Origin of the sequence: Pseudomonas sp. ADAK21 (assembly GCF_012935735.1) — a bacterium.
GTDB classification, from domain to species: domain Bacteria; phylum Pseudomonadota; class Gammaproteobacteria; order Pseudomonadales; family Pseudomonadaceae; genus Aquipseudomonas; species Aquipseudomonas proteolytica.
In genome coordinates this window covers 1541927-1653575 of sequence record NZ_CP052857.1, presented here as the reverse complement: position 1 = coordinate 1653575, position 111649 = coordinate 1541927, and the positions used below count along the sequence as shown (strand labels likewise).

The 111649-nt window shown below is 62.0% G+C and carries 110 protein-coding genes, 2 pseudogenes and 1 riboswitch (2 of these 113 cut by a window edge); of the genes and pseudogenes, 59 read left to right on the top strand and 53 right to left on the bottom strand.

The window, feature by feature from the left end:
• Positions 1 to 126, top strand: partial view of a thymidylate synthase gene (locus HKK57_RS07590; protein WP_029289382.1) — the 3' portion only. It extends 846 nt beyond the left edge of the window; only the last 126 of its 972 coding nucleotides appear in the window; its start codon lies off the left edge, out of view; the stop codon is at positions 124 to 126.
• Between the two features lie 131 nt (positions 127 to 257).
• On the opposite strand, the gene cadR is transcribed toward HKK57_RS07590, so the two are convergent.
• On the bottom strand, positions 258 to 707 hold the full coding sequence (cadR, locus tag HKK57_RS07585; RefSeq protein ID WP_029289380.1) for a Cd(II)/Pb(II)-responsive transcriptional regulator: 450 nt from the start codon (positions 705 to 707) through the stop codon (positions 258 to 260).
• Positions 708 to 792: 85 nt separating this feature from the next.
• Here cadR and HKK57_RS07580 point away from each other — a divergent pair, with 85 nt between their 5' ends.
• The 7 genes from HKK57_RS07580 (at position 793) to HKK57_RS07550 (ending at position 9810) form a co-directional block, all read left to right on the top strand.
• Positions 793 to 3042, top strand: a complete 2250-nt coding sequence (locus tag HKK57_RS07580) for a heavy metal translocating P-type ATPase (protein ID WP_169389992.1) — start codon at positions 793 to 795, stop codon at positions 3040 to 3042.
• A gap of 16 nt (positions 3043 to 3058) precedes the next feature.
• Positions 3059 to 3922, top strand: a complete 864-nt coding sequence (locus HKK57_RS07575; RefSeq protein WP_029289375.1) for a LysR family transcriptional regulator — start codon at positions 3059 to 3061, stop codon at positions 3920 to 3922.
• Positions 3923 to 4156: 234 nt separating this feature from the next.
• Positions 4157 to 5221, top strand: a complete 1065-nt coding sequence (locus tag HKK57_RS07570) for a putative 2-aminoethylphosphonate ABC transporter ATP-binding protein (protein ID WP_029289373.1) — start codon at positions 4157 to 4159, stop codon at positions 5219 to 5221.
• Between the two features lies 1 nt (position 5222).
• A complete protein-coding gene (locus HKK57_RS07565; protein ID WP_029289371.1) occupies positions 5223 to 6947 on the top strand; it encodes a putative 2-aminoethylphosphonate ABC transporter permease subunit in 1725 nt (574 codons plus the stop codon).
• Between the two features lie 26 nt (positions 6948 to 6973).
• Positions 6974 to 7990, top strand: a complete 1017-nt coding sequence (locus HKK57_RS07560) for a putative 2-aminoethylphosphonate ABC transporter substrate-binding protein (RefSeq protein WP_029289369.1) — start codon at positions 6974 to 6976, stop codon at positions 7988 to 7990.
• A 132-nt stretch (positions 7991 to 8122) separates the two neighbouring features.
• Complete coding sequence (locus HKK57_RS07555) at positions 8123 to 9256, top strand: TIGR03364 family FAD-dependent oxidoreductase (protein WP_070993988.1); 1134 nt, start codon at positions 8123 to 8125, stop codon at positions 9254 to 9256.
• Complete coding sequence (locus HKK57_RS07550; protein ID WP_104911140.1) at positions 9256 to 9810, top strand: phosphonate degradation HD-domain oxygenase; 555 nt, start codon at positions 9256 to 9258, stop codon at positions 9808 to 9810. Before HKK57_RS07555 ends, HKK57_RS07550 begins: the two co-directional genes overlap by 1 nt.
• Here the strand turns inward: HKK57_RS07550 and HKK57_RS07545 are convergent.
• Together HKK57_RS07545 and HKK57_RS07540 are read right to left on the bottom strand one after the other, a co-directional pair.
• Entirely contained in the window at positions 9807 to 11174 is a 1368-nt protein-coding gene (locus tag HKK57_RS07545; protein WP_169389991.1) for a GTPase/DUF3482 domain-containing protein, read from the bottom strand. The two genes, HKK57_RS07550 and HKK57_RS07545, sit on opposite strands and share 4 nt — an antisense overlap.
• On the bottom strand, positions 11167 to 12546 hold the full coding sequence (locus HKK57_RS07540; RefSeq protein ID WP_169389990.1) for a DUF2868 domain-containing protein: 1380 nt from the start codon (positions 12544 to 12546) through the stop codon (positions 11167 to 11169). Before HKK57_RS07540 ends, HKK57_RS07545 begins: the two co-directional genes overlap by 8 nt.
• A gap of 69 nt (positions 12547 to 12615) precedes the next feature.
• Between HKK57_RS07540 and HKK57_RS07535 the strand changes: the two genes are divergently transcribed.
• Positions 12616 to 13128, top strand: coding sequence for a dihydrofolate reductase (locus HKK57_RS07535; protein ID WP_169389989.1), 513 nt, complete (start codon positions 12616 to 12618; stop codon positions 13126 to 13128).
• A gap of 150 nt (positions 13129 to 13278) precedes the next feature.
• Here the strand turns inward: HKK57_RS07535 and HKK57_RS07530 are convergent, their stop codons facing one another.
• Positions 13279 to 14670, bottom strand: a complete 1392-nt coding sequence (locus tag HKK57_RS07530) for an L-cystine transporter (protein WP_104911137.1) — start codon at positions 14668 to 14670, stop codon at positions 13279 to 13281.
• 242 nt (positions 14671 to 14912) lie between these two features.
• Here HKK57_RS07530 and HKK57_RS07525 point away from each other — a divergent pair, with 242 nt between their 5' ends.
• On the top strand, positions 14913 to 15971 hold the full coding sequence (locus HKK57_RS07525; RefSeq protein ID WP_029300603.1) for a phosphorylcholine phosphatase: 1059 nt from the start codon (positions 14913 to 14915) through the stop codon (positions 15969 to 15971).
• Between the two features lie 168 nt (positions 15972 to 16139).
• Here HKK57_RS07525 and ilvD read toward each other — a convergent pair whose 3' ends face one another.
• The 3 genes from ilvD to HKK57_RS07510 form a co-directional block, all read right to left on the bottom strand.
• Entirely contained in the window at positions 16140 to 17981 is a 1842-nt protein-coding gene (gene ilvD, locus HKK57_RS07520) for a dihydroxy-acid dehydratase (protein WP_029300604.1), read from the bottom strand.
• Between the two features lie 304 nt (positions 17982 to 18285).
• Complete coding sequence (locus tag HKK57_RS07515; RefSeq protein ID WP_029300606.1) at positions 18286 to 18744, bottom strand: REP-associated tyrosine transposase; 459 nt, start codon at positions 18742 to 18744, stop codon at positions 18286 to 18288.
• Positions 18745 to 18974: 230 nt separating this feature from the next.
• Complete coding sequence (locus HKK57_RS07510) at positions 18975 to 20171, bottom strand: class I SAM-dependent rRNA methyltransferase (protein WP_029300608.1); 1197 nt, start codon at positions 20169 to 20171, stop codon at positions 18975 to 18977.
• Positions 20172 to 20467: 296 nt separating this feature from the next.
• Here HKK57_RS07510 and HKK57_RS07505 point away from each other — a divergent pair, with 296 nt between their 5' ends.
• Both HKK57_RS07505 and mutM read left to right on the top strand, forming a co-directional pair.
• Entirely contained in the window at positions 20468 to 21280 is an 813-nt protein-coding gene (locus tag HKK57_RS07505) for an HDOD domain-containing protein (protein WP_169851357.1), read from the top strand.
• Positions 21281 to 21301: 21 nt separating this feature from the next.
• Positions 21302 to 22114 carry a bifunctional DNA-formamidopyrimidine glycosylase/DNA-(apurinic or apyrimidinic site) lyase gene (gene mutM / locus HKK57_RS07500; RefSeq protein ID WP_057440389.1) on the top strand — a complete coding sequence of 271 codons (813 nt, stop codon included), beginning with the start codon at positions 21302 to 21304 and terminating at the stop codon, positions 22112 to 22114.
• A 121-nt stretch (positions 22115 to 22235) separates the two neighbouring features.
• On the opposite strand, the gene HKK57_RS07495 is transcribed toward mutM, so the two are convergent.
• The 5 genes from HKK57_RS07495 to HKK57_RS07475 all read right to left on the bottom strand — a co-directional run bounded on the left by HKK57_RS07495 (position 22236) and on the right by HKK57_RS07475 (position 26960).
• Positions 22236 to 22487: a YfhL family 4Fe-4S dicluster ferredoxin gene (locus HKK57_RS07495; RefSeq protein ID WP_029300613.1), complete on the bottom strand. Its 252-nt coding sequence runs from the start codon at positions 22485 to 22487 to the stop codon at positions 22236 to 22238.
• Between the two features lie 103 nt (positions 22488 to 22590).
• On the bottom strand, positions 22591 to 23070 hold the full coding sequence (gene coaD / locus HKK57_RS07490) for a pantetheine-phosphate adenylyltransferase (protein WP_003176711.1): 480 nt from the start codon (positions 23068 to 23070) through the stop codon (positions 22591 to 22593).
• A gap of 239 nt (positions 23071 to 23309) precedes the next feature.
• Positions 23310 to 24905 carry a GMC family oxidoreductase gene (locus HKK57_RS07485; RefSeq protein WP_154907070.1) on the bottom strand — a complete coding sequence of 532 codons (1596 nt, stop codon included), beginning with the start codon at positions 24903 to 24905 and terminating at the stop codon, positions 23310 to 23312.
• 53 nt (positions 24906 to 24958) lie between these two features.
• On the bottom strand, positions 24959 to 25504 hold the full coding sequence (locus HKK57_RS07480; RefSeq protein ID WP_154907069.1) for a twin-arginine translocation pathway signal protein: 546 nt from the start codon (positions 25502 to 25504) through the stop codon (positions 24959 to 24961).
• 28 nt (positions 25505 to 25532) lie between these two features.
• Entirely contained in the window at positions 25533 to 26960 is a 1428-nt protein-coding gene (locus tag HKK57_RS07475; RefSeq protein WP_029300620.1) for a coniferyl aldehyde dehydrogenase, read from the bottom strand.
• A gap of 147 nt (positions 26961 to 27107) precedes the next feature.
• On the opposite strand from HKK57_RS07475, the gene HKK57_RS07470 reads away from it, so the two are divergent.
• On the top strand, positions 27108 to 27779 hold the full coding sequence (locus tag HKK57_RS07470) for a TetR/AcrR family transcriptional regulator (RefSeq protein WP_029300622.1): 672 nt from the start codon (positions 27108 to 27110) through the stop codon (positions 27777 to 27779).
• Between the two features lie 33 nt (positions 27780 to 27812).
• Positions 27813 to 28667: a sulfurtransferase gene (locus tag HKK57_RS07465; protein ID WP_169389988.1), complete on the top strand. Its 855-nt coding sequence runs from the start codon at positions 27813 to 27815 to the stop codon at positions 28665 to 28667.
• Between the two features lie 113 nt (positions 28668 to 28780).
• Here the strand turns inward: HKK57_RS07465 and HKK57_RS07460 are convergent, their stop codons facing one another.
• The 4 genes from HKK57_RS07460 to HKK57_RS07445 form a co-directional block, all read right to left on the bottom strand.
• On the bottom strand, positions 28781 to 29779 hold the full coding sequence (locus HKK57_RS07460) for a hydrolase (RefSeq protein ID WP_071609989.1): 999 nt from the start codon (positions 29777 to 29779) through the stop codon (positions 28781 to 28783).
• A 131-nt stretch (positions 29780 to 29910) separates the two neighbouring features.
• Complete coding sequence (gene rsmD / locus HKK57_RS07455; RefSeq protein ID WP_070993981.1) at positions 29911 to 30525, bottom strand: 16S rRNA (guanine(966)-N(2))-methyltransferase RsmD; 615 nt, start codon at positions 30523 to 30525, stop codon at positions 29911 to 29913.
• Positions 30525 to 32015, bottom strand: a complete 1491-nt coding sequence (locus HKK57_RS07450) for a M16 family metallopeptidase (RefSeq protein WP_169389987.1) — start codon at positions 32013 to 32015, stop codon at positions 30525 to 30527. The genes rsmD and HKK57_RS07450 overlap by 1 nt, the downstream gene beginning before the upstream one ends.
• A complete protein-coding gene (locus HKK57_RS07445; RefSeq protein WP_029300738.1) occupies positions 32008 to 33363 on the bottom strand; it encodes a M16 family metallopeptidase in 1356 nt (451 codons plus the stop codon). Before HKK57_RS07445 ends, HKK57_RS07450 begins: the two co-directional genes overlap by 8 nt.
• Before the next feature lie 341 nt (positions 33364 to 33704).
• On the opposite strand from HKK57_RS07445, the gene ftsY reads away from it, so the two are divergent.
• From ftsY to rpoH, 4 genes are all read left to right on the top strand, one after another.
• Positions 33705 to 35162 carry a signal recognition particle-docking protein FtsY gene (ftsY, locus tag HKK57_RS07440; RefSeq protein WP_169389986.1) on the top strand — a complete coding sequence of 486 codons (1458 nt, stop codon included), beginning with the start codon at positions 33705 to 33707 and terminating at the stop codon, positions 35160 to 35162.
• On the top strand, positions 35159 to 35830 hold the full coding sequence (gene ftsE / locus HKK57_RS07435; RefSeq protein WP_003213784.1) for a cell division ATP-binding protein FtsE: 672 nt from the start codon (positions 35159 to 35161) through the stop codon (positions 35828 to 35830). The genes ftsY and ftsE overlap by 4 nt, the downstream gene beginning before the upstream one ends.
• Entirely contained in the window at positions 35827 to 36849 is a 1023-nt protein-coding gene (gene ftsX, locus HKK57_RS07430) for a permease-like cell division protein FtsX (RefSeq protein ID WP_029300742.1), read from the top strand. The genes ftsE and ftsX overlap by 4 nt, the downstream gene beginning before the upstream one ends.
• 114 nt (positions 36850 to 36963) lie before the next feature.
• The gene (rpoH, locus tag HKK57_RS07425) at positions 36964 to 37818 is read left to right on the top strand and encodes an RNA polymerase sigma factor RpoH (protein ID WP_003176698.1); all 855 of its coding nucleotides are present in this window, start codon (positions 36964 to 36966) and stop codon (positions 37816 to 37818) included.
• A 92-nt stretch (positions 37819 to 37910) separates the two neighbouring features.
• On the opposite strand, the gene mtgA is transcribed toward rpoH, so the two are convergent.
• The gene (mtgA, locus tag HKK57_RS07420; protein WP_029300744.1) at positions 37911 to 38633 is read right to left on the bottom strand and encodes a monofunctional biosynthetic peptidoglycan transglycosylase; all 723 of its coding nucleotides are present in this window, start codon (positions 38631 to 38633) and stop codon (positions 37911 to 37913) included.
• 74 nt (positions 38634 to 38707) lie between these two features.
• Between mtgA and HKK57_RS07415 the strand changes: the two genes are divergently transcribed.
• From HKK57_RS07415 to trmB, 4 genes are all read left to right on the top strand, one after another.
• The gene (locus HKK57_RS07415; RefSeq protein ID WP_029300746.1) at positions 38708 to 39088 is read left to right on the top strand and encodes a DUF423 domain-containing protein; all 381 of its coding nucleotides are present in this window, start codon (positions 38708 to 38710) and stop codon (positions 39086 to 39088) included.
• 71 nt (positions 39089 to 39159) lie between these two features.
• The gene (thiS, locus tag HKK57_RS07410) at positions 39160 to 39360 is read left to right on the top strand and encodes a sulfur carrier protein ThiS (protein WP_029300748.1); all 201 of its coding nucleotides are present in this window, start codon (positions 39160 to 39162) and stop codon (positions 39358 to 39360) included.
• Between the two features lie 55 nt (positions 39361 to 39415).
• The gene (locus tag HKK57_RS07405; RefSeq protein ID WP_169389985.1) at positions 39416 to 40210 is read left to right on the top strand and encodes a thiazole synthase; all 795 of its coding nucleotides are present in this window, start codon (positions 39416 to 39418) and stop codon (positions 40208 to 40210) included.
• 9 nt (positions 40211 to 40219) lie between these two features.
• Complete coding sequence (trmB, locus tag HKK57_RS07400) at positions 40220 to 40945, top strand: tRNA (guanosine(46)-N7)-methyltransferase TrmB (protein ID WP_029300750.1); 726 nt, start codon at positions 40220 to 40222, stop codon at positions 40943 to 40945.
• Positions 40946 to 41736: 791 nt separating this feature from the next.
• Here the strand turns inward: trmB and HKK57_RS07395 are convergent.
• The 9 genes from HKK57_RS07395 to HKK57_RS07355 form a co-directional block, all read right to left on the bottom strand.
• Positions 41737 to 42060 (bottom strand): DUF3392 domain-containing protein, encoded by a 324-nt coding sequence (locus HKK57_RS07395; protein ID WP_029300493.1) that lies wholly within the window; start codon positions 42058 to 42060, stop codon positions 41737 to 41739.
• Positions 42061 to 42078: 18 nt separating this feature from the next.
• Positions 42079 to 43281 carry a radical SAM family heme chaperone HemW gene (hemW, locus tag HKK57_RS07390; RefSeq protein WP_237150404.1) on the bottom strand — a complete coding sequence of 401 codons (1203 nt, stop codon included), beginning with the start codon at positions 43279 to 43281 and terminating at the stop codon, positions 42079 to 42081.
• Positions 43278 to 43874, bottom strand: coding sequence for an RdgB/HAM1 family non-canonical purine NTP pyrophosphatase (gene rdgB, locus HKK57_RS07385; protein WP_029300489.1), 597 nt, complete (start codon positions 43872 to 43874; stop codon positions 43278 to 43280). The genes hemW and rdgB overlap by 4 nt, the downstream gene beginning before the upstream one ends.
• A complete protein-coding gene (locus tag HKK57_RS07380; RefSeq protein WP_029300487.1) occupies positions 43871 to 44305 on the bottom strand; it encodes a DUF4426 domain-containing protein in 435 nt (144 codons plus the stop codon). Before HKK57_RS07380 ends, rdgB begins: the two co-directional genes overlap by 4 nt.
• Before the next feature lie 21 nt (positions 44306 to 44326).
• Positions 44327 to 44947 carry a methionine biosynthesis protein MetW gene (gene metW / locus HKK57_RS07375; protein WP_029300485.1) on the bottom strand — a complete coding sequence of 207 codons (621 nt, stop codon included), beginning with the start codon at positions 44945 to 44947 and terminating at the stop codon, positions 44327 to 44329.
• A 7-nt stretch (positions 44948 to 44954) separates the two neighbouring features.
• Positions 44955 to 46094, bottom strand: a complete 1140-nt coding sequence (gene metX / locus HKK57_RS07370; RefSeq protein ID WP_029300483.1) for a homoserine O-succinyltransferase MetX — start codon at positions 46092 to 46094, stop codon at positions 44955 to 44957.
• A 162-nt stretch (positions 46095 to 46256) separates the two neighbouring features.
• Complete coding sequence (locus HKK57_RS07365; protein ID WP_029300481.1) at positions 46257 to 46847, bottom strand: YggT family protein; 591 nt, start codon at positions 46845 to 46847, stop codon at positions 46257 to 46259.
• A 9-nt stretch (positions 46848 to 46856) separates the two neighbouring features.
• Positions 46857 to 47675, bottom strand: coding sequence for a pyrroline-5-carboxylate reductase (gene proC / locus HKK57_RS07360; RefSeq protein ID WP_169389984.1), 819 nt, complete (start codon positions 47673 to 47675; stop codon positions 46857 to 46859).
• A 33-nt stretch (positions 47676 to 47708) separates the two neighbouring features.
• Complete coding sequence (locus HKK57_RS07355; protein WP_029300479.1) at positions 47709 to 48395, bottom strand: YggS family pyridoxal phosphate-dependent enzyme; 687 nt, start codon at positions 48393 to 48395, stop codon at positions 47709 to 47711.
• A 57-nt stretch (positions 48396 to 48452) separates the two neighbouring features.
• On the opposite strand from HKK57_RS07355, the gene HKK57_RS07350 reads away from it, so the two are divergent.
• Positions 48453 to 49487, top strand: a complete 1035-nt coding sequence (locus HKK57_RS07350) for a type IV pilus twitching motility protein PilT (protein ID WP_092231125.1) — start codon at positions 48453 to 48455, stop codon at positions 49485 to 49487.
• A gap of 140 nt (positions 49488 to 49627) precedes the next feature.
• Here HKK57_RS07350 and HKK57_RS07345 read toward each other — a convergent pair whose 3' ends face one another.
• Positions 49628 to 50263, bottom strand: a complete 636-nt coding sequence (locus HKK57_RS07345; protein WP_092231123.1) for a C40 family peptidase — start codon at positions 50261 to 50263, stop codon at positions 49628 to 49630.
• Positions 50264 to 50512: 249 nt separating this feature from the next.
• Here HKK57_RS07345 and HKK57_RS07340 point away from each other — a divergent pair, with 249 nt between their 5' ends.
• Positions 50513 to 50941 carry an NINE protein gene (locus HKK57_RS07340; protein ID WP_029300473.1) on the top strand — a complete coding sequence of 143 codons (429 nt, stop codon included), beginning with the start codon at positions 50513 to 50515 and terminating at the stop codon, positions 50939 to 50941.
• Positions 50942 to 51086: 145 nt separating this feature from the next.
• On the opposite strand, the gene HKK57_RS07335 is transcribed toward HKK57_RS07340, so the two are convergent.
• The 7 genes from HKK57_RS07335 to gshB all read right to left on the bottom strand — a co-directional run bounded on the left by HKK57_RS07335 (position 51087) and on the right by gshB (position 57100).
• Positions 51087 to 52358 (bottom strand): dihydroorotase, encoded by a 1272-nt coding sequence (locus HKK57_RS07335; RefSeq protein WP_104911123.1) that lies wholly within the window; start codon positions 52356 to 52358, stop codon positions 51087 to 51089.
• Positions 52355 to 53359: an aspartate carbamoyltransferase catalytic subunit gene (locus tag HKK57_RS07330; protein ID WP_029300469.1), complete on the bottom strand. Its 1005-nt coding sequence runs from the start codon at positions 53357 to 53359 to the stop codon at positions 52355 to 52357. Before HKK57_RS07330 ends, HKK57_RS07335 begins: the two co-directional genes overlap by 4 nt.
• Before the next feature lie 24 nt (positions 53360 to 53383).
• Positions 53384 to 53890 carry a bifunctional pyr operon transcriptional regulator/uracil phosphoribosyltransferase PyrR gene (gene pyrR / locus HKK57_RS07325; protein WP_029300467.1) on the bottom strand — a complete coding sequence of 169 codons (507 nt, stop codon included), beginning with the start codon at positions 53888 to 53890 and terminating at the stop codon, positions 53384 to 53386.
• An 82-nt stretch (positions 53891 to 53972) separates the two neighbouring features.
• Positions 53973 to 54410: a Holliday junction resolvase RuvX gene (gene ruvX / locus HKK57_RS07320; protein ID WP_005792259.1), complete on the bottom strand. Its 438-nt coding sequence runs from the start codon at positions 54408 to 54410 to the stop codon at positions 53973 to 53975.
• Positions 54410 to 54979: a YqgE/AlgH family protein gene (locus tag HKK57_RS07315; RefSeq protein ID WP_029300463.1), complete on the bottom strand. Its 570-nt coding sequence runs from the start codon at positions 54977 to 54979 to the stop codon at positions 54410 to 54412. Before HKK57_RS07315 ends, ruvX begins: the two co-directional genes overlap by 1 nt.
• A 190-nt stretch (positions 54980 to 55169) precedes the next feature.
• Positions 55170 to 56069, bottom strand: coding sequence for an energy transducer TonB (locus HKK57_RS07310; RefSeq protein ID WP_029300459.1), 900 nt, complete (start codon positions 56067 to 56069; stop codon positions 55170 to 55172).
• A gap of 77 nt (positions 56070 to 56146) precedes the next feature.
• Positions 56147 to 57100, bottom strand: a complete 954-nt coding sequence (gshB, locus tag HKK57_RS07305) for a glutathione synthase (RefSeq protein ID WP_029300457.1) — start codon at positions 57098 to 57100, stop codon at positions 56147 to 56149.
• Between the two features lie 239 nt (positions 57101 to 57339).
• Between gshB and pilG the strand changes: the two genes are divergently transcribed.
• The 6 genes from pilG (at position 57340) to HKK57_RS07275 (ending at position 67213) form a co-directional block, all read left to right on the top strand.
• Positions 57340 to 57747, top strand: a complete 408-nt coding sequence (pilG, locus tag HKK57_RS07300; RefSeq protein WP_029300456.1) for a twitching motility response regulator PilG — start codon at positions 57340 to 57342, stop codon at positions 57745 to 57747.
• A 44-nt stretch (positions 57748 to 57791) separates the two neighbouring features.
• On the top strand, positions 57792 to 58157 hold the full coding sequence (gene pilH / locus HKK57_RS07295) for a twitching motility response regulator PilH (protein ID WP_029300454.1): 366 nt from the start codon (positions 57792 to 57794) through the stop codon (positions 58155 to 58157).
• 12 nt (positions 58158 to 58169) lie between these two features.
• On the top strand, positions 58170 to 58706 hold the full coding sequence (locus HKK57_RS07290) for a chemotaxis protein CheW (RefSeq protein ID WP_029300451.1): 537 nt from the start codon (positions 58170 to 58172) through the stop codon (positions 58704 to 58706).
• Positions 58703 to 60754: a methyl-accepting chemotaxis protein gene (locus HKK57_RS07285; RefSeq protein WP_070993972.1), complete on the top strand. Its 2052-nt coding sequence runs from the start codon at positions 58703 to 58705 to the stop codon at positions 60752 to 60754. The genes HKK57_RS07290 and HKK57_RS07285 overlap by 4 nt, the downstream gene beginning before the upstream one ends.
• A 155-nt stretch (positions 60755 to 60909) precedes the next feature.
• On the top strand, positions 60910 to 66765 hold the full coding sequence (locus HKK57_RS07280) for a hybrid sensor histidine kinase/response regulator (protein WP_169389983.1): 5856 nt from the start codon (positions 60910 to 60912) through the stop codon (positions 66763 to 66765).
• Positions 66758 to 67213: a chemotaxis protein CheW gene (locus tag HKK57_RS07275; RefSeq protein WP_029300444.1), complete on the top strand. Its 456-nt coding sequence runs from the start codon at positions 66758 to 66760 to the stop codon at positions 67211 to 67213. The genes HKK57_RS07280 and HKK57_RS07275 overlap by 8 nt, the downstream gene beginning before the upstream one ends.
• A gap of 158 nt (positions 67214 to 67371) precedes the next feature.
• Here the strand turns inward: HKK57_RS07275 and HKK57_RS07270 are convergent, their stop codons facing one another.
• Positions 67372 to 67659 carry a HigA family addiction module antitoxin gene (locus tag HKK57_RS07270; protein WP_029300442.1) on the bottom strand — a complete coding sequence of 96 codons (288 nt, stop codon included), beginning with the start codon at positions 67657 to 67659 and terminating at the stop codon, positions 67372 to 67374.
• A gap of 14 nt (positions 67660 to 67673) precedes the next feature.
• Positions 67674 to 67952, bottom strand: a complete 279-nt coding sequence (locus tag HKK57_RS07265) for a type II toxin-antitoxin system RelE/ParE family toxin (protein ID WP_070993970.1) — start codon at positions 67950 to 67952, stop codon at positions 67674 to 67676.
• Positions 67953 to 68100: 148 nt separating this feature from the next.
• Here HKK57_RS07265 and HKK57_RS27150 point away from each other — a divergent pair, with 148 nt between their 5' ends.
• The 12 genes and pseudogenes from HKK57_RS27150 (at position 68101) to madM (ending at position 76687) form a co-directional block, all read left to right on the top strand.
• Positions 68101 to 68229: a hypothetical protein gene (locus HKK57_RS27150; RefSeq protein ID WP_262382549.1), complete on the top strand. Its 129-nt coding sequence runs from the start codon at positions 68101 to 68103 to the stop codon at positions 68227 to 68229.
• 61 nt (positions 68230 to 68290) lie between these two features.
• Positions 68291 to 68494, top strand: a pseudogene (locus HKK57_RS07260) (transcriptional regulator); the annotation flags it as partial.
• Positions 68495 to 68607: 113 nt separating this feature from the next.
• Positions 68608 to 69318, top strand: a complete 711-nt coding sequence (locus HKK57_RS07255) for a hypothetical protein (RefSeq protein ID WP_169389982.1) — start codon at positions 68608 to 68610, stop codon at positions 69316 to 69318.
• 209 nt (positions 69319 to 69527) lie between these two features.
• Complete coding sequence (gene mdcA / locus HKK57_RS07250; RefSeq protein ID WP_029300435.1) at positions 69528 to 71198, top strand: malonate decarboxylase subunit alpha; 1671 nt, start codon at positions 69528 to 69530, stop codon at positions 71196 to 71198.
• A complete protein-coding gene (locus HKK57_RS07245; protein WP_070993968.1) occupies positions 71199 to 72056 on the top strand; it encodes a triphosphoribosyl-dephospho-CoA synthase in 858 nt (285 codons plus the stop codon).
• Positions 72056 to 72355, top strand: coding sequence for a malonate decarboxylase subunit delta (locus tag HKK57_RS07240; RefSeq protein ID WP_029300430.1), 300 nt, complete (start codon positions 72056 to 72058; stop codon positions 72353 to 72355). The genes HKK57_RS07245 and HKK57_RS07240 overlap by 1 nt, the downstream gene beginning before the upstream one ends.
• Positions 72348 to 73190, top strand: coding sequence for a biotin-independent malonate decarboxylase subunit beta (locus HKK57_RS07235; protein WP_029300429.1), 843 nt, complete (start codon positions 72348 to 72350; stop codon positions 73188 to 73190). The genes HKK57_RS07240 and HKK57_RS07235 overlap by 8 nt, the downstream gene beginning before the upstream one ends.
• A complete protein-coding gene (gene mdcE / locus HKK57_RS07230) occupies positions 73187 to 73966 on the top strand; it encodes a biotin-independent malonate decarboxylase subunit gamma (protein WP_029300427.1) in 780 nt (259 codons plus the stop codon). Before HKK57_RS07235 ends, mdcE begins: the two co-directional genes overlap by 4 nt.
• Positions 73960 to 74556, top strand: a complete 597-nt coding sequence (locus tag HKK57_RS07225; protein WP_169389981.1) for a malonate decarboxylase holo-ACP synthase — start codon at positions 73960 to 73962, stop codon at positions 74554 to 74556. The genes mdcE and HKK57_RS07225 overlap by 7 nt, the downstream gene beginning before the upstream one ends.
• Positions 74553 to 75458, top strand: a complete 906-nt coding sequence (mdcH, locus tag HKK57_RS07220; protein WP_169389980.1) for a malonate decarboxylase subunit epsilon — start codon at positions 74553 to 74555, stop codon at positions 75456 to 75458. The genes HKK57_RS07225 and mdcH overlap by 4 nt, the downstream gene beginning before the upstream one ends.
• Positions 75459 to 75524: 66 nt before the next feature.
• Positions 75525 to 75917 (top strand): malonate transporter subunit MadL, encoded by a 393-nt coding sequence (gene madL / locus HKK57_RS07215; protein ID WP_029300421.1) that lies wholly within the window; start codon positions 75525 to 75527, stop codon positions 75915 to 75917.
• Between the two features lie 5 nt (positions 75918 to 75922).
• Complete coding sequence (gene madM, locus HKK57_RS07210) at positions 75923 to 76687, top strand: malonate transporter subunit MadM (protein ID WP_029300419.1); 765 nt, start codon at positions 75923 to 75925, stop codon at positions 76685 to 76687.
• A 41-nt stretch (positions 76688 to 76728) separates the two neighbouring features.
• Here the strand turns inward: madM and HKK57_RS07205 are convergent, their stop codons facing one another.
• Complete coding sequence (locus HKK57_RS07205) at positions 76729 to 77643, bottom strand: LysR family transcriptional regulator (protein WP_029300417.1); 915 nt, start codon at positions 77641 to 77643, stop codon at positions 76729 to 76731.
• Between the two features lie 132 nt (positions 77644 to 77775).
• On the opposite strand from HKK57_RS07205, the gene trhA reads away from it, so the two are divergent.
• Positions 77776 to 78393 carry a PAQR family membrane homeostasis protein TrhA gene (gene trhA / locus HKK57_RS07200; protein ID WP_029300416.1) on the top strand — a complete coding sequence of 206 codons (618 nt, stop codon included), beginning with the start codon at positions 77776 to 77778 and terminating at the stop codon, positions 78391 to 78393.
• A 142-nt stretch (positions 78394 to 78535) separates the two neighbouring features.
• On the opposite strand, the gene HKK57_RS07195 is transcribed toward trhA, so the two are convergent.
• Positions 78536 to 79438 (bottom strand): LysR family transcriptional regulator, encoded by a 903-nt coding sequence (locus tag HKK57_RS07195; protein WP_029297408.1) that lies wholly within the window; start codon positions 79436 to 79438, stop codon positions 78536 to 78538.
• Between the two features lie 106 nt (positions 79439 to 79544).
• Here HKK57_RS07195 and HKK57_RS07190 point away from each other — a divergent pair, with 106 nt between their 5' ends.
• The 3 genes from HKK57_RS07190 to HKK57_RS07180 are packed head-to-tail and all read left to right on the top strand — an operon-like array spanning position 79545 to position 82076.
• Entirely contained in the window at positions 79545 to 80786 is a 1242-nt protein-coding gene (locus HKK57_RS07190) for a D-amino acid dehydrogenase (protein WP_029297406.1), read from the top strand.
• A 9-nt stretch (positions 80787 to 80795) separates the two neighbouring features.
• Positions 80796 to 81149: a RidA family protein gene (locus HKK57_RS07185; protein WP_029297404.1), complete on the top strand. Its 354-nt coding sequence runs from the start codon at positions 80796 to 80798 to the stop codon at positions 81147 to 81149.
• Positions 81150 to 81173: 24 nt separating this feature from the next.
• On the top strand, positions 81174 to 82076 hold the full coding sequence (locus HKK57_RS07180; protein WP_029297402.1) for a transporter substrate-binding domain-containing protein: 903 nt from the start codon (positions 81174 to 81176) through the stop codon (positions 82074 to 82076).
• 132 nt (positions 82077 to 82208) lie between these two features.
• Here HKK57_RS07180 and HKK57_RS07175 read toward each other — a convergent pair whose 3' ends face one another.
• Both HKK57_RS07175 and HKK57_RS07170 read right to left on the bottom strand, forming a co-directional pair.
• A complete protein-coding gene (locus tag HKK57_RS07175; RefSeq protein ID WP_169389979.1) occupies positions 82209 to 82928 on the bottom strand; it encodes a 16S rRNA (uracil(1498)-N(3))-methyltransferase in 720 nt (239 codons plus the stop codon).
• 147 nt (positions 82929 to 83075) lie between these two features.
• On the bottom strand, positions 83076 to 84482 hold the full coding sequence (locus HKK57_RS07170) for an adenosylmethionine--8-amino-7-oxononanoate transaminase (protein WP_029297398.1): 1407 nt from the start codon (positions 84480 to 84482) through the stop codon (positions 83076 to 83078).
• Between the two features lie 274 nt (positions 84483 to 84756).
• On the opposite strand from HKK57_RS07170, the gene HKK57_RS07165 reads away from it, so the two are divergent.
• Positions 84757 to 85308 (top strand): cytochrome b, encoded by a 552-nt coding sequence (locus HKK57_RS07165; protein ID WP_029297396.1) that lies wholly within the window; start codon positions 84757 to 84759, stop codon positions 85306 to 85308.
• A gap of 32 nt (positions 85309 to 85340) precedes the next feature.
• On the top strand, positions 85341 to 85919 hold the full coding sequence (locus HKK57_RS07160) for a YceI family protein (RefSeq protein WP_169389978.1): 579 nt from the start codon (positions 85341 to 85343) through the stop codon (positions 85917 to 85919).
• Positions 85920 to 86340: 421 nt separating this feature from the next.
• On the opposite strand, the gene HKK57_RS07155 is transcribed toward HKK57_RS07160, so the two are convergent.
• The 4 genes from HKK57_RS07155 to ahcY form a co-directional block, all read right to left on the bottom strand.
• Positions 86341 to 88221, bottom strand: a complete 1881-nt coding sequence (locus HKK57_RS07155; RefSeq protein ID WP_029297392.1) for a DEAD/DEAH box helicase — start codon at positions 88219 to 88221, stop codon at positions 86341 to 86343.
• Positions 88222 to 88444: 223 nt separating this feature from the next.
• The gene (locus HKK57_RS07150) at positions 88445 to 89248 is read right to left on the bottom strand and encodes a substrate-binding periplasmic protein (RefSeq protein ID WP_029297389.1); all 804 of its coding nucleotides are present in this window, start codon (positions 89246 to 89248) and stop codon (positions 88445 to 88447) included.
• A 127-nt stretch (positions 89249 to 89375) separates the two neighbouring features.
• Positions 89376 to 90221: a methylenetetrahydrofolate reductase [NAD(P)H] gene (metF, locus tag HKK57_RS07145; RefSeq protein ID WP_169389977.1), complete on the bottom strand. Its 846-nt coding sequence runs from the start codon at positions 90219 to 90221 to the stop codon at positions 89376 to 89378.
• Positions 90222 to 90399: 178 nt separating this feature from the next.
• Positions 90400 to 91809: an adenosylhomocysteinase gene (gene ahcY / locus HKK57_RS07140; RefSeq protein ID WP_029297385.1), complete on the bottom strand. Its 1410-nt coding sequence runs from the start codon at positions 91807 to 91809 to the stop codon at positions 90400 to 90402.
• A gap of 21 nt (positions 91810 to 91830) precedes the next feature.
• A riboswitch (S-adenosyl-L-homocysteine riboswitch) is annotated at positions 91831 to 91938 on the bottom strand.
• A gap of 198 nt (positions 91939 to 92136) precedes the next feature.
• Between ahcY and HKK57_RS07135 the strand changes: the two genes are divergently transcribed.
• On the top strand, positions 92137 to 92535 hold the full coding sequence (locus tag HKK57_RS07135) for an acyl-CoA thioesterase (protein WP_029297383.1): 399 nt from the start codon (positions 92137 to 92139) through the stop codon (positions 92533 to 92535).
• A gap of 85 nt (positions 92536 to 92620) precedes the next feature.
• Positions 92621 to 93508, top strand: coding sequence for a formate/nitrite transporter family protein (locus tag HKK57_RS07130; RefSeq protein WP_029297381.1), 888 nt, complete (start codon positions 92621 to 92623; stop codon positions 93506 to 93508).
• On the opposite strand, the gene HKK57_RS07125 is transcribed toward HKK57_RS07130, so the two are convergent.
• Positions 93502 to 94761, bottom strand: coding sequence for a cation:proton antiporter (locus tag HKK57_RS07125; RefSeq protein WP_029297379.1), 1260 nt, complete (start codon positions 94759 to 94761; stop codon positions 93502 to 93504). The two genes, HKK57_RS07130 and HKK57_RS07125, sit on opposite strands and share 7 nt — an antisense overlap.
• 136 nt (positions 94762 to 94897) lie before the next feature.
• Between HKK57_RS07125 and HKK57_RS07120 the strand changes: the two genes are divergently transcribed.
• Positions 94898 to 95731 (top strand): EamA family transporter, encoded by an 834-nt coding sequence (locus tag HKK57_RS07120; protein WP_169389976.1) that lies wholly within the window; start codon positions 94898 to 94900, stop codon positions 95729 to 95731.
• A gap of 31 nt (positions 95732 to 95762) precedes the next feature.
• Positions 95763 to 96149 carry an MAPEG family protein gene (locus HKK57_RS07115; protein ID WP_070993958.1) on the top strand — a complete coding sequence of 129 codons (387 nt, stop codon included), beginning with the start codon at positions 95763 to 95765 and terminating at the stop codon, positions 96147 to 96149.
• A gap of 40 nt (positions 96150 to 96189) precedes the next feature.
• Here HKK57_RS07115 and mltA read toward each other — a convergent pair whose 3' ends face one another.
• A complete protein-coding gene (mltA, locus tag HKK57_RS07110; protein WP_169389975.1) occupies positions 96190 to 97371 on the bottom strand; it encodes a murein transglycosylase A in 1182 nt (393 codons plus the stop codon).
• Positions 97372 to 97499: 128 nt separating this feature from the next.
• On the opposite strand from mltA, the gene HKK57_RS07105 reads away from it, so the two are divergent.
• Positions 97500 to 97949: a c-type cytochrome gene (locus HKK57_RS07105; RefSeq protein WP_029297371.1), complete on the top strand. Its 450-nt coding sequence runs from the start codon at positions 97500 to 97502 to the stop codon at positions 97947 to 97949.
• Positions 97950 to 97979: 30 nt separating this feature from the next.
• Here the strand turns inward: HKK57_RS07105 and HKK57_RS07100 are convergent, their stop codons facing one another.
• The 5 genes from HKK57_RS07100 to HKK57_RS07080 form a co-directional block, all read right to left on the bottom strand.
• Positions 97980 to 98375 (bottom strand): DUF1090 domain-containing protein, encoded by a 396-nt coding sequence (locus HKK57_RS07100; protein ID WP_070993957.1) that lies wholly within the window; start codon positions 98373 to 98375, stop codon positions 97980 to 97982.
• 81 nt (positions 98376 to 98456) lie between these two features.
• Entirely contained in the window at positions 98457 to 100136 is a 1680-nt protein-coding gene (ligB, locus tag HKK57_RS07095; protein ID WP_237150405.1) for an NAD-dependent DNA ligase LigB, read from the bottom strand.
• Positions 100137 to 100234: 98 nt separating this feature from the next.
• Complete coding sequence (locus HKK57_RS07090; RefSeq protein ID WP_070993955.1) at positions 100235 to 100582, bottom strand: DUF1090 family protein; 348 nt, start codon at positions 100580 to 100582, stop codon at positions 100235 to 100237.
• 252 nt (positions 100583 to 100834) lie between these two features.
• Positions 100835 to 102025: a methionine adenosyltransferase gene (gene metK / locus HKK57_RS07085; RefSeq protein ID WP_029297363.1), complete on the bottom strand. Its 1191-nt coding sequence runs from the start codon at positions 102023 to 102025 to the stop codon at positions 100835 to 100837.
• 19 nt (positions 102026 to 102044) lie between these two features.
• Positions 102045 to 103040, bottom strand: a complete 996-nt coding sequence (locus tag HKK57_RS07080) for an ArsR/SmtB family transcription factor (protein ID WP_169389974.1) — start codon at positions 103038 to 103040, stop codon at positions 102045 to 102047.
• Positions 103041 to 103300: 260 nt separating this feature from the next.
• On the opposite strand from HKK57_RS07080, the gene tkt reads away from it, so the two are divergent.
• From tkt to fba, 6 genes and pseudogenes are all read left to right on the top strand, one after another.
• On the top strand, positions 103301 to 105298 hold the full coding sequence (gene tkt / locus HKK57_RS07075) for a transketolase (RefSeq protein ID WP_057440233.1): 1998 nt from the start codon (positions 103301 to 103303) through the stop codon (positions 105296 to 105298).
• A 142-nt stretch (positions 105299 to 105440) separates the two neighbouring features.
• Positions 105441 to 106496 (top strand): erythrose-4-phosphate dehydrogenase, encoded by a 1056-nt coding sequence (epd, locus tag HKK57_RS07070; protein ID WP_169389973.1) that lies wholly within the window; start codon positions 105441 to 105443, stop codon positions 106494 to 106496.
• Between the two features lie 17 nt (positions 106497 to 106513).
• Entirely contained in the window at positions 106514 to 107677 is a 1164-nt protein-coding gene (locus HKK57_RS07065; RefSeq protein WP_029297354.1) for a phosphoglycerate kinase, read from the top strand.
• Between the two features lie 29 nt (positions 107678 to 107706).
• Positions 107707 to 107928, top strand: a complete 222-nt coding sequence (locus HKK57_RS07060) for a hypothetical protein (RefSeq protein ID WP_029297352.1) — start codon at positions 107707 to 107709, stop codon at positions 107926 to 107928.
• A 60-nt stretch (positions 107929 to 107988) separates the two neighbouring features.
• Positions 107989 to 108322: pseudogene (locus tag HKK57_RS07055) on the top strand (MliC family protein).
• 264 nt (positions 108323 to 108586) lie between these two features.
• The gene (fba, locus tag HKK57_RS07050) at positions 108587 to 109651 is read left to right on the top strand and encodes a class II fructose-bisphosphate aldolase (protein WP_029297347.1); all 1065 of its coding nucleotides are present in this window, start codon (positions 108587 to 108589) and stop codon (positions 109649 to 109651) included.
• 193 nt (positions 109652 to 109844) lie between these two features.
• Here the strand turns inward: fba and alr are convergent, their stop codons facing one another.
• Together alr and HKK57_RS07040 are read right to left on the bottom strand one after the other, a co-directional pair.
• Complete coding sequence (alr, locus tag HKK57_RS07045) at positions 109845 to 111074, bottom strand: alanine racemase (RefSeq protein WP_029297345.1); 1230 nt, start codon at positions 111072 to 111074, stop codon at positions 109845 to 109847.
• Between the two features lie 131 nt (positions 111075 to 111205).
• On the bottom strand, positions 111206 to 111649 hold the 3' portion of the coding sequence (locus tag HKK57_RS07040; RefSeq protein WP_029297342.1) for a polysaccharide lyase family 7 protein. It continues 222 nt past the right edge of the window; 444 of the gene's 666 nt are visible here — the last part of the coding sequence; the start codon falls outside the window, past its right edge; the stop codon is at positions 111206 to 111208.

The window sequence follows — 111649 nt, the reverse complement described above, 5'->3', positions numbered from 1 at the left end:
CGTGTGCCGGAGTTTGCCAAGACTGGGGTGTACCAGCCGGAGTGGCTGGAATTGATCGAACCGGGCGACTTCTCGCTCGAAGGCTATGAGCACCATGCGCCGATGACGGCGCCGATGGCGGTCTGATCTAAACGCGGTCAAAAAAGTGTGGGAGCGGGCTTGCCCGCGATAGCGGTGTATCAGTCGACATCTTAATTGACTGGTCCACCGCTATCGCGGGCAAGCCCGCTCCCACATTTGGTTGGCGTTCACATTAGTTAGTGGCCGTGGCTTCTACCCACATGTGAATGCTCCGCCTCACTGGCCGCCACACTCCCACTGACCTCCAACCGCTGCAAAATCCCGCACTGGTCAATCTCCGGCCCTTCGCCACAGCGCTGGCGCAGGTCGATCAATTGTTCCTGCAGGGCCAACAACCCATCAATCCGCGCCTTGACGTGATGGATGTGCTCGTCGATCAGCGCATTGACGCTTTCACACTGGTCCTGGGGGCTGTCGCGCAGGCCCAGCAGGCTGCGGATCTCTTCCAGGGTCATGTCCAGGCTGCGGCAGTTGCGAATAAAGGTCAGGCGCTCGGTGTGCGCCTGGGTGTACAGCCGGTAGTTGCCCTCACTGCGCGCCGGGGGCGGCAGCAGACCTTCCTTCTCGTAATAGCGGATGGTTTCCACCGGGCAGTCGGTCAGTTTTGCCAGTTCGCCGATCTTCATTGCAGCAATCTCCAAAAGGGTGCTTGACCCTATAGTGGCTACAGGGTCTTTACTTGGCAACAGGCACCTTCACGGACGCGAGACAATGAGCGATTCCATTCACACCCCCCATAAGCATGACCACGATCACGATGATGATCACGGCGAAAAACTGCAGCCTGTGCAAAAGCACGATCATGGCGGCTCCTGCTGTTCCGGCGCGGCTGCGCCCTCTCTGGTGACGTTGACTGAAGCGCCCAGCGCCAACGCGCGGCTGAGCACTTTCCGCATCGAAGCCATGGACTGCCCCACCGAGCAGACGCTGATCCAGAACAAGCTGGGCAAGCTGGCCGGTGTGCAGCAACTGGAGTTCAACCTGATCAACCGCATCCTCGGCGTGACCCACGATTTGCCGAGCACCGCGCCGATCATCGAGGCCATCAAATCCCTGGGCATGCAGGCCGATCCGATCGAAGAGGGTGCGCCTGCCGCCGAGCCTGCTGCCAAGAAACCCTGGTGGCCGCTGGCCCTGTCCGGCGTGGGTGCGCTGGCAGCGGAGGTGATCCATTTCACCAACGCTGCACCGACCTGGGTGGTGGCGCTGGTGGCGCTGGTGTCGATCCTCAGCGGCGGCCTCACTACCTATAAAAAGGGCTGGATTGCCCTGAAGAACCTCAACCTGAACATCAACGCGCTGATGAGCATCGCCGTGACCGGTGCGATCCTGATCGGCCAGTGGCCGGAAGCCGCGATGGTGATGTTCCTGTTTACCGTGGCCGAATTGATCGAGGCCAAGTCCCTGGACCGCGCGCGCAACGCGATCAGCGGCCTGATGCAGATGACACCGGAACAGGCCACGGTGCGCCAGGCTGACGGTAGTTGGGTCGAACAGGAAGTCAAAGTCATTGAACTGGGCGCCATCGTGCGGGTACGTCCCGGTGAGCGCATTGGCCTGGACGGGGAAGTCACCGCGGGCCAGTCCACCATCGACCAGGCGCCGATCACCGGCGAAAGTCTGCCGATCGAGAAGACCGTGGGCGATAAAGTTTTCGCCGGCACCATCAACCAGGCCGGTTCCCTGGAATACCGGGTGACCGCCGCCGCCAACAACTCCACCCTGGCGCGCATCATCCATGCGGTGGAGCAGGCCCAGGGCTCACGGGCGCCGACCCAGCGCTTTGTCGACAGCTTCTCGAAAATCTACACCCCGGCGGTATTCCTGTTTGCCTTGGGCGTGGCATTGATTCCGCCGCTGTTCATGGGCGGGGTATGGTTCGACTGGATCTACCGTGCGCTGGTGCTGCTGGTGGTCGCCTGCCCATGCGCCCTGGTGATTTCCACTCCGGTGACCATCGTCAGTGGCCTGGCCGCGGCCGCGCGCAAAGGCATCCTGATCAAAGGCGGCGTGTACCTGGAGGCCGGCTACAAACTGGACTACCTGGCCCTGGACAAGACCGGCACCATCACCCATGGCAAGCCGGTACAGACCGACTACCTGGCGCTGTCCACCCAAGACAACGCCCCGGCCCTGGCCGCGAGCCTGGCCGGGCGCTCCGACCACCCGGTGTCGCTGGCCATCGCCAACGCGGCTGTGGATAAAAACCTGGCGCTGCTCGCTGTGGATAACTTCGAGGCCCTGGCTGGGCGCGGGGTACGTGGCGAGATCAACGGCGAGGTCTATCACCTGGGCAACCACCGCCTGGTGGAAGAACTGGGCCTGTGCTCGCCAGCCCTTGAAGAAAAACTCTTCGCCCTGGAAAAACAAGGCAAGTCCGTGGTGCTGCTGCTCGACAAGTCCGGCCCGCTGGCGCTGTTCGCCGTGGCCGACACGGTCAAGGACAGCAGCCGCGAAGCCATCGAGCAGTTGCACGAGCTTGGCATCAAGACCCTGATGCTCACCGGCGACAACACCCACACCGCCCAGGCGATTGCCGCCCAGGTGGGTATCGACCAGGCTCAAGGCGACCTGCTGCCCACTGACAAGCTCAAAGCCATCGAGGATCTGTACGGCAAAAACCACCGGGTTGGCATGGTCGGCGACGGTATCAACGACGCCCCGGCCCTGGCCCGCGCGGAGATTGGCTTTGCCATGGCCGCCGCAGGCACCGACACCGCCATCGAAACCGCCGACGTAGCGCTGATGGACGACGATTTGCGCAAGATTCCGGCATTCATACGTTTGTCGCGACAAACGTCGAGTATCCTCAAGCAGAACATCGCCCTGGCGCTGGTGATCAAGGCGATCTTCCTGGCAGTGACCTTCCTGGGCATGGCCACCATGTGGATGGCGGTGTTCGCCGACATGGGCGTCAGCCTGCTGGTGGTGTTCAATGGTCTGCGCCTGTTGCGCAAATAGTCGATGAGAGGGTGGTGTGCTGAGTGCCGAGCTGAAGGCGTTTTACATGGTTGCCCGCCTGGGCAGCATTACCCAGGCGGCGAAGAAACTCGGCCTGAGCCAACCCACGGTGACCACCCAGATCCGCCACCTGGAAAGCCAGTACTCGGTTGAGCTGTTCTATCGCGGTGGCCGGCGCCTCACCGTCAGCGACGAGGGCGCGCGGCTGTTGCCGATGGTCAAGGCGCTGTTGCAGCAGGAAGCGGATATCGAGTTTTTCCTGCGCAACAGCGGTCAGGTCCAGGGCACCTTGCGGATCGCCGCGACCGCGCCTTACTACATCCTCGACTTGGTGAAGACCTTTCGCGAACGCTTGCCCCACGTGGAAGTGGCGGTGGAAATCGGCAATTCCCAGCAGGTGCTCGAAGCGCTGGATGATTACCGGGTGGATGTCGCCGCGTCCTCGCAACTGCTGGAAGACCCCCGCCTGATCCGCCGGGTGCTGGGCACTGACCCGCTGGTGCTGGCGGTGCATCGCAATCACCCGTTGGCCGCGCTGGAACATGTGCCACTCAGTGCGTTGGTGGGGCACACCCTGTTGATGCGCGAAGCGGGTTCCACCACCCGGCGCCTGACCGAAGAGATGCTCGATGGCGCTGGCGTAAGCTATGGGCCACTGCTGGAGATCGGCAGCCGCGAGTCGATTCGCGAGGCGGTGCTGCGCAATATCGGCATCAGCATCATTGCCCGCCAGGAAGTGCCCCATGACCCGCAACTGCGGGTGCTGACCATCGAGAATGCGCCGCAGATCCCGGAGTATCTGTATTGCCTCAAGGAGCGCAAAGGTGCGCGGTTGCCGGCGGCGTTTCTGGGGTTGGCGCAGGAAATGTCGCCACTCTGAAAAGGTGGATGGCTTTGAAATCGCCATCGCAGGCAAGCCAGCTCCCACATTTGCATGTATTCACAGCCCCAAATGTGGAGCGGGCTTGCCCGCGATAACGCCAGGCCAGTCACCACAACGCCACAACCCTACCCAAATCCACCAATACCACTATCACCCGCTTTTGCCTTCCTGCCACACCAGGGACGCATTTGCTCCCTAGCATGGCCTTCATCAGTTTGATGAGGTGCCACCATGAACACAGCCCAGCTCAACCCCGGCGCGCCGATGAAGGTGCGTGGTATCCAGAAGCGCTTCGGCGCCTTTACCGCCCTGGACCATGTGTCCCTGGACGTCGCCGCCGGTGAGCTGGTGTGCCTGCTCGGCCCCTCGGGCTGCGGCAAGACCACCTTGCTGCGCTGCATCGCCGGCCTGGAGCGCCAGGACAGCGGCGAGCTGTACCTGGGTGATCGCGATGTTTCCCTACTGGCACCGCAGGCGCGGGACTACGGCATTCTGTTCCAGTCCTACGCGTTGTTTCCCAACCTCAGCGTCGAGGCCAATATCGGCTACGGCCTGACCGGTAGCGGCCGCGATGAAGTGCGCAAGCGCGTGGCGCAGATGCTGGAGCTGGTCGGCCTGACCGGCAGCGAAAAGAAATACCCCGGCCAACTGTCCGGTGGTCAGCAACAACGGGTCGCCCTGGCCCGTGCCCTGGCGCCGGCCCCGTCGCTGTTGCTGCTGGACGAACCCATGTCAGCCCTTGACGCCCGGGTGCGTGAGCACCTGTGTACCGAACTGCGCCAACTGCAACGCCGCCTGGGCATCACCACCTTGATGGTCACCCACAACCAGGACGAGGCCATGCTGATGGCCGACCGCATCGCCGTGATGAACAACGGCAAGGTCGAGCAATACGCCACTCCTCAAGAGATTTATGATCGCCCGGCCACGCCGTTCGTGGCCGAGTTTGTCGGCCAGGGCAACTGGCTGCCGTTCAGCCGCAACAGCGCCAGCCACGCCCAGGTCGGCGGGATGAACGTGCGCCTGGCCGAAGACAGCGGCAAGGCCGCGTCGGGCCGCCTGTTCTGCCGGCCGGAAGCAATCAGCGTCAACCCGCCGGTACACGAAGAAAACCTGTTCCCGGCCAAGGTCCGCGAGATCACCTTCCTCGGCAACCGTTGCCGCATGAGCTTTGAACTGGACCAGTTGCCCGGCCATCCGCTGCTCGCCGAACTGGCGCCGGAAGCCATGCCGCGCCTGGGCGCCCAGGATATCTGGGTTGCACTGCCGCCGCGCAGCCTGCAGGTGTTTGCCTGAGATGGCCGCCGATATGACCCTGCCGGTACCCGGCCGCGTGGCTCGCCAGGTTTCCCGTGCCGAAATCGGCGACCGCATCTTTGTAGTGGGCGGCAAGGTGCTGTTGCTGTGCCTGTTGGGCATCGCCGTGCTGCTGCCGTTGCTGGCGATCTTCTGGCGCGGCTTCAGCGCCGAAGACGGCCAGGGCGGCGGGCTGGTGGCGGCGCGCGAGTTGCTGACCAGCGCCAACTTCCATTGGCTGCTGGGCAACAGCCTGAAGGTTTCCCTGAGCGTTGCGGCCATCGTCGTACCCCTGGCCTACCTGTTTGCCTACGCCCTGCAACGCACGCTGATCCCCGGCAAGACGCTCTGGCGTGGCTTGTCATTGCTGCCGCTGATGGCGCCCTCGATGTTGCCGGGCATCGCCCTGGTGTATCTGTTCGGCAACCAGGGCATGTTGCGCGGCCTGCTGTCAGACAACATCTACGGCTTCTGGGGCATTGTCCTCGGTGAGGTGATCTACACCTTTCCCCATGCCCTGATGATCCTGCTGTCGGCGCTGTCTTTGGCGGATGCGCGGCTGTTCGATGCTGCCTCAAGCATGGGCGCCAGCCCGGCGCGGGCGTTTCGCAGCATCACCTGGCCGGCGACGCGCCAGGCTGTGTTTGCCGCGTTCTGCCTGGTGTTCACCCTGACCATCACCGACTTCGGCGTGCCCGTGGTGGTGGGCGGCGACTATCAAGTACTGGCGCTGGAAGCCTACAAGGCGGTGGTCGGCCAGCAGCAGTTCGGTCGCGGCGCCTTGATCGGCATGGTGTTGCTGCTGCCGGCGCTGCTCAGTTTTGCGGTGGATACCTGGCTGCGCCGGCGCCACGGCGACTCCATGAGTGGCCGCGCCCAAGTGTTCCAGCCGGCGCCGTCGCGCCTGCGCGATGGCTGCTACCTGGCGATTGTGCTGCTGATCTGCGCGGTGCTGCTGTTGGTGTTCGGTATGGCGGTGTATTCGTCGCTGGTGAAATTCTGGCCGTACAACCTGTCGCTGTCGCTCAACCATTACCAGTTCAACGACACCGCTGGCGGCGGCTGGCTGGCCTATCGCAACAGTTTGACCATGGCGATCTGCACCGCACTGATCGGCAGTGTGCTGATCTTCACCGGCGCTTACCTGATGGAAAAGACCAAAGGGCAAAAAGGCCTCAACCTGGCGTTGCGCATGCTCAGTTTTGTGCCGATGGCAGTGCCGGGCTTGGTGCTGGGCCTGGGCTATGTGTTCTTTTTCAACCTCAACGGCAACCCGCTGCATGTGCTCTACGGGACCATGACGCTGCTGGTGGTGTGCACCATTGCGCACTATTTGACCACCGCGCAGATGACCGCCACCACCGCCCTGCGCCAACTCGACGCCGAGTTCGAAGCCGCCGCGCTGTCGCTCAAGGCGCCGTTGTACCGCCACTATCTGCGGGTCACCGTGCCGATTTGCCTGCCGGCGCTGTTGGACATCCTGCGCTACCTGTTTGTCTCGGCGATGACCACTGTGTCGGCGGCGATCTTTCTCTACAGCCCCGACACCATCCTCGCCGCAGTCGCCGTGTTGAACATGGACGACGCCGGCAACGTTGGCGGCGCGGCGGCCATGTCGACCCTGATTCTGTTCACTTCAGCCGGCGTCTCGCTGCTGCTGGCGTGGGCCTCACGCGGCTTGTTGCGCCGCTCCCAGGCCTGGCGCCAAACCGCGCCCGGTCAATAACCCTGCCCCACACAAGGAAACGCACCATGTTCAAGCCCCTGGCCCTCGCCGCTGCTGTGCTCACCGCGTTCAGCCTGAATGCCTTTGCTGCCAAGACCGAGTTGACCGTGTACACGGCCCTTGAAGCCGAGCAATTGAAGACCTACAAAAAAGCCTTCGAAGCGGCCAACCCGGATGTCGAGATCAAGTGGGTGCGGGACTCCACCGGCATCATCACCGCCAAGCTGCTGGCGGAAAAAGCCCGCCCGCAAGCCGATGCGGTGTGGGGCCTGGCGGCTTCCAGCCTGGCGATCCTCGATCAGCAAGGCATGCTGCAAAGCTACGCGCCAAAGGACCTGGACAAGATTGGCAAGAACTACCGCGACGCCGCCAACCCACCGGCCTGGGTCGGCATGGACGTATGGGCCGCGACCATCTGCTTTAACACCGTCGAAGCCGAAAAACAGGGCCTGAGCAAGCCGATCAGTTGGCAGGACCTGACCAAGCCGGAATACAAAGGCAAGATCGTCATGCCGAACCCGGCGTCGTCCGGCACCGGGTTCCTCGACGTCAGCGCCTGGCTGCAGACCTTCGGCGAGAAGCAGGGCTGGCAGTACATGGATGACCTGCACCAGAACATCGGGCAGTACGTGCACTCCGGCTCCAAGCCGTGCAAGTTGGCGGCGTCCGGCGAATTCCCGATCGGTATCTCCTTCGAATACCCGGCCGTGCAGTTGAAGCGCCAGGGCGCGCCGCTGGATATCGTCTTGCCCAAGGAAGGCCTGGGCTGGGACATTGAAGCCACTGCGGTGATCAAGGGCACCGCCCACCAGGAAGCGGCGCAGAAACTCGCCGACTTCTCTGCAAGCCCGGCGGCGATGGAGCTGTACAAGGAAAACTTTGCCGTCCTGGCCCAGCCGGGAATCGCCAAGCCGCAGACCGAATTGCCGGCGGACTACGAGCAGCGCCTGATCAAGAACGACTTTGCCTGGGCCTCGAAAAACCGCGACAACATCCTGACTGAATGGCGCAAGCGCTATGACGGCAAGTCGGAAAAACAATAACTTCAACCGTTTCTAAAACTGTAGGAGCGAGCTTGCTCGCGAAGAACGTGAACGATAACGCGGGCCGTCAGAATCCACGCTGCGCCCTCAAGTTCTTCGCGAGCAAGCTCGCTCCTACAGGGGGCGAACACCATGACACACCACAGTGATTTGCTGATCGTCGGCGCCGGTATCCTCGGCCTGTCCCACGCCTACGCCGCCGCCAAGCGCGGGCTCAAGGTCAGGGTCTTCGAACGCACGGCCACGCCCCTGGGTGCCTCGGTGCGTAACTTCGGCCAGGCCCTGGTTACCGGTCAACCGCCTGGGCAGATGCTCGACCTGGCCCGGCAAAGCCGCGAGATCTGGGGCCAGTGGGCACAACTGGCGAACCTGCAACTCAAGCGCAATGGCTCTTACCTGTTTGCCCGCACCGAAGCCGAAGAGCATTTGCTGCAAGCCTTTTGCGCCGGTCGCGCCAAGGCGCACGGCTACCGCGTCAACCTGCTGCAAGGCGCCGCCATGAATGATCTGTACGGCGGCCAGTTCCGCCATCATCGCGCTGCGCTGCACGGCCTCGACGATCAGCAGCTGTATTCCCGTGAGGCGCTGCCGGCGCTGATCGACTACCTGCGCCGCGAACTCAAGGTAGAGTTTCACTTCTCCACCCTGGTACGCGACATCGAGCCCGGCCAACTGCACACCACCGCCGGCAGCTTTCGCGGCGAGCAGATCATTGTCTGCTCCGGCCACGACTATCAGACCCTGCTGGCCGAGCAGATCGCCCAACTCACACCGCAAATCTGCCAGTTGCAAATGCTGCGCGCGCGGCCCAAGGCCGACTTGAACCTGCAACATGCGCTGCTCACGGGCCTGAGCTGCGTGCACTACGGCGCCTTCGCCGACTTGCCGCAAGCCGCCGCCGTGCAGGCACAGATCCTGCGCGACACGCCGCACCTGGATGAACATGGCATCCACCTGTTGATCAGCCCGACGCCCCATGGCGAGTTGATCATCGGCGACTCCCACCATTACGGCAGCGATCCGTCGCCATTCAATGCCGAACAGGTGGACAACTGGATGATCGAGTTGGCAGAACAGACCCTGGGCTGCCAGATTCAGGTCGTGGAACGCTGGCAGGGCGTCTATGGTTCCCGGGGGCCGGGGCCGTTTTCGTTCCTGCGCGCTGCAGATGGCGTGCGCGTGGCCTTGATGCATACGGGCGTAGGCATGAGCGTGGGGCCGGCGATGGCCGAGCGCAATATCACTGAACTGTGGGGGGAGGCGTGATGAACGCTGAGCAGGTAGTCGCCGAAGTCTTCGGCCTGTACGAACAGCATGGCGCCGCCGACTACATCGGCGAGCCGGTGTCGCAGATCGAGCATATGTCCCAGGCCGCACAACTGGCGATGGCCGAGGGCTTCGACGATGAAGTGGTGCTGGCGGCGTTCTTCCACGACATCGGGCATATCTGCGGCCAGGGTGGCGCGAACATGGGCGGCTACGGCGTAGTCAGCCATGAACGCCTGGGCGCCGACTATCTGCGGCGCGCCGGCTTCAGCGAGCGCCTGGCGAAACTGGTGGAATATCACGTACAGGCCAAGCGCTACCTGACCTTCAGCCAGCCGGACTATTACCATCGCTTGAGCGAGGCCAGCCGCCGCACCTTGGGCTACCAGGGTGGGGTGATGACGGCCGATGAGGCCCTGGCGTTCGAGCAGGACCCGCTGTGCGCGGTGAGCCTGCGCATGCGCCACTGGGATGAGCAGGCCAAGGACATGCACGTGCCGGTGCTGGACCTTGAGGTGCTGAAGGCCAAGGCCCGGCAATTGCTGGCGGCTTAAGCCTCGTCCAGGCGCTGGGCCAGGGCTTCGATCTGTTCCTGACGTTCGGCCTGGCTTAACCTTGGGTGAGGGTTGAGCGACGACCATTGCGGATGGGCGCGGGCCTTGTGCAGGGCGTCCGGCAGTCTGCCTTCACGCCAGGTCTTGTCCTGCGGGGTGTCGACCTTGATGCTGTGCATCGCCGCGTGCCCGCGCAGGGCCAGGGCCTTGAGCAATTGCCGTTGGCGCAGGGCCAGCAGGCGCAGCACGCTGTCATCCACCGTCAGCTCACGCTGGCCCTTGATCTTGCCCAGCAGGCGGCTGCCGTAGCTGCGCGCGGTTTGCAGTGCGCCGCCGGCAATCGCTCCGGCGAGGGCGGCGGCGCCCAGGGTCAGGCCGCCGACCAGCAAGTCCACACCGGCACCGGCCGCCGCCCCCGCCGCAATCCCGCCGCCGACCCGTACCCCCAGTTGCTTGAGGGTTTCGGGGTTGAACAAATCATCGCCCCAACGCCCGTCCAGCAACGGCAGGTCGCTGGCCGCAGCGTCCTGCGGGCGGAAGCCGAACAACTTGAGCAGGGCTTCGACGCAACGTTGTTCGCGCTGGCGTACGGCTTTGCGCAGATCGCTGATGGCTTGCTGTTCATCCTCGGTGACCACACTGCGCCGGCATGCGGCGCAGTCGATCAGCAGCTCGGCGATCAGGCGTGCGGCGCTTTGCTGGCGCGCCTGGCGTTGAGCCTCCTGATCAAGAATCAGCCGTTCCAGTTGTGGTCGTGAGCTTTCCAGCAACAGGGCCAGGCTTTCATACAGCCGTCGCTCGCCATCTTCGGGGGGCGCCACGCTGTCAAAGCGCACCAGTGCGTGCAGGCCCAGGCGGGCCAGGGCTTCGCGCCAGTCCGGCTCGCGGTGGTCGCTGCTGCTGACAAAGTTGAGCACCGGCAGTAGCGGCTTGCCGCAACTGGCCAGTACTTGCAGCTCGTCGCGGTATTTGGCCAGCACCGGTTCCCGGGCGTCGATCACGTACAGACCGGCGTCGGACGCCAGCAACTGACGCAACACCTTGGCTTCCTGTTCGAAGCGTTGACGGGCTTCGCTGCCTTCCAGGAAACGGGCGAGGCGAGCCGGGCCGTCGAGGCGTTCGCCCGGTCGGTCGAGGCGCTCAAGGTAATCGAGCAAGGCGATGGCATCTTCCAGGCCTGGCGTGTCGTACAGCTCCAGCAAGGCTTGGCCGTCGACCGACAAACGCGCGCCTTCGACATGCCGGGTGGTGCTGGGGCGGTGGGACACTTCGCCAAAGCCCACGTCACGGGTCAGGGTGCGCAGCAGCGAGGTCTTGCCGACGTTGGTGTGGCCGACCACCGCCAGTTTCAGGGGTTTAGTCATGACCGGTCTCCAGCCAGGTGAGTGGCGCGCAGTCGGCGAAGGGCAGGTCCAGTTGCTGCAAGGCCGTGTGCCAATCGCCGAGGCGCTCGGCATCCAGCGCCTGGCCCGGTGGTGCTTGCAGCAGCCAGACACGGGTGGCGCTGGCGCTGCGCGCCAGTTCGCCGATCAGTGCCAGGCTGCCACGATCCGGCGAGCGGCGTGGGTCGCAGGCGATCACCAGGCGTGCGGGCGGGAAGCGGGTCAGTTGCTCCAGCAGCTTGTGGCGTGATTCGCGGCTGTCGAGGATGCCGGCGTTTTTGACCGTGGCCGGTAGTTTGGGCGGCCAGGGGTGTTGGTCGTCCAGTTCGATGGCCACCAGCAGGGCGCCATCGCTGTGCAGTTCGCTGGCGCCGCCGCTGACGTGATGCAACTGTTCTGGAGCTGCATCGTTGACACCCAGGCGTTCGCTGCTGGGCATCAAGGATTCGCGCAAGTGGCTGTAGCCGGGCAGGTTGAGGTCCAGGCCCAAGGCGGCACGCCCGCGTCGCCAGCGCCATAGGCAGAGCAAGGCGAGGAGCAGTCGGGGCAGCAGGCCGTAGACCAGCAATACGCCCACCAGCCAGGCGGCCCAGGCTTGGCGGGCGCTTTCGATATTCAGGGCAGAGTCGCCACTGGCGCGGATCATCTCGACGGTCGGCACGCTGAAGCCGAGCAGGGCGGGCAGGCTGCCCAGGGCCTGGGTCACGCTGACAAAGGTGTCGGCGCCGAGGATGGTGGTTTCCCAGACAAACCCGTAGCGCCGGGTGGCCATCAATGTCAGCAGGATCACCAGCGCGCTGCACAGCGCCAGCAGCCACAGGCCATTGACCAGCACACCCACGGCCCAGCGGTTGAGCTTGTGGCGTTGCAGCAGCAACAACAACGCCGGCGCCAGTTGCGCGGCCTTGGCATCACGGGCGAATTTTTCGCTGAGCCACAACCACAGGCGGCCGAGGCTGGCGCTGTGCTCGCCGGCAAACACCAGGCCCAGGGCCCAGCTCAGCAGCAGGATCAGGTTCAAGCCCAGCAGGCTGCCCAGGGCCCAGAACACATTGACCGGGGCCAGGCCGTTGCCCAGGGCGGCGAAGGCCAGGCCGGCACCGCTGACCACGGCCAGCACCATCAGCGCGATCAGCGCCAGCCGCGCACCTTGCAACCAGTGCAGCAGGGCGGCGCTCAGGCCGTCGCGCTCGGCCAGCCACAGTGCACGGTTTTGAATACGTGTCGGCAGGTCGCCGCCGTTGCTGCGGGCCAGGCGATTGGCTTCCTGGTCTTCCAGGGGGCCGGCGTGTTCTTCACGCAGGCGCACGGTTTCCGTCAGCCACAGTTTTTGCAGAGGGTTCAGTGCTGTCACGCGCGGTCCTGTTGTGTCAGTGAGCCTGGAGCATAACCCCTGGCCCGCGCCTCTGGTATTCTCGTTGCCATGAAAAAAACTCTCCCTTTAAGCCTGATCGCAGCCCTCGGTGAAAACCGCGTGATCGGCGTCGACAACAGCATGCCCTGGCATTTGCCGGGGGATTTCAAATATTTCAAGGCCACCACCCTGGGCAAGCCGATCATCATGGGGCGCAAGACCTGGGATTCCCTGGGCCGACCGTTGCCGGGGCGGCTGAACATTGTGGTCAGTCGTCAGACCGATCTTGAGCTTGAAGGTGCGCAAGTTTTTCCTTCACTGGACGCAGCGGTTGAACGGGCCGAAGCCTGGGCGCTGGAGCAGGGTGTGGATGAGCTGATGCTGATCGGCGGCGCGCAGCTGTATGCGCAAGGCCTGGAGCAGGCGGATCGCCTGTATCTGACGCGGGTTGCGTTGAGCCCGCAGGGGGATGCGTGGTTTCCCGAGTTTGACTTGAACCAGTGGAAGCTGGTGTCGAATGTGCAGAATCCGGCAGAAGGCGACAAGCCGGCGTACAACTTCGAAGTCTGGGAAAAGGCCTAGCTCTCTGTGGCAAGGTGGCTTGTCCCCCGCTGGGCTGCGAAGCAGCCCCAAAACCAGGCCCTCGCGGTCTACCTGACACACCTTGGTATGCCTTATTGGGGCTGCTACGCAGCCCAACGGGGGACAAGCCCCCTCTCCACAGGGGGGGCTTTAGGCTTGCGCCAACTCAGGATGCTCGTCGGCATTGAGCAGCTCTTTATCGGTCTGCTGCATGATCTGGCTGGTAATCGCCCCGGCGGTCATCGAACCATTCACGTTCAACGCCGTGCGGCCCATGTCGATCAGCGGCTCCACGGAAATCAGCAACGCCACCAACGCCACCGGCAAGCCCATGGCCGGTAGCACGATCAGCGCGGCAAACGTCGCACCGCCGCCCACACCGGCCACGCCGGCTGAACTCAAGGTCACAATCGCCACCAATGTTGCGATCCACAGTGGGTCCAGCGGGTTGATGCCCACGGTCGGCGCGACCATCACCGCCAACATCGCCGGATACAGGCCGGCGCAACCGTTCTGGCCAATCGTCGCGCCAAACGAGGCGGCGAAGCTGGCGATGGACTGCGGGATGCCCAGGCGACGGGTTTGCGCTTCGATGCTCAACGGGATGCTTGCTGCGCTGGAGCGACTGGTAAACGCGAAGGTCAGTACCGGCCACACCTTGCGGAAGAAGCGCAGTGGGTTGATCCCGGCCAGCGACAGCAGCAGGCCGTGGACTACAAACATCAGCCCCAGTGCCAGGTAGGAAACCAGCACGAAGCTGCCGAGCTTGATGATGTCTTGCAGGTTGGAGCTGGCGACCACTTTGGTCATCAACGCCAGCACGCCGTAAGGGGTCAGCTTCATCACCAGGCGCACCAGGCGCATCACCCAGGCTTGCAGGGTGTCGATGGCGTTGATCACTTTCTGGCCTTTTTCCACGTCGTCCTTGAGCAGTTGCAGCGCGGCAACGCCCAGGAACGCGGCGAAGATCACCACGCTGATAATCGACGTCGGCTTGGCCCGGGCCAGGTCGGCAAACGGGTTCTGCGGGATGAACGACAGCAGCAACTGCGGGATATTCAGGTCGGCGACCTTGCCTGCGTAATCACTCTGGATCACTTGCAGGCGCGCCAGTTCCTGAGTGCCGGCCACCAGGCCTTCGGCGGTAAGGCCGAACAGGTTGGTCAGGCCGATACCGATCAGCGCCGCAATGGCGGTGGTGAACAGCAGCGTGCCAATGGTCAGGAAGCTGATTTTGCCCAGGGATGCGGCGTTATGCAGGCGAGCTACGGCGCTGAGGATCGAGGCGAACACCAGCGGGATCACGATCATCTGCAACAGTTGCACATAACCGTTGCCGACCAGGTCGAACCAGCCGATCGAGGCTTTGAGCACCGGGTGGCCTGCGCCGTAGATCGTATGCAGGGCCACACCGAAGGCAACGCCCAGGACCAAGGCGAACAACACCTTTTTGGCCAGGCTCCAGTTAGTACGGCGGGTTTGTGCCAGGCCCAGCAATAATGCGAGGAACACCAACAGGTTGAGAATCAGCGGCAGATTCATTGAAGCTCCAGGTAAAGGACTGCCAATCGCATGAGCGTGCGACTGCGAACCGGAAATCCTAACAGCTTGAAATATATTGATTTAATACCGTTATGGAATGGCGACTGTCGTTTTTGGAATAAGGCGTTGACGCTCCTGTGTAAGTGGGTGACGGGATCAGGACGCCGTCGGTCGTGCGTGTGGCGGGGGCTGTCATACAGATTTGTTAGCGTTGGTGCTTTTCACTCAGGGAGAAAACGCACATGAAGCTCGCGCCGAGACTGTTTGCCGCCGCGCTGTGCCTGGGGCTTGCCAGCCAGGTCATGGCCGCCACCGAGTTGAAACACTGGCCGGCACCCGCCGCCAAGCAACTGAATGAAATGATCACCGCCAACGCCAACAAGGGTAACTACGCGGTATTCGACATGGACAACACCAGCTACCGCTTCGACCTTGAAGAGTCGCTGCTGCCGTACATGGAAAACAAGGGCCTGATCACCCGTGACAGTCTCGACCCGTCGCTCAAGCTTATGCCGTTCAAAGACACCGCCGACCATAAGGAAAGTCTGTTCAGTTACTACTATCGCCTGTGCGAAGTGGACGACATGGTCTGCTACCCGTGGGTCGCCCAGGTGTTCTCTGGCTTCACCCTCAAGGAACTCAAGGGCTACGTCGATGAGCTGATGGCCTCCGGCAAGCCGGTGCCGGTCACCTACTTCGAAGGCGATGTGGTGAAGAACATGGAGGTGCAGCCACCGAAAATCTTCACCGGCCAGACCGAGCTGTACAACAAGTTGATGGAAAACGGCATCGACGTGTACGTGATGACGGCGGCCTCTGAAGAGCTGGTGCGCATGGTCGCTTCGGATCCCAAGTACGGCTACAACGTCAAGCCGCAGAACGTCATTGGCGTCACCACCCTGCTCAAGGACCGCAAGACCGGCGAGTTGACCACCGCGCGTAAGCAGATCAGCGCCGGCAAATATGACGAAAAAGCCAACCTGGGCCTGGAACTGACCCCCTACCTGTGGACCCCGGCAACCTGGATGGCAGGCAAGCACGCGGCGATCCTCACCTACATCGATGAATGGAAAAAACCGGTACTGGTCGGCGGCGACACCCCCACCAGCGACGGCTACATGCTGTTCCACGATGTGGACGTGGCCAAGGGCGGCATTCACTTGTGGATCAACCGCAAGGACAAGTACATGACCCAACTCAACGGCATGATCGCAAAGCACGCCGCGGCCCAGGCCAAGGAAGGCTTGCCGGTGACGGCGGACAAGAATTGGGTGATCGTCAAGCCCGACGAAATCCAGTAACCCTGTAGGAGCTGGCTTGCCTGCGATGGCATCGACGCGGTGTATCAGGTACGCCGTGGTGTCCCCATCGCAGGCAAGCCAGCTCCCACATTTGATCTCCTGTGGCTTGGCGATTCAGGCAGGCAAAAAAATGCCCCGCACCTGGCGGGGCATTTTCATGGGCGGGGCTTACAGGCCGTCGAGCATGGCCTTGTTACGCACCGCACCCTTGTCGGCACTGGTGGCCAGCAGGGCGTAGGCTTTCAGCGCGGTGGTGACTTTGCGCGGACGCTTCTCCACCGGTTTCCAGCCTTTCTTGTCCTGCTCAACCCGGCGTGCGGCCAGTTCTTCATCGCTGATCAACAGGTTGATCGAGCGGTTCGGAATGTCGATCAGCACCTTGTCGCCATCCTGTACCAGGCCAATCGCGCCACCGGCTGCGGCTTCTGGCGAAGCGTGGCCGATGGACAGGCCGGACGTACCGCCAGAGAAGCGACCATCGGTCAGCAGTGCGCAGGCTTTGCCCAAACCCTTGGACTTGAGGTACGACGTCGGGTAGAGCATTTCCTGCATACCCGGGCCGCCTTTCGGGCCTTCGTAGCGGATGATCACGATGTCGCCTTCTTTCACCTCGTCGGCAAGGATGCCGCGCACCGAGCTGTCCTGGCTTTCGTAGATCTTGGCGCGACCTTCGAACACATGGATCGACTCATCCACGCCGGCGGTTTTCACCACGCAGCCGTCGAGGGCGATGTTGCCGTACAGCACGGCCAGGCCGCCTTCTTGCGAGTAGGCGTGCTCGACGCTACGGATACAGCCGTTTTCACGGTCGTCGTCCAGGGTGTCCCAACGGGTCGACTGGCTGAATGCCGTCTGGGTCGGGATCCCGGCAGGGCCGGCCTTGAAGAAGGTGTGCACGGCTTCATCGTCAGTCTGGGTGATGTCCCACTTGGCGATGCCTTCGGCCAGGGACTTGCTGTGCACGGTCGGCAGGTCGGTGTGCAGCAGGCCGCCACGGGCCAGGGAACCCAAGATCGAGAAGATCCCGCCGGCACGGTGCACGTCTTCCATGTGGTACTTCTGGATGTTCGGCGCGACTTTGCACAGTTGCGGCACGTTGCGGGACAGGCGGTCGATGTCGCGCAGGTCGAAATCGATCTCGGCCTCCTGGGCGGCGGCCAGCAAGTGCAGGATGGTGTTGGTGGAACCGCCCATGGCGATATCCAGGGTCATGGCGTTTTCGAACGCCTTGAAGTTGGCGATATTGCGCGGCAATACCGACTCATCGTTCTCGGTGTAGTAACGCTTGCACAGCTCGACGATGGTGCGGCCGGCCTGCAGGAACAACTGCTCGCGGTCACTGTGGGTCGCCAGCGTCGAACCGTTGCCCGGCAACGCCAGGCCCAGGGCTTCCACCAGGCAGTTCATCGAGTTGGCGGTGAACATGCCGGAGCACGAACCGCAGGTTGGGCAAGCGCTGCGCTCGTATTCCGCGACCTTCTCGTCAGAAGCGCTGGAATCGGCGGCGATGACCATGGCGTCCACCAGGTCCAGGCCGTGGGAGGCGAGCTTGGTCTTGCCGGCTTCCATCGGGCCGCCGGAGACGAAGATCACCGGGATGTTCAGGCGCAGGGAGGCCATCAGCATGCCGGGGGTGATCTTGTCGCAGTTGGAGATACACACGATGGCGTCGGCGCAGTGGGCGTTGACCATGTACTCCACGGAGTCAGCGATGATCTCGCGGCTCGGCAGGGAATACAGCATGCCGTCATGGCCCATGGCAATGCCGTCGTCCACGGCAATGGTGTTGAATTCCTTGGCCACGCCGCCAGCGCGTTCGATCTCACGGGCGACCAGTTGGCCCAGGTCCTTGAGGTGGACATGGCCCGGTACGAACTGGGTGAACGAGTTGGCAATCGCGATGATCGGCTTCTTGAAGTCGTCATCTTTCATCCCCGTGGCACGCCACAGAGCGCGCGCGCCGGCCATGTTGCGGCCGTGGGTGGATGTTTTCGAGCGGTAATCTGGCATGGAGCACTCCGGGCGGCTAATCAGGAATCAAAGGGGAGTGAGCTTCTATTGACGTCTGGAACACCCGAAAAATGGCCCTGGTGTCCGGAAGTTGCCGCAAACGTGACGGGATCGCCGTGCGCATTGGCCTTGAGCTCATAAACCCGCCGGGGGATGACTGGCGATGAATACGGCCGATTCTACACCGTCTTCCTGTAGGAGCGAGCTTGCTCGCGAAAAACCCATAGGCGACGCAGGTTGCCTGGGGGCGCTGCGTTATCGTTGGCGTTCTTCGCGAGCGAGCTCGCTCCTACAGGGAGACGTTTCAAAGCCAGATGGCATCCCACAGTGGGTATTGGCCGATGTGTTCGACCAGACCGGCTCGCAAAGGATTGGCAATGATGTAGCGGGCCATAACCTTCAAGTCCTCTTCCCTGCGCAGCGCTCGGTCGAAGTAACCTTTTTGCCAAATCGTCCCGAAGGTGCGTTTCGACTGGTTGATGGCGCGGGCACTTCGCGATTTGGTGGTTTGCATCAGCCTAGGCAAATCGCCGTTATGCAATTCGACCAGCCAATGAAAATGGTCAGGCATGACTACCCAGGCCAGCGAAGTTGCCTCGCCGTCTTCCTGTGCCTTTCTGAACTCGCTGACAAGTAGGCGGCCGATACGCCAGTCCTTGAAGATTGCCTGCCGCTGGTGGGTCACGGCGGTCAGCAGATAGATTCTTCCAGGCTCTGAATAGCGCCCTGCACGCAGCCGATGCGCATTTTGCGGGGTGGACATTCCTTCGTTCTCTTCTGTGGTTAGAAGAGAAAAGGTAGGTGGCGCCAGCGTCTATGGGTGTTCAAACAGTAATTCTGAATATGCCACGGCCCACTGTAGGAGCGAGCTTGCTCGCGAAAAACCCATAGGCGACGCAGGTTACCTGGTAGCGCTGCGTTATCGTTGGCGTTCCTCGCGAGCGAGCTCGCTCCTACAGTGGAGCCGGTTTCAGGTTGGAACCGGGATTTGGCTTAGCTATTGGGCAACAACCGGCACGTAATGCTCTTGATATACCGCGTCTCGGCAATCGCCGGGTGCACCGGGTGGTCCGGGCCCTGGCCGCCGCGTTCCAGCATCTGGATATTGCGGTCCAGGTGGCGGGCGCTGGTCAGCAGGATGTTTTGCAGGTCGTCTTCCGGCAGGTGCATGGAGCAGGAGGCGCTGACCAGGATGCCGTCCTTGCTGAGCAGGCGCATGGCTTGCTCGTTCAGGCGGCGGTAGGCGCCTTCGCCGTTTTTCATGTCTTTTTTGCGTTTGATGAAGGCCGGTGGGTCGGCGACGATCACGTCGAAGCGTTCTTCGCTGGCTTTCAGTTCTTTCAACGCTTCAAAGACGTCGCCTTCGATGCAGGTCATCTTCTCCGCGACGCCGTTGAGCGCGGCGTTGCGCTCGACGCCATCGAGGGCGAAGGCCGAGGCGTCGACGCAGAACACTTCACTGGCGCCGAACGTTGCAGCTTGCACGCCCCAGCCGCCGATGTAGCTGTACAGGTCGAGGACGCGTTTGCCTTTGGCGTACGGGGCCAGGCGTGCGCGGTTCATGCGGTGGTCGTAGAACCAGCCGGTCTTCTGGCCCTGGATCACCGGGGCTTCGAATTTCACGCCGTTTTCTTCCAGCGCAACCCACTCCGGCACCAGGCCGAACACGGTTTCGACGTAGCGGTTGAGGCCTTCGGCATCGCGTGCGGCGGAGTCGTTCTTGAACAGGATGCCGCTGGGCTTGAGCACTTGGGTCAGTGCGGCGATCACGTCTTCTTTATGGGCTTCCATGGTCGCCGAGGCGATCTGCACCACCAGGATGTCGCCGAAACGGTCGACTACCAGGCCCGGCAGCAGGTCGGAATCGCCGTAGACCAGGCGGTAGAACGGCTTGTCGAACAGGCGGTCGCGCAGGGACAGGGCGACGTTGAGGCGGTGCACCAGCAGCGACTTGTCCAAAGGCAACTTGATGTCACGCGACAGCAGGCGCGCGCAGATCAGGTTGTTCGGGCTCATGGCCACGATGCCCAGGGTCTTGCCGCCGGCGGCTTCGAGGATGGCCTGGTCGCCTGCCTGGAAGCCGTGGAGTGGGGTGGCGGCCACATCGATTTCGTTGCTGTAGACCCACAGGTGGCCGTTGCGCAAACGACGATCGGCGTTGGCTTTGAGACGCAGGCTTGGCAGGGACATGACGTCGCTCCGGAAAAAAGAGCGGGAGTATACCGTGTTGTGTCGTTGTTGGCCGCGCCGCCGGACATGTGGGAGCTGGCTTGCCTGCGATCCAGGCGACTCGGTCTGTCTGTCGCACCGCAGCGATGCCATCGCAGGCAAGCCAGCTCCCACATTTTGCTCCGGTTTCCAATCCGGCTTTTGAGGTGTCGGTCAGGTTCCCATCGGGGTTAGAATCGCCGCCTAGCCCAGAGTATGTACCTATGTCCCAAGAGCTTTCCGCCGAACAGATCCAACAGGCCCTGCAAGGCATCAGCGTGCCGCCCCAACCGCAGATCATGGTGGATTTGCAGATGGAGCAATATATGCCCGACCCGGACCTGGAGGTGATTGCGCGGTTGATCTCCCAGGACCCCGGCCTGTCCGGCTCGTTGCTGAAAATCGTCAACTCGCCGTATTACGGCCTGAGCAACAAAATTGCCTCGATCCAGCGCGCGGTCAACCTGCTGGGCAGCCGCTCCATCGTTAACCTGATCAACGCCCAGTCGATCAAGGGCGAGATGAGCGACGACACCATCGTCACCCTCAACCGGTTCTGGGACACGGCCCAGGATGTGGCGATGACCTGCCTGACCCTGGCCAAGCGCACCGGCTCCCAGGCGGTGGACGAAGCTTACGCCCTGGGGCTGTTCCACGATTGTGGCGTGCCGCTGATGCTCAAGCGGTTCCCGGACTACATGAGCGTGCTGGAAGATTCCTACGCCAAGGCCGGGCCTGATTGCCGGGTGGTCGACACCGAGAACCGCGCGTTCCATACCAACCATGCGGTGGTGGGTTATTACACCGCCAAGTCCTGGCGCCTGCCGGAACATGTGACCAACGCCATCGCCAACCACCACAACGCCCTGGCGATTTTCAGCGATGAGTCGGCGCGCAACAGCCCGCTGAAAAACCTGCTGGCGATCCTGAAAATGGCCGAGCATATCTGCGCGTCCTATCGGGTGCTGGGCAACCAGACGGTGGACCATGAGTGGGAGAGCATCGGCCATCTGGTCCTGGATTACGTGGGCCTGTCGGACTACGACTTCGAAAGCATGAAGTTGTCGATCCGCGAACTGGGCGCGCACTAACCTTTCTATCGCGAGACAAATATGCCTGAGCTGCCAGAAGTCGAAACCACCCGGCGCGGGATTGCGCCGCACCTGGAAGGCCAGCGGGTCAGCCGCGTGGTGGTGCGTGAGCGGCGCCTGCGCTGGCCGATCCCCGAAGACCTGGATGTTCGCCTGTCCGGGCAGCGTATCGTGCTGGTGGAGCGGCGGGCCAAGTACCTGCTGATCAACGCCGAAGTCGGCACCTTGATCAGCCACTTGGGCATGTCGGGCAATCTGCGCCTGGTGGAAGTCGGTCTGCCGGCGGCCAAGCATGAGCATGTGGATATCGAGCTGGAGTCGGGCCTGGCCCTGCGCTACACCGACCCCCGGCGTTTTGGCGCGATGCTCTGGAGCCAGGACCCGCATAACCACGAACTGCTGCTGCGCCTGGGGCCGGAGCCGTTGACCGATCTGTTTGATGGCGAGCGCCTGTTCCAGCTGTCCCGCGGGCGCTCCATGGCGGTCAAGCCGTTCATCATGGACAACGCGGTGGTGGTGGGCGTGGGCAATATCTACGCGACCGAGGCGCTGTTTGCCGCCGGGATTGATCCGCGCCGGGAAGCCAAGGGCATTTCCCGTGGGCGTTACCTGAAGCTGGCGATCGAGATCAAACGCATCCTCGCGGCCGCCATCGAGCGTGGCGGTACGACCTTGCGTGACTTTATTGGCGGCGACGGGCAGCCGGGGTATTTCCAGCAGGAGCTGTTTGTCTACGGGCGTGGGGGCGAGGCGTGCAAGGTGTGCGGCAGTGAGTTGCGCAATGTGATGCTGGGGCAGCGGGCGAGTGTGTTTTGCCCTAAGTGCCAGAGCTGAAGACAGCAGGCGCTGCGGCTTGCCTCATCGCGGGGCCCGCTCCCACATTTTGACTTGTGGGCACCTTCAAATGTGGGAGCTGGCTTGCCTGCGATGAGGCCCGCCCAGCCGCCACAAGGTTTCAGGCCTTACCGGTAATCAACCGGTACTTCTCCATCAACTGCTCTTCCGTTTCCGGCCGGGCTTCATCCAGCGGAATGCAATCGACCGGGCACACTTGCTGGCACTGGGGTTCGTCGTAGTGGCCGACACACTGGGTGCACAGGTTGGGGTCGATCACGTAGATCTCTTCACCCTGGGAAATGGCAGCGTTCGGGCACTCGGGTTCGCAGACGTCGCAGTTGATGCAATCGTCGGTGATGATCAGGGACATGGAAACTCCTGCCAGGGCACTCTGCCAAGGCATCTGGAAAACTAATGCGCGCAATTGTGCCGCATTGGCGCCCGCAGTGCGAGCGGGCGCCGGTTGAGCGGTCTTACTTCTTGAAGCGCAGAGTCAGTGCATCCGCCACCGCAGGGTGTACGAACTTGGTGATATCACCGCCCAAGGCCGCAATCTCTCGGACCAACGTCGAGGAAATAAACGAATAACGCTCCGACGGCGTGAGAAACAGGCTCTCTACGTCCGGCGCCAGTTGGCGGTTCATGTTGGCCAGCTGGAATTCATATTCGAAATCCGACACCGCGCGCAGGCCGCGCAGGAATACATTGGCGTTCTGTTCCTTGGCGAAGTGCGCCAGCAGTGTCGAAAAGCCCACTACTTCAACGTTCGGCAGGTGCTTGGTGACCTCGCGGGCCAGCTCCACACGCTGTTCCAGAGGAAACAGTGGGTTTTTCTTGGGGCTGGCAGCGACCGCGATGATCACATGGTCGAACAAGCGCGAGGCGCGTTCGACCAGATCGCCATGGCCTTTGGTAATCGGGTCGAAGGTACCTGGGTACAACACTCGGTTCATCGCGTCGTCCTGGCGGAGTTCGTTGGGGAACCGGATGGTATCGCAGCCATCCCGGTCGGCCAAGTCAACTTATTCAGAAGAAAGCACTATAGACACCGCGAATACCCCTATGAACCCCCTGTAGGAGCGAGCTTGCTCGCGAAGAACCCATAGGCACCGCGGGCAATCTGATAGCGCTGCGTTATCGTTGACGTTCTTCGCGAGCAAGCTCGCTCCTACACGGGCGCATAATCGGTTTTTCATGCTGTTTTCAGACGCTCGGCCAGTGCTGTCGCCAGTTGTGCGGTCAGGCCATACACCGACAATTGTGGGTTGGCGCCGATACTGGTGGGGAACAATGAACCATCGTGGATCGACAGGTTACGCAACTGGTGATGCCTTCCAAGGCTATCGGCTACCGCATTTTTTGGCTCTTCACCCATGGCACAACCGCCCATCACATGGGCGCTGCCCAGGCAGGTGCGATGCAGTTCCAGGTTCAGGCCGTCGATCAGGCTGCGTGCCTCGGCCAGTGTGCTGACGTAGCGCGCGTCATGGTGCAGCGGCTTGACCGACTTGGCGCCGGCGGCAAACTGGATCTCGGCCATGCTATGGAAGGCCCGGCGCAGGCCGTCCCAGGCGTAGGGCGAGACCTCATAGTCGAGTACCGGCGTGCCATCGCCGCGCAGGCCGACGCTGCCGCCCTGACTGTCGGGGTGGAAGCCATCCCGCAGCAGCGCCAGCATCGCATGGGTCTTGGGCAACTGGCTCATGTCCAGGGCGTTCTGCGTGCCGTAACCGCCGAACAACGTGCTGGCCAGGGCCGGGTGTAAGGGCGGTGCTTCGAGCTTGTAGGACATTTTGCCCGTGGTGCCGTCCTGCCATTGAAAGTGATCAGAGTAAATCGACTGCGGCGCGCCGTAGAACGGGTTGATCACCTCGTCGAACAACCCCGCGGAAAAATTCACCAGGTGCAGGAAGGTGCGCTTGCCCAGGCGCGAGTGTGGGTCGGGTGCGTCCGAGCGCATCAGCAGCGCCGGGCTGTTGATGCCGCCGCCGGCCAGTACGTAATGCTTGGCTTTGACCGTGATCTTACGGCCGGTGGGCGCTACGCAGCGCGCGTCCATGGCCACGCATTCGAGGCTGGTGATGGTGTCGCCGCTGAACTTCAGGCGCTCGGCGCGGGCCAGGTACAGCAGCTCGCCGCCTTGCTCCAGGGTCGAAGGAATGGTGGTCACCAGCATCGATTGCTTGGCGTTGACCGGGCAGCCCATGCCGCAATAACCCAGGTTGAAGCAGCCACGCACGTTGCGTGGGATCACGTGCCAGCTGTAACCGAGCTTTTCGCAGCCTTTGCGGATCACGTCATTGTTGGCGTTGGGCGGCAGGGCCCAGGGGGCGATGCCCAGGCGTTGCTCCATCTTTTCAAACCATGGCGCCATCTCGGCGCTGCTATGGCCTTTGACCGCGTATTCACTGGCCCAGTGGGACAGGGTTGGGTCCGGTGTACGAAAACTCGAAGTCCAGTTGATCAACGTGGTGCCGCCCACGGCGCGGCCCTGCAGGATGGTGATGGCGCCGTCCTTGCTCATGCGGCCGATGCCTTCCTGATACAGGCTGGCGTAGGCCTCGTCTTCCAGTAGCTTGAAATCGCTGCTGGTCTTGAGCGGGCCTTCTTCGATCAGCAGCACCTTGTAGCCAGCGGCGCTGAGAATCTCTGCAGTGGTGCCACCCCCTGCGCCGCTGCCGATGATCGCGACATCGGCTTCCAGCGTCAGGTCCTGGTCGAGGGCAGCGCCATTATGGGTTTTCCAGCCGCGGGCCATGCCATCGCGGAACACATCAGGTACGGGCATCAGCTTATTCTCTTGTTTTTATCAGCGGTCATGACGTGTAGGAGCTATCACGGTCAGATTTGCGGTGGGCCGGGGTACCCGCAATGGGCCCAGGACTCGGGCCGGAAGTACCAGGCCATGATCACCAGCTTGAGCAGCGAGCCCTGGCCCATGCGCAGCAGGTTGAGGAAGCTGTTCTCCCAGCGATGCAGGAAGTTGCGGATCTGCTCGCTGCTGGCGTTTTCCCAACTGCCCCAGATGCCGGTCAGCGGGCCACGGGTGACGGCCATGCCCAGTACGTCGAACAACTGCTGGGTCAGCTTGAACATCTCCGGCGACAGGTGCTGCAGGCTGTAATCGAGTTTTTTCAGGGTGTCTTCGATACCCGCCGCCACGACCTCGGCGCTGGCCGCGCCCTCTAGCAACACTGGGATCACTGCGCGCAAAAACGGCAGGTCGCTGTGGCGCAGCATGGCAAAGCCGCTGGCGGGAGTGCTGCTGGAGCAGCCGCTGAGGCTGGCACCAAGGCCTGCAGTCGCCAGGAAGGCGCTGGCGCACAGGCCGATTTTCAAGACGCCGCGCCGCGACAGCGCGGGTGATTCAGTCAGGCTAGGGTTCATTTTTATTGTTGTCCCAGTGATAACGGTTTTAGCGCACGAACAGCTTCTGGATCAGTTTCTGGATGGCTTTGCCATACGGTGGGTAAATCAGCTTGGCCGCATTCAGGCGTTGTTTGATCAGCACGCCCTTGGCCTTGCTGAAGGTGAGGAAGCCTTCATGGCCATGGTAGTGGCCCATGCCCGAGGGGCCGATGCCGCCAAAAGGCATATCGTCCTGGGCCACATGCAGCAGGGTGTCGTTCAGGCACACGCCGCCGGAATGGGTTTCGTGGAGTACGCGATTCTGTTCGGCCTTGTTGTAGCCGAAGTAATACAGCGCCAGGGGGCGAGGGCGCTGGTTGATGTAGGCGAAGGCTTGGTCGATCCCGCGATAGGGCACGATGGGCAGCACCGGGCCGAAAATCTCGTCCTGCATCACGGTCATTTCATCGCTGACGTTCAGCAGCAGGCTATGGGCCATGCGCCGGGCCTGGCCCTGGTCATAGAGCGGAACCAGGGTCGCGCCCTTGTCGGTGGCGTCCTTGACGTAGGCATTGAGCCGGGCGAGTTGTCGCTCGTTGATGATGGCGGTGTAGTCCGGGTTATCAGCCAGGGTCGGATAAAACCCGCGTACCGCCTGGGTGTAGGCCGCGACGAAGCCATCCACCCGGTCCTCGGGGACCAGCACATAGTCCGGCGCCACACAGGTTTGCCCGGCATTCAGCGCCTTGCCGAAGGCGATCCGTTCGGCGGCATCCTTGAGCGGCACATCGGCCGAGACAATCGCCGGGGATTTACCGCCCAGTTCCAGGGTGACCGGGGTCAGGTGCTCGGCGGCGGCGCGCATGACGTGCTTGCCGATGCTGGTGGCGCCGGTGAACAGCAGGTGATCAAAAGGCAGTTTGGAAAACGCCATGCCCACTTCGGCTTCGCCGAGCACCACGCACACCAGGTCTTCGGGGAAGATTTGCGCCAGCAGGTTCTTGAGCAACTGGCCAGTGGCCGGGGTGGATTCGCTGAGCTTGAGCATCACCCGGTTACCTGCCGCCAACGCACCGACCAGCGGGCCGATGGCCAGGTACAGCGGGTAGTTCCAGGGCACGATCACCCCGATGACCCCCAGGGGTTGATAGATCACTTTGGCAGATGCCGGTTGGAAGGCGATACCTACAGCGCGGCGCGACGGTTTCATCCAGCCCTTGAGGTGTTTGCTGGCGTAGTGGATGCCATGCAGGCTGGGCATCAGCTCGGCGAACAGGGTTTCGTCGGCACTGCGATGGCTGAAATCGTTGCTGATGGCCTCGATCAGCGCCTGGCGCTCATCGCTGAGCAGGTCGCGCAAGGCCTTGAGCCACTGCTGGCGCTGCGCCGCTGGTGGCATCGGGTTGGCTGCGTAGGCGCGGCGCTGGGCAGCGAACAGGTCCTGGAGTTGGTCCAGCGCCTGGGAATCTTGCAGGTAAGCAACGTTGGCAGACATGACGCAGTTCCCGATTGTTATTGGAATACCTGCGTTTTTAGAGTCATTACTCTATTTTGTCAAATGCCTTCGCTGCAACATGCAGTTTTATCCTGGCAAGGATAGACCGTAAGATGTTTGTATCAGGATTCAAGAAGCCGATCCCCTATGGCACCACGAGTAAAGACCAGCGAACGCATTGTGCAAACCAGCCTGGAGCTGTTCAACCAGCAGGGCGAGCGCAGCATCAGCACCAACCATATTGCCGCCCATATGGAAATATCCCCGGGCAACCTGTACTACCACTTCCCGAACAAGCAGGCGATTATCGCGGTGCTGTTTCGTGAGTACGAAGCATTGGTAGACAGTTTCCTGCGCCCGCCCCAGGGGCGCGCCATGGTGGTCGAGGACAAGCGCTTCTACCTGCAGGCGGTGCTGGCGGGCATGTGGCGCTATCGTTTTCTGCACCGCGATCTTGAGCATCTGCTGGAAAGCGACCCGGAACTGGCCACCGGCTACCGGCGTTTCTCCCAGCGTTGCCTGATCCAGGGGGGCGCGATTTACCGGGGGTTTGTCGAGGCAGGGATCCTGAACATGGACCCGGTGCAGACCGAAGCCTTGACCCTCAACGCCTGGATTATCCTCACCTCCTGGGTGCGTTTTTTGTGCACCACCAACGAGAACTCCGCACACCTGAGTGCCGAGGCAATCAAGCGCGGGGTGTACCAGGTGCTGGTGCTGGAGGCAGGGTTTATCACGCCCCAGGCCAAAGAGGCCGTGGACGCGTTGTTCAAGGAGTTTTATGTGCCGTTGAGTCAGGCACTGGAAGAAGTGAAGTAGGCCCTTTCCCGAACATATTTCCAGGAGTCCGTTATGCCGCTTGCGCAACTGATCAGCCCGCAACAACTGGCCGAACGCCAGAAGCACGCAGGCCTCGTCATCCTCGATTGCCGCTTTGCCCTGGAAGACCCGGACTACGGGCGTTGCAGCTATGCCGAGGGGCATATCGAGGGCGCGCAGTATGCGGACCTGGAGCGCCACCTCAGCGGGCCGGTGACCAAGGGCGTGACGGGTCGCCATCCGCTACCGGCGCCCCAGGCGCTGGTCCAGCAGTTGCAGGCCTGGGGCATCAATGCTGACAGCGAGATTGTGCTGTATGACGACGGCCCTGGCGCGTATGCCGCCCGTGCCTGGTGGCTGCTGGCGTGGCTGGGCAAGCGCGACGGCGTGTCGATCCTCGATGGTGGGCTGAAAGCCTGGCATGCCGCGGGTTTCCCCTTGAGCCTGGATGCGCCGAGCACCGAGCCTGGCACCTTCACCGGCAGCCCGGACAACCATTTGCTGCTGGATGCCGAACACCTGCAAAAACGCCTGGGCCAGCCGGGCCTGACCCTGATCGACGCCCGCGCCTTGCCGCGCTTTCGCGGCGAGGTGGAGCCGATTGATCCGATTGCCGGACACATTCCCGGGGCGCAATGTGCAGCGTTCAACGAGAACCTGGGCAGTGATGGGCGTTTCTTGCCGGTGGAGCAGCTCAAGCAGCGGTTTGCCGACAAACTGCAAGGTCGTTCGCCGGATGAATTGGTGGCGTATTGCGGCTCGGGCGTGACGGCGTGCCACAACCTGTTTGCCCTGAGCCTGGCGGGGTATCCGTTGGGCAAGTTGTATGCGGGGTCGTGGAGTGAGTGGATCAATGATCCGCAGCGCGAAATTGCTACTGGCGATTAAGTGGGTAATCCCCGATCAAATGTAGGAGCGGGCTTGCCCGCGAATGCGGTGTGCCAGCCACCGAATTTATTAGCTGAAACGCCGCATTCGCGAGCAAGCTCGCTCCCACATGATTAACCGTGTTTTACCCGTAACCATTGCGGGATCCGCCGCTCCAGGTAGTACCCAGGCGTCTTCAGCGAGCCGTCGACAAACCCCACATGCCCGCCCTTGGCCTGCAGTTCAAACTCGGTGCAGTCCGACAGTTCGCTGGCCTGGGGCAAGCTGTGGGCAAACACAAAAGGATCATCTGCCGCGTGGATGATCAGCGTCGGCGTGCGGATTGCCCCGAGGAAGTAACGACTCGACGCCCGTCGGTAATAGTCCTCGGCACTCAAGTAGCCATGCAGCGGTGCGGTGACGCGGCCGTCAAAATCCCAGAACGTGCGCATTTTCTCCAGCGAGCCGAGCTGCGCCAGGGTCTTCAATGCTTCTTCGCGTCCGTCCGCCAGGAACTGGCGCTGCTTGACCCGGATATAGCCGAGCATCTCGCGCATGAAATGCTTTTGATAGACCCGTGAAAACCCCAGGCCTATGCGGTCGGCGCACTGGTCCAGGCGAAACGGCACCGATACCGCCGCAGCTCCCTGCAGGCCGGAGTTGTCACCGGTTTCGCCCAGGTGCTTGAGCAACACATTGCCACCCAGGGAGTAACCCACGGCATACAGTGGCGCCAACGGTCGCTTGGCCCGCAGGTGCGCAATGGCGGCCGCCAGGTCTTCACTGGCGCCTGAATGGTAACTGCGGGCTAGCAGGTTGGGTTCGCCGGAACAACCGCGCCAGTTCAGGGCGACGCTGGCCCAGCCTTGGCTGGCCAAGGCTTTTTGCAGGCCGGCGACGTAGGGCGAGTTGGACGAGCCTGTCAGGCCATGCAGTACCAGCACCAGTGGTGCGTGCGGGTCATGGGGGCCATGCCAGTCGAGGTCGAGGAAGTCACCATCCTCCAACCACAGGCGCTCGCGCTGGCGATCGAGGTGGGTGGTGGGGCGCCAGAGTGGGCCCCACAACGTTTGCAGGTGGGGGTTACCGAGGCCGAAAGCGGGAGTGAAGCGGTCTGAAGGTTTCGGCACGATGAGGGGTCTCGACACTACTCTTAAGGGGGTGTGGCCAGTGGGTTGTGGCGAGGGGGCTTGTCCCCCGTTGGGCTGCGCAGCAGCCCCAAAAACCTGCTATCTCGGTACACCTGAAAAAAGCAGTGGTCCTATTAAGCGGTCTGCAGCGTACGTTGCCACAGTGCGTAATACACCCGCCCGGACTTTTGCTCACGGTGCAGGCGCCAGTTGCCGGGCAGGCCCAGGGTCGACGGCGCGGTCTCGCTTTCGGTGTAGACCCAGGCGTCATCGGCCAGCCATTGGCGCTCTTCCAGCAGCGCGCAGACGGTTGGCAACAGGTTCTGGTTGAACGGCGGGTCGAGGAACACTACATCGAATGCACTGGCCGGCTGGGTTTCCAGGTAGCGCAGGGCATCGGCGGTCTGTACATGGCCCGTGGTGCAACGCAGTGTGCCCAGGTGCTCGCGCAGGCTGGAAACCGCCACGTTGCTCGCGTCCAGGGCCTGGCCCAGGGCGGCGCCACGGGACAGGGACTCGAGGAACAGCGCGCCACTGCCAGCAAACGGGTCAAGTACCTTGGCCCCCTCGATGTACGGCGCGAGCCAATTGAACAAGGTCTCGCGGACCCGATCCGGGGTGGGGCGCAGGCCCACCACATCGGGGAAACTCAGCTTGCGGCTGCGCCATTGGCCGCCAATGATGCGCAGTTGGCCAACACCGTTATGAACGTTATGGACAGGTTTTTTAGGACGCGATGGACTGGCCATTAATGCTCCGGAACCCCGAGCGGCTGCTCGGCAGGTTTATCAGTGGGGGGCGGTAGTGGCTTTTGCGCGGTGGTGGGACCAGCGGTCACGATCACCATTTTATCGCTGCTCAAGTGTTTGTTCATGGCGGCCTTGACCTGATCGACGGTCAGGGCCTGGGATTGCTGCATGAAGTCTTCCAGGTAATTGAGCGGCAGGTTGTAGAACCCCATGGCGCCCAGTTGCCCGACGATATCGGCGTTGCTCGCGGTGGACAGCGGGAAGCTGCCGGCCAGTTCGCGCTTGGCGTCATCCAGTTCTTTTTGCGTCGGCCCGGTCTTGAGGTAGTCGGCCAGCACTTGCTCCACCAGGCGCAAGGTGCCGCCGCTCATTTCGGCGCGGGTCTGCAAGTTGATCATGAAGGGGCCACGCACCTGCATCGGCGAGAAGCCCGAGTACACGCCATAAGTCAGGCCGCGCTTCTCACGCACTTCGCTCATCAGGCGGGTGCCAAAACCACCACCCCCCAGGATCTGGTTGCCCAGGGACAGGGCGGCGTAGTCCGGGTCGGCGCGGTTGATGCCCAGTTGTGCGAACAGCAGATGCGTCTGCTTGGATGGAAACTCGATATGCCCCAGGCCAGCCTTGGGTTCGGTTGGCTCGGCGATCTTCGCCAGCGCCGGGCCCTTGGGCAGGGATGCGGAGACTTTGGCCGCCATGGCCTCGGCGTCTGCGCGGGACAGGTCGCCGACCATCGCGATCACCGCGTTGCCGGCGGCGTAGGCCTTGGCATGGAATGCCTTCAGCTGTGCCTGGGTAATGGCCGGAACGCTCGCAGGGGTGCCTTCGCTCGGGTGCGCATAGGGATGCTCGCCATATAGGCGCTTGAACAGCTCGATACTCGCCAGCTTGCCCGGGTTCTGTTTCTGGTACTCGAAGCCGGCCAGCAGTTGGTTCTTGATCCGCGCCAGGGAGTCGGCGGGGAAGGTCGGCTGGCCGATCACCTGGTCAAACAGCGTAAGGGCGGCGTCGCGTTTGTCGGCGGCACTGAGGCTGCGCAGCGAGACCAGCGCCATGTCACGGTAGGCACCGTTGCTGAAATCGGCGCCCAGGCCTTCAAAACCGGCGGCAATCTGCCCCACATCCTTGCCCGGCACGCCTTCGTTGAGCATGGCGTTGGTCAGCAGGGCCAGGCCCGGCGTGTTGCCGTCCTGGCTGCTGCCGGCGGCGAACAGGATGCGCATGTCGAACATCGGCAGTTCGTGGGCCTCGACGAACAGCACCTTGGCGCCTTCGGCGGTATTCCAGGTCTGCACGTTGAGCTTGCGGTTGGTCGGGTTCTTGCCATCCAGCTCTGCCAGGGATTGCAGGGTCTTGCTGGACTTGGCCTGCTCCAGCGCCGGGCTGGCCATGGAGTCGTCCGGGCGGCCGATATACACCGCGACCGCCGCCACCAGGGTCACGACGATCAGGCCGGGCAGCACCAGGCGGTTGTTTTTGCGATCACTCATGAGTGGTCTCCTCGGGCAGGACATGGGCGATACTCAGGCGTTCGCGGGTGAAATACGTGCGCGCGGCCTTCTGGATGTCCTCGGGTGTCACGCTTTGCAGCTCGGCAAGCTCGGTGTCCATCAGCTTCCACGACAGGCCGACCGTTTCCAGGGAGCCAATGGCTGTGGCCTGGCTGGTGATGGAGTCGCGCTCGTAGACCACGCCGGCAATGACCTGGGCGCGGATGCGTTCCAGCTCCTCGGCGGTCGGTGGCTTGGCCTTGAGTTCGTCCAGCAGGCGCCAGAGCCCGGCTTCGGCCTGGGCCACGGTTTTCTTCTTCTGCTGGTTGGGCGTGGCGCTCAAGGTGAACAGGCTGTCGCCACGGGTGTAGGCGTCGTAGTTGGTCGAGGCCGCGGACACCAGTTCTTCACCGCGTTCCAGCTGGCTCGGGATGCGCGCGCTGTAGCCGCCATCGAGCAGCGCCGAGATCAGGCGCAGGGCGTTGACCGAACGTTTGTCTTCGGCGGTGGCCAGGCCCGGGACGTTGAAGCCCAGGATGACGCTCGGCAATTGGGTCTGCACATGCAGGGTCAGTTGGCGCTCGCCCGGCTCGGCCAGTTCCAGGGGCTTTTTCGCCGGTGGCACGTCGCGCTTGGGGATCGGGCCGAAGTAACGCTGGGCCAGGGTTTTCACCTCATCCGGAGTCACATCGCCCACCACGACCAGGGTGGCGTTGTTGGGCACGTACCAGGATTGGTACCAGTGGCGCAGTTCCTCGACCTTCATGCGGTCCAGGTCGGCCATCCAGCCGATGGTCGGCGTGTGGTAGCCGCTAGCCGGGTAGGCCATCGCCTTGAAGCGTTCAAAGGCCTTGGACAGCGGGTTGTCATCGGTGCGCAGGCGGCGCTCTTCCTTGATGACTTCGATCTCGCGGCTGAATTCGTCGGCCGGCAGGCGCAGGGTGGCCATGCGGTCGGCCTCCAGTTCCAGGGCAACGCCCAGGCGGTCGCGGGCCAGCACTTGGTAGTAGGCGGTGTAGTCGTCGCTGGTGAAGGCGTTTTCTTCGGCGCCCAGGTCGCGCAGGATCAACGAGGCTTCGCCGGGTCCGGTCTTGGAGCTGCCCTTGAACATCATATGTTCCAGGGCGTGGGACAAGCCGGTCTGGCCAGGGGTTTCATAGCTGGAGCCGACCTTGTACCAGACCTGCGAGACCACCACCGGGGCGCGATGGTCTTCGCGCACGACGACCTTGAGGCCGTTGTCCAGGGTGAATTCATGGGTGGGTTGTGGGTCGGCAGCCAAGGCTGAAAGGGGCAGACAAACTGTGCTGAGCAGCAGGCCTGCGGCGCGGCGGGCTAGAGCATTCATTCGTTTTTAAACCTGTTGGGCTGCCCGCTTGGTCTTAGCGTCGGCGGGCGAGGAGGTGCTAGGATACTGATCCGTATTAGCGGCGGCCACTGCGGCTGTCATATCGTTTCGGATCCAGTCGTCGTAAAGATGGAGTTATCGGTGGGTTTCCCCGGTTTTAATCCGCTTTTCGCCGATTTTATCGCTTCAGTCCTATATTGAATCGATTTGTTGAGGCTGTATTCACGCCTCACAAAATGCTGCGCATGAACAAGCTGGCTAAAAAACAGTCTGTTGCGCATCGAATATTATTTACCGAGGCGCCACCTAGGCGCGTCGCTACCGTGAGATAGCCGTCCTCCATGTTTGGTTCCAACGACGACAAGAAGAGCCCAGCTGCGGCTGGCGAGAAAAAAGGCCTGTTCGGATGGCTGCGCAAAAAGCCGCAGGAAACCGTCGTCGAACAGCCGCAAGTCCAACCTGAGCCTGTGCCCGAGCCTGTTCTGCAGGCGGAACCTGCGATTGAGCCGGTGGCCGAGCCTGTCGTCGAGGCCCTCGTGGTGTTGCCTATGGCCGAACCGGTGTTGCAACCGGTGGTGGAGGCTGCGCCAGAGCCAGAGCCAGAGCCAGAGCCAGAGCCAGAGCCAGAGCACAAGCCATGGCCGTCATTGCCGGTGGCTGAAGAGCCCGTTGCGTTGGTGGAGGATGTGCAGGCCGAACATGCAGCGCCGCCGATTCCTGCCATTGTCGAGCCTGTCGAGCCGCTACCCGTCGTCGTTGAGCCGGCCCCGCTCGTAGTCGAGCCCGCTCCGCTGGTGATCGATGCTGCTCCCGCAGTCATCGAGGCTGTCGCAGTGCCTGCGCCTGCCGAGGCGCCTGTCGAAGCCAGCAAGACCGGCTTCTTCGCCCGCCTCAAGCAAGGTCTGAGCAAAACCAGCGCCAGCATCGGCGAAGGCATGGCGAGCCTGTTCCTCGGCAAGAAAATCATCGATGACGAGTTGCTCGAAGACATCGAGACCCGCCTGCTGACTGCTGACGTGGGCGTCGAAGCCACCGCCGTGATCATCCAGAGCCTGACCCAGAAGGTGGCGCGCAAGCAGCTCACTGACGCCGACGCGCTTTACAAGTCATTGCAGGCCGAACTGGCCGCCATGCTCAAGCCGGTGGAAGCGCCGCTGGTGATCACCGAGAAGAAACCCTTCGTGATCCTGGTGGTAGGCGTCAACGGCGCCGGCAAGACCACCACCATCGGCAAGCTGGCGAAGAAGCTGCAACTGGAAGGCAAGAAAGTCATGCTCGCCGCCGGTGACACCTTCCGCGCCGCTGCGGTGGAGCAATTGCAGGTGTGGGGCGAACGCAACAAGATCCCGGTCATCGCCCAGCACACCGGCGCCGACTCCGCTTCGGTGATCTTCGATGCCGTGCAGGCCGCCAAGGCCCGGAACATCGATGTACTGATCGCCGATACCGCCGGTCGCCTGCATACCAAAGACAACCTGATGGAAGAGTTGAAGAAAGTCCGCCGGGTGATGGGCAAGCTCGACGCCGACGCGCCGCACGAGGTGCTGTTGGTGCTGGACGCCGGCACTGGGCAGAACGCGATCAGCCAGGCCAAGCAATTCAACCAGACGGTACAGCTCACTGGCCTGGCATTGACTAAGCTCGATGGCACGGCCAAGGGTGGGGTTATTTTCGCCCTGGCTAAACAATTCGGGTTGCCGATTCGTTATATCGGTGTCGGCGAAGGTATTGATGACCTGCGCACCTTTGAGGCCGAACCCTTTGTCCAGGCACTGTTTGCCGAGCGGGAGCGTTCATGATTCGTTTTGAACAGGTGGGCAAGCGCTACGCCAACGGGCATGTCGGCTTGCATGAGCTGAGTTTCCGGGTGCGCCGTGGCGAGTTCTTGTTTGTCACCGGTCACTCCGGCGCCGGCAAAAGTACCTTGCTGCGCCTGTTGCTGGCCATGGAGCGCCCCACCACCGGCAAACTGCTGCTGGCGGGCCAGGACCTGGCCACCATCAGCAATGCACAGATCCCGTTCCTGCGTCGGCAGATCGGCGTGGTGTTCCAGAACCACCAGTTGCTGTTCGACCGCACGGTGTTCAACAACATCGCCTTGCCATTGCAGATTCTCGGCCTGTCCAAGGCCGAAATCGTCAAGCGTGTGGATTCGGCCCTGGAGCGCGTGGCGCTATCGGACAAGACCGATTTGTACCCCGGCGACCTGTCCACCGGCCAGCAACAGCGCGTCGGCATTGCCCGCGCCATTGTCCACCGCCCGGCCTTGCTGCTGGCGGACGAACCCACCGGTAACCTCGACCCGCGCCTGGCCGCAGAGATCATGGGGGTTTTTGAAGACATCAACCGCCTGGGCACCAGCGTGCTGATTGCCAGTCACGACCTGGCATTGATCGCGCGCATGCGCCATCGCATGTTGACCCTGCAGCGCGGTCGCCTGATTGGTGACGGGGAGGCCGGCGTATGAGTGCCACACGCAGCCCTAAAGTCTCCGAGCGCGTCGCGCCGAAAGCGGCCGATCCGCAACCGCAGAAAAAGAAACGCGACGAAGATGACGGTCCCGATTTCAGCACCCTGCTGCACGCCTGGATCGAAAGCCATCGCGCCAGCCTGGTGGATAGCCTGCGCCGCTTGGGCAAACAGCCGATTGGCAGCTTCTTTACCTGCCTGGTAATGGCTGTGGCGTTGAGCCTGCCGATGGGGTTGTCGTTGCTGCTTAATAATGTCGAGCGCCTTGGCGGCTCCTGGCAGCGTGCGGCGCAGATTTCCCTGTACCTGCAACTGGATGCCAGCGCCACTGAAGGCGAGGCCTTGCGCGAGCAGATCAAGAACCTGCCGGGCGTGGCGGATGCCGAGTACATCAGCCGCGACCAGGCCCTGGAAGAATTCCAGCAGCAATCGGGCCTGGGCGAGGCGCTCAAGGAGCTGCCGCAGAACCCGCTGCCGGGCGTGGTGCTGGTGACGCCAAATGAAATCGACAAGACGGCCCTTGAAGCATTAAGACAAAAATTGGCTGAACTGCCCAAGGTACAACAGGCGCAGCTTGATTTAGTCTGGGTCGAGCGTCTGGCGGCGATTCTCAAGCTGGGCGACCGGTTTGTCTTCGGCCTGACGGTGTTGCTGGTTTCTGCATTACTTTTGGTGATAGGCAATACCATTCGTCTTCATATTGAAAACCGTCGCACCGAGATAGAAGTGATTAAACTGGTCGGCGGCACAGACAGCTATGTGCGTCGTCCTTTTCTGTATATGGGCGCGCTTTATGGCTTCGGTGCCGGGATTCTGTCCTGGGGTGTATTGGCGTTTGGCCTGGATTGGCTGAACGACGCGGTAGTCGGCCTGGCCGGTTTGTATGGCAGTGACTTTGCCTTGGCTGGCGTACCCGCTGCCGATGGTCTATCGCTCTTGCTTGGCGCGGTGTTGTTGGGTTATATCGGTGCATGGATCGCAGTCGCACGCCATCTCAGGGAGCTGGCGCCGAAATAGTGTCTTTTTGCTTGTATTGACCTTTCAGCGTTTATAGGGAACTTGTCCTACGGTTTCCGGTCAATTTTCGCAGTGCTGAACTGCACGAGTTATGTGAGTCGGAGGTTTTTTCGTATGACCACTTCTTTGCAACCTGCTTATGCTCTGGTCCCAGGCGCGAACCTGGAAGCCTATGTGCACACGGTCAACAGCATTCCTTTGCTGACGCCCGAGCAGGAGCGTGAACTGGCCGAGAGTCTCTACTATGAGCAGGATTTGGGGGCGGCTCGGCAGATGGTGCTCGCCCACCTGCGTTTTGTCGTACATATCGCCCGTAGCTATAGCGGCTACGGCCTGGCCCAGGCTGACCTGATCCAGGAAGGCAACGTCGGCCTGATGAAGGCTGTAAAACGCTTCAACCCGGAAATGGGTGTGCGGTTGGTTTCGTTCGCCGTGCACTGGATCAAGGCGGAAATCCACGAGTTCATCCTGCGCAACTGGCGCATTGTGAAAGTGGCGACCACCAAGGCCCAGCGCAAGCTGTTCTTCAACCTGCGCAGCCAGAAGAAACGCCTGGCGTGGCTGAACAACGAGGAAGTCCACCGTGTGGCTGAAAGCCTCGGTGTGGAGCCTCGGGAAGTGCGCGAGATGGAAAGTCGCCTGACCGGCCATGACATGGCCTTCGACCCGGCCGCTGAAGCGGACGACGACAGCGCCTTCCAATCGCCGGCCAACTACCTGGAAGACCACCGGTACGATCCGGCGCGTCAACTGGAAGATGCCGATTGGAGCGACAACTCCAACCACAACCTGCACGAAGCACTGGAAGTGCTGGACGACCGCAGTCGTGACATCCTCTACCAGCGTTGGCTGGCAGAAGAAAAAGCCACGCTGCACGACCTGGCGCAAAAGTACAACGTGTCGGCCGAGCGGATTCGTCAGCTTGAGAAGAGCGCGATGAACAAGCTGAAACTGTCGATCGCCGCCTAACACGCAGCGAACGGCCAAAAAAATGCCCCGATCGAAAGATCGGGGCATTTTTGTTTGTGTCGCGCCCCTGTAGGAGCCGGCTTTGTGTGGCGTCAATTGGACCACGGCGCCTTTCGCGTGGTGTTCAGCTCATTCAAGTAGCCCGTGCCGCCCAGCTGGCCCATCTGCTGGCGAATCCAAGCCGCCCGCCGCGCCACATACGCGGTTGGGTGGCTGGCACTCCAAGCCCGCGGATTAGGCAGCACTGCGGCCAGATAGCTGGCCTGCTGCCGCGAAAGCCCCTTGGCACTCACCCCGAAATGGTGTCGCGCTGCGGCCTCTGCGCCAAACACCCCCTCATCCCACTCCACGCTGTTCAAGTACACCTCAAGGATCCGTTGCTTGGGCCAGAGGATCTCGATCAATCCGGTAAACCAGGCTTCCAGGCCCTTGCGCAGATAACTGCGGCCTGCCCACAGGAACAGGTTCTTCGACACCTGCTGGCTCAGCGTGCTGGCGCCACGCAGCGAGCCGCCGCGCTCGTTATGCAGCAGGGCGGCCTGGATCGCGCCAAAGTCAAAACCCCAATGCTGCGGGAAACGCTGGTCTTCGCCGGCCATGACCGCCAATTTCAGGTCATCGGAGATCTCGTCCCACGGCACCCAACTGCGTTGCAGGTCAATAGGCTCGCCGTCGACCCAGGATTCGATCTTGCGCTCGACCATCAGCGCGGTGAACGGTGGCGGGACGACACGAAACAGCAGCACCAGCAAAACACTGGCGATGACGAACCATTTCACGACTTTGAGAAAACGACTGAAGAGGACACGCAGCATAGAGATGGCTTGGCCGAACCCGTTGAGCGGGCCATTATACAGACCCGGCCCTTTGAGTCTGACTGGAGTTCCTCATGCTGCGTGGCTTTCTGATGTTGGCTGCCTTTTTCGGTTTTACCGGTGTTGCCCTCGGCGCGTTCGCTGCCCATGGCCTGAAAAAAAGCCTGAGTGCTGAATACCTGGCGATTTTCCATACCGGCGTGACTTACCAACTGGTGCATGCCCTGGCGTTGTTTGGCGTGGCCTTGCTGGCGGCGCATATTCCCGGGCGCCTGGTGATGTGGGCGGGGGTGTCGTTCAGCATCGGTATCCTGTTGTTCTCCGGTAGCCTGTATCTGCTGACTACCGTCGGCATCGGCAAACTGGGGATCATCACCCCGTTTGGCGGCCTGGCATTCCTGATTGGCTGGCTGTGCCTGGGGCTCGCCGCCTGGCGCCTGCAACTGACCGCCTGACGCTTGTAGCTGACCTTCAGGTCACGATCAGGCTAGAATGCTGGCCCCTAAAAACGATGGCGGCCCGTGGCATGCGCATTCAATTGAACGGCGAATCCTATGAACTGCCCGACGGTGAAACCGTCGCGGCCCTGCTGACCCGTCTGGAACTGACCGGGCGTCGCGTCGCAGTGGAGCTCAACCAGGATATCGTGCCGCGTAGCCAGCACACCGAAACCGCCCTTGCCGAAGGCGACCAGGTCGAAGTGGTCCACGCCATCGGCGGCGGCTAGCCCTGGGGCAACTACCCGAATTCTGCAGAACCTCACCCCAACTCGAGGATTTCCCATGAGCATCGTTCGTAGCGACAAGCCCTTCGTCCTGGCCGGTCGTACCTACCAGTCGCGTTTGCTGGTAGGCACCGGTAAATACCGCGACATGGAAGAAACCCGCCTGGCTATCGAAGCCTCGGGCGCCGAGATCGTGACGGTGGCGGTGCGCCGCACCAACATCGGCCAGAACCCGGGCGAACCGAACTTGCTGGATATCCTGCCGCCGGATCGCTACACCATCCTGCCCAACACCGCCGGTTGCTACGACGCCATCGAAGCCGTGCGCACTTGCCGCCTGGCCCGTGAGCTGCTCGACGGCCACAACCTGGTGAAGCTGGAAGTGCTGGCTGATCAGAAAACCCTGTTCCCCAACGTGATCGAAACCCTCAAGGCCGCTGAAACCCTGGTCAAGGAAGGTTTTGACGTGATGGTCTACACCAGCGATGACCCGATCATCGCGCGCCAACTGGCCGAAATCGGCTGCATCGCGGTCATGCCGCTGGCCGGCCTGATCGGTACTGGCCTGGGGATCTGCAACCCGTACAACCTGCAGATCATCCTTGAAGAAGCGGAGATCCCGGTGCTGGTGGATGCCGGCGTCGGTACCGCGTCCGACGCCACTATCGCCATGGAGCTGGGCTGCGAGGCGGTGCTGATGAACTCCGCTATCGCCAACGCGCAACAGCCGATCATGATGGCCGAAGCCATGAAACACGCGATTGTCGCCGGCCGCCTGGCGTACCTCGCCGGGCGTATGCCGAAAAAACTTTACGCCAGCGCCTCCTCGCCGCTGGATGGTCTGATCAAGTAAGAGCCATTGATGACTGAATCAAACGAAACGCCGAACCCCGTGGAAGAAGGCGACGAGTCCAAGCACCGCCGCATCAAAAGCTTTGTGATGCGTGCCGGGCGCATGACCGAAGGCCAGCAAAAGGGCCTGGACCAGGGCACGCCGTTGTTCGTCCTGCCCCTGGCCGATGCGCCGGTGGACTTCGACCAGGTGTTTGGCCGTTCGGCCCCGCGCTCCCTGGAAATCGGCTTCGGCATGGGCCATTCCCTGCTGGAAATGGCCGCAGCGTCGCCCGAGCAAGATTTTATCGGCGTGGAAGTCCACCGTCCGGGCGTAGGTGCATTGCTTAACGGCGTGCTGACTCAGGGCCTGAAAAACCTGCGTGTCTACGACTGCGACGCGATCGAAGTGCTCAACCGCTGCATTGCCGACAACAGCCTCGACCGCCTGATGCTGTTTTTCCCGGATCCATGGCACAAGAGCCGCCACCACAAGCGCCGCATCGTCCAGGCCTCCTTCGCGGAACTGGTACGCAGCAAGCTGAAAGTGGGCGGCATCCTGCACATGGCCACCGACTGGGAACCTTACGCGGAGTACATGCTGGAAGTGATGAACGTCGCCCCTGGCTACCGCAACCTGGCCGAAGACGGTCAATGCGTGCCACGCCCGGCCGAGCGCCCGATCACCAAGTTCGAACGCCGTGGCGAGCGATTGGGGCATGGGGTTTGGGATTTGAAGTTCGAAAAGCTGGCTTGACCAGCTAGAAGACTGAAATGCGATCAACTGTAGGAGCGAGCTTGCTCGCGAAAAACGGACAGGCGACGCGGGCTACCTGATAGCTCGTCGTTATCGTTGACGTTCTTCGCGAGCAAGCTCGCTCCTACAGTTTTTTGGTGGTGGGCTTTTGGTCAGTCCCGGCCGAGTGCCCGATCACCAGCATGGGATTTGAAGTTCGAAAAGCTGGCTTGACCAGCTAGAAGACTGAAATGCGATCAACTGTAGGAGCGAGCTTGCTCGCGAAAAACGGACAGGCGACGCGGGCTACCTGATAGCTCGTCGTTATCGTTGACGTTCTTCGCGAGCAAGCTCGCTCCTACAGTTTTTTGGTGTTGGGCTTTTAGTCAGTCCCGGCCGAGCGCCCGATCACCAGCATGGGATTTGAAGTTCGAAAAACTGGCTTGATCAGCTAGAAGACTGAAATGCGATCAACTGTAGGAGCGAGCTTGCTCGCGAAAAACGGGCAGGCGACACGGGCTACCTGATAGCTCGGCGTTATCGTTGACGTTCTTCGCGAGCAAGCTCGCTCCTACAGTTTTTTGGTGTTGGGGGTTTGGTCAGTCCCGGCCGAGCGCCCGATCACCAGCATGGGATTTGAAGTTCAAAAAGCTGGCTTGATCAGCTAGAAGACTGAAATGCGATCAACTGTAGGAGCGAGCTTGCTCGCGAAAAACGGACAGGCGACGCGGGCTACCTGATAGCTCGGCGTTATCGTTGACGTTCTTCGCGAGCAAGCTCGCTCCTACAGTTTTTTGGTGGTGGGCTTTTAGTCAGCGGCGGTCGGCAACCACGCCAATCAACACCAGCACCACCAGCAACACCGGCGCCAAACTGTAGTTATTGAACTGGCTCAACCCCCGCACAATCCACGGCGTGGCGTAGATCAGCGCGGCACCGCTGCCGATCATGCACAGCAGGGCCATCAACGGTACGCGCAAGGCGCCGGCGATGTTGCCCAGGCGCGCTTCGACCCAGCCCTTGATGTCGGCGCCGAACAGCACCAGCAAGCAGCCGACAAGCGCCAGGGATATTTCTGACAGGTTACTGCGGCTCCAGCGGGATACGGTGGCAAGCAGGTCGAGTACCAGATCCATTCGATTTCCTTAGAGCGATCAGCTCAAAAACTTCTGCAGCAGGTCATTGAGAAAGAGTTGCCCACGGTCGGTGGCCGCCAGGCGTGACGGTTCGACCTGCAATAAGCCACTTTGTTCTGCCTCGCGTCGGGCCTCGTCCAGGCTGGCCAGGTCCAGGCCCGTGCGTTCGGCGTAAAGCCTGGCTTCAACGCCGTCGGTAAGGCGCAGGGCGTTCATCAGGAACTCGAAAGGCAACTCTTCGTTGGTCAGCTCTTTCATGCCTGCCTGAAAGCTTTTGGCCGGGTTGAGGTAGTCCTTTGGTGCGCGAGTCTTCCAGGTGCGCACGATGCGCCCGTCAGGATGGCTGAGCTTGCCGTGGGCGCCGGCACCGATGCCAATAAAGTCGCCAAAGCTCCAGTAGTTGAGGTTATGCCGTGCGGGGCGACCCGGCTGGGCATAGGCCGAAACTTCGTACTGGGCGTATCCGTGGGCGGCGAGCAGGGCTTGGCCGGCTTCCTGGATATCCCACAGGGTGTCGTCTTCCGGCAGCGTCGGCGGCTGGTTCCAGAACACTGTGTTGGGTTCCAGGGTCAGTTGGTACCACGACAGGTGGGTCGGCTTGAGGGCGATGGCCTGGCACAGGTCGCTCAAGGCATCGTCCAGGGATTGATCGGGCAAACCGTGCATCAGGTCCAGGTTGAAGTTATCGAACCCGGCCTGGCGCGCCATGCCGGCGGCGCGCACGGCTTCGTCGCCGTTGTGAATGCGGCCCAGGGCCTTGAGCTTTTCCTGCTGGAAACTCTGGATGCCGATGGACAGGCGGTTGATCCCCAGCTTGCGGTAGGCGACGAACTTCTCTTGCTCGAAGGTGCCGGGGTTGGCTTCCAGGGTGATCTCGATGTCGCGGGCAAACGGTATGCGTTGCTCCACGCCCTCCAGCAATCGGCCCAGCGCCGCAGCACTGAACAGGCTTGGCGTGCCGCCGCCAAAGAAGATCGAGCTCAACTCGCGGCCATACACCGCGTGCAGATCCTGATCCAGGTCCGCCAGCAACGCATCGACATACTCTTGCTCCGGCAGCACCTTACTGGCGGTGTGGGAGTTGAAGTCGCAATAGGGGCATTTACGCACGCACCACGGGATGTGGATGTACAGCGCCAGGGGCGGCAGCACTGGCAGGGCCGCCCGAGGTGTTTGCGCGCCACCGAGGATCAGTGGCTGCGCGGAGGTGTTCTGGGTCATTTCAAGCCCAGACGCTGGCGCAGCAAAGCCATTGCGCGGGCGCGGTGGCTGATCTGGTTCTTGTCGGCCGGACTCAGTTCGGCGCTGGAGACATTGCGCTCCGGCACCCAGAACAGCGGGTCATAGCCAAACCCATGCTCGCCACTGGCGGCATGCAGGATGCGCCCGTGCCACAGGCCTTCGCAGAGAATCGGCAGCGGGTCATCGGCATGCCGCACCAGGGCCAGCACGCACACGAACTGCGCGCCACGCATCGCGTCCGGTACATCCTTGAGCGCGTCCAGCAACTTGGCATTGTTCGCCGCGTCGCCTTTGCCGTCGGCATACCGCGCCGAATAGATGCCAGGGGCGCCGCCGAGGAAGTCCACGGCCAGGCCAGAATCGTCGGCCAGTGCCGGCAGGCCGGAAATGCGCGCGGCATTGCGGGCCTTGAGGATGGCGTTTTCGACGAACGACAGGCCGGTTTCTTCAGGTTCCACCTGGCTGAACTCGCCAATCGAGCGCAATTGCACCGATTCGCCGAGCATGGCCTGGAGTTCCTTGAGTTTGCCGGCGTTGTGGCTGGCCAGTACGAGTTGTGTCAGGTTCATTATTCGGCCGGGAACAGTTCTTGGGTGAAACTGAAACCGTGGGCCTTGCCGCCGGTTTCAACATTGATGGTAAAGGTGCGGAATTCCTGCTGCGGCACCGAGTAGGGGGCGAGGTAGTAGATCGCGCCTTTTTCGGTGATCTGCTTGAACGTCAGCATTTCGCTCTTGCCGGTCAAGTCCTTGATCGTGCCGGTCACTTGCGCGGCCACAGGCTCCACGCCCTTGATCACCGAGACATTGATCATGCCCTTGTTCTTGCTGCGCACCACGCCCACGGCCTGGGCCGTCTCGGGTTGCAGGAAGCTGGAGGTGAAGGTGCTGTAGTGCACGGTGATATCACCAAACGCCTTCTGCCGGTTACTGTCGATAGGGCCGGCGGCCATGGCGCTGGCGCCCAGGCAGGCGGTGAGTAGAAAAATAGCCAGGCGACTCATGATCGTCCTCCTCGAAAATGGTTAGACGGCAATCTGATGATCGGTCAGGCCAGGACTGCTGACCCGGTAAATTCCGATTTCACCCAAAAGATTAGGCCATAGCTTACTCGCCCAGCCGTGGCGATGCTGTTGATCGACGGCCAGGCGGTTGATGACCTTGGCTTCACGCCCACTGCACAACGCCTCGAAATCTTCGAAGGTGCAGAAGTGAATGTTCGGCGTGTTGTACCAGGTGTACGGCAGGAAATCCGATACCGGCATCCGGCCCTTGGTGGCCAGGTACCAGCGGCAGCGCCAGTGGCCGAAATTGGGGAAGGTGATGATGCATTGGCGGCCGACGCGCAACATCTCGTCGAGAATCCGATCCGGGTAGTGCACGGCCTGCAGGGCCTGGGTCATCACCACGATATCGAAGCTGTTGCTGGCAAAGTTGCCCAGGCCCTTGTCCAGGTCCTGCTCGATCACGTTGATGCCCTTGGCCACACACTGGGCGATGTTGTCCGGGTCGTTTTCCAGGCCATAGCCGGTGACTTGCTTGTTGTCGCGCAGCCAGCTCAGCAGTTCGCCATCGCCGCAACCCAGGTCGAGCACGCGGCTGCCGGCGGGGATCCAGTCTTGGATGATTTCCAGGTCGGCTCTCATGGCTTTCTCACAATGTAATGCGGTTCATGTAGTTGCTGAACGCCTGCAGGTAGCGCGGGATCGGGATCAGGAAGGCGTCGTGGCCTTGCGGTGCATCGATCTCCAGGTAGCACACGTCTTTGCGGGCGGCCATCAGCGCATCCACCAGTTCCCGCGAGCGGGCCGGAGAGAAGCGCCAGTCGGTGGTGAACGACATCACGCAGAACTTGGCGGTGGCACCCTCGAAGGTCTTTGCCAGGTCGTCATCAAAGTTTGCCGCCGGGTCGAAGTAGTCCAGGGCCTTGGTCATCAGCAGGTAGGTGTTGGCGTCGAAACGCCCGGAGAACTCCTCGCCCTGGTAACGCAGGTAGCTTTCGACCTGGAATTCGACGCTGTGGAAGTCGTAGTTGAGCTTCTCGCTCTTGAGCCCGCGGCCGAATTTCTCGCCCATGGAGTCATCCGACAGGTAGGTGATATGCCCGACCATCCGCGCCAGCATCAAGCCGCGCTTGGGGATCACCCCGGCTTCCTGGAACGAACCACCGTGGAACTCGGGGTCGGTGAGGATTGCCTGGCGCGCCACTTCGTTGAACGCGATGTTCTGCGCCGACAACTTGGGGGCCGAGGCGATGGCCAGGCAATGGCGCACGCGGTCGGGGTAAGTGATGGTCCATTGCAGCGCCTGCATGCCGCCCAGGCTGCCGCCGATCACCGCTGCCCATCGGCTTATGCCGAGCAGGTCGGCCAGGCGCGCCTGGCTGTGCACCCAGTCTTCCACGGTCAGCACCGGGAAGTCGGCGCCGAACGGCTTGCCGGTCTCCGGGTTGAGGCTGCTGGGGCCGGTGGAGCCGTTGCAGCCGCCGAGGTTGTTCAGGCTGACCACAAAGAACTTATTGGTGTCGATGGGCTTGCCGGGGCCGATGCAACTGTCCCACCAGCCGGGCTTGCGCTCGTCGGCGCTGTGGTAGCCGGCGGCGTGGTGATGGCCAGAAAGGGCGTGGCAGATCAGCACGGCATTGCTCGCCGTGGCGTTCAGCTGGCCGTAGGTTTCATAGATCAGGTCATAGGCCGGCAGCGATCGACCGCAGGCCAGGGCCAGGGGTTCGCTGAAGTGCGCCACTTGGGGCACGACCAGTCCAACAGAATCGGGGGGGAAGGCAGCTGGCATCGACCCTGCTCTCGTTTAAATGAGGCGTAAGTCTAAAGAGCGGGGGGGCCAGCGGCAAGCGAACCTTGTCCTGGCTGATGACGGCTTGTTTCTGTGGGAGCCAGCTTGCCGGCGATGGCGTTTTCGCGGGTGCCATCGCCGGCAAGCCGGCTCCTACAAAGGTCAGATCAGCAGGCGCAGGATGTCCGGCATCATGGTCATCGCCGCCAGGTTGTTGATCACCAGCATGTCCAGGAGCTTGAGCACCATGAACGCGAGGATCGGCGAGATATCCAGGCCGCCCAGGTTCGGCAGGATCTTGCGGAACGGCGCCAGGGCCGGCTCGCAGATCTGGTTGACCAGCTCGGCGCCAGGGTTATGGCTGCCCGGTGCGACCCAGGACAGGATCACGCTGATGATCAGGGCGAAGAAGAAAATCTTCAGGAACAGCGCGGTCACGCCGATCAAGGCCCAGACCAGCAGTTGCAGGAAGTTGCCGGTGGTGCCGTAGGTCAGCAGCAGCGTCAGGGCCATCAGCGCCAGTTGGACCAGGATCGCCAGGACCAGCGACGACATGTCCAGGCCGAACAGGCTCGGGATCACCCGGCGCAAGGGCTTGAGCAGCGGCTGGGTGGCCTTCACGGCGAATTGGCAGAGCGGGTTATAGAAGTTGGCGCGTACCAGTTGCAGGACAAAACGCAACAGTACGATCAGCAGATACAGGCTGCCGAGGGTTTGCAGCACGTAGACGGCTGCGGTGTTCAAACCAATCATATTGGCTCCTTATTGACCCAGTTGTTCGGCCAGTTCGGCCGAGCGGTGCGCGGCGGCACCCAGTGCTTTTTCGACCAGGGCTTCAAAGCCCCCGGCCTGGAACGATTCGATGGCAGCCTGCGTGGTGCCATTGGGCGAGGTCACGCGACGACGCAACTCGGCCGCGTCCACATCGCTGGACACCACCATATGTGCGGCGCCGAGGGCGGTTTGCTGAGTCAGTTGCTCGGCGATTTCCCGTGGCAGGCCCAGCTTCACGCCAGCCGCGGTCATGGCTTCGACCAGCAGGAAGAAATACGCCGGGCCACTGCCGGACACGGCGGTGACGGCGTCCAGTTGCTGTTCTTCGTCCAGCCACAGGGCCACACCCACGGCCGACAACAGCTCCTGGGCCTGCTCACGTTGCTCGGCGCTCACTTGGGTGGTGGCGTACAGGCCGCTGACGCCTTGGCGCAGCAGTGATGGCGTGTTGGGCATGCAACGTACGATGGGCTGGGCGCCGAGCCAGTTGTTCATGCTGGCGCAATTGATGCCGGCGGCAATCGACACCACCAGTTGTTGCGTTGCCAGGCTTGGGCGCAACGCTTCGCACACGGCTTTCATGGCCTGTGGCTTGACCGCCAGCACAATCACGTCGACGCCCTGGATGGCTTCGGCGTTGTCGGCAAAGGTTTCGATACCGTGCTCGGCGCTCACCCGGGCGCGGGTCTCGGCGCCCGGATCGCTGGCGCGAATCTGCGAAGCGTCCAGGCCCTTGGCCCGCAGGCCGCCGATCAGGCTGGCCGCCATGTTACCGGCGCCGATAAAGGCTATACGCGTGCTGCTCATGACAGGTCCTTACTCAGATGGAAGTCAGCCATTTCACGGCTGGCCGTAGTCGCGGGCACCAAACAGGGCGGTACCGATCCGCACCCACGTGGCCCCTTGGGCAATGGCCGACTCAAGGTCATGGCTCATGCCCATGGAAAGTGTGTCGAGCCCCAGGTTCAGGCTCGCTTGCAAGTCACGCACCTTCGCAAACGCCGCATCTTGCTGGGCACGGTCGTCGGTGGGCTCGGGGATCGCCATCAGGCCACGCAGCTTCAAGCGCGGCAGGGCCTGGATCGCCTCGGCCAGCGCTGGCAAGTCGGCGGGTGTACAGCCGGACTTGCTGGCTTCGCCACTGACATTGACCTGAACGCAGATATTGAGCGGCGGCAGGTCGGCCGGGCGTTGCTCCGACAGCCGTTGGGCGATTTTCAGGCGGTCCACGGAATGCACCCAAGCGAAGTTCTCGGCGATAGCGCGCGTCTTGTTCGATTGAATGGGGCCGATGAAGTGCCAACTCAAGGGCAGGTCGGTTAATTCGGCTTGTTTGCCGAGGGCTTCCTGCAAGTAGTTTTCACCGAAGTCATGCATCCCGGCGGCATAGGCTTCGCGCACGGCTTGCGCCGGCTTGGTCTTGCTGACCGCCAGCAAATGCACGCTGGATTCATCGCGCTGCACGGCCTGGGCCGCAGCACGGATCCGCTGACTAACCAGGCCAATATTGTCTGCTATGGTCGACATTCAAGTTGCGCCCGTGGATATGGAGTCCGCGGCATTCTACTGGAAATGGATAGCCCTATGGACATCACTGAACTGCTGACCGCCAGCGTCAGCCGGGGCGCCTCCGACCTGCATCTGTCGGCAGGGTTGGCGCCGAGGATGCGAGTCGATGGCGAGGTTGTGCCACTCGACTGGCCCCCATTGAGTGCTACGCAAGTAGCGGACTTACTCAGCCCGATCATGAATAAACACCAGCAAAAGGATTTCGAAACATCTCTTGAAACGGATTTTTCCTTCGAGTTGCCCGGTGTGGCGCGCTTTCGCGCCAATGTGTTCCAGCAGCACCGAGGGATGGGCGCGGTGTTTCGCGCGATTCCCTCCCGGGTGCAGAGCCTGGAAAGCCTGGGGCTGGGCGACGTGTTCCGGCGCATCGCCGAACTGCCCAGGGGGTTGGTGCTGGTGACCGGGGCCACGGGCTCGGGCAAGTCCACCACCCTGGCGGCGATGATCGATTACCTCAACAACACCCGTCAGCAACACATCCTGACCCTTGAAGACCCTATCGAATTTGTCCATGAACCGCGCACGGCGCTGATCAGCCAGCGCCAGGTGCATCGCGATACCCACAGTTTCTCCGCCGCCCTGCGTTCTGCGCTGCGCGAAGACCCGGATGTGATCCTGGTCGGCGAGTTGCGCGACCTGGAAACCATCCGCCTGGCCCTGACGGCGGCTGAAACCGGGCACTTGGTGTTTGGCACCCTGCACACCAGTTCGGCGGCAAAGACCGTGGACCGGCTGGTGGATGTGTTCCCCGCGGGGGAAAAGGCCATGGTCCGCTCGATGCTCTCGGAGTCGCTGCAGGCGGTGGTTTCCCAGGTGTTGCTGAAAAAAGTCGGCGGCGGGCGCGTGGCGGCCCATGAAATCATGCTCGGTACACCGGCGATCCGTAACCTGATCCGCGAGGACAAGGTGGCGCAGTTGTACTCGGCGATCCAGACGGGTGGGGCGTTGGGGATGAAGACGTTGGATATGAGCTTGAAGGGGCTGGTGAGTCAGGGGCTGGTCAGCCGCGAAGAGGCGCAGCAGAAGGCGAGGGTGCCTACCGACATGTGAGGTCTTGCGGGCAATAAAAATCAAATGTGGGAGCGGGCTTGCTCGCGAATGCGGTGTGCCAGTCACCCTCTTTGGTGGCTGATCTATTGCATTCGCGAGCAAGCCCGCTCCCACATGGTTTACCGCATTTCAGGCTTGAATCAGCGTTGCACAATGCGCAGGTTGTTCTGCTCTTTAGGCAGCACGCGCTTGGCAATCACGTAGTTCTTGTTCCAGAACGGCTTTTTCAGGGTGTCGATGCTGACCGACTTGCCACGGCGCGGCGCGTGGATAAAACGGTCGTTGCCCAGGTAGATGGCTACATGGTTGACCTGGCGGCTCTTGAGCTTGAAGAACAATAGGTCGCCGGGCTTCAAATCCTTGCGATCAACCTTCTGCCCGTGGCCACTGGCCATTGCATTGGAGGTGCGTGGCAAATCCACCGCAGCCACATCATTGAAGGCGTATTTCACCAGGCCGCTGCAATCAAAGCCTTTACTTGGGCTGCTGCCGCCCCAACGATAAGGAGTACCCAGCACGTTTACGGCACGGCTGAGGACTTTGCTGCTTTGCTGGTTATTGCTCGCTACCAGGCCGGAAACTGCTTTACCGTGGGCCTTGCTCACTTGAGTCGGGCGCTTGACGGTGAGTTTTACCGATTTGGCAGAGTTGGTAGTGGCGTGAACTTTAGGGGTGAAACCATTAACGTTCGGAAGTCGTTGCTCACGATTGGTGGCGTGGGCGGCCAGTGGCATTAATAGGCAAATGGTTAGCCATGTCTTTAAAAATGGTCGCATAAGGCAGGCTCTTGTTGGTTTGCGCGCAACTTTATAACAGCTTTTAGTGTCTTTCTCAGGCCGTTTGTCGACTGAACCTTGACGTCAAAATCAGGAAAACCGCGACGAACTGTCGCAATTGTCCTACACAAGTCAGGCGGCATAAGGCTTTGAGGGGAGCGACGATATCATTTGCCGTACGTCGGGTGCCTGTAAAAAAGTCACAAAGAAACCAGAAATATTTATCTATCGAGGCAAAAGAGGTCATTCATGAACACCTATCGACAGGGCGTTTCGCAACAGGACACCCACAGCAAGATGATCGGTTACCTGCTCTGGATCTTCGGATTCACCGGGGCGCACCGCTTCTATTACGGCAAGCCGGTGACCGGGACGATCTGGTTCTTCACCTTTGGTTTGCTGGGCATTGGCTGGTTAATCGACCTGTTTCTGATCCCGGCAATGGACCGCGAAGCCGACCTGCGTTTTACCGCCGGGCCCATTGAATACAACGTGGCCTGGATTCTGTTGGCGTTTCTTGGGGTGTTTGGCTTGCACCGCATGTATCAGGGCAAATGGCTCACCGGCCTGTTGTACTTGGTGACCGGAGGCTTGTTCCTGATTGGCGTGCTGTATGACTTCTGGACGCTGAACACGCAGATTTCGGTGCGCAATGCCGAGCGGCTGGGCGGTCGATAAGCGCAGGTCCTGAACTGTAGGAGCGGGCTTGTGTGGGAGCTGGCTTGCCTGCGATTGCATCACCTCAGTGTCACTGACACACCGAGGTGCCTGTATCGCAGGCAAGCCAGCTCCCACATTTTGACCGTGTCCGCTTTGGATCGGATCAAGCCTGGTAGCTGATCCGCCCATCCACCAGGGTGTAACGCACATTCGCCGGCAAGCTATGCCCGATGAATGGGCAGTTTTCACCCCTGGACAACCATTGCTCGCCGGCGACAGTGGAACTGGCTGGATCAAACAGCACCAGATCCGCCGCCGAACCCACCGCCAGCTTGCCCGCCGGCAGGCGCAGCGCTTGCGCCGGGCCTGAACTCAGGCGTGCGAGCAACGTTGGCAGGTCGAGCAAACCATCCTCCACCAGCGTCATCGCCAACGGCAGCAGCAGTTCGACGCTGCTGATCCCAGGCTCTGTGGCGCCAAACGGTGCCAGCTTGGCATCCCGTTCGTGGGGTTGGTGATGGCTGGAGATCGCCGAAACCACCCCCGACTTCACCGCCGCACGCAAACCATCACGGTCGGCGCGGGTGCGCAGGGGTGGTTGTACGTGGTACAGGCTGGAGAAGTCGATCAGCGCCTCATCCGTCAGGATCAGCTGGTACAACGCCACATCGGCGGTCACCGGCAGGCCACGGGCCTGGGCCTGGGCAATCAGGGCCACGCCACGGGCGCTGGTCAATTGGCTGAAGTGCGCGCGTACGCCGCTTTGTTCCACCAACAGCAGGTCACGGGCCAGGGCCACGGTTTCTGCGGTTTCCGGGATGCCCGCAAGGCCGAGGAAGCTGGCGGTGGGGCCTTCGTGGGCCAGGCCGCCTTCGGCCAGGTCGTGGTCCTGGGAGTGGAAGATCACGGTCAGATCGAAGGTGGCGGCGTATTCCAGGGCCCGGCACAGGGTGCGGGTGCTGCGAAAACTCTCCAGGCCATTGCCGAAGGCTACGCAGCCGGCGTCACGCAGGGCAATCAGCTCGGCCAGTTGCTCGCCATCCAGGCCTTTGCTCAGGGCGCCGATGGGGAACACTTTGCAATTGCCGGCCTCGCGGGCGCGGTCGAGGATCAGCTCGGCCACGGCCGAGGTGTCCAGCACCGGTTTGGTTTGCGGTGGGCAGCACAGGCTAGTGACACCGCCTGCAGCCGCGGCGCGGGTTTCGCTGGCGATGCTGCCTTTGCGGCTGTAGCCCGGCTCGCGCAGGGCGACGTTCAGGTCTACCAGGCCGGGCGCGGCGACCAGGCCTTTGGCGTCGATGCTCTCGACCGGGCTGAAACCACTGGGGGCGGCGCCGATGGCAATGATCTTGCCGGCTTCCAGGTGCAGATCGGTGACTTGATCCAGGCCGCTGGCCGGATCGATGACTCGGGCGCCGAGAATGCTGAGCTTCACTGGGCCTTCTCCTGCTCGAATTGACGTTGGGCAGTTTGCCCGCTCATGGCCATGGACAGTACGGCCATGCGTACCGCGATGCCGTAGGTGACCTGGTTGAGAATCACCGAGTGCGGGCCGTCGGCCACCGCCGACTCAATCTCCACCCCACGGTTGATCGGGCCAGGGTGCATGACAATCGCATCCGGCTTGGCGCCTGCCAGGCGCGCGGTGGTCAGGCCGAACAGGCGGTAGAACTCACCTTCGCTGGGCAGCAGGCCACCGGCCATGCGCTCGCGTTGCAGGCGCAGCATGATCACCACATCCACGTCCTTCAGGCCTTCGGTCATGTCGGTGTAGACCTTGACCCCGTATTGCTCGATGCCGATAGGCAGCAGGGTTTTCGGCGCGATCACGCGGATATCCGGGCAGCCGAGGGTTTTCAGGGCCAGCATGTTCGAGCGCGCCACCCGCGAGTGCAGGATGTCGCCAACGATGGCCACCGAGAGGTTTTCGAAGCCACCCTTGTGCCGACGGATGGTGAGCATGTCGAGCATGCCCTGGGTCGGGTGGGCGTGACGGCCATCGCCGCCGTTGATGATCGCCACCTGTGGGCACACGTGCTCGGCAATAAAGTGCGCCGCGCCCGAGTCGCCATGGCGCACCACGAACATGTCGGCCGCCATGGCCTCCAGGTTGCGCAGGGTGTCGAGCAGGGTTTCGCCCTTGCTCGCCGACGAGGTGGAGACGTTCAGGGTGATCACGTCGGCTGACAGGCGTTGGGCCGCCAGCTCGAAGGTGGTGCGGGTGCGTGTCGAGTTCTCGAAGAACACGTTGCAAATGGTTTTGCCGCGCAGCAGCGGGACTTTCTTCACCGCCCGGCCGCCGACTTCAAGGAACGAGTCGGCAGTGTCGAGGATTTCGGTGAGCAATTCGCGGGGCAGGCCGTCGAGGGACAGGAAGTGTTGCAGCTGGCCCTGAGCGTTGAGCTGCAGCGGGCGCTTGGCATCTAGAGGCGTCATCGCGGGGACTCTTTACAAGGCGGTTTAAAGGGCGAGGTCTTGCAGTTCGAGTTCGAGCGGCGTGGGACCGGACAATTTTACCCGCTGTTGGGCTGAAAGCGACAGGGTGGCACCCACCACATCCGGGCTGATCGGCAGTTCGCCAGCCTCGAGGTCGAGCAGGCAGACCAGGGTGATACTGGCCGGGCGGCCGTAGTCGAACAGCTCGTTCATGGCTGCACGAATGGTACGCCCGCTCATCAGCACGTCATCGATCAGTACCAGGTGCTGGCCTTCGATTTCAAAGGGCAGCGCAGACGGGCGCACTTGCGGGTGCAGGCCGTTCTGGCTGAAGTCATCGCGGTAGAAGGACACATCCAGGGTGCCCAGGGGCGAGTCACTGCCCAGCTCTTGCAGCAACGCCTGGGCGACCCACACGCCACCGGTACGGATACCGATGAAACGCGGCTCGCTGATGGCGCGGTGTTGCAGATGGGTCGTGAGGCTCGTCGCCATCTGACGGATCAGTTCGGCGGGATTGGGCAGGCTCATGGTGGCTCCTTCAAGGGCTCGGGCAGCGTGACGCTGGCAAAGTCCGGGCTCAAACGTAAGAAGACGCGGCAAGCCGCGTCAGTCAGGATTCAAATAAAGCGGTGTTTTCATCCAGCCAGCCCTGCAGCAGCAAGGCGGCGGCAATGGCGTCGACCGGGTTGTCGCGGTAGCTGCCTTTCTGCCCGCCACGATCGCGACGCTCACCCTTGGCCTCGAAGGTCGTCAGGCGCTCATCGTGGGTATAGAAGGGCAGGTTGTAGCGGCCGTTGAGGCGGCGGGCGAACTTTTCGGCGCGCAAGCACATGTCGCTGGGGGTGCCGTCCATGTTCAGCGGCAGGCCGACCACCACCGCGTCGGGCTTCCACTCCTTGATCAAGGCTTCGACCTGATTCCAGTCCGGGATGCCGTTTTGTGCCTTTAAGGTACACAGCTCGCGGGCCTGGCCGGTGATGACCTGGCCCACGGCAACGCCAATCTGCTTGGTGCCGTAGTCAAACCCGAGGATCAGTCGCAGGGCCATCAGGCGTGCCCCGCCTGGCTGGTCAGCAGGTTGAGGTTGATCCCCAGTTGCTTTGCAGCGGCATTGAGGCGCAGCTCGCTGGCGGTATTGAACAGAATGTCGGCATCGAAGGGGCACGTCAGCCAGGCATTGTTGGCCAACTCTTCTTCCAGTTGCCCGGCTTCCCACCCTGCGTAACCCAGGGTGATCAGGCTCTGCTGCGGGCCGGCGCCATCAGCGATGGCAAACAGCACGTCCTGGGAGGTGGACAAGGACACGCCATCGAGGTCGACGGTTGCCTGGAACGTCGGGCCGCTGGGGTGCAGGACAAAGCCCCGGTCAGTCTGCACCGGGCCACCGAAATAGATCGGCACCGCCTGGCAACTGGCGGGTGGGTCGATCTCCGGGCGCAGTTGCTCAAGGATATCGGCCAGGTTCAGGTCCTGCGGGCGGTTGACCACCAACCCCATGGCGCCATTGGCCGTGTGCTCGACGATATAGGTCAAGGTGTGCGCAAAGTTCGGGTCGGCCATATGGGGCATGGCGATCAGGAATTGGTGCTTGAGGTAAGTCGGGCTGACATTTTTCATGTCCGCTAGTGTGGCGTTGGAGGGGCGAACTGACAAGCTGGGGATGTGTAGGAAATCGGTTGGCGGGTTTGTTTGGGCTGTAGGAGCGAGCTTGCTCGCGAAGATCGTCAACGATAACGCGGGCAGTCAGAATGCACGCGGTGGCCTCAGGTTATTCGCGAGCAAGCTCGCTCCTGCACCGCTGGGCTGATCAGTTGCTGGAAAGGCGGTCGCCCTTGGCAAAGCGCCAGGTGCGGATGATTTCCAGGCGGTCGATATCATTCAGGTCGCCGGTAAACGGGGCGAACGGTGCGGCCAGGCGCACGATGCGTTGCGCCGCCTGGTCCAGCAAGGGCTGGCCGGACGACTCCAGCACCAGCACTTCATATAAGGAGCCGTCGCGGTTGATCGACACCAGCAGGCGCAGGTTGCCGTAGATCTGCTGGCGCCGGGCCTCGTCCGGGTAGTTCAGGTTGCCGATGCGCTCGACCTTCTTGCGCCATTCGTCCTTATACCAGGCGCCTTTGTCGCGCATGGTGGAGGCGGCGTTGAGCCGGTAGATGCGCGGGCGTTTGGCATACAGCTGTTGCTCGTTGGCCAGTTCGGCCTCCAGGCTGGAGATTTCGCTGGAAAGTTGCGAGCTGTCGAAAGTCGGTGCGGGTTTGCTTGGCGCAGGCTCAGTCTTCACGGCTTCGCGCTGGGTCGCGGCCTTCTGGGGTTTTGGCGCAATGGTGGCGACGGCGGCCTTGGGCGCGGCCTGCTTGACCTCGGGCTTGGCCACCGGAGGCGGCGTGACCTTATTGATCTTGTTGTCCTGGAAGGGCGCCACTTCGGTGGTCTTGGGCACTGCCTTTTTGTCCAGGGTGCCGCTGCCCTGCTGATTGTCCTGGGCCAGGAAGTCAGCCTTTTCGGGCTTCTTCTCACTTTTGAAGGTGGCGAGGGTGATTTCCAGGGTCTTGCTGATTTGCTGGGGTTCGACGAACGTGAAGCCCAGGCCGAGGATCAACGCCAAATGAATCAGCGCTGCCAGAAATAGGGTAAATCCGAGCCGATCAGCCGGGCGTACGCCGCTGTGGCTGAATTCGGGGGGCAGGTCGGACGGAAGCGTCATAACAGGAAAACCAACATCGCGCGTTTCACAGGTGGGGCATGATAGCGCAATGTTGGCTGACCTCCGGCTGTTCTATGTCACTTGGCTTGTAGCTTGTCGGCAATCGCTGCCATGAGCATTTCGCCGATGTTGGTGCCGAACGCGTTGTCTATTTCGCGGATACAGGTCGGGCTGGTGACGTTGATTTCCGTGAGGTGCTCACCAATTACGTCAAGTCCTACGAACAGCAGGCCTTTCTCCCGCAGGGTCGGGCCAACCTGGGCGGCGATCCAACGGTCCTTGTCGCTCAGCGGACGGGCCTCGCCACGCCCACCCGCCGCGAGGTTGCCACGGGTCTCGCCGGCCGCCGGGATACGTGCCAGGCAGTAATCCACCGGCTCGCCGTCGATCATCAGGATGCGCTTGTCGCCATCCTTGATCGCCGGCAGGTAGGCCTGGCCCATGATCTGCTGGGTGCCCAGGGCCGTCAGGGTCTCAAGGATCACCGACAGATTGGGGTCGCCTGCGCGGTGACGGAAGATCGAGGTGCCGCCCATGCCGTCCAGCGGCTTGAGGATCACATCGCCGTGCTTGGCGGCAAATTCACGCAGCACGTCGGCGCGGCGGCTGACCACGGTGGGCGGCGTGCACTGCGGGAACAGCGTGGCGAACAACTTCTCGTTGCAGTCGCGCAGGCTCTGGGGCTTGTTGACGATCAGCACACCGGCACGCTCGGCCTGCTCCAGCAGGTAGGTGGAGTAGACGAACTCCATGTCGAACGGCGGATCCTTGCGCATCAGGATCACGTCCAGGTCGCTCAGGGGGCTGTCGATCTCGTCTTGCAGTTCAAACCACTTTTCAGGGTTGGCGAACACCTGCAGGGGACGCATCCGCGCCCGCGCTTCGCCGTCGCCCTGGTAAAGGTCGCGCTGTTCCATATAGAACAGGGTCCAGCCGCGGGCCTGGGCGGCCAGCAGCATGGCCAGCGAGCTATCCTTTTTATAGGAAATGCTGGCGATAGGGTCCATGACAATGCCGACGCGAACGCTCATGGGGGATTTCCTCTAGCAAATAAGGGCGCATAAAAGTGGCGTCAGAGTGGCGCTGCGGCTGTTGTGGGTCAAGGAAAAACCACCTTGCCGGTCGGCCGATAGATTGCCTCCCCAGTCTGTGCTAAAAAGGCTGCCATGGCGTGTCGGCCCTTGCACGGCAAGGGTTTTGGCGCTCGTCCCAGGCAGCATCCGGCAGTACACACCGAAAACCGATTCGCTGTGGCGATGGTAGAGCAGATATGGAACAGCATTCCAACGCCTTGAAAGTGATGGTGATCGACGATTCGAAAACGATTCGCCGCACCGCTGAAACGCTGTTGAAGAACGTAGGGTGCGAAGTCATCACGGCCATCGACGGTTTTGATGCCCTGGCCAGGATCGTTGACCATCACCCGCACATCATCTTTGTCGACATCATGATGCCGCGCCTGGATGGCTATCAGACCTGCGCCCTGGTCAAGAACAACCCGGCGTTCAAGGACATCCCGGTGATCATGCTGTCGTCCAGGGATGGCCTGTTCGACAAGGCCAAGGGGCGCATCGTCGGCGTCGATCAATTTTTGACCAAGCCTTTCAGCAAGGAAGAACTGCTGAGTGCGATCAAGGCCTATGTGCCGGGTTTCGCCGCAGTAGAACAAGCACATTGACCCAGCCCCCAGGGCTTGCGTCAACCAATGTAGTGGGGAAAACCATGGCACGCGTTCTGATCGTCGACGATTCGCCGACTGAAATGTACAAACTGACCGGCATGCTGGAAAAGCACGGGCACCAGGTCCTCAAGGCCGAAAATGGCGCCGACGGCGTGGCCCTGGCCCGCCAGGAAAAACCCGATGCGGTGTTGATGGACATCGTCATGCCCGGCCTCAATGGCTTCCAGGCCACGCGCCAGTTGTCCAAGGAGCCGGAAACCAACGGCATCCCGATCATCATCGTCACCACCAAGGATCAGGAAACCGACAAGATCTGGGGTGCACGCCAGGGCGCCAAGGCGTACCTGACCAAGCCGGTGGAAGAAGACAAGCTGATCGAAGTCCTGAACTCGGTGCTCAAACCCTGACGGCACGCTCCCATGACCGAGTCGCAAACTGCCTTTGAGCTGCTGCTGGACATCGACCGCCGCTGCCGCCTGTTGGCCGCTGACCTGCCGTCCCAGGAAACCCGGTCGCACAGTTGGAGCGGCATCGGCTTTCGCCTGGGCGGGCATTGGTATGTAGCGCCCATGGGCGAAGTTGCCGAAGTGCTGCATGAGCCGCGTTGCACCCTGATGCCCGGGGTCAAGCCTTGGGTCCGGGGCGTGGCCAACCTGCGCGGGCGCTTGCTGCCGGTGATCAACCTGTGCGGGTTTTTCGGCTATGAGCTGTCGACCGCACGCAAGCAGCGCCGGGTGCTGGTGATTGAACACGAAGACACCTTTGTCGGCCTGTTGGTGGATGAAGTGGTCGGCCTGCAGCATTTTGCCCAGGACCTGTTGCGCCCGGTATCCGCCAGTGTGCCCGCCGCCAGCGCTGCATTTATCCAAGGCCAGTTCAGCGGCGAGCCGCTGTGGCAGGTCTTCAGCCCTTTCGCCCTGGCCCAGGCCCCGGGCTTTCTGGATGTTGCCGCATGAGCACCGCCACGCCCGTCAAACCGCAGGAAGCCTCCCGTAGCCGTTCGCAGATCATCGTGCTGTTTATTGCGCTGATCATCTTCATCATGCTGCTGTTCGCCAACTTCGCGTACCTCAACACCCAGTCCACCTATGACAAGCAGTACATCGGCCACGCCGGCGAGCTGCGGGTGCTGTCCCAGCGCATTGCCAAGAACGCCACCGAGGCGGCGGCCGGCAAGGCCGCTGCGTTCAGGCTGTTGAGCGAGGCGCGCAATGATTTTGCCCAGCGCTGGGGCTACCTGAAAAAAGGCGACCCGGCCACCGGCCTGCCCGCCGCGCCCAGTGCCGTGCGCAGCGAAATGCGCGCCGTGCAGCATGATTGGGAAGCCTTGCTGAAGAACACCGATGTGATCCTGGCCAGTGAGCAGACGGTGCTGTCCCTGCATCAAGTGGCGGCGACCCTGGCCGAAACCGTGCCGCAATTGCAGCTGGAGTCGGAAAAGGTAGTCGAGATCCTGCTGCAGCGCGGTGCACCTGCCAGCCAGGTGGCCGTGGCCCAGCGCCAATCGTTGTTGGCCGAGCGCATTTTGGGAGCAGTCAACACGGTGCTGGCCGGGGATGACACGGCGGTCAAGGCCGCCGACGCCTTTGGCCGCGATGCCAACCGTTTTGGCCAGGTCCTGGCCGGTATGCTCCAGGGCAGCGCTGGCCTGAAGATCAGCGAGGTGCAAGACCCCGACGCCCGTGCGCGCCTGGCGGAGATTGCCGAGCTGTTCGAATTTGTCTCGGGCTCCGTGGATGAAATCCTCGAAACGTCGCCGCAACTGTTCCAGGTGCGCGCCTCGGCGAGCAATATCTTCAGCCTCTCGCAGACCCTGCTCGATGAGGCTTCGCACCTGGCCACCGGTTTTGAAAACCTGGCGGGCGGGCGCACCCTCGACACCATCGGCGGCTATGTCCTGGGCTTGCTGGCGCTGGCGTCAATCATCCTGATCGGCCTGGTGATGGTGCGCGAAACCAATCGCCAACTGCGTGAAACCGCCGAGAAAAACGAACGCAACCAGAACGCGATCATGCGCCTGCTGGACGAAATCGAAGACCTGGCCGACGGCGACCTCACCGTGACCGCCTCGGTGACTGAAGACTTCACCGGCACCATCGCCGATTCCATCAACTATTCGGTGGACCAGTTGCGCGACCTGGTGGCGACCATCAACCTCACCGCCGGTGAAGTGGCTGGCGCCGTGCAGGAAACCCAGGCTACCGCCATGCACCTGGCCCAGGCCTCGGAACACCAGGCCCAGCAGATCGCCGAAGCCTCCACCGCGATCAATCAGATGGCCCAATCCATCGACCAGGTGTCGGCCAATGCCGCCGAGTCCTCGGCCGTGGCCGAACGGTCGGTGGAGATCGCCAACAAGGGCAACGAGGTGGTGCACAACACCATCCACGGCATGGACAACATTCGCGAACAGATCCAGGACACCGCCAAGCGCATCAAACGCCTGGGCGAGTCATCCCAGGAGATTGGCGATATCGTCAGCCTGATCGACGACATTGCCGAGCAGACCAACATCCTCGCCCTCAACGCCGCGATCCAGGCGAGCATGGCCGGCGATGCCGGGCGCGGCTTTGCAGTGGTGGCCGACGAAGTGCAACGCCTGGCCGAACGCTCTTCGGCGGCCACCCGGCAGATCGAGAACCTGGTGCGGGCGATCCAGACCGATACCAACGAAGCCGTGATCTCCATGGAGCAGACCACCACCGAAGTGGTGCGTGGCGCGCGGCTGGCCCAGGACGCCGGGGTGGCCCTGGAAGAAATCGAAGGGGTGTCCAAGACCCTGGCCGCGCTGATCCAGAGCATCTCCAACGCCGCGCAGCAGCAAACCTCGTCGGCGGGGCAGATCTCCCTGACCATGAACGTGATCCAGCAGATCACCAGCCAGACCTCATCGGGCTCCACGGCCACCGCCGAGAGCATCGGCAACCTGGCGAAAATGGCCAGCCAGTTGCGGCGTTCGGTATCGGGCTTCACCTTGCCGCCCGTGCGCAAGACCCATGAATGACATGCCGCTTAAAAGCCTGCACAAAACCCCTGTGGGAGCGGGCTTGCCCGCGATAGCGGTGGGCCAGTCGATAGAAGTGGCGACTGATACTGCGCTATCGCAGGCAAGCCAGCTCCCACATTTCCATTGCGGTGTTAACTCACTCGGGAGTCGTTATGGTTGACCGGCACGACTACGTCGCCCTCGAATGGGTCAAGGGCGAGATCGCCGACACCCTGAAACAGGCCCGTGCGGCGCTGGACGCCTACACCGACGACTCCAGCGATGCGGCCCTCGCGCAGTGCCTTGCGGGCATTCACCAGGTCCACGGTGCCCTGCAGATGGTCGAGTTCTACGGCGCGGCACTGCTCGCCGAAGAAATGGAACACCTGGCCCAGGCCCTGCAAGCGGGGCGGGTCAGCCAGCGCGAAGAGGGCATTCGTTTGCTGCAACAGGCCCTCGGGCAGCTGCCGCTGTACCTGGACCGTGTGCACAGTGCGCGGCGCGACCTGCCGCTGGTGGTGTTGCCGCTGCTCAATGACCTGCGCAGCGTGCACGGCAAAAGCCTGCTCTCGGAAACCAGCCTGTTCAGCCCGCAACTGCTGGTGATCGCGCCGTTGCCCGAGGATGCCCTGGCCCAGCGTGCGCCGGCCGATTTTGCCGAGCAACTGCAGCAGTGGCGGCAAATGCTGCAACAAGGGCTGGCCGGGCTACTGCGTGAGGACCACGGCCCCAGCAACCTGGAAGACATGGCGCGGGTCTTTGCCCAACTCGAAGCGCTGTGCCACGGCGCGCCGTTGCTGGCGTTGTGGCAAGTCACCTCGGCCTTGGCCGAAGGCATGCTCACCGGCGTTATCGCCAATAGCCCGGCGTTGCGCAGCCTGCTCAAGAGCTGCGACAAGGTACTCAAGCGCCTGCAGATCCAGGGCATCGAAGGGATCAACACCCCGGCGCCGGATCAACTGCTCAAGAGCCTGCTGTTTTACATCGCCAAAGTCACCCGGCCGACGCCGCGCATGCAAAGCCTCAAGGAACGCTACGGCCTGGATGAAGCCTTGCCCGACAGCACCGTGGTCGATGCCGAGCGCGCGCGCCTGGCCGGCCCGGACCGCAACGCCATGGGCTCGGTGCTCGGCGCGCTGTGTGAAGAGTTGGTGCGGGTCAAGGAACGCCTGGACCTGTTTGTGCGCAGCGACCGCCAGCACATCTCTGCCCTGGACAGCCTGCTGGCGCCGTTGCGCCAGATCGCCGATACCCTGGCGGTATTGGGGTTTGGCCAGCCGCGCAAAGTGATCATCGACCAGCTGGCGGTGGTCCAGGGCCTGGCCCAGGGGCAGCGCGAACCCAATGATGCGGTGCTCATGGATGTGGCCGGGGCGTTGCTCTATGTCGAAGCGACCCTGGCCGGGATGGTGGGCACCGTCGAACCGCAAAACCGTGAAGACAGCCGCCTGCCCACCACCGACCTGACCCAGATCCACCAGTTGGTGATCAAGGAGTCATGCCAGTGCCTCAAGCAGGCGCGGGAGTTGGTCATCGACTGCCTGGAGGCGCAGTGGGATACGCAGCGCCTGGAATCCCTGCCGCAACTGCTGACCCAGGTGCGCGGTGCCCTGGCGATGATCCCGCTGCCGCGCGCGGCGGGCCTGGTGCGTGGCTTCAAGATTTACGTCGATGAACAGTGGATGGGCCATGACACGGCGCCGCCGGCGGCGCAGCTTGAACATTGCGCCGATGTGCTCACCAGCCTGGAACACTACCTGGAGCGCATGCTGCAGGACCCGGATGCCCCGGGCGAGCGGGTGCTGGACATCGCCTTTGAAGGGCTCGCGGCCCTAGGTTACGCACCAGTGCCAGCGCAGCAAGCCTGGCGCCAGGAACGCTCGGCACCACACGATGAGTTGCCGGCCGATTCCCAGACACTGGCGCAGGCCCTGGCCAGCCCGACCCCACGTCTCAACCCGCCGGCCCTGCAGCGTCCGGGCAGCCTGCTGCCGCCGCCGGCCGACGAAGAGTCGGTGGATGATGAACTGCGCGAAGTGTTCCTTGAAGAAACCGCCGAAGTGCTGGAAGTGCTGCAGCGCCTTATACCCCAAGGCGCCGTCAGCCTCGAAGACAAGACCGCCCTGAGCGACATGCGCCGCGCCTTCCATACCCTCAAGGGCAGCGGGCGCATGGTGCGTGCCCTGGTGTTGGCGGAACTGGCGTGGGCCGTGGAAAACCTGCTTAACCGCGTGCTGGAGCGGGTGGTCGCGCCGGGCGCCGAAGTCCAGGCCGTATTGGATGATGTATTGCTGCTGCTGCCGGCATTGATTGCCGAGTTCGCCGCCGATGCCCAGCGCCAGCGCGATGATGTCGACCTGCTTGCCGCACGCGCCCATGCCCTGGCCAGTGGCGCGCCGTTACCGCCTGCCGTGGAGCCTGAGGACAGCACGCTCGACCCGCTGCTGCTGGAGATCTTCCGCAACGAAGCGTTGAGCCACCTGGACAGCCTCAATCGGTTTTTGCACCAGGCCACCGAACAGATGCCGCTGCACGTCAGCGATGAACTGCAACGTGCTTTGCATACCCTCAAGGGCAGCGCCTACATGGCGGGCGTCCTGCCCATCGCCGAGCTGGCGCGGCCGTTGGACCATCTGACCCGTGAGTACAAGGCCCATCGCCTGGCGCTGGACCTGGATGAAATCGACCTGCTGCTGGAGGGTGAAGCCCTGTTCCAGCGCGGCTTGCGCCAGTTGGACAGTGATCCCCTGGCACCCATCGACGGCGCGCAGTCGTTGATCGAGCGCACCCAAGCGCGTCTCGACAGCCAGCTTGAAGCCTTCCTCAACGCCCCGAGCGAGGGCCTGCGGGTCAAGCGCGACCCACAGTTGATCAGCAATTTCCTGGCCCAGGGCATGGACATCCTGCTGGACGCCGAAAGCCTGCTGCGGCGCTGGCAGCAACACCCTGGCGAGCGCCAGGAACTCAGCGCATTGCTGGACGAGTTGACCACCCTGGGCGAGGGCGCGCACCTGGCCGACCTGCACCCGATGGATGAGCTGTGCGAAGCGTTGCTCGACCTGTATGGGGCGGTGGAAGAGAGCAGCCTGGCAGTCAGCGAGCGGTTTTTCCATGAGGCCGAACTGGCCCATGAAGCCCTGATCAACATGCTCGACCAACTGGCCGCCGGCCAGGAAGTCAGCCCGGCGCCGGCGCGTATGAAAGCCTTGCGCGAGCTGCTCGATGAAGGGCTCGACCCCAGCGCCACCGGCCTGATCAAAAGTGATGGCAGTCGCGCCCTGAGCATTGCCGAACTGGGCGCGGCCACCACACAGTTGCAACAGGACTGGGCGGTGGACGATGAGATCGTCGAGATCTTCCTTGAGGAAGCGGTCGATATCCTCGACAGCGCCGGGCAGTCCCTCAAACGCTGGTTGCTGGACCCCGACGGCGTGGCACCGCTGTCCTCCCTGCAGCGTGACCTGCACACCCTGCGCGGCGGCGCGCGCATGGCCGAAATCGGCCCGGTGGGCGATCTGGCCCAGGAACTGGAAAGCCTTTACGAAGGCCTGGTGGACCGGCGCTACAGCTACTCTGCTGAAATGGCCCAAGTGTTGATGGACAGCCATGAACACCTGGCCTTGCAACTGGAGCAGTTGCAAGAGCAGCAACCGTTGAGTGACTCCAGCGCCTTGATCAACCGTTTGCGCGATGTGCGCCAGAACGCGGCGCCAGTAACTGTGCCCGTAGCGCCTGAGGCGCAGGGTGCAGGCAGCGATCCCGAACTGCTGGATATCTTCCTCGAAGAAGCGGCCGATATCCTCGACAGCTCCGGCGCGGCGCTGTTGCGTTGGCAGGCCGAGCCGCAGAACCGCCAGGAGGTCGAGACCTTGCTGCGCGACCTGCATACCCTCAAGGGCGGGGCGCGTATGGTCGAAATTGCGCCCATCGGCGACCTGGCCCACGAACTGGAGTTTCTCTACGAAGGCCTTTCGGCGGGGCTGCTGGCGCCCACGGCCGAGCTGTTTGCATTGTTGCAAGGCTGCCACGACCGCCTGGCACAGATGGTCGAGGCGGTGGCGGCGGGGTTGCCGGTCGGCTCCGTAGAGCGTCTGATCGACCGCATCAAGAGCCTGGTCCAGCCCACCGAAACCCAGGCTGCCCCGGTCGCGATGCCCGCCGGCAAACCCGAAGCGCCAGCGGCCAGCGAGCCGGGCGCGGACATGGTGAAAATATCCGCCGAGCTACTGGATGACCTGGTCAACCTCGCCGGTGAAACCTCGATTTTCCGTGGGCGTATCGAGCAGCAGGTCAACGACGCCCGCAGCGCCCTCACCGAGGTGCAAACCACCATCGAGCGCATGCGCGACCAACTGCGTCGCCTCGAAACCGAGACCCAGGGGCGGATCGTCAGCCGCCAGCACGCCGAAACCGAGCGCCTGGGCTACGAAGAATTCGACCCCCTGGAAATGGATCGCCATTCCCAGTTGCAACAGTTGTCCCGCGCGTTGTCCGAGTCGGCCTCGGACTTGCTGGACCTCAAGGAAACCCTCGACCAGCGTAACCAGGACGCGCAGAACCTGTTGCAGCAACAGGCGCGCATCAACACCGAGTTGCAAGAAGGCCTGATGCGCACGCGCATGGTGCCGTTCGAACGCATGCTGCCGCGCCTCAAGCGCATCGTGCGGCAGGTGGCCGGTGAGCTGGGCAAGGATGTGGAATTCGTCGTCGGCAATGCCGAGGGCGAGATGGACCGCAACGTGCTGGAGCGCATGGCCGCGCCCCTGGAGCATATGCTGCGCAACGCCGTCGACCATGGCCTGGAGTCGCGGGATGCACGGCTGTTGGCGGGTAAGCCGGAGAAGGGCCGGATCACCCTGGACCTGAGCCACGAAGGCGGCGACATCATCTTCGATATGCGCGACGACGGCGCCGGCGTGCCACTGGATGCAGTGCGGCGCAAGGCGATCAAGCGCGGCCTGCTGGACCCGGAAATGGAGATCAGCGACCGCGACGTGTTGCAGTTCATCTTGCAGCCGGGGTTCTCCACCGCCGAAAAAATCACCCAGATTTCCGGGCGTGGCGTGGGCATGGACGTGGTGCACGAAGAAGTGCGCCAACTGGGCGGCAGCATGTTCATTGACTCTACGCCGGGCGTGGGCGTGCATTTTCGTATTCGCCTGCCGTTTACCGTGTCGGTCAACCGGGCGTTGATGGTGCAGTGTGCGGAGGACCAGTACGCGATTCCGCTGAACACCATCCAGGGCCTGGTGCGCGTATTGCCCAATGAGCTGGAGGGGCACTACCAACTGGATCCGCCGGTGTATGAATACGCGGGCCAGCGCTACGAGCTGTATTACCTGGGCGAGTTGCTGCACACCGTGGCCCGGCCCAAGCTGCTGGGGCAAAACCAGCCGCTGCCGGTGCTGCTGATGCAATGCAACGAGCGGCACATTGCGGTGCAGGTGGACGACATGGCCGGCACCCGCGAAATCGTGGTCAAGGGCCTGGGCCCGCAGTTTGCGGCGGTGCAAGGGCTGTCCGGGGCGACCATTCTTGGCGATGGCCGGGTGGTGTTGATCATCGACCTGCTGGCGCATATCCGCGCCCTGGCCCCGGCCTTGCCGGCCCAGGCGGCGGACAGCGTGCTGGCGGTCAACGAGCCGCAGAAAAAACAGCGCTTGCTGGTGCTGGTGGTGGACGACTCGGTGACCGTGCGCAAAGTCACCAGCCGCCTGCTGGAGCGCAATGGCATGAACGTGCTGACCGCCAAGGACGGCATCGACGCCATCGCCTTGCTCGAGGAACACACCCCGGACCTGATGTTGCTGGATATCGAAATGCCGCGCATGGATGGTTTTGAAGTGGCGATCCAGGTGCGCAACGACCCGCGGCTCAAGCGCCTGCCGATCATCATGATCACCTCCCGCACCGGCCAGAAACACCGCGACCGGGCCATGGCGATCGGCGTCAACGACTACCTCGGCAAGCCCTATCAAGAGTCGGTGTTGCTCGAAAGCATCGCCTACTGGAGCCCGAAACATGCTTGACCACCGCACCAGTCAACTCACCGGCTTACTGCTGCCCCTGGCCGACCGCCACCTGTTGCTACCCAACGTCGCGGTGGCCGAGCTGATCGACTTCCAGCGCGGCGAACCGGCCAGCGACGCACCACCGTGGTACCTGCGACAAGTGACCTGGCGCGACCAGCACCTGCCGCTGATCAGCTTTGAAGCGGCCTGCGGTGGCACCAGTATTGTCAGCGAGCGCGCGCGGATCGTCGTGCTCAACGCCCTGGGCGGGCGGCCCACATTGAAGTTCATTGCCCTGGTGATCCAGGGCATTCCCCGTTCCTACAAGCTCGACAGCCAGTTGAGCTACGTGGACGTGCCTCTATCGCCCCTGGAACTGGCGGCGGTACAGGTCGGCGAGCATGTGGCGAAAGTGCCGGACCTGATGGGGCTGGAAGCGCTGCTGGTCGAGGCTGGCCTGGCCTGAACACCCGTTCTCAGCACCTCTGAAGATCCAGTGTGGGAGCTGGCTTGTGTGGGAGCTGGCTTGCCTGCGATAGCATCCCCTCGGTTTAACTGACACACCGAAGCGTCTGCATCGCAGGCAAGCCAGCTCCCACATTGGATTGTGCTTGGCGCCTAGCCCTACTCAATCTGCGCAAAACGCTCAATCACCGGTTGTTCACGGTGCTCCGCTTGCCAAAGATCATAGGTGCTTTGCATCGACAGCCATAACCGCGCTTTGCTGATGCCTGCCCGCTCCAGCCTCACGGCAAGGTCCGGGCTGACTGGCGCGTGACCATGCAGGATCCTGGAGAATGTTTCCCTGGCAAAGCCGAGCCGCCGGGCCATTTCGGTAATGGTGATACCCAGGCTGGGCATCACATCTTCAAGCAGGATTTCGCCGGGATGTGGTGGGTTGTGCATACCCATGTGCGTGCCCCTGTTCAGTGGTAGTCAAGGTAATCAACCAGTTCGACGTGATCATCCAGCATACGAAAAATGATGCGCCAGTTACCGCTGATGCTGACGGAACAGTAGTCGAGCAGATCGCCTTTGAGACGATGAAAGCGCCATCCTGGGAGATTCAATTCGTTCGGGTGTCCTGCGCTATCCAGAATCAGCAGCACACGACGCAAGCGTTTCGCATGACCCGCGTTGATACCTTTGGTTGATCCTGTTTCATAAAAATGCTGGAGCCCCTTGTGTTTCCAGCTGACGATCATGGATGGATTGTGATGTGATACATCACGCTCTGCAATGGCCTTGTATCGGGTTTCAGGGTCAGATTCATGATGTTCTGCTGGTGAGATGATTCAAATCCCAAAGGCTAGTGAGGCGACATCCGAGCAACAACCCTAAAAGGTTGTAGGAATGATTGATGGGGATGCAGTCTTCAGATTTTTCCCGCGAAATTTTCGCGCCATCCCACAAATGATCGAGCGGGGCCAACTGCTGATCGAGCACGCGCTGGAGCAGATATCGCCGGCGGCCGCTGCGTAAAACTTGATCAGTCCCAAAAAGGGACCTAACGTTCCCTTTTTGGGACTCTTTGGTCGTCGCCATGCAAACCCTGCCCCTCAGCACAGCCCTGTTTACCGTGACCCAGCAAAAAGTCCTGGGCCTGCTTTTTGGCAAACCTGAACAGAGCTTTTTCACCAATGAAATAGCCCGCTGGGCCCAAGTGGGCAAGGGCAGCCTGACCCGTGAGCTGGAGCGCCTGCAACGGGCGGGTGTCTTGAGCATGAGCCGTCAGGGCAACTCGACAGTACACAAGCGTTGTTGAGTAATGTGGATGCGCAGCTCAAATGCTTTCTCGGATAAAGCCCCACGCAAACCCGCCGATAACCCGAGGAGTCTTTCGGTGGAAGCAACAACACAATGTGGCTATTTGACGTATTTGTCCGGTTGTACAACTCCAGCCCGTTTAATGGTGCCTTGCTGTTGTGGGTCGTGGTGTTGGCGCTCACTGCCAGCGTGACGATGAATTTCCCGACCCGGCGCGGCAAGCTCGCAGGCTTCGTGATCTCGTCGGTGGGCGCGGTGTTTATCTTGGGGTATCTGGAAACCCTCAGTGACGAATACAAAGAACCCAAGGTCGTTGTGATCAATCTGGTGGTCATGAGCCTGGGCGGCTTGGGCTCGGGCCTGCTGGCGGTGGCTATCTCGCGACGGCCGAGCAAGGCCGACATTCAACAGACCCGCACCTTCATCCATGGCTGGGGCCTGAGGATCTTTGAATACCTGTTGGTGTTTATCCTCATGTGCTCACTCGCCTTGTCTGCGCTCTGCCTGCTCTTTTGGTTCTTCGGTTGGCCTGTGGTGACGGGGCATGCAGTGTCGGGTTTGTTGCTGGTGTTCCTGGTCGCGGCGATGGGTTGCGCGTTCATTTCCTACCTGCGTCGGTCAATGAAGTGGGAGCAGTGGGGCGTGGGCCTGTTGTTTGGGCTATTGCTGTTTCTGCTGCCGGTGTATGTGCAGGCGATTGCCGGGCTGGTGAGCTGGAGCCCTGCAGCGGTGCTGGGGTTTCATACCGTGGCAGGCATCGCCATGGGCTGGACCGTATGGCGCCAGCGTATGGAATGGCTGTAGGAGGTAGGAGCGAGCTTGCTCGCGAAGGACGCATAGGCGCCGCGCGTTACCTGATAGCACTGCGTTATCGTTGACGTTTTTCGCGAGCAAGCTCGCTCCCACAGAGCGGATCGTTACTCCAGCCGTAACGGTTCGCCGCCGAGCTTGATTGATACCCCCCCGATTCACTCCTATGGTGAGCCCCACGACAGCGAACCCGTGGAGCGATCATGACAACAACAATAACCCCCGACTCGCGCTGGACGCGGCGACGCGATGAGAAACAGCGGCGCCTGGCGCGGGTGGCATCCCTGGCCGATGGTGTGGTGTTACCCACCGAACGCATTGTCGAGGCCCTGCAAGCCCTGATCCTGCCCGGCGACCGTGTGGTGCTGGAAGGCAATAACCAGAAGCAGGCCGACTTTCTCTCGCGCTCCCTGGCCAAGGCCGACCCGGCCGTGCTCCATGACTTGCACATGATCATGCCCAGCGTCGGGCGCTCCGAGCACTTGGACCTGTTTGAAAAGGGCATCGCGCGCAAGCTCGACTTTTCCTTCGCCGGCACCCAATCCCTGCGCATCAGCCAGTTGCTCGAAGACGGCCTGCTGGAAGTCGGCGCGATCCACACCTACATCGAATTGTATGCACGGCTGGTTGTCGACCTGATCCCCAACGTGGTGCTGTCCGCCGGCTTTATGGCCGACCGCGCCGGAAACATCTACACCGGCCCCAGCACCGAAGACACCCCGGCGCTGATCGAACCGGCGGCCTTCAGCGATGGCATCGTCATCGTCCAGGTCAACCAGTTGGTGGACGACGTCAGCGACTTGCCCCGCGTAGACATCCCGGCCAGTTGGGTGGATTTTGTAGTGGTGGCCGACAAGCCCTTCTACATCGAACCGCTGTTCACCCGCGACCCCCGGCATATCAAACCGGTGCATGTGTTGATGGCGATGATGGCGATCCGTGGCATCTACGAAAAACACAACGTGCAGTCGCTGAACCATGGCATTGGTTTCAACACCGCCGCCATCGAACTGATCCTGCCGACCTACGGCGAGTCCCTGGGCCTCAAAGGCAAGATCTGCCGCAACTGGACCCTCAACCCGCACCCGACGCTGATTCCCGCCATCGAAAGCGGCTGGGTCGAGAGCGTGCATTGCTTCGGTACCGAGTTGGGCATGGAACACTACATCGCCGCCCGCCCGGATGTGTTCTTCACCGGCCGCGACGGCTCATTGCGCTCCAACCGGATGTTCTGCCAATTGGCTGGCCAATACGCGGTGGACCTGTTTATCGGCGCCACCTTGCAGGTCGATGGCGACGGTCATTCCTCCACCGTGACCCGCGGCCGGCTGGCCGGGTTCGGTGGCGCGCCGAACATGGGCCACGACCCGCGCGGGCGCCGTCACGGCACCCCGGCCTGGCTCGATATGCGCCACGACGATGCCCCCGAAGCCCTGCTGGAACGCGGCAAAAAACTCGTCGTGCAAATGGTCGAGACCTTCCAGGAGGGCGGCAAACCGACCTTCGTCGAAACCCTGGATGCGGTGGAAGTGGCGCGCAAAAGCGGCATGCCCCTGGCGCCGATCATGATCTACGGCGACGACGTGACCCACCTGCTCACCGAAGAAGGCATCGCCTACCTGTACAAGGCGCGCTCCCTGGAAGAACGCCAGGCGATGATCGCGGCGGTGGCCGGGGTGACCGCCATCGGCCTGCGCCACAACCCCAAGGACACCGCGCGCATGCGCCGCGAGGGCCTGATCGCCTTGCCCGAAGACCTCGGCATCCGCCGCACCGACGCCACCCGCGAACTGCTGGCGGCCAAAAGCGTGGCCGACCTGGTGGACTGGTCCGGTGGCCTGTACAACCCGCCCGCCAAGTTCAGGAGCTGGTAAATGCACGCACTCAAACTGCACACACTGACCCTGGCCGAGCAACTGGCGGACCTGGCGGTCGACGCGCTGATCGACGAAGCGGACCTGTCGCCCAAGCCGGCGTTGGTGGACCGGCGCGGCAACGGCGCTCACAACGATCTGCACCTGGGCCTGATGCATGCCTCGGCGCTGTCCCTGTGGCCGGCGTTCAAGGAAATGGCCGAGGCGGCGATCGAGTTAGGTGAAGTCGGCCTGCCACTGCGCGAAGCCCTGGGCCGTATCGGGCGCGAGGGTGAGCAAGCGATGCTGATCACCACCCAAGGCGTGAACACCCATCGCGGCGCGATCTGGGCCCTCGGCCTGCTGGTGGCTGCCACCGCGCTGGATCCCACCTCCCGCAACGCCAGTGCCGTGAGCCTGCGCGCCGCGCGCCTGGCCTTGCTCAACGACCGCTATGCGCCGCAACCGTTGAGCCATGGCGTACAAGTCGCGCAGCGCTACGGTGTGCACGGTGCCCGCGAAGAAGCGCAACTGGGCTTCCCCGCGGTGCTGCAACGGGGCCTGCCGCAACTGCATGCAAGCCGTGCGCAACAACACGGCGAGCAGAACGCACGCCTCGATGCGCTGCTGGCGATCATGACCCAACTGGCCGATACCTGCGTGCTGTACCGCGCCGGCACCGATGGCCTGCAGGCCATGCAACTGGGGGCCCAGGCCGTGCTGGACGCAGGCGGCAGTGCAAGCCTGGCCGGGCGGCGGCGCCTCAATGAATTGGACCAACAACTGCTGGCACTCAATGCCTCCCCCGGTGGCGCCGCCGACCTGTTGGCCGCCTGCCTGTTTATCGACCGCATCGAGTCTTGCGACGGAGCTTTTTGATGGAAACCCTATCCTTTGAATTCCCCGCCGGGCAGCCGCCCAAAGGCCGTGCGCTGGTGGGTTGCGTCGGTTCCGGCGACCTTGAAGTGCTGCTGGAGCCGGGCACGGCGGGCACCTTGAGCATCCAGGTGCAAACCTCGGTCAACGGCGCCGAGCAACGCTGGCAACACCTGTTCCAGCGGCTTTTCCAGGAACAGACACCGCCGGCCTTGAACATTCAGATCCACGATTTTGGCGCCACCCCCGGCGTGGTGCGCTTGCGTCTGGAGCAAGGTTTCGAGGAGCTTGGCCATGACTGACTTACTCAACCGACACAGCTTCGTCGAGCTCGGCGCCCGTCAGCGGGCCAAGGCGTTGCTGGATACCGGCAGCTACCGGGAACTGATCGACCCGTTCCAACGCGTAATGTCGCCGTGGCTGAGCCGCCAGGGTGTGGTCCCGCAGGCCGACGATGGCGTGGTGATCGCCAAGGGCACCCTCGACGGCCTGCCGCTGGTGATCGCCGCCATCGAAGGCAACTTCCAGGGCGGCAGCCTCGGTGAAGTCGGCGGGGCAAAAATCGCCGGGGCCCTGGAACTGGCCGCCGAGGACAACCGCAACGGCGTCCCCACCCGCGCTGTGTTGCTATTGGAAACCGGCGGTGTGCGCTTGCAGGAGGCCAACCTCGGGCTGGCGGCGATTGCCGATATCCACGCCGCAATTGTCGACCTGCGCCAGTACCAGCCAGTGATCGGCGTGGTGGCCGGCAGTGTTGGCTGCTTTGGCGGCATGTCGATTGCCGCAGGCCTGTGCAGTTACCTGCTGGTAACCCGCGAAGCCCGCCTGGGCTTGAACGGCCCGCAAGTGATCGAACAGGAAGCCGGCCTTGAAGAATACGACTCCCGTGACCGGCCCTTCATCTGGAGCCTGACCGGCGGCGAGCAGCGCTTCAACAGCGGCCTGGCCGACCGCTATGTGGCGGACGACGTGGCGCAGATCCGCCAGCAGATCAGTGAACTGTTGCAGCAAGGTTTGCCGGCCTCGCAACGCAGCCGCCAGGCCGACTATTACCTGGCGCGTCTGGCTGCGCTGGACGCCGCACCGCAGATCGAGCCGGCCACGGTTCGTGACCTGTATCAGGGAGAACGCCCATGAGAGGCTTGCAGTGGTTCAACGCATTGAGCGCCGGTGCGGCGCCGGTGGCAGGTCTGCCGGCTTCGTTGAAAGTGGCGGATGGCGTGCTCGGCGAGCAGGCCGTACGGTTTATCGCGGTGGTGCCGGATGCCGCCAACCGCTTCCCAAGGGCGCGTCAGGGTGAGGTGGGTTTGCTGGAAGGCTGGGGTTTGGCCAAGGCGGTGGATGAAGCCATCGCCAGCGGCGATCAACGCCCGATCATTGCCATCGTCGACGTACCGAGCCAGGCCTACGGCCGCCGCGAAGAAGCGTTGGGGATTCATCAAGCCCTGGCGGCGGCGGCGGACAGTTATGCCCGTGCGCGCCTGGCCGGGCACCCGGTGATCGGGTTGCTGGTGGGCAAGGCCATGTCCGGGGCGTTTCTTGCCCATGGCTACCAAGCCAATCGCCTGATTGCCCTGCGCGACCCTGGGGTGATGGTGCACGCCATGGGCAAGGCGTCGGCGGCGCGGGTCACCTTGCGCAGTGTCGAAGAACTGGAAGCCCTGGCCGCCAGCGTGCCGCCCATGGCCTATGACATCGACAGCTATGCCAGCCTCGGTTTGCTCTGGGAAACCCTCACGGTCAACCAGATCGAACACCCCACGGCCGATGACCTGGCGCGGGTCAGCGATTGCCTGCAGCAGGCGATCAAGGACGTACAGAACAGCGGCGTGCGGGATTTGCGCGGGCGCCTGGGCGCCGTCAACCGTGCGGCGTCCAGCCGTGTACGCGAGCTGCTGCGGGAGCAATGGTGAACGCTCACGACTTGCTCTGGGGCATGACCCCGGCGCATCTGCCGGCTGACGCACCGGCCTGGGCACTGGCGGTGATCGGTGCCGGGCAGCCGGTGGTGGTGCGCCGGGCACTGGCCGAACCGGGCTATGTGGCGGTGGGGGTGCGCGGGCGCTTGCGTGAGCAGCGCTTTGGCGCCGTGATGCCGCTTGCAGCCGTGCAGCGGCGGGTGGTGCCCGAGGCGCTGTGCGAAGTGATTTCGCCCCGCGATCTGCCGGCGCTGCGGGCACTCGCGCAACTGCGGCCAGTGCTGGCGAAGGCGGTCTGGGGCATTACGGGCAGCGCGGGTTTCGAGTTGGCCACCGGCATTGAAGCGCTGCATGCCCAGAGCGATCTGGATTTGTTGTTGCGCACTTTCGAGCCTCTTGATCGCGGCGATGCCAAGGATCTGCTGGCGCTGCTGGACACCGCGCCGTGTGCCGTGGATCTGCAACTGCAAACCCCGTATGGCGCGGTGTCCTTGCGCGAATGGGCCGGTCCTTCACAGCGGGTGCTACTGAAAAGCGCCAGCGGCGCGCACCTGGTCAGTGACCCTTGGCAGGCTGTGGTATGAGCAGCCTTTTGGTGTTCCCAGGGCAAGGCGCCCAGCGCCCGGGCATGCTCCAGCAGTTGCCCGCCAGCGTCCTCGACGAAGCCAGCGAGGCCTTGGCGCAAGATGTGCGCCAGCTCGATTCGGCGCAGGCCCTGGCCAGTACCCGCGCCGTGCAACTGTGCTTGCTGATTGCAGGCGTGGCCCACGCTCGTCAGTTGCAGCACACGCCGGACTACGTTGCGGGCCTGTCCATCGGCGCCTACCCGGCGGCGGTGATCGCCGGCGCCCTGGGGTTTGCCGATGCACTGCGCCTGGTCAGCCTGCGCGGTGAGCTGATGCAGCGCGCTTATCCACAGGGCTACGGCATGACCGCGCTGATCGGCCTGGAGTTATCCACCGTCGAAAATGTGCTGGCCGAAGTCCATGGCCCCGATTCACCGGTGTACCTGGCCAATATCAATGCCGACAACCAGTGCGTGATTGCCGGCAGCGATGCAGCCATGCAACGGGTCGCGGATCGCGTCAAAGGCCAGGGCGTGGCCAAGCGCCTGGCCGTCAGCGTGCCGTCCCATTGCGCGCTGCTGGACACGCCTGCGCAAACACTGGCCGAGGCGTTCGCCAAGGTCGCGCTCAAGGCGCCGGCCATCAGCTACCTGAGCAGCACGCGGGCGCGGCCGATTCGTGATCCCGAGCAACTGCGCGACGACCTGGCCTTCAACATGTGCCGCATCGTCGATTGGCGCGGCACCGTGCAAAGCGCCTATGAGCGTGGTGTGCGCCTGCAGATCGAACTGCCACCAGGCGCGGTGCTTACTGGCCTGGCGCGGCGGGTGTTTGAACAGGGCACCGTGATCGCGTTCGAAGGTGCCCGCCTGGACACCTTGCAGGCCCTGTTGGAGCAGGAGGGCCGCCATCACCGATAAAGCATGACCTTGGCTTTCGAAGCACAAAAACAACAATTTCGATCAAGCATCAAGAGGACTACCAGCATGATTATTTACGGTGTGGCGTTTCTGGCCTTGTGTACCCTGGCGGGCCTGTTTGTCGGCGAGCTGCTGGGCCAATGGATGGGCATCCCGGCCAACGTCGGCGGGGTAGGCATCGCGATGTTGCTGCTGATCGGCCTGGGCAGTTACCTGGGCAAGCGTGGCCTGTTTACCGGCAAGTCGGAGCAGGGTGTGAGCTTCTGGGCGGCGGTGTACATCCCGATTGTGGTGGCCATGGCGGCCCAGCAAAACGTCTATGGCGCTATCAGTGGCGGCCCCATGGCGATTCTCGCCGGCACCTGCGCGGTAGTGGTGGCATTTGCCCTGGTGCCGGTGCTGGTACGCCTCGGCAACCGTGAGCCGGATGCCGTCATCCCTACCAAGACGGCAGGGTGAGCGCCATGTACGAATCCTTGATGAAAGTCATCACCGGCTACGGCCTGATCAGTGGTTTTGCGGTGATCGGCCTGACCATGTGGGTGTCCTACTGGATCAGCGACACCTTCACCAAAGGCCGCTTGCATGGGTCGGCCATCGCGATCCTGCTGGGGCTGGTGCTGTCCTATGTGGGCGGTGCGTTTACCGGCGGGGCCAAGGGCGTGGTGGATATCCCGCTGCTGTCGGGCATCGGCCTGCTGGGCGGGGCGATGCTGCGCGACTTTGCCATTGTGGCGACCGCGTTTGGGGTGAGCGTCGATGAGCTCAAGCGTGCCGGATACGTGGGGGTGCTTGCACTGTTTGTGGGCGTCGGCTCGTCATTTGTCGCAGGCGTTGGGGTGGCCATGGCGTTTGGCTACACCGATGCGGTGAGCCTGACCACCATCGGCGCCGGGGCGGTGACCTATATCGTCGGGCCCGTGACCGGGGCGGCGATTGGCGCCAGTTCCGAGGTGATGGCGCTGTCCATCGCTGCGGGGTTGATCAAGGCCATTTTGGTAATGGTAATGACCCCGTTCGTGGCGCCGCTGATTGGCCTGAACAGCCCGCGCAGTGCGGTGATCTTCGGCGGCCTGATGGGCACCTCCAGCGGCGTGGCCGGCGGGTTGGCGGCTACCGATCCGAAGCTGGTGCCCTATGGTTGCCTGACGGCGGCGTTTTATACGGCGCTGGGGTGTCTGTTGGGGCCTTCGTTGTTGTTTTTGCTGATGCGGGGGTTGGTGGGCTGATTCGCTAATCTCGATTGAATGTTCGGGCCTCATCGGCGGTTTCAATCCTGCCGATTGGCATACATCCGACACTCTGCCAACAACGCCAGCAAATTCGGATCGCGCTCCTTGGCCTTCAAGAACACCACGCCAATGTGCTGCTGTAGCCGGTAGCGCGCCTGCAAGGGAATCAGCTTCACCCGGTTCTCATACACCGCCGCAATCCTTCCCGGCAGCAATGCATATCCCACCCCCGAGCTGACCATGCTCAGCAGGGTGAAGATGTCGTTGACCTGCATCGCCACCTTCGGCTCGAACCCCGCCTGCTTGAATACCCGTGCGCCGTCCTGGTGGGTGGCGAAGCCCTGGGTCAGGGTGATGAAGGTGGCGTCGCGCACCTGGGCCAGGTCGATTTCCTGTTCGCGGTCCAGGGGCGAGTCGGCGGGGGTGGCGAGGAAGATGTCATCGGAAAACAGCTGGATCTGCGCGCAGTCCGGCTCCATCACCTGGTCGTCGAGGGAGATCAGGATCGCGTCGACTTCCATGTTCTTGAGCTTGTACATCAGGTCGACGTTGGAGCCCAGGATCAGGTCGATATTGAGCTCGCTGCGGCGGATTTTCAGGCCCATGATCAGTTGCGGCACGGTCTTGACCGTCAGCGAATACAGGGCGCCAAGCTTGAAACGTTCGGCGGAGAAGCCAGCGGCTTCGCGGGTCAGGCGCACGCTGTCGACCACGTCCTGCACCAGTTTTTGCGCGCGCTCTTCGAGCACGTAGGCGCTTTCCAGTGGGGTGAGGTTGCGCCCTTCGTGCTTGAACAGGGGGCAGCGCAGGGCATTCTCCAGAGAGTGGATAGCCCGGTGCACGCTGACATTGCTGGTCTGCAACTCGGCGGCGGCGCGGGCCAGGTTGCCGGTGCGCATGAAGGCCAGGAAGATTTCCAGCTTCTTGAGGGTGAACTCTTCGTCGATCAGCATGGCGATGGCTCTTATTCGAATGCGCTCGATTGTGCCCTTAAAGCGCCGCAACCGTCATAACGGTCTTGCACTCTGGCCTGTCAGGCCTGAGCCTTACGGGGTCGATGCAGCAGTTTTGGAGGTTGGCGACACATGTATCACGGAGAACGATTCAACGCCTGGAGTCATTTGCTCGGCGCCGTGGCGGCCTTTATCGGCGCGGTGTGGATGCTGGTGGTGGCGAGTATGGACGGCAGCCCGTGGAAAATCGTCAGTGTGGCGATCTACGGCTTTACCCTGCTGGTGCTGTACAGCGCCTCGACGGTGTATCACAGCGTGCGCGGGCGCAAAAAAGAAATCATGCAGAAGGTCGATCACTTCTCGATCTACCTGCTGATCGCCGGCAGCTACACCCCGTTTTGCCTGGTGACGCTGAACGGGCCGTGGGGCTGGACGTTGTTCGGGATTGTCTGGGGCCTGGCGGTGATCGGAATCCTGCAGGAGATCAAGCCGCGCTCCGAGGCGCGTATTTTGTCGATTGTGATCTATGCGGTGATGGGTTGGATTGTGTTGGTGGCGGTCAAGCCATTGATTGGCGCGTTGGGTATGGACGGGTTTATCTGGCTGGCGTCGGGCGGGGTGTTGTACACGGTGGGGATTATCTTCTTCGCCCTGGAACACCGGCTGCGGCACTCCCATGGGATCTGGCATCTGTTCGTGATCGGCGGCAGCCTGCTGCACTTTGTGGCGATCATGGGCTACGTGCTCTGACAGACCACATGGCGCTGGTTTTTGTGTGGGAGCTGGCTTGCCTGCGATAGCATCACTGGGGTGTGACTGATGGACCGAGGTGTCTGCATCGCAGGCAAGCCAGCTCCCACACAAGCCAGCTCCTACAGGGTTCTGCGGTGTTTTAGAGGCGGTCTAGCTGCTCCTGGGCACGGCTGCCAAAGATCTCCAGCAGGCTCGCCAACATATGCGGCGGCGGTTCATCCGCGCGGGTCAGGGCGTACAGGGTGATGGGCAGCGGCGGGGCCAGGGGGCGGATGCAGGTGCTGTCGGTGGATGCGCCCAGGGCGGTGAAGGGGTCGATCACCGCCAGGCCGGCGCCGGACTCCACCATGGCCCGGGCCAGGGAATAGGTCTGCACCGAGATCTGCACCTTGGGCGGCGGCTCGACCGCTTCAAGGTAGCTGTCGAGCCGCGCCGACAGCGGGTCGGCACTGGACAGGCCAATCAACGGCGCGCCTGCCAGGGCCATCAACGGCAAGGGTTTGCCCAGCTCCGCCGCAGGCCAGAAGCCCCGAGGCGCCAGGGCCACCAGTACGCCGTGGGCTAACGCCTGGGCCTTGAGCCCGGGATGGTCCGGGGACTTGAGCGTCAGCGCCACATCCATCTCGCGCATCAACAGGTTCTGCACCAGCTCACGGCTGTGGGCGCTGGACAGTTCGCAGGCAATGTCCGGATAGCGCTGGGTCCACTCGCCAATTGCCGGCGGCAACAATGACAGGGCCAGGGCCGGCGTGGCGCCGATGCGCAGGCTTTGGCCGGGCGCGCGCCGCAGGTTCTGGGCCAGGCGCCGCACGCCTTGCAGGCTTTCGCTGACCTTATCGACTTCACGCTCCAGGGCCAGGGCTTCCGGAGTGGGCTGCAGCTTGCCGCGTATGCGCAGGAACAGCGGGAAGCCCAGCTGCAACTCGGCATGTTGCAACACCTTGGTCACCGCCGGTTGCGAGACGTGCAACAACTGCGCGGCGGCGCTGACCGAGCCGGTCTGGCGGATGGCCTGGAAAATTTCGATATGACGCAAGCGCATGACGAGTCCATAACCTTTGTTTATAGGTGGCCCATCTTTATTCATTGTCCGGCGCCTGTCACCTGCCCCTAACCTTGGACGCTCATTACAACGCTCGGGAATCGACATGGCTCAGCAGGTTTGCATCATTGGCGGTGGGGTCATCGGTCTGGCGAGCGCCTATGCCCTGGTGCGCGCCGGTATGGACGTGACGGTGGTCGAGGCCCGCGACAGCCTGGGCAGCGAGACCAGTTTTGCCAATGGCGGCCAGTTGTCCTACCGCTACGTCGCGCCGCTGGCGGACAAGGGCGTGCCGTTGCAAGCCATTGGCTGGCTGCTGCGCGGTGATTCGCCGTTGAAGCTGCGGCCGCGCCTGGACCCGGCGCAATGGCGCTGGATGGCCGCGTTCCTCGGTGCTTGCCGGGCCTCGGTGAACAAGCGCAACGCCGGCCACCTGTTGCGCCTGGCCACGTTGAGCCAAGGCATCTTGCAGCAGTGGCGTGAAGAGGATGGGCTGGACGGCTTCGACTGGCAGCGCAACGGCAAGCTGGTGACATTTCGCAGCCATCACACCTTCGAACATGCCCGCGGCAAAGTGCTGGATCGCCTGCAGCAACAGGTGCTGTCGGCGGCCGATTGCACGCGCCTGGAACCGACCCTGGGCGCGAAGGATTTTGTCGGCGGGATCTACACGCCCAATGAAGAAGTAGCGGACTGTCACCGCTTCTGCCAGCAACTGGCGGCGCGCCTTGAAGCGTCGGGCCGTTGCCGGTTTGTGCTGGGGCGCAAGGTCACGGGTATCCGGCATGCCAACGGCACGGTGCAGGCGATTGAGTTGGGTAGCGAGGTGATGCCGGTGCAGCACCTGGTGTTGGCGGCGGGGGTGCGCAGCCCTGAGCTGGCGTTGCCGGGGATCGCGCTGCCACTGTACCCGCTCAAGGGCTACAGCCTGAGTGTGCCGATTGGTGAGCAGCACGCCGCGCCGAAAATCAGCATCACCGACTATGACCGCAAGATCGTTTACGCACGGATCGGCGAACAGCTGCGGGTGGCGGCGATGGTCGACATCGTCGGCTTTGATACGGGCCTTGAGCCCAAGCGCCTGGCCCTGATCAAGCGCCAGGCCTGTGAGACGTTCCCCTTGGCCGGTGACTACAGCCAGGCCATCGAATGGGCCGGCATGCGCCCGGCCACCCCCAGCGGTGTGCCGCTGATTGGCGCCAGCGTGTACCGCAACCTGTGGCTCAACCTTGGCCACGGCGCCCTGGGCTTCACCCTGGCCTGTGGCAGCGGCCAGGTATTGGCCGAACTGATCGGCCAGCACACCACTTCCATTGACATGCAGGGCCTCGCGCCCCGCGCTGCATAGGGCACCGCAATGACCATCAACCGGATCGACAGCAATAATCGCCTATCGGGCGCCGTGACCTACCAGGACCTGGTATTCCTCTCCGGCCAAGTGCCGGGTCAGGGACAGGACGTCACCACCCAGACCCACGAGGTGCTGGCCAAGATTGACGCGCTGCTGGCGCAAGCCGGCAGCGACAAGGATCATCTGCTCAATGCGACCATTTACCTGAAGAACATCCAGGAAGGTTTTGCGCCGATGAATGATGTCTGGTCCGCCTGGCTCACGCCCGGCCAGGCACCGACCCGCACCACCCTGCAGGCGGAACTGGCACGCCCGAGTGTGCTGGTGGAAATCAGCGTGATTGCTGTACGCCGCCCATAACAAGAACACCAACGGAGAATAACAATGCAAAAAATCACGTTGATCGGTACCGCACTGGGGCTGTTGTTGACGGCCCAGGCCCAGGCCAATGAAGCACCGCTGACGGGCACCCTGGCCAAGGTCGCGAATGCCAAGAGCATCACCCTGGGTTATCGCGATGCGTCGGTGCCGTTTTCCTATGTCGGCGATAACACCGGCAAACCCATGGGCTATTCGGTGGACCTGGCGAGCAAGATTGTCGAGCGTATTCAACAAAAGACCGGTGTGCCCAAGCTCAACGTGAAGTACAACCTGGTCACCTCGCAGACGCGTATTCCGCTGGTGATCAACGGCACGGTCGACCTGGAGTGCGGCTCCACCGGGGTGACGGCCGAGCGGCAGAAGCAGGTGGCGTTTTCCTATGGCTTTATCTATGTGAAGGGCCAGTTGCTCACCGCCAACGACAGCGGTATCCAGCGCTTCGCCGACCTGCGCGGCAAGAACGTGGTGACCACTGCCGGTACCACCAACGAGCGGTTCCTCAAGAGCTACAACCATGAGCACAAGCTGGATATGTCGGTGATCAGCGCCAAGGACCATGGCGAGGCGTTCCAGATGCTGCAATCGGGTCGGGCCGTGGCGTTCTATATGGATGACGCGTTGCTCTATGGCGAGCGCGCCAAGGCCAAGGACCCGCACAAGTGGGTGGTGGTGGGCGAGGAACAGTCGCGGGAAATCTACAGCTGCATGGTGCGCAAGGACGACCCGCAGTTTCTGGCGGTGGTCAACGAGACCCTGGGCGAGCTGTACAGCTCAGGGGAAATCAACGGGATTTACCAGCGCTGGTTTGAACAGCCGATTCCGCCCAAGGGCTTGAACCTGGAATTCCCCATGACCAGCGAGCTGAAGGCGATTATTGCCAAGCCGGTGAGTGATCCGGTGGAGTAAACAGGCGAGCACCCGATCAAAACTGTAGGAGCTGGCTTGCCTGCGATGGCGGCATCAAGGTCTGCGCAAGACTTGCGGGCCTCATCGCAGGCAAGCCAGCTCCTACAGTTTGATTGGGTTTGCAAGGTGGGGTTAGAAGTCGCCCCAGAGTTGTTGAGCGACTGATAACGCGACTACCGGTGCAGTCTCGGTGCGCAATACCCGTGGGCCCAGTCGTGCGGCGTGGAAACCAGCGTGTTTCGCAGTTTCGACTTCGCCATCGGTCAAGCCACCCTCCGGCCCGATCAAAAACGCCAGGCTCGACGGCTTGGCATGGCTCACCAGCGGCTCGGCCACCGGGTGCAGCACCAGCTTCAAATCCGCCTCGGCCTGTTTCAACCAATCGGCCAGCAACAGCGGTGGGTGAATCACTGGCACCGTGGAGCGGCCGCATTGCTCACAGGCGCTGATCGCCACCTGGCGCCAGTGCAGCAGGCGTTTGTCGGCGCGTTCGTCCTTGAGGCGCACCTCGCAGCGCTCGCTGAAGATCGGCGTAATGGCGTTGACCCCAAGCTCGGTGGCTTTCTGGATTGCCCAATCCATACGCTCGCCACGGGACAGGCCCTGGCCCAGATGCATGTGCAGCGGCGATTCGACCTGGCCGGCGAAGGCCTCGGTGAGTTGCACGGTCACGCGTTTTTTCCCGACTTCCAGCAGTGTGCCGCGAAACTCCTGGCCAGAGCCGTCGAACAGTTGCACGGCATCGCCTTCGTTCATGCGCAACACGCGGCTGATGTAATGCGCCTGGGCTTCGGGCAGTTCGTGGTCGCCAAGGCTTAGCGGGGTATCGGTGAAAAAACGCGACAGTCTCATTTCTGTTCTCTGCAAATAATGTGTGTGTTGCTATGCAGCGGGAGCGACGTTTTTCCTGTAGGAGCCGGCTTGCCGGCGATGGCGGCATCAAGGTCTGCGCAAGACTTGCGGGCCTCATCGCCGGCAAGCCGGCTCCTACAGGGGGCGTTAGCCGGGGTCGCGAAAGCCTGGGTGGAAGTCCTTGGGCACGGCCACGCTGACTTTGCTGTTGGTGGCGATATCAATGCCTTCAGTGGCCACTTCGGCCAGGAAGTCGATCTGCTCCGGGGTAATCACGTAGGGCGGCAGGAAATACACCACGCTGCCCAGGGGCCGCAGCAATGCACCGCGCTCCAGGGCATGCTCGAACACTTTCAGGCCGCGCCGTTCCTGCCACGGGTAGGCGGTCTTGGTGGCCTTGTCCTGCACCATCTCGATGGCCAGCACCATGCCGGTCTGGCGTACTTCCGAGACATGGGGGTGATCCACCAGGTGCGCGGTGGCCGTAGCCATGCGCTGGGCCAGGGCCTTGTTGTTCTCGATGACGTTGTCTTCTTCGAAAATATCCAGGGTCGCCAGGGCCGCCGCACACGCCAGCGGGTTGCCGGTGTAGCTGTGGGAATGCAGGAAGGCGCGCAGGGTCGGGTAGTCGTCGTAGAAGGCGCTGTACACGTCTTCGGTGGTGACCACGGCCGCCAGCGGCAGGTAGCCGCCGGTCAGGGCCTTGGACAGGCACAGGAAGTCCGGGCGGATGCCCGCTTGCTCACAGGCGAACATGCTGCCGGTACGGCCGAAGCCTACGGCGATTTCGTCGTGGATCAGGTGTACGCCATAGCGATCGCAGGCTTCGCGCAGCAGCTTGAGGTATACCGGGTGGTACATGCGCATGCCCCCCGCGCCCTGGATCAGCGGCTCGACGATCACGGCGGCGACGCTGTCGTGGTTGTCGGCCAGGGTCTGTTCCATGGCCTGGAACATGTGGCGCGAGTGTTCTTCCCAGCTCATGCCTTCGGGGCGCAGGTAACAGTCCGGGCTGGGCACCTTGATGGTGTCCAGCAGCAAGGCCTTGTAGGTCTCGGTGAACAATGGCACATCGCCGACCGACATCGCGGCGATGGTTTCGCCGTGGTAGCTGTTGGTCAGGGTGACAAAGCGCTTCTTGTTCGGCTGGCCGCGGTTGAGCCAGTAGTGAAAGCTCATTTTCAACGCGACTTCGATACACGACGAACCGTTATCGGCATAGAAGCACCGCGTCAGGCCCTCGGGCGTGATCTTAACCAGGCGCTCGGACAGCTCGATCACCGGCTGGTGGCTGAAACCGGCGAGGATCACGTGCTCCAGTTGGTCCACCTGATCCTTGATGCGCTGGTTGATGCGCGGGTTGGCGTGGCCGAACACATTGACCCACCAGGAGCTGACGGCATCGAGGTAACGCTTGCCTTCGAAGTCTTCCAGCCATACGCCTTCACCGCGCTTGATTGGCACCAACGGCAGTTGCTGGTGGTCTTTCATCTGGGTGCAGGGGTGCCACAACACGGCAAGATCGCGTTGCATCCACTGGTTATTCAAGCCCATCTTTGCGTCTCCTCGAAGCGCTGCCACGACCTGCGCAGGCAAAACAATCGCGCAAGCCTATGCAATGGCGGGCTGTGTCACAACCCATGAGCCATGAATTGGCAGTAAATGCAGGACGGTCTGTCACGTTTGTGCTCAATAGTCCTTAATCCTTAGTTAATTTACTGTTCATAGGCTCAAGATCGGATAAATCGATCTTTCACAGCAAAATTTTCCGCTTTATATCGATAGGTAAAACGCTAGTCTTGGGCACGGCTCTTACGGGATTTGGGGAATGCAACTACGAAACACATCGACCCGCTACGGCTGGGTCAGCATTGTTATCCACTGGAGCGTGGCACTGGTGGTGTTCGGTCTGTTTGGGCTGGGCCTGTGGATGGTCGGTCTGGATTACTACAGCATGTGGCGCAAAGACGCGCCGGACCTGCATAAAAGCATCGGCATTACGCTGTTCGCGGTGATGCTGGTGCGCATTGTCTGGCGCCTGCTCAGCCCACCGCCGCCAGCGCTGGCCAGTTATAGCCGCATGACTCGGATCGGCGCGGCGTTTGGCCACGCGTTCCTGTATCTCGGGCTGTTTGCCGTGATGATTGCCGGCTACCTGATTTCCACCGCAGACGGTGTCGGGATCCCGGTGTTTGGTCTGTTTGAAATTCCTGCCGTGGTTTCCGGTCTACCGGACCAGGCAGACGTAGCCGGCCTGGTGCATTTGTACCTGGCCTGGGTGCTGGTGGTGTTTGCCGGCCTGCATGGCGTGGCCGCCTTCAAGCACCACTTTATCGATCGTGACGCGACCCTGGTTCGTATGCTGGGGCGCAAAGCCTGATGTTCAACCTCGACTCACAAGGAATAGAAAGCATGTTGAAAAAAACTCTCGCCGCTCTGGCAATCGGTACTGCTCTGCTGTCTGCTGGTCAGGCGATGGCTGCTGATTACAAAATCGACAAGGAAGGCCAGCACGCCTTCATCGATTGGAAAATCAGCCACTTGGGCTACAGCTACATCCACGGTACGTTCAAGGACTTCGACGGTACCTTTAGCTGGGATGCCGCCAAGCCTGAAGCCAGCAAGATCGCGGTCGACCTGAAAACCAACAGCCTGTGGTCCAACCACGCTGAGCGTGACAAGCATATCGCCAGCAAGGATTTCCTGGACGTTGCCAAGTTCCCTGAGTCCAAGTTCGTGTCGACCTCGGTTAAGTCCACCGGCGAAAAAACCGCTGACGTGACCGGCGACCTGACCCTCCACGGTGTGACCAAGCCTGTGACCTTCAAGGCCGTTTTCAACGGTGAAGGCAAGGATCCATGGGGTGGCGAACGTGCTGGCTTCAACGCCAAGACTACGCTGAACCTGAATGACTTCGGCATCAAAGGCCCAGGCCCGTCTTCCCAGACCCTGGACCTGGACATCTCCATCGAAGGTGTGAAGCAGAAGTAATTGTTGCGGGCATAAAAAACCGGATCGAGAGATCCGGTTTTTTTTAGCCTGGAACGCGGTCAATGTGGGAGCTGGCTTGCCTGCGATGGCCATCTGCATCTACACAGCCTTCAGAAACTGACGAACTTTCCTGTGGCGAGCGGGCTTGTCCCGCGCTGGGTTGCGAAGCAGCCCTAAACCCGGCCATCGCGGTTTATCTGAAGACACGCGGCGGGCTTTTTGGGGCTGCTTCGCAGCCCAGCGCGGGACAAGCCCGCTCGCCACAACGGCGCTATCAGCATGGATTTAGGCGTTGCGGCAACGTCGTGTAGATATCTATGGCCATCGCAGGCAAGCCAGCTCCCACAGTTGATCAATGCCCAGTCCATAAAAAATGCCCCGGATCGTTCGAACCGGGGCATTTTTAGTGGCGCTATGAAAATCAGCGGTTGCGGGTCAGCAACGCTGGTTTTTCACCACGAGGGCGGCCTGGCAGTTGATCCAACTGCTCAGGTGTCGGGAAGCGATCGCTTTTCGACTCCTTGTGGATAATCTTCGGCGTGGTGCCGCTGCGCGGGTTCTGCACGGCCGGCTCGGAGGAGCGTGGCTGCTCATCACGGGCAGGGCGGCGGTTGCGCGACTCTTCGCGACGGGCCTGGCCATCACGCGGAGCGCCGTTACGCGGACCATTGCGCTTGGCAGGCGGGGTGCCAGTGGTGGCGCCGTTGCTGCTGCGTGGACCGTTCTGGCGACCCTGCGGTTGACCACCGGTGCGCGGAGCGCCGGCGCCTGCGCCCTGTGCCGGGGCACCAGGGCGGCGACCACGGCCCTGGGCCGGTTTGGCCTGGGGCACGTAGTCAACGCGGTTACCGAAGTTATCCACATCGTCGTCGAGGAACTCGTCCGGTGCGCGGTCAGCGGCGGCGCGTGGCGGCTGGCTCGGCTGGCGCTGTTCGCGGGCCGGGGTGCCTTCGCGGGGCTTTTGCTCGCGGGCTGGGCGTTCGCCACGGCCGTTGGTAGGCGCCTTGTCCTTGCCGCCCTTGTCCTTGCCTTTGTCGCGACGACCACCGCCACCACCGCCGCCGTTCGGGCCATCGCCCTTGGGACCACGTGGGTTGCGCGGGTTACGCACATCCGGACGCTCGCGCACTTCCGGCTTTTCGGCTTCTACGGTGCTGGCATCGAAGCCCATCAGGTCGCCGTCGGCGATTTTCTGCTTGGTCATGCGCTCGATGCTTTTCAGCAGTTTTTCTTCATCCGGGGCGACCAGGGAAATGGCCTCGCCCGAACGACCGGCGCGGCCAGTCCGGCCGATACGGTGCACGTAGTCTTCATCGACGTTTGGCAGCTCGAAGTTGACCACGTGCGGCAGTTGGTCGATATCCAGGCCGCGGGCGGCGATATCGGTGGCGACCAGGATCCGCACGGAGCCGGCCTTGAAGTCGGCCAGGGCCTTGGTCCGCGCGTTCTGGCTCTTGTTGCCGTGGATGGCGACAGCGGTGAGGCCGTGCTTGTCCAGGTACTCGGCCAGGCGGTTGGCGCCGTGCTTGGTGCGGGTGAACACCAGCACCTGTTCCCAGGCGCCGGCGGTGATCAAGTGGGCCAGCAACGAGCGCTTGTGGCTGGCTGGCAGGCGGAACACCCGTTGCTCGATACGCTCGACCGTGGTGTTGGGCGGCGTGACTTCGATGCGCTCGGGGTTGTGCAGCAGCTTGCCGGCGAGGGCGGTGATGTCGTTGGAGAACGTTGCCGAGAACAGCAGGTTCTGACGCTTGGCCGGCAGGCGCGCGAGGACTTTCTTCACGTCATGGACAAAGCCCATGTCGAGCATGCGGTCGGCTTCGTCCAGCACGAGGATTTCCACGTGGGACAGATCGACGCTGCCTTGGCCGCAGAGGTCGAGCAAACGACCAGGGCAGGCGACCAGCACGTCAACCCCACGGGACATGGCCTGAACCTGTGGGTTCATGCCGACGCCGCCGAAGATGCAGGCGCTGACGAACTTCAGGTCACGGGCGTACAGCTTGAAGCTGTCATGCACCTGTGCGGCGAGTTCGCGGGTAGGGGTCAGGACCAGTACGCGGGGTTGGCGCGGGCCGTGACGCTGGGATTTGTCCGGGTGACCATTGGGGAACAACCGCTCCAGAATCGGGAGGGCGAAGCCGCCGGTTTTACCAGTACCTGTCTGAGCCGCGACCATCAGGTCGCGACCTTGCAACACGGCGGGAATAGCCCGCTGTTGCACCGGAGTAGGCTCGGTATAGCCCGCTGCCTCGATGGCGCGGACTAAAGCCTCGGAGAGACCGAGGGAAGCAAAGGACATGAGTAATCCTGTTTGTAGTTAGGGCTTGGCCCAAAGGGATAATCTTGCCGGGCGCGAATGGCGTTTAGAGGAACGCAATCCCGTCCGGTCCTGCTGGGGTTGGCAGGCACTCCAACGGCTCGCGCGGGCTGCAAAGCTGCGCAGTAGCGGGGTTGGATACCTGTGATACGACCACAGAGGCCGGGCGTAAGCCTGGCGGAAAGGCCGGAGTATAACAGAGCAATCACTGCGCGCTGCTTTCCTGCTGCTCAACGGTGTCGTCCAGCAGGGGCGACGGGGCGATTTGGCTCACGGTACCGGCATATTTTGCACTCAGGGCCGCGTAGGCGGGCTCTTGCTTGAAGCGTTTGAGCTCGGCGCCAAAGCGCTGCACCAGCAGGTCCATGCCCGCGCCACGGCGTACGGCCAGGAATTGCTTCTGGCTGCTGATCACCGGCGACGCCTGGGTGACTTGTTGCTCCAGGCCCAACTCCTTGAGCACATGCTGGCCGACCCGGCGGTCGGTGATCACCAGATCGATCCGGCCACGGGCCAACTTGCCGAAGTTGGCCTCATGGCTGGGGGCCGGCTCGCGGGTAAACAGGGAGGATTCGCTGAACCCGGCGCTATACAGGTAACCGGGGGACGTGCCGATGGTCAGCCCTTTCAGGTCGTTGAGGGTGCGGAATGGATGCGGGCGCTCGTTGGCGTAGAACATCACAAACTCAACCTGGGACAACGGTTCGCTGGGGTAAAGCAGTGCTGCGTCGCGTTCATGGCTGTGAAAAATATCCAGCGCGCCATCTGCCAGGCCCTGGTCGAGCATGGCCAGGCAACGTTTCCAGGGCAGGAACTGCCATTGCACCTCAATCCCCAGGCGCTGGAACACGATCACGGTGGTCTCGTAGTCGAGCCCGCGCATCTGGCCGTTTTCTTCGTAGACGTAGGGTGCCCAGGGTTCGGTGACAATGCGCAGTTTCTCGCCATGGGCGGTCAGGCTCAGGCAAGTGAAAATAACAGCGGTCAACAACTGGAGAATGACGGGCATACCCTGAGGTTACGACTGTCTCAGGTTAAAGAGAAGCTCTGGATCGGGGATCTTCAGGCGGCAAACCTGAATTTTTATTGTGCCGCCGACCCGCGAGGAATCCGGGGCGACGGCACAACGGGCAGCCTCAGCGTGGCAGCTTGAGGTTGTTCCAGATCGCCAGGCTCGGGTCGGCCTGGTTCAGGGTGTAGAAGTGCAGCCCCGGTGCGCCACCTTGCAGCAAGGTCTCGCACATTTCGCTGATGACCTGCTCGCCGAAGGCCTGGATGCTTTTGACGTCATCGCCGTAGGCTTCCAGCTGCTTGCGTACCCAGCGTGGGATTTCTGCACCGCAGGCGTCAGAAAAGCGCGCCAGCTTGCTGTAGTTGGTGATCGGCATGATACCCGGCACGATCGGGATGTTCACGCCCAAGGCCTGCACGCGCTCGACGAAGTAGAAGTAGCTGTCGGCGTTGAAGAAGTACTGGGTGATCGCGCTGTTGGCGCCGGCATTGGCCTTGCGTACGAAGTTGTTGAGATCGTCTTCGAAATTACGCGCCTGCGGGTGCATTTCCGGGTAAGCGGCCACTTCGATATGGAAGTGATCACCGGTTTCTTCACGAATGAAGCTCACCAGGTCGTTGGCGTAGCGCAGCTCGCCGCTGGCCATGCCCATGCCGGATGGCAGGTCGCCGCGCAGGGCGACGATACGCTTGATGCCGGCAGCCTTGTACTGGGTCAGCAGGCCGCGCAGGTCGTCCTTGCTGTCGCCCACGCAAGACAGGTGCGGAGCGGCGGGCACCTTGGCTTCGCTTTCCAGCTGCAGCACGGTGTTGATCGTACGATCACGGGTCGAGCCGCCTGCGCCGTAGGTGCAGGAGAAAAAATCGGGGTTGTAGATGGCCAACTGCTTAGCAGTTGCCATCAGTTTTTCATGCCCAGCATCGGTCTTGGTCGGGAAGAACTCGAAGCTGTAGCGACGGTCTTGGGACATGGTAATACCCTTGGAAACTCGAAGGCCTGGAAGGCATACACAATCGAAGCGGGTGCCGGGCTTTCTGTGGGAGCTGGCTTGCCTGCGATAGTGTCACCACGGTATTGCTCAAATACCGAGGTGCCTGCATCGCGGGCAAGCCCGGCTCCCACAGAAGAGCCGGCGCCAGCAGGGCCGATCAGTAGCGGTAGGCGTGCGGCTTGAACGGACCTTCGACAGTCACGCCGATGTAGTCGGCCTGGGTCTTGGTCAGTTGAGTCACTACGCCGCCGAAGCCGCGGACCATTTCCAGGGCCACTTCTTCGTCGAGTTTTTTCGGCAGTACTTCCACGGTCAGGCGCTCGGCTTTCTGGGCTGGCGACAGGTCGGCGTATTTCTGGTCGAACAGGAAGATCTGTGCCAGTACCTGGTTGGCGAACGAGCCATCCATGATGCGGCTTGGGTGGCCAGTGGCGTTGCCCAGGTTAACCAGGCGGCCTTCGGCCAGCAGGATCAGGTAGTCGTCGTTCTGCGGGTCAAAATCACCAGCGCCGGTACGGTGAACCTTGTGCACCTGTGGCTTGACTTCTTCCCATGCCCAGTTCTTGCGCATGAAAGCGGTGTCGATCTCGTTGTCGAAGTGACCGATGTTGCACACCACGGCGCGCTTTTTCAGGGCCTTGAGCATGTTGGCATCGCACACATTCACGTTACCGGTGGTGGTCACGATCAGGTCGATCTTGCCCAGCAGGGCTTTGTCGATGCTGGCTTCGGTGCCGTCATTGACGCCATCGATGAACGGCGAGACCACTTCGAAACCGTCCATGCAGGCTTGCATGGCGCAGATCGGGTCAACTTCGGAAACCTTGACGATCATGCCTTCCTGGCGCAGGGACTGGGACGAACCCTTGCCCACGTCACCGTAGCCGATCACCAGGGCTTGCTTGCCCGACAGCAGGTGGTCGGTGCCGCGCTTGATCGCATCGTTGAGGCTGTGACGGCAACCGTATTTGTTGTCGTTCTTGCTCTTGGTCACCGAGTCGTTGACGTTGATGGCCGGGATTTTCAGCTCGCCCTTGGCCAGCATGTCCAGCAGGCGGTGTACGCCGGTGGTGGTTTCTTCGGTCACGCCGTGGACGCGGTCCAGGATGGCCGGGTATTTCTTGTGCAGCAGCTCGGTCAGGTCGCCGCCGTCGTCGAGGATCATGTTGGCATCCCAAGGCGCGCCATCTTTCAGGATGGTTTGCTCCAGGCACCACTCGTACTCTTCTTCGGTCTCGCCTTTCCAGGCGAACACCGGGATACCGGCAGCGGCGATGGCAGCAGCGGCCTGGTCTTGAGTCGAGAAGATGTTGCAGGACGACCAACGCACTTCGGCACCCAGGGCAACCAGGGTTTCGATCAGCACGGCAGTCTGGATGGTCATGTGGATGCAGCCGAGAATCTTCGCGCCCTTGAGCGGCTGTTCAGCGGCGTACTTGCGGCGCAGACCCATCAGGGCTGGCATTTCGGATTCGGCGATAAAGGTTTCGCGACGGCCCCAGGCAGCGAGGGACATATCGGCGACTTTGTAGTCGGTAAAACCTGCAGGCGTGATTACAGCGCTCATGAAGAGCCTCCATTCGTAGTGTGCGAATGGGCGCCGTTGTGCGTTTAGTATCCAACCAGGACAACCTGGCTGGGCAACGCCCCATCCGAGCCTGACAGGCCAGGGCCTGCTGCAGCGCCCCTCGGACAGGTGGCGGGAGAACGGTATCAATCACAGATGACCGTTTTGAAACGGTGGCGATTATAGCCGCCTGCGCCCGACTTCCCAAGCCTTTCTGTCGGGCTCATGAAGATCGCTCATGGCTGTGATAGGCAATGGCTCATAGAGCTTGGGCCGGCGCTCTGCCATGATGTTGCCCATCATTTCGCAAGACGCTTTGGAGTGAACATGAACTTCCACACCCGCAAGTGGGTAAAACCCGAAGACCTGAACCCCAACGGCACCCTGTTCGGTGGCAGCCTGCTGCGCTGGATCGATGAAGAAGCGGCGATCTATGCGATTGTCCAGTTGGGCAACCAGCGAGTGGTGACCAAGTACATCTCCGAGATCAATTTTGTCAGCGCTTCGCGCCAGGGCGACATCATCGAGCTGGGCATCACCGCTACCGAGTTTGGCCGCACCTCCATCACCCTGACCTGTGAAGTGCGCAACAAGATCACGCGCAAAAGCATCCTGACCGTGGAAAAAATGGTCTTCGTCAACCTCGGCGAAGACGGCCTGCCGGCGCCCCACGGGCGTACCGAGATCAAGTACGTGAAGGATCAGTTCCAGGACGACAGCGAGTAACGATCCGCCGTGTAGCGGTGGTCATTGAACGCTCTTGAGGGCGCACAGGTCGTACCTGAAATCGCCCCCTCGTTCAGGTACGCCCATGGCCACGCAAAAAGACGGCAAGACTCCCAATCTGTCGCAGGAAGAACAGCACGACGTGGACAAAAACCAGCCGCCCCGGGCGGCTGTGTTGCATGAAATCATCCGCACCCAGGGCGACCAGGAACTGGAGCGCAGCGTCGCGGCGTTATGGTGGTCAGCGCTGGCTGCGGGTCTGACCATGGGCCTGTCATTGATGGCCATGGGGTTGCTCAACTCACGCCTGCCGGACGGCGAAGGCTTTAAGGTGATCGCCAGCCTGGGCTACTGCGCGGGTTTTTTGGCGGTGATCCTCGCGCGCCAGCAACTGTTCACCGAAAACACCCTGACCGCCGTGCTGCCGGTGATGAGCAAGCCGACCCTGGGCAATGCCGGGCGCCTGTTGCGGCTGTGGACGGTGGTGTTGGTGGGCAACCTGTGTGGCACCTTGCTGGTGGCCTATGTGATGTTGCACTTACCGATCTTCGACACCAAGACCGACCTGGCTTTCTTGGAGATCGGGCGCAAGATCATGGAGAACGACACCGGCCAGATGTTCGCCAAGGGCATTGTCTCCGGTTGGATGATCGCCACCATGGTATGGATGATCCCGTCCATGGAAAGCGCCAAGATGTGGATCATTATCCTGATCACCTATCTGATGGCACTGGGCGACTTTACCCACATCGTCGTCGGTTCGGCGGAGGTGTCCTACCTGGTATTTGCCGGCGAGCTGCCGTGGAAGGACTTCTGGCTGATATTTGCCGGCCCGACCCTGGCCGGCAACATCATCGGCGGCAGTTTTATCTTCGCGTTGATCAGCCATGCGCAGATTCGCAGCGAAAGCAGCTTGCCGGGTAAAAAGGCTGCGGATCCCAGGCATCCGCAGCAGATCGACAAGGATCAGTGATGTTCAGGCGTGGCCTGGGGCTCGCCCTGGGTCACGCGCTTGACCAGCCTGCCGATGCTCAAACCCTGCAACAGGATCGACGACAGCACCACGATATAGGTGATGCTCAACAGCAGGTCACGCTCCGGACCCAACGGCAAGGCCAGGGCCAGCGCCACCGAAACCCCGCCGCGCAGCCCGCCCCAGGTGAGGATGCGGATGGTGCCGCGCGGCACCGTGCGCCAGCGCCGTAGCAACAGGATCGCCGGGGCCACCGTCAGCAGGCGAGACAGCAGGATCGCTACCGCCAGCAGGCTGGCGGCAAGTACATGTAGCCAGTTGAACGGCAACAGCAGTAGTTCCATGCCGATCAGTGCAAACAGCAGTGCGTTGAGCATGTCGTCGAGCAACTCCCAGAAGCCATCCAGGTAGCGACGGGTCATGTCGTTCATCGCCAGCTTGCGTCCCAGGTTGCCGATGATCAGCCCGGCCACCACCATCGCAATCGGCGCCGATACGTGCAGCTCGGAGGCCATCGCCGAGCCGCCGATCACCAGTGCCAGGGTCAGCATGACTTCGATCTGATGCTGCTCGATGCTCTTGATCATCAGGTACACCAGGTAGCCGATCAGCCCGCCAAACACCACGCCGCCAATCGCCTCATGGGCAAACAGCATGGCAGTGGCGCCTACGGTGGGCGTCTCGCCGAGCTGCGCGATGCCCAGCAGTACGGTAAACACCACCACCGCCGTACCGTCGTTGAACAGCGATTCGCCGACAATCGTGGTCTTCAGCGGTTTTGACGCATTGGCGGTACGCAACACGCCGAGCACCGCAATCGGGTCGGTGGGCGAGATCAGTGCGCCGAACAGCAGGCAGTAGAGGAAGCTCACATGCCAGCCAAACAGGGCAAAGATGTAATACGCCAGGCTGCCGATCACGACGGTGGCGATCAATACGCCGAAGGTTGCCAGCAGGCCGATGGGCCAGCGATAACTGCGCAGGTCGTTCAGGTTGACGTGCAAGGCGCCGGCGAACAGCAGGAACGACAGCATCCAGTTCATCAGCAAGTCGCCGAAGTCGATTTGGCCGATCAATTGCTGGACGCGCTCTTCAAGGCCGGGGTAACCGATAAAGCTCAGGCCTTGGAGTAATAGGGAAAACATCAGCGCGGTGACCATTACGCCGATGGTCGGTGGCAAGCCGATAAACCGGAAGTTCACATAAGTGAGCAGGGTGGTGAGGCATATGAAGGCGGCAACAAGTTCAAGCATCCGGGGTCCTTTGGAAGGCGGTTGAAATAAGAGCAGATAGGGGAAATGGCAGCCGTCATAGGCATGCTAGGTGCGCCGAAGCGGCGTTTAGTATAAACATGTGCTGATACATCCCGAATCAATTAAGGAGGTTCCATTGCTTGCGACGGCCCTTGTCCTGGTAGCGGCGTTGTTGCATGCGACGTGGAACACCTTGATCAAATTCAGCGGCGAACGCCTGTTGGTGATCGCCTGCATGGACAGCGTTGCGCTGTTGTTTGTTCTGCTGGCGGTGGGATTTGTTTCACTGCCGCCCCTGGAAATCTGGCCGTGGATCATCGCTTCGGCGTTGTTCGAGTTGCTCTACCGGTACCTGTTGATCCAGGCCTATCGCGTCGGCGACCTGGGGCTGGTGTACCCGTTGATGCGTGGCTTATCACCGCTGGTGGTGCTGGCGTTGACCCTGGTGTTTGCCGGTGAAGTGCTCAGTACCCAGCAGATTGTCGGCATCCTGCTGATCCCGTTCGGCATGCTGTGCCTGTTGTGGCAGGGCGGTGGCGGGGACAGGTTGCCCTGGTCGATGCTGCCGGTGGTGGCGCTGATCGGCTTGTGCATCGGCTGCTATACCTTCCTCGACGGGCAGGCGCTGCGGCGCTGGTCGCACCCTTTGGACTACCTGGTCTGGCTGACGCTGCTCAGCGCCTGGCCTTTTCCATTGTTGGCCATGGTGCGCAAGCGGGCGGCGTTCAACCTGTTCTGGCGCACGCAATGGCGGTTGGGGCTGAGCGTGGGATTGTGCGTGTTGTTGAGCTACGCTCTGGTGCTTTGGGCCATGCAGTTGGGCTCGATTGCCGAGGCCGCCGCGCTGCGGGAAGTCAGCGTGATCCTGGTGGTGTTGTTCGGTATGCGCTATCTGAAAGAACCTTTCGGCCGCTCCCGGCTCTTAGCCTGTGGGTTGGTACTGATCGGCATGCTCGTGATGAAACTCTAACCAGTGGATAAAACTAAAAAAGGAATGAGTGATGACTGTCGCTTTCTGGTGTGTGTTGATCGCAATTTTTCTGCCTTACCTGTGCACCGGCGTGGCCAAGTTCAGTGGCGGCAAATTCGGGCCCCGGCAGAACCACGACCCCCGGGCCTTCCTGGAGACCCTGGAAGGTTTTGCCAAACGCGCCCATAGCGCACAGCTCAACAGCTTTGAAGTGACCCCGGCGTTTGCGGCGGCGGTGATCATTGCCCACCTGGCGGGCAACGCGGAACTGGTGACCATCAACGTCCTGGCGGTGCTGTTTATCACCAGTCGCCTGTTGTACATCATCTGCTATTTGGCGGACTGGGCGATCTTGCGTTCGCTGGTGTGGTTTGTGGGCATGGTGTTGATTGCGAGCTTTTTCTTCGTCTCGATGTAAGGCGCGCGGCCAGTGCCTGCTTGCCCCGGTAAGCCGGCTCCTACAGGGGGGCGTCCGGCACTTTGGGTAGCGCTGCGCCCTTGGGCCACAGCATCCAGATCTGGCCCTGCTGCTTCATATTCCCGGCCAACTCGCCCGCAGCATCACCCGTGCCCCAGAACAGGTCCGCACGCACCTCACCGACAATCGCACCACCAGTGTCCTGAGCCGCTACCGGTCGTACCACTGGCGAGCCGTCGGGCCGGGTGGTCGACAGCCATAACAGGCTGCCCAGCGGGATGACCTTGCGGTCCACCGCCACGCTGTAGCCAGCAGTCAGCGGCACGTTCAGCGAGCCGCGCGGGCCTTCGTTGCTATCGGGCCGGGTGCTGAAGAAGACGTAGCTGGGGTTGCTCGCCAACAGTTCCGGGATGCGCTGCGGGTTTGCCTTGGCCCAGGCACTGATCGCGCCCATGCTGACTTCTTCTTTCTTCAACTCGCCTTGCTCCACCAGCCAGCGGCCGATCGGGCGATAGGGGAAACCGTTCTGGTCGGCGTAGCCCACGCGCAGTTGTCGGCCATCAGCCAGCTGGATGCGGCCAGAGCCCTGGATTTGCAGGAATTGCAGGTCCATCGGGTGGGTCAGCCAGGCAATCGGCTTGGCACTGGAGCCTTGTTGGTTGATGGTGCCGGCATCGTCATAGGGCTTGAGGACCCGGCCTTCCAGGCGCCCGCGCAGGCGTTTGCCCTTGAGTTCGGGGTAGATGCTTTCGAGGTTGACGATGATCAGGTCGTCCGGCACGCCAAACACGGGAACATGGGCGGTTTTGGTTTCGGTGAGGCTGCCTGGATAGACCGGCTCGTAGTAGCCAGTGATCAGGCCATTGGGCGTGTTGTCCGCCGAGCGCAAGCCGTAGACGTTCAACTGTTGCTTGAGGAAGCCGCGGATGTCGCCGGCATTGCCCGGCACATTGGCCGCTGCCGCGCAGGTGGTGCCCCATATCGGATCGTTCTTCAGGCGTTGGCAGGCACTGCGCCAGGATTCGAAACCGGCTTGCAGGTCGCTGTCCGAAACCACGGGCAGGGCGTCCCAGGTGGCGCTGACATAGGTCGCTACGGCGTGGGGTTTTTCGGGCGCAGGCGTGGGGGCCGGAGTGTTGCCGCCGTCGCATCCTGCGAGCAGCGCGATCATCGGCAGAGCCCACGCCAGTCGGCGACTCCAGGGGTTCAACAGGTTATTCATGCAAGTAAATTCCCAAGGCGATTGCCCGCGCAGGTTGTGGCGCAAGCATCCATATTATTAATAGGGCTATTGGTCTTTGCGGGCGGGGCGAGGATACTGGCCGCCGTTTCCCGTGACCCTGAGCCACCATGACTTTTAAAAAACTGACTGTTGTATTGCTGGCCTGCCTGACGCTGACTGCCTGCGGTGGCGTTGATCCAAACTCGCCACTGGGCCAGCGCAAGGCTATTTTCAAGCAGATGCTCAAGACCGGCGAAGACCTGGGTGGCATGCTGCGCGGTCGCATCCCGTTCGACGGGGCGAAATTTGCCGAAGGTGCGGTCAAGCTCGACGCTCTGTCCCATGAGCCGTGGAAGCACTTTCCAACGGTGCGCGAAGAAGACCACACCAGCGCCAAGGATGAGGTCTGGCAAAAACAGGCGCAGTTCCAGGAACTGGCGCGCAACCTTGAGGCGGCCACCGGTGAATTGGTGATCGCCAGCCAGGTTCAGCCTTACAAGGCCAGTAACCTGGGGCCGGCCGTGCAGAAAGTCGAAGATGCCTGCAGCGCCTGTCATAAGCAGTTTCGCGACCACTGAGCCTGATCGGGCAAGAACGCCGAATGCGCCTTACTTGTCCAGGTCGTCGAGGGCTTCCTGCAACTCTTTGCGCGATTCGGCGAGCTTGTCCTTACGCTTGTTGATCTTCTCGGAGTCGCCCTTTTTCATGGCCTTGTCGAGGTCGGCCTGACGGCGGCTGACTTCGTGTTTGGCATCCAGCACCTTGTTCTCGCGTTCCTTTTTCAGGGAGGCGTCGGTGCAATGGGCGGTGACTTCGCTCAAGGCTTTTTCCAGGCCGGCTTGTTGCTCACTGTTGCCGTGGGCCTTGGCTTGTTCGATCTGCAGGCTGATGGCTTGACGCTTGGCGGCGCAGCCGGTCAGTTGCGGGGCCGTCTCGGCAGCCATCAATGGTGTGGTCATTAAGCTGGTGATGGTCAGCAGGGCAAGCGGTGCAAGAAACTTCATAAAGACTCCAGATTAAACAAGATAGTTGTCAGGTGGGCAGGATGATTTCTGCCGGTACCGATTAATGTAACGGGCCCGGGACTAAAAGCCGTCTATCCCGGCAGCCCGCAGTGTTTCACTCATGGCCACCACCTGAGGGTCGCGAAAAAAGGCGCTCAACTGCGCCGCGCGTCCCGGGCCGATTCCCGCTTCGGCTTGCCAGGCTTGAGTGTCTCGCGCGGCCAGGGCCTGCCAGCCGCCCGCGAGGTTGTTCCGGGCGGTCGGTGGAACCCCCAGCGCCATCAGCCATTGCGCGAACGGTCGCTGGCGCGCAACTCGCAAGCCCGCAAGCAGGCGCGCACTGCTGCGCTCGCCGAATCCGTCAATGGTAGCAAGCTCTGTCTCATCAAGGTTCAACCAATCCACCAAACCGCTGATTTGACCGGCCTGGATCAAACTGTTCCAGGTCTCGCGGCCAATGTGTGGCAGATCCAGCCCCTGCTTGCCACTGAGCCAGGCCAGCCGGGCCAGCAGCTGTTCCTCACAGGCAGGAGTCAGTCGCCAGCAGCTCAGGTGATGGAAATTGCTCGCCGCAGGCACGGTGATATCCGCGCGTGGGTGGCTGCGCAGGATGACTTGGTCGAGCCTTGGGATCACTTGGCCGGCAAGGCTGATGGATATCTGGTCACCGGGACGGATATCCAACTCCTGCCAACGCTTCAAGGAGCCGATGCTGACGCGCCGGATCTGGCGGTCGTCGAGCAGCACCGGGTGCAGTTCCAGGATCGGCGTGATGCGCCCGGTGCGGCCGATCTTGAACTGCACCTGGCGCACATGGGCCAGGGCTTTGATCACCGGGTATTTCCAGGCAACCGCCCAATACGGCGTACTGGCCTGCCAGCGTTCGGCCGGAGCGCGCTGGCTTTGGTGCAGCACCACTCCGTCGGTGGCGAAGGGCAATGGATGCCCATGCCAGAAGGTGCGCCAGTGCCGCGCCTGTTCGAAGTTCTCGATGGGTTGGCTATAGCGCTGGCTGTCGCTAAAACCCCAGCGTGCGAGGGTGCCCAGTTGCTGCCTGAGGTCCGCCGGCCCCTGGGGCCAGGCCCAGACAAACAGGCCGATACCTGCGGCGTCGGCGTCACTCAGTTGGTGACGGTTCATCAGCCCGGAGATTTTGCTGCGGGCGTTCATGCCCCCCGTCTCACCTTGTATATGGGCATCCAGGCGCCAGTAGAGCTCGCCCTGCAAAAGCAGGTCGATGGCTTCGGGCAGCCGTTGCACGATGCCGGGGATTTTGCGGGCCGACGTCGTCCAGTCCTGGCCGAGCAGGCCATCGCCACGGCTGATGACCTGGGCCAGGCGCCCCCCACGGTAGATCAGGGTTATGGCGACGCCATCGACCTTGGGTTGTATCCACAGGTCGCTGCGAGTGCGGACCCAGTCTTCCACGGCGCGGTCGTTGACCAGCTTCGCAAGGCCCGTGTGCGGCACTGGGTGGGGGATGGTGCCCCGGGCGCTGGAAAGGGGGCTGTCGCCAGGCGGCGCCACCTGTGCAAAGCACCGGCGCCATTGCTCTAGGCGTATGCGAGCCTGGTCGTACAGCTCGTCGCTGATAAGGGATTGGCCGAGCCGGTGGTAGCTGTCATCCCACAGGCCGATTTGCCGTTGCAGGGCGGCGATTTCGTCCCGGGCCTTGTCGGCTGGCCAGTCCGGGCAGCCCTGCGCCCAAGCGACGATAGGGAAGAGCATCAACAGCAGGTAGTGCAGCAGGCGGGGCGTCATCACGAGCATCCTTGCTCTGAAGGGGCGCCCAGCCTAAAGCAAGCAAACGCCCATAAAAAAGCCCCGCAGGCGCGAGGCTTTTTACCGGGTGTTTCTGCTTACTTGAACAGACCGCCCAGGGCTTTCACGGTGTCGTTGCTGTCAGCCTTGGCCTGCTGCTTTTGCGAGGCTTCGTCGAGCTTGCCTTGGGACTCGCCGACTTTTTTGCAACCTTTGTTTACCTGGTCCAGTGCAGCCTGCATGGCCTTCACTTTCAGGTCTTCGCCGTTGGCTTTGGCGGCGTCGACTTTGGCTTGCAGCTCCTGGCTCTGTTTTTCGCAGTTGCCGGTAGCGCCGCCCAGCTGGGACGTCAGGGCGCCAGTCAGGCCGCTCAGGTCAGCGGCTTGCACTGGCAGGGCGAACAGGCTGAACAGGACGGCAGCAGGGGCGAACGTGGAAATACGCATGAAAAACCTCAATGTTCGATTGCCTGCGCACTTGGCTGTCCCGAGCAGGCGCAATGCAATATCCAATGTGGTTGAGCGCTCGGGAGGGCGCGGATTCTAGAGGGCCATCATTTAGCCTGCAAGGTTTGGATCCAATAAATGTGAACTATTTGCCAGGTTCGCCGTCTCGCGCTAACCCCCACCCGCAAAAAAAGCGCAACAAAAAGCCCCGCCGGGAAAACCCGGCGGGGCTTTGGGTGCTACGTGCTGCGATTACAGGCCGGCAGCGGTACGCAGGTCGTCGGCGCGGTCGGTTTTTTCCCAGGTGAACGTGGTGAAGGTGTCGTCGCCGACGGTCTTCTGTTCAGGGGTACGACCGAAGTGGCCGTAGGCCGCGGTTTCCTGGTACATCGGGTGCAGCAGGTCGAGCATGGTGGTGATTGCGTACGGACGCAGGTCGAAGATCTCACGCACCAGCTTGACGATCTTGTCGTCGCTGATCTTGCCGGTACCGAAGGTATTCAGCGAGATCGACGTAGGCTGTGCCACACCAATGGCGTAGGAAACCTGAATCTCGCAACGCTCGGCCAGGCCGGCGGCGACGATGTTCTTGGCCACATAACGACCGGCGTAGGCTGCCGAGCGGTCAACCTTGGAAGGATCCTTGCCGGAGAATGCACCACCGCCGTGACGGGCCATGCCGCCGTAGCTGTCGACGATGATCTTGCGCCCGGTCAGGCCGCAGTCGCCCACCGGGCCACCAATGATGAACTGGCCGGTCGGGTTGATGTGGAACTGGGTGTCCTTGGTCAGCAGTTCGGCAGGCAGCACGTGCTTGACGATCAGCTCCATGACGCCTTCGCGCAGGTCTTTGTAGGAAACTTCCGGGTTGTGCTGGGTCGACAGCACCACGGCGTCGATGCCCACCACTTTGCCGCCTTCGTAACGGCAGGTCACCTGGGACTTGGCGTCCGGGCGCAGCCAAGGCAGCAGGCCGGATTTACGGGCTTCGGCCTGGCGTTTGACCAACTGGTGGGAGAAGGTGATCGGCGCCGGCATCAGCACGTCGGTTTCGTTGCTGGCGTAGCCGAACATCAGGCCCTGGTCGCCGGCGCCCTGGTCTTCCGGCTTGGCACGGTCGACACCCTGGTTGATGTCAGGCGACTGCTTGCCGATGATGTTCATCACGCCGCAGGTCGCGCCGTCGAAGCCGACGTCGGAGCTGGTGTAGCCGATGTCGGTGATCACGTCACGGACGATCTGCTCCAGGTCGACCCAGGCCGAGGTGGTGACTTCACCGGCGATGATCGCCACGCCCGTTTTCACCAGCGTCTCGCACGCCACGCGGGCGAACTTGTCTTCAGCAATGATGGCGTCCAGCACCGCATCAGAAATCTGGTCGGCGATTTTGTCCGGATGCCCTTCAGACACGGACTCGGAGGTGAAAAGGGAATATTCGCTCATCTCGATGTTTTCCTGATATTTACCGATGGTGAGTGTCGCCAGATGGCCGCTGAAAGTGGCGGACCTGAATCTGGAAACCATTACGTAAGCCTACATAGAGGCTTTCCCCGGGAACGAGTCCCGCAGCGGTGGCCCAACGGGCCAGATCGTCCTGTTCAAACCCCAACCATAGATCACCGCAGGCCTCCCTGGCCCAACTCTGGTTGTGGCTGCATAAATCAGTTACCAGCAGGCTACCGCCCGGTTGCAGCAAACCGGCCATCTGCCTGAGCGCATCGGCCGGTGCGGCGAAATGGTGAAGGACCATGTTCAACACCACGCAGTCGGCTTGCAGCCCTACATCATTCAAGGCATCGGCCAGTTGCAGGCTGACGTTGCCCAAGTGCTCGCGCTCGCACAACTGGCGCGCCAGCTCCAGCATGGCCGGGCTGTTGTCCAGCGCCGTCACCTGGTGGAAGCGCCGTGCCAGGTCCGGCAGGAACCCGCCATCGCCCGGCCCGACTTCCAGCGCCGTGGCACCTGGGTTGAAGCCCAGCTTGTCGAGCAGCGCCAGCACGCTTTCGCGGTATTGAGGCAGCCCGGCAATCAGGTCCTGCTGGGCGCGAAACTTGTCCGCCACCCGTGAGAAAAAGTCCTGGCTGGCGGCGGCGCGTTGCCCGTGGACCTGAGCGATCCGCGATTGCACGTCAGCCGGCAGGGCCAGGTTGTCTACTTCTTCAAGCAATGCAGCGTGCAGCTTGCCACCCAGCAAATCGTTGTGGGGCAGGGCGCGACGGTAAAAAATCGCATTGCCTTCACGGCGGGTGGCTACCAGGTCAGCCTGGGCCAGCACCTTCAAATGGTGGCTCATGCCGGACTGGCCGATGGCAAAGATCCGCGCCAGTTCCAGCACGCCAAACGAGTCGTTGGCCAGGGCGCGCAGTACATTCAGGCGCAGCGGATCACCGCCGGCCTTGCACAGGGCCGCCAGCTCATCGCAATCGTCGGGGCGAATGGAAGGCGCAGGTAAGTTCATAAGGCCAGCAGTCTAGTGATGAGGTCAAATCCCCGCAAGGCCAATATCAAAAAGTTTTGATATTGGTCGATAATCGGTGGTTATAAGCAGGCGCTATAACCTTTAGACGAACGGCGGGAAGTGTTCTTGCTGTCAATGCAGTCCAAACCACAGGAAAAACCCACATAAGTCGGTATCTGTCATTGCCCCTGAGGCCTTGGCTGAGGGAAAATGCCGGTCCTTTTTTCCGTTTCTTTTATTCAACCCCCAGGAGATCAGCGATGCCCAGCCGTCGTGAGCGTGCCAACGCCATTCGTGCCCTCAGCATGGATGCCGTGCAAAAAGCCAACAGCGGCCATCCCGGTGCCCCGATGGGCATGGCGGATATCGCCGAGGTACTTTGGCGTGACTACCTGAAACACAACCCGAGCAACCCATCGTTTGCCGATCGTGACCGCTTCGTGCTGTCCAACGGCCATGGCTCGATGTTGATCTATTCGTTGCTGCACCTGACCGGTTACGACCTGTCCATCGACGACCTCAAGCAGTTCCGCCAACTGCACAGCCGCACCCCGGGCCACCCGGAATTCGGCTACACCCCAGGCGTCGAGACCACCACCGGTCCCCTGGGCCAAGGCCTGGCCAATGCCGTGGGTTTTGCCCTGGCAGAAAAAGTCCTGGCGGCGCAGTTCAACCGTCCCGGCCACAACGTTGTCGACCACCACACCTATGTGTTCCTGGGTGATGGCTGCATGATGGAAGGCATTTCCCACGAAGTCAGCTCCCTGGCCGGTACCCTGGGCCTGGGCAAACTGATTGCCTTCTACGATGACAACGGCATCTCCATCGACGGCGAAGTCGAAGGCTGGTTCACCGACGACACGCCAAAGCGTTTCGAAGCCTACAACTGGCAGGTGATCCGCAACGTCGACGGCCACGATCCGGAAGAGATCAAGACCGCCATCGAAACCGCGCGTAAAAGCGAGCAGCCGACCCTGATCTGCTGCAAGACCACCATCGGCTTCGGTTCGCCGAACAAACAAGGCAAGGAAGACTGCCACGGTGCCCCACTGGGTGACGCGGAAATCGCCCTGACCCGCGAAGCGCTGAAGTGGAACCATGGCCCGTTCGAAATCCCGGCTGATATCTACGCCGAGTGGGACGCCAAGGAAGCCGGCCGCGCCGCAGAAGCCGAGTGGGACCAGCGTTTTGCGGCCTACTCCGCAGAGTTCCCGGAGCTGGCCAACGAACTGGTACGCCGCCTGGCTGGCGACCTGCCTGCTGATTTCTCGGAAAAAGCCTCGGCCTACATCGCCGAAGTCGCGGCCAAGGGCGAGACCATCGCCAGCCGTAAAGCCAGCCAGAACACCCTCAACGCCTTTGGCCCGTTGCTGCCTGAGTTCCTCGGTGGTTCGGCTGACCTGGCCGGTTCCAACCTGACCCTGTGGAAAGGTTGCAAAGGTGTCTCGGCTGAAGACGCCAGCGGCAACTACATGTACTACGGCGTGCGCGAGTTCGGCATGAGCGCCATCATGAACGGCGTTGCCCTGCACGGCGGCCTGGTGCCTTACGGCGCGACCTTCCTGATGTTCATGGAATATGCGCGCAATGCCGTGCGCATGGCTGCGCTGATGAAGAAGCGTGTGATCCATGTGTACACCCACGACTCCATCGGCCTGGGTGAAGACGGCCCGACGCACCAGCCGGTCGAGCAACTGACCAGCCTGCGCACCACGCCGAACCTGGATTGCTGGCGCCCAGCCGACGCGGTGGAATCGGCCGTGGCCTGGAAGCACGCGATCGAGCGCAAGGACGGCCCTTCGGCGCTGATCTTCTCGCGTCAGAACCTGCAGCACCAAGTGCGTACCGACGCGCAGATCGCCGACATCAGCCGTGGCGGCTACGTGCTCAAGGACTGCATCGGCGAGCCGGAGCTGATCCTGATCTCCACCGGTTCCGAAGTGGGCCTGACCGTTCAGGCGTACGACAAGCTGACTGCCCAGGGCCGCAACGTGCGTGTCGTGTCCATGCCGTGCACCAGCGTGTTCGAAGCCCAGGACGCGGACTACAAGCAATCGGTCCTGCCGTTGCAGGTCAGCGCGCGTATCGCCATCGAAGCGGCTCACGCCGACTACTGGTACAAGTACGTGGGCCTGGAAGGCCGCGTGATCGGCATGACCACCTACGGTGAGTCGGCGCCGGCGCCAGCGTTGTTCGAAGAGTTCGGTTTCACCCTGGAAAACATCCTGGGTCAGGCTGAAGAGCTGCTGGAAGACTAAGGCTGTAGATTGGGGTAGCTGTACTGACGCCTTCGCGAGCAAGCCCGCTCCCACATTTGGAATGCATTTCAACTGTGGGAGCGGGCTTGCTCGCGAAGGCGGCGGCACATTCACCCCATTACCCAAGGTAATCGAGAACCCCATGCCTCAACCCCGTCCCTACAAAGTTGCACTCAACGGCTACGGCCGCATTGGTCGTTGCGTCTTGCGTGCTCTGTTCGAGCGAGGGGCGGCGGCTGGGTTTGAAATTGTGGCAATCAACGATCTGGCTGACATGGCCAGCATCGAATACCTGACACGCTTCGACTCCACCCACGGCCGGTTCCCCGGCGAAGTGCGGATCGACGGCGATTGTCTGCATATCAATGGCAACTGCGTGAAGGTCTTGCGCAGTGCCACGCCCGAGGGCATCGACTGGGCGGCGCTGGGCGTCGACCTGGTGTTGGAATGCTCCGGTGCCTATAACACCCGTGCCGATGGCCAGCGATTCGTCGACGCCGGCGCACCGCGCGTGCTGTTTTCCCAGCCGATGGCCAGCGAGGCGGATGTCGACGCCACCATCGTCTACGGCGTCAACCAGGACTGCCTGACCGGTGAGGAGGTGTTGGTGTCCAACGCCTCCTGCACCACCAATTGCGGCGTGCCTCTGCTGCGCCTGCTGGACCAGGCGATTGGCCTGGAGTATGTGTCGATTACCACCATTCACTCGGCGATGAACGACCAGCCGGTGATTGACGCCTACCACCATGAAGACCTGCGCCGCACCCGTTCGGCGTTCCAGTCGGTGATTCCGGTGTCCACCGGCCTGGCTCGTGGTATTGAACGCCTGCTGCCGGAACTTGCCGGACGAATCCAGGCCAAAGCAGTGCGCGTGCCGACGGTGAACGTGTCGTGCCTGGATATCACCATGCAAACCGTCAGCGATACCGATGCCGCCGAGGTCAACCGTATCCTGCGCGACGCCGCCACCAGCGGCCCGCTCAAAGGCTTGCTGGCCTACACCGAGTTGCCGCACGCCAGTTGTGATTTCAACCACGACCCGCATTCGGCCATCGTGGATGCCAGCCAGACCCGTGTTTCCGGGCCAAGGCTGGTGAATATCCTGGCCTGGTTCGATAACGAATGGGGCTTTGCCAACCGCATGCTCGACGTAGCAGAGCACTATCTGCACATCGCTACTAAACAACCTCAACAGTAATTCAGGAACTGCGACCCATGACCGTGTTGAAGATGACCGACCTCGATCTGCAAGGTAAGCGCGTACTGATCCGCGAAGACCTCAACGTCCCAGTCAAGGACGGTGTAGTCACCAGCGATGCGCGAATCCTGGCTTCGCTGCCGACCATCAAGCTGGCCCTGGAAAAAGGCGCGGCCGTGATGGTCTGCTCCCACCTGGGTCGTCCGACCGAAGGTGAGTTCTCTGCCGAAAACAGCCTCAAGCCTGTAGCCGACTACCTGAGCAAGGCCCTGGGCCGCGAAGTGCCTTTGGTGGCTGATTACCTGGGTGGCGTCGAGGTCAAGGCCGGCGACATCGTGCTGTTCGAAAACGTGCGCTTCAACAAGGGCGAGAAGAAGAACAGCGACGAACTGGCCCAGCAATACGCGGCCCTGTGCGACGTGTTTGTGATGGACGCTTTTGGCACTGCGCACCGCGCCGAGGGTTCGACCCATGGCGTGGCCAAGTTCGCCAAGGTCGCCGCTGCTGGCCCGCTGCTGGCTGCCGAGCTGGATGCACTGGGCAAGGCCCTGGGCGCACCGGCCCAGCCAATGGCCGCCATCGTGGCTGGCTCCAAGGTGTCGACCAAGCTGGACGTGCTCAACAGCCTGAGCCAGATCTGCAACCAACTGATCGTTGGCGGCGGCATTGCCAACACCTTCCTGGCCGCTGCTGGCCACCCGGTCGGCAAGTCCCTGTACGAGCCGGATCTGCTGGACACCGCTCGCGCCATCGCCGCCAAGGTCAGCGTGCCGCTGCCGGTGGACGTGGTAGTGGCCAAGGAGTTCGCCGAAAGCGCCGAAGCCACCGTCAAGCTGATTGCTGACGTGGCCGCTGACGATATGATCCTGGATATCGGCCCGCAAACTGCGGCGAACTTCGCTGAACTGCTGAAAGCCTCCCAGACCATCCTGTGGAACGGCCCGGTCGGTGTGTTCGAGTTCGACCAGTTTGGCAACGGCACCAAAGTGCTGGCCAAGGCGATTGCCGAAAGCTCGGCATTCTCGATTGCCGGTGGTGGCGACACCCTGGCGGCCATCGATAAATATGGCGTTGCTGAGCAGATCTCCTACATTTCTACCGGTGGCGGCGCGTTTCTTGAGTTTGTCGAAGGCAAGGTGCTGCCTGCCGTTGAAGTGCTGGAAAGCCGAGCCAAGGGCTGAGGCCCACGGCCTGGAAAAGGAGCATTCCCATGATCAAGCCATTCGCGCTGGTGATTGCAGCAGGCCTGTTGGCCGGCTGCGGCAGCGCGCCCAAGGCGCCAGCAGAGGCCCCAGGGGCTGCGCCGCACAAGGGCTGTTACCAGTCCGACTGGCAGGCGGAGACCATGCCGGTGATCAGCAAGCGCATAGGGCCCGACGGGCTGGAGAAATACGACTCCCCGCCCAAAGGTAAGGAACAGGGTTGCCCTTGACGGGTCTGATTCACTAACCGACAGCACCGGCGGCCACAAGCCGCCGTTCGAGGATTGGCAATGAAAGGCGTTATCGCCCTGGCAGCACTGGCTCTATTGGCCGGTTGTGCCAACCTGAACATGTTCAAAGGCAGAGCCCCAGCAAGACACATGGACCACCTGGGTATGCGACAGCCAGGCCCAGGTTAACTGGCGGTTTGTCGATACTGACCGCAAGCAGGTGGATGTCCGCCTCGGCGGCTCCGACCAGGTGTATCGCCTCAAGGAAGACGTGGCGGCCTCCGGGGCGCTGTATAGCAATGAGCAGTTGGCATTTCATACCAAAGGTGAGGAAGGCCTGGTTTATTGGGTCGCCACCGACGATTTGATCGGCCGAGGCTGCAAGGCTCAGTAACACAGAACTGAAAATCTCATGTAGGAGCGGGCTTGCCCGCGAAAGCGCTGGGTCAGTTGGCGAATTCGGTGTCTGGTACACCGCGATCGCAGGCAAGCCAGCTCCCACATGATTCGGTTCCAGACTGGAAGTTGGGTCAGGCCCACTAGCAATAACGATTCAGCAGGCCAAGGTCCAATTCCTTGATCTGCAATAACTTGAATAGCAGCCGCCGCTACGGCAGGCTTGCACGATTAACGACCCTCGACCGGGAGAGACAACACAATGGCACTTATCAGCATGCGTCAAATGCTGGACCACGCAGCCGAGTTCGGCTACGGCGTTCCAGCCTTTAACGTCAACAACCTTGAGCAGATGCGCGCCATCATGGAAGCCGCTGACAAGACCGACTCCCCAGTGATCGTCCAGGCTTCTGCCGGTGCGCGTAAATACGCCGGTGCCCCGTTCCTGCGTCACCTGATCCTCGCGGCAATCGAAGAATTCCCACACATCCCGGTGTGCATGCACCAGGACCACGGCACCAGCCCTGATGTATGCCAGCGCTCCATCCAACTGGGCTTCAGCTCGGTGATGATGGACGGCTCCCTGGGCGAAGACGGCAAGACCCCGACCGACTACGACTACAACGTACGCGTCACCCAACAAACCGTAGCCCTGGCCCACGCCTGCGGTGTGTCGGTAGAAGGCGAGCTGGGCTGCCTGGGTTCGTTGGAAACCGGCATGGCCGGTGAAGAAGACGGCATCGGCGCCGAAGGCGTGCTGGATCACAGCCAGATGCTGACCGACCCGGAAGAAGCCGCTGACTTCGTCAAGCGCACCCAGGTCGACGCCCTGGCCATCGCCATCGGTACCAGCCACGGTGCCTACAAGTTCACCAAGCCACCTACCGGCGACGTGCTGGCGATCGACCGCATCAAGGAAATCCACAAACGCATCCCCAACACCCACCTGGTGATGCACGGTTCTTCCTCGGTACCGCAAGAGTGGCTGGCAATCATCAACCAGTACGGCGGCGACATCAAAGAAACCTACGGCGTACCGGTTGAAGAAATCGTCGAAGGTATCAAGCACGGCGTACGCAAGGTCAACATCGACACCGACCTGCGCCTGGCGTCCACCGGTGCAATGCGTCGCCTGATGGCCACCAACCCGAGTGAATTTGATCCACGTAAATTCTTCGGCGCCACCGTGACGGCGATGCGTGATGTGTGTATCGCGCGTTACGAAGCGTTCGGCACTGCCGGCAATGCTTCGAAGATCAAGCCGGTGTCGTTGGAAGCGATGTACCAGCGTTATCTCAAAGGTGAGCTGAACGCCAAGGTGAACTAAGCCTAAAGCGTTTAAAAAGAAACCCGCAGCGATGCGGGTTTTTTATGAGCGGCTTATAGCCGAGCCTGACCTTCCAAACACTGAAAAATAATGTGGGAGCGGGCTTGCTCGCGATTGCGGTGGTTCAGCCAATACATTTGTCTGACCCACCGCCATCGCGGGCAAGCCCGCTCCCACATTTGATTTGCGGTGCTTATTGATCAACCAGCACTTTGGGGTTCGAGTTGCCCCAGACGGTGTAGAGATCGGCCAACAGCGCCCCATTGATATCCTCAACCTCGGCCTGGGTCGTCTGCACATTCCCCTGCTTGCCAAACAACACCACTTCATCGCCACTTTTTACGGTCGGCACATCGGTGACGTCGACCATCAAGGTGTTCATCGACACTTTGCCCACCACCGGCACCCGATGCCCATTGATCAGCACGATGCCTTTGTTGGTGAACGCTCGACGATAGCCGTCGGAATAGCCCACGGTGATATTCGCCAGTTTCGAGTCCCGCGCCAGGGTGTAGGTGCGGTCGTAGCCGACGGTGTTGCCCTTGGGGTAGCTGTTGACCGAGGCCACGTGGGACTTGAACTGCATCACGCGCTTGTAGGCGGTGAACGACGGTACGGTGTCGCCGAACAGCAGGCCGCCGGGGCGCACCATGTCCAGGCGCGACTCGGGCACTTCCAGGGTGGCGAAGGAGTTGGCGGCGTGCAGGGTGATTTTGCTGCGGTCCAGTTGGGCGACGTTGATCAGCCAGTTGGCTTGCTCGTTGAAGGCCTTGAGGCCGGCGCGCACGTCGGCGGCGTCTTCGACGGCGAAGTGGGTCATGATCGCCTTCACTTCCAGGTTCGGCACCTTGGTGATGGCTACGGCATCGCGCCGGCCTTGGGCGGTGGTCATTTCTACGCCGTTGCGGCTCATGCCGCTGGAGTTCAGGCCCAGGTGTACCACCAATGGGCGGCCATGATGTTCGGCGATCAGGCTGGCGCGCACGGCGAAGTCGAGGTTGCCCACCAGCTCTTCCATGTTGTACGGCAGCGCCGCTTCCAGCTCGCTCAGCGCGGCGGTACGCACGCGGATCAGTTGGCCCTTGAAGCCGCTTTCACGTACCACGCGGGCTTCTTCATTGCTGGCTACGCCGACGCAAGGCACGCCCAGCTTGATCACCGACGGCATCAGCAGGCCGATACCGTGGCCATAAGCGTCTGCCTTGAGCACGGCGCAGATTTTCGACTTGTCGGCGAGGCTGGTTTGCAGGGTGCGGATGTTGTGTTCGAACGCGGCTTTGCTGATTTCAACCCAGGCGTTGCTGTCCTGGATATTGACCTGGGCCACCCCGTCGGTCATCGACAACGGCGGGGCCGCAAAGGCCGGGTTTTGCAGCATAACCATGCCCATGGAAAGGGCGAGTAGGGTGCGAGTGAAGGGCATTGGTGAGTCTCCATGACTTTCTTATAGGGAAGCATTGCGCGTGCGCGGCGCCATACTCGAATTGTCCTACAAGAAAGTCGAGACCCAGGGTCGCGGTTCTGTCCTAAAGCGTCGTGAGAATGATCGGACTGTCAGTTGTGATCGATATCCAGCTTGGCAAATGTCACTTTGCCGCCCTCTTTGCTGTCGCCGCTGTTGTCTTGCACATACACGCCGGCTTTGAAGTACAACGGTTTTTTGCCCCAGGCCGCGCCGAGGCGTTCGTTCCATTGGCCGTTGGCGGCCTCCACGCTCAACAGGCCGGCCTTGTTCAGGTGGATGACGTAGGTGAAGTTGCGCGCCAGTGGCACATTCTCGGCCACGATAATTACCCGGCCCTTGCTGTCATCCGGGCGCATGCGCACTTTGGCGACGATGTTGCCGGTCTGGGTTTTTTCCTTGTACTGGTATTCGACTTTGACCAGCGGTTTCTGGCTGTCATAGGCGTGGATCTGACCGATGACAATCTTGCCCGAGGAGGGCACCTGGTTGATGGCCAGGGTGGCGCGCAGGTAGTTGTCGGCTTCGGGGTAAGT

Bases quoted from the DNA above. Each gene is read 5' to 3' on its own strand.
- HKK57_RS07060 (WP_029297352.1), top strand. From the start codon at position 107,707: ATGATCAAGCCATTCGCGCTGGTGATTGCAGCAGGCCTGTTGGCCGGC.
- metK (WP_029297363.1), bottom strand. From the start codon at position 102,025: ATGAGCGAATATTCCCTTTTCACCTCCGAGTCCGTGTCTGAAGGGCAT.
- HKK57_RS07485 (WP_154907070.1), bottom strand. From the start codon at position 24,905: ATGCCCGTACCTGATGTGTTCCGCGATGGCATGGCCCGCGGCTGGAAA.
- madM (WP_029300419.1), top strand. From the start codon at position 75,923: ATGTACGAATCCTTGATGAAAGTCATCACCGGCTACGGCCTGATCAGT.
- HKK57_RS07090 (WP_070993955.1), bottom strand. From the start codon at position 100,582: ATGCGTATTTCCACGTTCGCCCCTGCTGCCGTCCTGTTCAGCCTGTTC.
- coaD (WP_003176711.1), bottom strand. From the start codon at position 23,070: ATGAACCGAGTGTTGTACCCAGGTACCTTCGACCCGATTACCAAAGGC.
- HKK57_RS07310 (WP_029300459.1), bottom strand. From the start codon at position 56,069: ATGACGCTTCCGTCCGACCTGCCCCCCGAATTCAGCCACAGCGGCGTA.
- HKK57_RS07495 (WP_029300613.1), bottom strand. From the start codon at position 22,487: ATGTCCCTGATCATCACCGACGATTGCATCAACTGCGACGTCTGCGAA.
- rsmD (WP_070993981.1), bottom strand. From the start codon at position 30,525: ATGGCCAGTCCATCGCGTCCTAAAAAACCTGTCCATAACGTTCATAAC.
- ftsX (WP_029300742.1), top strand. From the start codon at position 35,827: ATGAGTGCCACACGCAGCCCTAAAGTCTCCGAGCGCGTCGCGCCGAAA.
- HKK57_RS07275 (WP_029300444.1), top strand. From the start codon at position 66,758: ATGCTTGACCACCGCACCAGTCAACTCACCGGCTTACTGCTGCCCCTG.
- HKK57_RS07150 (WP_029297389.1), bottom strand. From the start codon at position 89,248: ATGCCCGTCATTCTCCAGTTGTTGACCGCTGTTATTTTCACTTGCCTG.
- HKK57_RS07550 (WP_104911140.1), top strand. From the start codon at position 9,256: ATGAACGCTGAGCAGGTAGTCGCCGAAGTCTTCGGCCTGTACGAACAG.
- HKK57_RS07545 (WP_169389991.1), bottom strand. From the start codon at position 11,174: ATGACTAAACCCCTGAAACTGGCGGTGGTCGGCCACACCAACGTCGGC.
- HKK57_RS07470 (WP_029300622.1), top strand. From the start codon at position 27,108: ATGGCACCACGAGTAAAGACCAGCGAACGCATTGTGCAAACCAGCCTG.
- HKK57_RS07170 (WP_029297398.1), bottom strand. From the start codon at position 84,482: ATGGGCTTGAATAACCAGTGGATGCAACGCGATCTTGCCGTGTTGTGG.
- pilH (WP_029300454.1), top strand. From the start codon at position 57,792: ATGGCACGCGTTCTGATCGTCGACGATTCGCCGACTGAAATGTACAAA.
- HKK57_RS07340 (WP_029300473.1), top strand. From the start codon at position 50,513: ATGAACACCTATCGACAGGGCGTTTCGCAACAGGACACCCACAGCAAG.
- metF (WP_169389977.1), bottom strand. From the start codon at position 90,221: ATGTCCCAAGACCGTCGCTACAGCTTCGAGTTCTTCCCGACCAAGACC.
- HKK57_RS07415 (WP_029300746.1), top strand. From the start codon at position 38,708: ATGCTGCGTGGCTTTCTGATGTTGGCTGCCTTTTTCGGTTTTACCGGT.
- HKK57_RS07580 (WP_169389992.1), top strand. From the start codon at position 793: ATGAGCGATTCCATTCACACCCCCCATAAGCATGACCACGATCACGAT.
- trhA (WP_029300416.1), top strand. From the start codon at position 77,776: ATGTATCACGGAGAACGATTCAACGCCTGGAGTCATTTGCTCGGCGCC.
- ftsE (WP_003213784.1), top strand. From the start codon at position 35,159: ATGATTCGTTTTGAACAGGTGGGCAAGCGCTACGCCAACGGGCATGTC.
- HKK57_RS07510 (WP_029300608.1), bottom strand. From the start codon at position 20,171: ATGTCCCTGCCAAGCCTGCGTCTCAAAGCCAACGCCGATCGTCGTTTG.
- HKK57_RS07365 (WP_029300481.1), bottom strand. From the start codon at position 46,847: ATGATTGGTTTGAACACCGCAGCCGTCTACGTGCTGCAAACCCTCGGC.
- HKK57_RS07165 (WP_029297396.1), top strand. From the start codon at position 84,757: ATGCAACTACGAAACACATCGACCCGCTACGGCTGGGTCAGCATTGTT.
- HKK57_RS07345 (WP_092231123.1), bottom strand. From the start codon at position 50,263: ATGCGACCATTTTTAAAGACATGGCTAACCATTTGCCTATTAATGCCA.
- rpoH (WP_003176698.1), top strand. From the start codon at position 36,964: ATGACCACTTCTTTGCAACCTGCTTATGCTCTGGTCCCAGGCGCGAAC.
- mltA (WP_169389975.1), bottom strand. From the start codon at position 97,371: ATGAATAACCTGTTGAACCCCTGGAGTCGCCGACTGGCGTGGGCTCTG.
- mdcE (WP_029300427.1), top strand. From the start codon at position 73,187: ATGAGAGGCTTGCAGTGGTTCAACGCATTGAGCGCCGGTGCGGCGCCG.
- HKK57_RS07190 (WP_029297406.1), top strand. From the start codon at position 79,545: ATGGCTCAGCAGGTTTGCATCATTGGCGGTGGGGTCATCGGTCTGGCG.
- cadR (WP_029289380.1), bottom strand. From the start codon at position 707: ATGAAGATCGGCGAACTGGCAAAACTGACCGACTGCCCGGTGGAAACC.
- HKK57_RS07570 (WP_029289373.1), top strand. From the start codon at position 4,157: ATGAACACAGCCCAGCTCAACCCCGGCGCGCCGATGAAGGTGCGTGGT.
- HKK57_RS07450 (WP_169389987.1), bottom strand. From the start codon at position 32,015: ATGAGTGATCGCAAAAACAACCGCCTGGTGCTGCCCGGCCTGATCGTC.
- mdcH (WP_169389980.1), top strand. From the start codon at position 74,553: ATGAGCAGCCTTTTGGTGTTCCCAGGGCAAGGCGCCCAGCGCCCGGGC.
- HKK57_RS07175 (WP_169389979.1), bottom strand. From the start codon at position 82,928: ATGAGACTGTCGCGTTTTTTCACCGATACCCCGCTAAGCCTTGGCGAC.
- HKK57_RS07350 (WP_092231125.1), top strand. From the start codon at position 48,453: ATGGACATCACTGAACTGCTGACCGCCAGCGTCAGCCGGGGCGCCTCC.
- HKK57_RS07235 (WP_029300429.1), top strand. From the start codon at position 72,348: ATGACTGACTTACTCAACCGACACAGCTTCGTCGAGCTCGGCGCCCGT.
- HKK57_RS07270 (WP_029300442.1), bottom strand. From the start codon at position 67,659: ATGGGTATGCACAACCCACCACATCCCGGCGAAATCCTGCTTGAAGAT.
- metX (WP_029300483.1), bottom strand. From the start codon at position 46,094: ATGCCAGCTGCCTTCCCCCCCGATTCTGTTGGACTGGTCGTGCCCCAA.
- HKK57_RS07285 (WP_070993972.1), top strand. From the start codon at position 58,703: ATGAGCACCGCCACGCCCGTCAAACCGCAGGAAGCCTCCCGTAGCCGT.
- HKK57_RS07130 (WP_029297381.1), top strand. From the start codon at position 92,621: ATGGCCACGCAAAAAGACGGCAAGACTCCCAATCTGTCGCAGGAAGAA.
- epd (WP_169389973.1), top strand. From the start codon at position 105,441: ATGCCTCAACCCCGTCCCTACAAAGTTGCACTCAACGGCTACGGCCGC.
- HKK57_RS07105 (WP_029297371.1), top strand. From the start codon at position 97,500: ATGACTTTTAAAAAACTGACTGTTGTATTGCTGGCCTGCCTGACGCTG.
- HKK57_RS07265 (WP_070993970.1), bottom strand. From the start codon at position 67,952: ATGATCGTCAGCTGGAAACACAAGGGGCTCCAGCATTTTTATGAAACA.
- HKK57_RS07515 (WP_029300606.1), bottom strand. From the start codon at position 18,744: ATGTCCACCCCGCAAAATGCGCATCGGCTGCGTGCAGGGCGCTATTCA.
- HKK57_RS07330 (WP_029300469.1), bottom strand. From the start codon at position 53,359: ATGACGCCTCTAGATGCCAAGCGCCCGCTGCAGCTCAACGCTCAGGGC.
- ruvX (WP_005792259.1), bottom strand. From the start codon at position 54,410: ATGGCCCTGCGACTGATCCTCGGGTTTGACTACGGCACCAAGCAGATT.
- madL (WP_029300421.1), top strand. From the start codon at position 75,525: ATGATTATTTACGGTGTGGCGTTTCTGGCCTTGTGTACCCTGGCGGGC.
- HKK57_RS07395 (WP_029300493.1), bottom strand. From the start codon at position 42,060: ATGGATCTGGTACTCGACCTGCTTGCCACCGTATCCCGCTGGAGCCGC.
- mdcA (WP_029300435.1), top strand. From the start codon at position 69,528: ATGACAACAACAATAACCCCCGACTCGCGCTGGACGCGGCGACGCGAT.
- HKK57_RS07240 (WP_029300430.1), top strand. From the start codon at position 72,056: ATGGAAACCCTATCCTTTGAATTCCCCGCCGGGCAGCCGCCCAAAGGC.
- thiS (WP_029300748.1), top strand. From the start codon at position 39,160: ATGCGCATTCAATTGAACGGCGAATCCTATGAACTGCCCGACGGTGAA.
- HKK57_RS07565 (WP_029289371.1), top strand. From the start codon at position 5,223: ATGGCCGCCGATATGACCCTGCCGGTACCCGGCCGCGTGGCTCGCCAG.
- pilG (WP_029300456.1), top strand. From the start codon at position 57,340: ATGGAACAGCATTCCAACGCCTTGAAAGTGATGGTGATCGACGATTCG.
- HKK57_RS07445 (WP_029300738.1), bottom strand. From the start codon at position 33,363: ATGAATGCTCTAGCCCGCCGCGCCGCAGGCCTGCTGCTCAGCACAGTT.
- HKK57_RS07315 (WP_029300463.1), bottom strand. From the start codon at position 54,979: ATGAAAAATGTCAGCCCGACTTACCTCAAGCACCAATTCCTGATCGCC.
- proC (WP_169389984.1), bottom strand. From the start codon at position 47,675: ATGAGCAGCACGCGTATAGCCTTTATCGGCGCCGGTAACATGGCGGCC.
- trmB (WP_029300750.1), top strand. From the start codon at position 40,220: ATGACTGAATCAAACGAAACGCCGAACCCCGTGGAAGAAGGCGACGAG.
- fba (WP_029297347.1), top strand. From the start codon at position 108,587: ATGGCACTTATCAGCATGCGTCAAATGCTGGACCACGCAGCCGAGTTC.
- tkt (WP_057440233.1), top strand. From the start codon at position 103,301: ATGCCCAGCCGTCGTGAGCGTGCCAACGCCATTCGTGCCCTCAGCATG.
- ligB (WP_237150405.1), bottom strand. From the start codon at position 100,136: ATGACGCCCCGCCTGCTGCACTACCTGCTGTTGATGCTCTTCCCTATC.
- mtgA (WP_029300744.1), bottom strand. From the start codon at position 38,633: ATGCTGCGTGTCCTCTTCAGTCGTTTTCTCAAAGTCGTGAAATGGTTC.
- hemW (WP_237150404.1), bottom strand. From the start codon at position 43,281: ATGACCCAGAACACCTCCGCGCAGCCACTGATCCTCGGTGGCGCGCAA.
- HKK57_RS07290 (WP_029300451.1), top strand. From the start codon at position 58,170: ATGACCGAGTCGCAAACTGCCTTTGAGCTGCTGCTGGACATCGACCGC.
- HKK57_RS07155 (WP_029297392.1), bottom strand. From the start codon at position 88,221: ATGTCCTTTGCTTCCCTCGGTCTCTCCGAGGCTTTAGTCCGCGCCATC.
- HKK57_RS27150 (WP_262382549.1), top strand. From the start codon at position 68,101: ATGATTGATGGGGATGCAGTCTTCAGATTTTTCCCGCGAAATTTTCGC.
- mutM (WP_057440389.1), top strand. From the start codon at position 21,302: ATGCCTGAGCTGCCAGAAGTCGAAACCACCCGGCGCGGGATTGCGCCG.
- HKK57_RS07135 (WP_029297383.1), top strand. From the start codon at position 92,137: ATGAACTTCCACACCCGCAAGTGGGTAAAACCCGAAGACCTGAACCCC.
- HKK57_RS07405 (WP_169389985.1), top strand. From the start codon at position 39,416: ATGAGCATCGTTCGTAGCGACAAGCCCTTCGTCCTGGCCGGTCGTACC.
- HKK57_RS07560 (WP_029289369.1), top strand. From the start codon at position 6,974: ATGTTCAAGCCCCTGGCCCTCGCCGCTGCTGTGCTCACCGCGTTCAGC.
- HKK57_RS07535 (WP_169389989.1), top strand. From the start codon at position 12,616: ATGAAAAAAACTCTCCCTTTAAGCCTGATCGCAGCCCTCGGTGAAAAC.
- HKK57_RS07205 (WP_029300417.1), bottom strand. From the start codon at position 77,643: ATGCTGATCGACGAAGAGTTCACCCTCAAGAAGCTGGAAATCTTCCTG.
- HKK57_RS07115 (WP_070993958.1), top strand. From the start codon at position 95,763: ATGACTGTCGCTTTCTGGTGTGTGTTGATCGCAATTTTTCTGCCTTAC.
- HKK57_RS07280 (WP_169389983.1), top strand. From the start codon at position 60,910: ATGGTTGACCGGCACGACTACGTCGCCCTCGAATGGGTCAAGGGCGAG.
- HKK57_RS07225 (WP_169389981.1), top strand. From the start codon at position 73,960: ATGGTGAACGCTCACGACTTGCTCTGGGGCATGACCCCGGCGCATCTG.
- metW (WP_029300485.1), bottom strand. From the start codon at position 44,947: ATGAGAGCCGACCTGGAAATCATCCAAGACTGGATCCCCGCCGGCAGC.
- HKK57_RS07195 (WP_029297408.1), bottom strand. From the start codon at position 79,438: ATGCGCTTGCGTCATATCGAAATTTTCCAGGCCATCCGCCAGACCGGC.
- HKK57_RS07480 (WP_154907069.1), bottom strand. From the start codon at position 25,504: ATGAACCCTAGCCTGACTGAATCACCCGCGCTGTCGCGGCGCGGCGTC.
- pyrR (WP_029300467.1), bottom strand. From the start codon at position 53,890: ATGAGCCTGCCCAATCCCGCCGAACTGATCCGTCAGATGGCGACGAGC.
- HKK57_RS07160 (WP_169389978.1), top strand. From the start codon at position 85,341: ATGTTGAAAAAAACTCTCGCCGCTCTGGCAATCGGTACTGCTCTGCTG.
- HKK57_RS07100 (WP_070993957.1), bottom strand. From the start codon at position 98,375: ATGAAGTTTCTTGCACCGCTTGCCCTGCTGACCATCACCAGCTTAATG.
- HKK57_RS07555 (WP_070993988.1), top strand. From the start codon at position 8,123: ATGACACACCACAGTGATTTGCTGATCGTCGGCGCCGGTATCCTCGGC.
- HKK57_RS07475 (WP_029300620.1), bottom strand. From the start codon at position 26,960: ATGTCTGCCAACGTTGCTTACCTGCAAGATTCCCAGGCGCTGGACCAA.
- HKK57_RS07525 (WP_029300603.1), top strand. From the start codon at position 14,913: ATGAAGCTCGCGCCGAGACTGTTTGCCGCCGCGCTGTGCCTGGGGCTT.
- HKK57_RS07185 (WP_029297404.1), top strand. From the start codon at position 80,796: ATGACCATCAACCGGATCGACAGCAATAATCGCCTATCGGGCGCCGTG.
- HKK57_RS07080 (WP_169389974.1), bottom strand. From the start codon at position 103,040: ATGAACTTACCTGCGCCTTCCATTCGCCCCGACGATTGCGATGAGCTG.
- HKK57_RS07380 (WP_029300487.1), bottom strand. From the start codon at position 44,305: ATGAGTCGCCTGGCTATTTTTCTACTCACCGCCTGCCTGGGCGCCAGC.
- alr (WP_029297345.1), bottom strand. From the start codon at position 111,074: ATGCCCTTCACTCGCACCCTACTCGCCCTTTCCATGGGCATGGTTATG.
- ftsY (WP_169389986.1), top strand. From the start codon at position 33,705: ATGTTTGGTTCCAACGACGACAAGAAGAGCCCAGCTGCGGCTGGCGAG.
- HKK57_RS07255 (WP_169389982.1), top strand. From the start codon at position 68,608: ATGTGGCTATTTGACGTATTTGTCCGGTTGTACAACTCCAGCCCGTTT.
- ahcY (WP_029297385.1), bottom strand. From the start codon at position 91,809: ATGAGCGCTGTAATCACGCCTGCAGGTTTTACCGACTACAAAGTCGCC.
- HKK57_RS07530 (WP_104911137.1), bottom strand. From the start codon at position 14,670: ATGAATCTGCCGCTGATTCTCAACCTGTTGGTGTTCCTCGCATTATTG.
- HKK57_RS07355 (WP_029300479.1), bottom strand. From the start codon at position 48,395: ATGTCGACCATAGCAGACAATATTGGCCTGGTTAGTCAGCGGATCCGT.
- HKK57_RS07180 (WP_029297402.1), top strand. From the start codon at position 81,174: ATGCAAAAAATCACGTTGATCGGTACCGCACTGGGGCTGTTGTTGACG.
- HKK57_RS07125 (WP_029297379.1), bottom strand. From the start codon at position 94,761: ATGCTTGAACTTGTTGCCGCCTTCATATGCCTCACCACCCTGCTCACT.
- gshB (WP_029300457.1), bottom strand. From the start codon at position 57,100: ATGAGCGTTCGCGTCGGCATTGTCATGGACCCTATCGCCAGCATTTCC.
- HKK57_RS07465 (WP_169389988.1), top strand. From the start codon at position 27,813: ATGCCGCTTGCGCAACTGATCAGCCCGCAACAACTGGCCGAACGCCAG.
- HKK57_RS07245 (WP_070993968.1), top strand. From the start codon at position 71,199: ATGCACGCACTCAAACTGCACACACTGACCCTGGCCGAGCAACTGGCG.
- HKK57_RS07065 (WP_029297354.1), top strand. From the start codon at position 106,514: ATGACCGTGTTGAAGATGACCGACCTCGATCTGCAAGGTAAGCGCGTA.
- ilvD (WP_029300604.1), bottom strand. From the start codon at position 17,981: ATGCCAGATTACCGCTCGAAAACATCCACCCACGGCCGCAACATGGCC.